This window comes from Rothia sp. HMSC065B04, from assembly GCF_001812285.1.
Lineage (GTDB): Bacteria > Actinomycetota > Actinomycetes > Actinomycetales > Micrococcaceae > Rothia > Rothia mucilaginosa.
The window spans coordinates 631,786-722,681 of record NZ_KV808408.1 but is presented as its reverse complement, the minus strand read 5'-3'; the positions used below and the strand labels follow the sequence as shown (position 1 = coordinate 722,681).

The following is a 90,896-nucleotide window of genomic DNA, read 5'->3' as shown; positions in this document are numbered from 1 at the left end:
CCCGCCGTCATGGCGAGTCGCCCCTCCCAGCATTTTTATGACAGTTTGTTACATGGTATTGGGTGGTTCTTCCTGCTTTTCTGTGGGAGTGGGGGACTGGAAGCCTAAAGGTTGCCGCGGTTTTATTTTGTTTTTGTCTTTTTTACCTTAAGTTGTGCCTGCGTATCGAGCTATGAGTGGTGTACATGAGATGCTTTATATATGACACGGGTTACATTGGGAGTGACGGCCCCGTATTAGTCAGTAACCCGAGAAAGATTCGTTCACGTGATGTTCTGGTGAGCGTAGTCGCTTTCCTTTTACTCTGCCTATAAATCTTTAAGGCATGCCATTTTTCTGTGAACTAGGCTCATTGTGTTCATCGCAATTCTTGGGCGCTATTTTGATGCGTCCTGGAAGGAGCAAAGCATGACAACACATAAAATACCCTGGAGAATCTACGTAGCCCTTATTGGCTCTCTGGTAGGTACAGGAATATATTCCTTCGCCCTACCCATCGCGATTCTCGCTAGTACAGGCGAAATTGGGTTGGCTGGCGTAATGGCGGTAGCCATGCAAATCCCCAATATCGCCTTGGCATATCCACTAGCAACCCTATCTGATAGTCTGCCTCGAAAACCTATGATTGTGATTGCCGGGGCAGTAAACATCCTCAGCATCCTTACCTTGGCGTTGATGATTGAGCAGCATATGCTGTCATGGTTCACCATCGCCGCACTAGGATTTGTGAGCGGTGTCTTCTCCGAACTGGCTGCTGCCTCAGAAGCAGGATATATTCCGCAGCTTCTCGGACGAGAAAACCTTCTTTCGTACAATGCACGTCGTGAAATTTGCGAGGGAATATCCGCAATCATTGCACCCCCTACAGCAGGATTTATTGTTCTTGTCGCGGGTGCAACGGTCGGTCTTATCGTCCCGGTGCTCCTTTTCGGAGCGGCAACTATTTCATACGCAACGTTGCCATCCGTAGAGATGGAAACTAAAACTGAGCAACGCGAAACCGCACAACATGGGTTTATTCACCGCATGTTTGACGGTATCCAATACATGTTCTCCGGCGCCCCGCAGAGACTTATCCTTGTCTACACGTTCTTCTTGGCGGCAGCTACGGCATCGTATTCACTCATCATTATTTACCGCCTGTATGAGGAGCTCACTTTTGAAGCCTCAGTGGTAGGCATGATTATGGCCTGCAGCGGTATCGGCGGTATTGTCGCGGCGCTCATCATCGATCGTTTCCTCTCTTTCGAGAACACACGAGGAATGCTGCTGGTCGCCAATGTCGTATCCCTGCTCGGAATACCGCTGGTCACCGTCAGCAATAACCCTGTAGTGCTCGGCGCCCTGCTCTTCATCCTGGACGTAGGATGGGCATCAGCTTTCATCTTCTCCAACAATCTTCGTGACTGCATTACACCGAATGAGCTACTGGGGCGTGCCAGTTCCCTTGACGGTGCCGTGTTTGGATTAGGAACGCTGTACTCCATGGGCGCGGTAGCACTGATGCTTGACCATCTCGGCTCCTTCAACGCTGCGCTTGTCGTTAGTATCCCGGCTGTACTCTGCCTCATCTACACGCTGGTCCACTATAAACAGTTCAAAGTGTTTAATATCGTTGAACAATAGCGAGAACCCGCTACCAACTCATTGACGGAGCAGAGAACACATACAGAGGGAGGGGCGACCCGCCGTCATGGCGAGTCGCCCCTCCCTCTATGGTTAAGCCGCGAACCTCAGAGGAGGTTCAGGCGGGGTGAGATTAGAAGTTGCCCAGCATCTTGGTGACGTCCAGAGCCGCATCCAGCTGCTCCTCAGTCACTTCGCCGCGCTCCACATAGCCCAGAGCCACAACTGCCTCACGGACAGTCACCTTGTGAGCCACCGAGTACTTAGCGATCTTCGCAGCAGCCTCGTAACCAATCAGCTTGTTCAGCGGGGTCACGGTCGACGGCGAAGCCTCAGCCAGGAAGCGGCAACGGTCAACATTAGCGGTCAGACCGTCAATCATCTTCTCCGCCGAAACGCGAGAAACGTTAGCGAGCAGGCGAATCGACTGCAGCAGGTTAGCAGCCATCACCGGGATACCCACGTTCAGCTCAAACGCGCCGTTAGTGGAAGACAGAGCAATGGTTGCGTCATTACCGATAACCTGAGCGGCAACCATGATGGTAGCCTCACAAATCACGGGGTTGACCTTACCGGGCATAATCGAGGAGCCGGGCTGCAGATCGGGGATGTGCAGCTCGCCCAGGCCGGTGTTCGGGCCCGAACCCATCCAGCGGATGTCGTTGCTGATCTTCATCAGGCCGTACGCCAGGGTGCGCAGCTGACCGGAAACCTCAATCAGGCCGTCGCGGTTAGCCTGAGCCTCGAAGTGGTTACGAGCCTCGGTCAGGGGCAGGCCGGTCTCCTCAGCGAGCAGCTCAATCACGCGAGCGGAGAAGCCGTCGGGGGTGTTAATACCGGTACCCACAGCGGTACCGCCCAGGGGAACCTCAGCCACGCGGGGCAGGGAAGCGTTCACACGCTCAATGCCGTAACGCACGGTTGCGGCGTAGCCGGAGAACTCCTGGCCCAGGGTGATGGGGGTTGCGTCCATCAGGTGGGTGCGACCGGACTTCACAACGTCCTTGAACTCTGCGGACTTGCGCTCCAGGGACTCAGCGAGCACCTCGAGAGCGGGAATCAGGTCCTTCACCAGAGCCTCGGTCACAGCAACGTGCACGGAGGTGGGGAAGACGTCGTTGGAGGACTGGGAAGCGTTCACGTGGTCATTGGGGTGAACCTCAATGCCCTTGGACTCCAGGGAACGGGTTGCCAGAGTTGCCAGAACCTCGTTCGCGTTCATGTTCGAGGAGGTACCGGAACCGGTCTGGAAGACGTCAATGGGGAAGTGGGCGTCGTACTTACCGGTTGCTACCAGATCCGCTGCGTCGCGGATAGCCTGGGCGCGCTCAGCGTCGAGCACCTTGAGTTCCTCATTGGCGGTCGCGGCTGCCTTCTTCACGAGGGCAAGCGCACGAATATGGGCGGATTCGAGGGTCTGACCCGAAATCGGGAAGTTCTCGACTGCGCGCTGGGTCTGTGCACGGTAGAGTGCATCAGCCGGAACGCGAACTTCGCCCATGGTGTCATGTTCAATGCGGTATTCAATGTTTTCAGCCATACCTCTAGGATAGGCGTTCAAAGTGGCTTACGTCGCCTCGAAAAGGTGTCAAAAGAGGAAAAACGCTCATAAATTTTGAGGCGTGAGAAGGCGCGTAAAAACCCCGCCCCGGTAGATGTGCGAACACGCTACCGTGGCGGGGGTATCCCATAGAAAAATCTGTTGTTAAGTGCGAGCATGTGGGTTCTCGCGCTAAGGCTCGTAATGAGCGAGAAGAGGAAACCTAGTCCAGGTTCTCCGCAACCACAACGCGCGGGGGAGTCTTCACGACCACCGGAAGCGCCTGAGTCGGCGGGTTCTGCGCGTCGTTCTTCTCCTCCGGCAGGGTCAGGTCCTGCGAGCTGAACACCAGCTCCGCCTTACCCTCCTTCAGATGGTAGAAGACACCAATCACGGCGACCTTACCCTCAACCACCGCATCCGAAATGATGTGGGACTGCTCAATAATGCGGATGGCGGTCTGGCGGGTGTGCTCACGCACCATGTCGTTAACGACCGGGTTCTCCGGCAGCTTCGGAGACATCACCGAAGGCAGGATGTGCTGCACCAGGTTACGGATGAAGCCGTGCGGCATCTCACCGGATTCCAGGGACTTGCTGGCCGCAGTCACAGCACCGCAGGAGTCGTGACCGAGAACCATCACGATAGGGGTCTTAAACTCCTCAACCGCGTACTCCAGCGAGCCGAGCGCGGCATTCTCCAGGACGTGGCCGGCGGTACGCACCACGAACGCGTCGCCCAGGCCCAGATCAAAAATAATCTCTGCCGCGAGGCGAGAGTCACCGCAACCGAAAATCGAGGCGAAGGGGAACTGCCCCGATGCCAGGTCGGTACGGCGAATCGTGTCCTGGTTGGGGTGCTCGTTGCTGCCCTCAACAAAACGGCGGTTACCGTCCTTCAGACGCTTCCATGCTTCTGCGGGAGTCGGTTGGATGCCAGCCATGTGATGCTCCTTAGCGGACAAATACAGATAACGCGTGCCGTCGGAGCCAGCGAATCTGCGAACGGGTATGTGGGGCTTCAGGCGCTCGCGCTGAAGCTGAGTTTCTCGCCGGGAGCCTCCCGGAGAAAGAACCTACCTCAAATATGCCTTAAATATGCGAAAAATAGCTAGTTTGGCGCGCCTTCACAACACCCAAAATCAGCGCCTCAGAGCGTATGAAGCGCCGAAGAGAGACGCAGCCCTCACCAATTTGCCGCATCTGCTCACCTTAAAGTCAACACGCACGCAAACTCGTTCAGAACAAGAAAAACGAAGCGCCCGCGCGCTATCCTGAAAGGAGCACTACTGCGTCGGCGACTTCGTGCTGGAAAGAACCAGCCAGCCGACGGTGTATTCAGAAATCTCGAAGGTGAGTCTATGACTACGAATAACAACCACGGCGATCGCAACCTCGCAATGGAACTGGTCCGCGCGACTGAAGCTGCAGCAATTGCTGCAGGCCCCTGGGTCGGTGCAGGCGAAAAGAACCTCGCAGATGGTGCAGCCGTAGACGCAATGCGTTACCGCCTCTCCACCGTCAGCTTCAACGGCACCGTTGTCATCGGTGAAGGTGAGAAGGACAAGGCTCCCATGCTGTACAACGGCGAGAACGTCGGCGACGGCTCCGGTCCCTCCCTCGACGTGGCGGTTGACCCCATCGACGGTACCCGCCTGACCGCACTCGGCATGGACAACGCCCTCTCCGTGATTGCTGTGGCAGACGGCGGCACCATGTTCGACCCCTCCGCAGTGTTCTACATGGAGAAGCTGGTCACCGGCCCCGAAGCCGCAGAGTTCGTGGACCTGCGCCTGCCCGTCAAGCAGAACCTGCACCTGGTCGCTAAGGCTAAGGGCAAGAAGGTCAGCGAGCTGACCGTATGCGTGCTGGACCGTCCCCGCCACGCCAAGCTGATCCAGGAGATTCGCGAGGCAGGCGCCCGTACCCGCATCATCCTCGACGGTGACGTCGCAGGCGCTATCGCAGCTTGCCGCGAGAACACCGGCGTGGACCTGATGCTCGGCACCGGCGGCACCCCCGAAGGCGTCGTCGCAGCGTGCGCTATCAAGGCAACCGGCGGTGTGATTCAGGGCCGTCTGGCACCGACCGACGAGGCTGAGCGCGAGAAGGCACTGGAAGCCGGTCACGACCTGGACCGCGTGCTGACCACCAACGACCTGGTCACCAGCGACAACTGCTTCTTCGCCGCAACCGGTATCACCGACGGCAAGCTGCTGCGCGGCGTGCGCTACAGCAAGAACACCGTGACCACCCAGTCGCTGGTCATGCGTTCCTCCTCCGGTACCGTCCGTACCGTCGAGGCTGAGCACCGCCTCTCCCGCCTGCGCGAAATCCTCGCACAGACCAACAGCCCCGAAGATCAGTAATCTTCGCCCCCGCAAGGGCTGAGGAGCCGCGCTAAGACTCCTCGAACATTGCACATACATACGCGCAGGAGCCGCCCCCACCGAAGAACTCGGTGGGGGCGGCTCCCTCATGTATTTAGCTTTTAGTTCTCAGAGTGCTCCCGGTAAGGGCGCGTCTGAACCCGTTAGCGAGAGCGGAAAGACTGAACCTTCGCCTTCGCCTTCGCCACAGCATCACGAACAGCCGGACGAGCCTTGTACGCCAGCGTGTAGGCGCGGTAGCCCAGCGAGGTTACCGGAACATCCCAGGTACCCGGGTACTCCACAGACTCGCCGCCAAAGGACTTCTTGAACTTCGTGAAACCAGCCCACTCGTGATCCGGCTGATCCTCCGGCGCAATACCGAAGAGGTCAACGTACTTCAGACCCTTGCGCTTAGCGTCCAGGATAAAGTTCGTCACCACCACAACACCTGCACTAAGGTTGCGGTGCTCAAAAGAAGCCGCAGCGTGCGCGTAGGTGCGGGTGTCATCCGAATCGTACACAAACGCCGCCGCAATCGGGGTGCTCTCACCGTTCTCATCGGTCAGCTTCGCAATGTACAGGGACGCTGCACCGGCGGGCATCAGCACACGAGCAACCTGCATCAGGTACTCATCCTGCTGACGGTTAAAACCGTTACGGTCCGCGGTTTCCTCGAGGAAGCCGAAGAGAATCGTCATATCCGAGGGATTGGTCGACACCTCAACGGTCACGCCCTTTTTGTGGAGATTACGATGACGATTACGGTAACTGGAGCTCATTCCCTTGAGGATTTCGTCCTCAGTGCCCGAAAGATCAATAATCTGAGTGTGCGAAGGCTGCACCTGGCGAGGAGCCAGAACCGCACCGCGACGAGCCAAGAAAGCAGCCGCATCCTGATCGCCCCAAATAGCGGATTCAGTAGGCTCAATGCGCACAAACAGGCAACGAAGCTTCGCGGCCTCTTCCTTCAACGACGCGAGAGCCTCATCAAAAGCCACAGCGCTGGAGGCGACCGGTCCGTACGGGCTGTACAGGTAGCGGCCGGTAGCGCCGCCCTCAACGGTTGCAAGGTACGACCAGCCGTTACCGCTCTTACGAATTACGGTGTGACCATTAGATTCCTGAAAACGTGCCCAAATATCGGACTGAAGAATATTGCTCATCCTTCTAGTGTATCCGAGCTTAGGGAACGTAAGCCTGGGGCTCCGACGACGCTTCGGGAGCGGAAGCGGGGCGGGGTGCGGAGGAGCTTTCCTCCGCCTCGCGCTCAGCGGCTGCCTTAGCCTTTGCATCAGCAACGCGGGTGCGCAGAGCCGCGCCCTTGTCCATGGCGCTCTGGCGCAGATCCTGAGAGAACTGACGCAAATCAGCATGAACCTGCTGAGCGAATGCGTCAGTACCCGAACCCAGAATACGCAGAGCCAGCAGACCCGCATTGCGAGCACCGTTAATGGAGACGGTAGCTACCGGAACACCGGCGGGCATCTGAACAATCGACAGCAGCGAGTCCATGCCCTCGAGGTTCTTCAGACGCACCGGAACACCAATCACAGGCAGAGCGGTGACGGAAGCGAGCATACCGGGCAGATGAGCGGCGCCGCCGGCACCGGCAATAATCACGCGAATACCGCGGCTGTGAGCCTTCTTGCCATACTCAATCATGTCCTCGGGCATGCGGTGTGCAGAAACAACATCAGCCTCGTAAGGGATGCCGAACTCGTCCAGAACCTCGGCTGCGGCCTCCATGACCGACCAATCCGAATCCGAACCCATCACAATGCCAACAATGGGCTGGGAAGAATTATAGGGAGACTGAGACATAATCCTCATATCCTTTCAGGATGCGGTGGCGAACCACCATCAATAGGGTGCGTCGGATACGCAGGATGCTCTCACCCCACGCACCGGCTAAAACAGGGGCTACAGGGGGCGGCCGTCACGCAAAATGGAGGCAGCATTCGCAGCGCTATGGCGCAGCGCCTCAAGCTCAGCCACCGTGCCAGAAATATTCACGTGACCAATCTTGCGGCCCGGACGAGTCTCCTTGCCGTAGAAGTGGATCTTTGCGCGCGGTTCAGCCGAAAGCGCCAGCGGGTAGACGCCAAAGATATCTTCGTTCTCGCCGCCCAGGTAGTTCTTCATCACGGCAACACCTTCCAGCACGGAGGTATCACCCAGCGGAAGGTCGAGTACCGCACGCAGATGCTGCTCAAACTGGCTGGTCACCGAGCCGTCCTGAGTCCAGTGGCCAGTATTGTGCGGGCGCATCGCCAGCTCATTGATGTAGAAGCCGGCGGGGGAGCCTGGAACCTCGAAAAGCTCAGCCGCCATTACACCGGTCACGCCCAGCTCGGAGGCAATGGTCACCGCAGCGGCTGCGGCAGCCTCAGCGATCTCGGGGTCCAGGTCCTGTGCGGGTGCAATAACCTCATCACAGATGGAGTTCACCTGAATGGTCTCAACGACCGGCCAGGGGCGCACTTCGCCGCTTTCACGGCGAGCCACCAGCGCGGAGAGTTCACGGGTAAAGGGAACCTTCTCCTCGGCAAGCAGGGCGGAGAAATCGGTGCGGGAAGGCAACTGCTCGAACCACGCAGTACTGCGCTCGCGAGCCTCCTCGGGGGAATCCAGAACGAGTACGCCCTTGCCGTCGTAGCCGCCGCGCGGGGTCTTCAGCACCACGGGCCAGCCAATTTCATCGCCGAAGGCGAGCAGCTCGTCCAGGGTAGAAACCTGAGCCCAACGCGGGTTCGGCAGACCCAGGCGCTCAACGGCCTGGCGCATCAGGAGCTTGTCCTGGGCGTACTGCAGGGCTTCGGGGCGGGGCTGAACGTTCACGCCCTCTGCCATGAGAGCGCGCAGAAAATCGGTGGGCACGTGCTCGTGGTCGAAAGTGATGACATCCTTGCCGCGAGCAAACTCGCGGAGGGTGTCCAGGTCTTTGTAGTCCCCGACGGGTGCGGTACGTACCGCTGCCACGGCGCCGACGGTGGGCGCCTCCGCAAGAATCTGCAGGTCGAGGCCAAGGTTAGTTGCTGCGGGTGCCATCATGCGGGCCAGCTGGCCTCCGCCGATGACGCCAATTACGGGTCCAGTCACAGGGTAAGTCACAGCACCTAAGTGTACCGGTTTCAGAGTGCTTATGGGAGCAAGACCACATTAAGGTCACAGAATGAGTGCCAGGGAGGTGAAACAATCCAGCGCATAGATTCTTGCGCCGTTGATGTAACGCGGCGGATACGCGGGTAAAGCCCTCAAGCTTGCCTCTTTGGCATCATCAGGGGCGAGGTGAACGGAGGCGTCCCGATAGCTGGGAGGTCCATGGAAAAACTCTCAGAGGTACAGAGAAGACAGCAGGACTGTATTAACATATAAGAGCTTGTAAAAGAGGCTGAAGCATTCGACCGTCGCCGCGTAACTAGCGCCCACCGTCGCATATCGCCCCTTTTTCCCGATAAAACTCCGCTAGATAGGCCCCGTATGAGCGCACAGACGAAACCGACCCTCACCGAACGCTTGAAATCCCTCTGGGACAGCTACGGTATTGAGGTTCTCAAATTCGGTACCGTGGGCGGCGCCGCCTTCATCGTGAACTCTGTGACGGTGTGGGTGCTGATGATGACCATCATGTCGGAGTCCCACACTAAGGCGAAGGTTGTAGCGAGTGTTGTCGCAACCATCTTCTCCTGGCTCATGAACCGCCTGTGGACCTTCCGCGACTCCCGCTCCGAGAACTGGAAGCGCGAAGCTATCGAATTCGGCTTGGTCAATCTGCTCGGCATCCTCGTTGAGGCCGGCTGTGTGGCATTCAGTACCTACGTGCTGAACCTGCGCACCCCCGAGGCGTCCTTCATCTCCGGTACGATCATCGGTACCATCCTGGGCACCATCCTTCGCTACTTCCTCTACCGCTTCTGGGTGTACGGTTCGCACCGCCAGAAAGTCGAAGAGGGCGAAGGTACCGACCACGAGGAGCTCGGCCGCATGTTTGATGAGGCTGCCGCCATTCTCGACGGCGAAGAGCCCGCAGCACGTAAGGCAACCTCTGAAGCGGCTGCATCCGAGGCGCAGTCGAAGCCCGGTTCGCAGAACTCCTAGACCCGCCTAAGGCCGACCATCAGCTAAGACTTGTTCCAAAAACTTATCCCCCGATACACGCTGTATCGGGGGATAAGTTTTTTAAAAATCTAGAAACTTTGGAAGACTCACTAGGCGCGGGAAACTAGCTGCGGGGAATCTCCACTGCACGCTCGGAATCCATCAGAGACGCCAGCTGCTCATCCTGCCAGTCCACGCTCGGGTCAGCCACAAACACCGCATGACCGGAGAGCAAAATCGCCAGAACCTCCAACAGGGCGCTCATGGTCGCCTCCGACGCATCAAAAGCGTAATCGGGGCTCAACTCCAGCGCGAGCGCACGCTGACCCGAAGGCAGCGCATAACCCGCCGTGCGATAAATCTGCGCCTGTGCAAGCGCCTGCTCGTACGCCTCTGCGTATGTGAAGCCCTCAAGCACCTCTGCCGAGTCATCCGGAAGCATACCGGAGTACTGGTCGCCAAAGCTACGCACCAGCGCGCAATAATCGAGCACCTCATCGGCATAGGAGGACAGCGCCTGCAGGTCACCGGTGTAAGAAAGCGCCAGCGGGGCACGATCAACCGCCAGAAGGTACGCGGGGTCGTTCGTGTAGCCAGCCTCCTGCTCGGTGCAGACTGCGGCAACCAACGGCTCATCCTGGTTCAGCAGAGCGCCCACACGCAGCGCCGCCAAGCCCAGAACAATAGTGCGCCAGTGCAGGGGAGCCTGAAGGTCAAAGTCCTCACCAGGCTCCAGTTCGCATTCTTCAACCAGCAGGTTTGCGCTCTTATCAACCCAATTCATGAGGACCCTGCCGGAGAGCTCGATGCGCTCGCCATTTACCGAATACCAGATGAGGGCGGGAGTCTGCTGGCTGCTGAGCTTCTCAAAGAAGCGGTTCAGAGTTGTGGGCACGGAGGCGCCGGTGGGGGAGAGAGTAACCATGGGTTTTACTCTACCGCACCGTGTGGTGGGGCGCGTGGAGAAGCCGACGCGGGAGTAAAAGATACAGGGGTAAAGTAAAAACGCCTAAGGATGCCTTAAAAAATCTAATGGCTCAAAATGTTTGACAGCCCTAATGTCTCATTTTGGAATGTGGCATAAATATAAATTGGAAATGTAAATGGTTCGCAATGCCTCGAAAAATATTCAGAAACCGCATGGTGAAAAAGATAAGTTTTTCTTATCTAATTATTAGAATCTTTCCCTATACTCGAGATGGGGCGTGTGGGATGGTCGTCATGAACCCTTATATTTGCAGTCAGGATGCGGAATTTGCGGGCGATGGAAACCACTCCTGGAGAAGGGAAAACCTGGGTGTCCCTTAGGTGTGAGCGAGGGTAAGTGGTGCGTGGGAAAATATATAAAGGTCAAATTTACATTAAATATGACGCCCCTAACACATACATCTAAATATTGTTTAAGTCTAGTTTGACGAAACGGCGTGTCGCACGTCTAATAGATATATAAGCGTGTTTGCCTTGGAGGGACCGTAGAGGCCAAAGCGAACCATGCCACACCATACACACTAAGATTCCGTCGACGACGGATCCGCAGACTCATTAAGCTCACAATGAGAACACGGAAGGAAAACCCATGGGCTCCTACATTGCATCGGACCGCTCCATCGCGGCCGCGCGCGCATCAGGCGCTCAGCACCGTAGCATGAATCCCACTCAATCTCTCGAAAAAGCCACCGACGCCTTTCTCGCAGACGCAGAACGAAACATGCCTGCCTGCACCGACGTATGGACCGCAGCGGCAGGACTCTACGGAACCGAAGGCGAAGACGGAGAACTCGCCTGGCAAGCTGAAGCACTCTGCGCCCAGACCGACCCCGAAGCCTTCTTCCCCGAGAAGGGCGGCTCCACCCGAGACGCCAAAAGGGTATGCGGTGTATGCCCCGTGCGCGAAGAATGTCTACAATATGCAATGGACAATGACGAGCGCTTCGGAATCTGGGGCGGGCTGTCAGAACGTGAACGCCGCCGACTGCGCAAGCAGGCGAGCTAAGCCAGGAAGGTACCATCTACATGCAGACCGCACGACTGTGCTCCCGCCAGACCTGCCAGCGAGAGGCGACTGTTACTCTCCACTACTCCTACGCAGATTCCACGGCACTCATTGATGCACTCTCTGAATTCCGCGAACCCCACGCCTACGACCTCTGCGACGATCACGCCGCACGACTGACGGCACCTCAGGGCTGGCGAGTGGTCTACAAGGTACCCGTCCAGGGTGCGGACACCATCGAATCCTAGAATTCGGACCCAAGATTTAAACACCCGAATGCAAAGAACCTTCCGTGAATTCACACGGAAGGTTCTTTGCGTATGAGAAACTGGCAGATAGTACAGACACCCGCAACTCACTCAAACACCATTCACTCGAAAAGAACGCGAGATCCATGAGCAAAGAAACACACCGAGGAATGTGGGGCGCACTGCGCCCGGCCATCCGCCGCACCAGTGCCGAAGAACTACTCCACGCCCGACGCACCGAAACTAAAACCAGCGAACCGGCACCGCACACCGGCGCCTTCGGGCGCATCGCAGCAGACGTACCCACCGTCGCCGAAGAACCCGACCTGCCTACCGGCTCCGTACCCGTCGTACCCGCACGCAGCAAACTACGCGAACAGGGCGTCGGCACCCGCGTGCGCACCCGCACCAACGTCTCCACCGGCTTCGTGCCCCTCGTTCGCGACTCGCAAAGCACCCCCAAAAACCCGACCCTCAGCGACCTCAACCGCGAAACCATGCAGAGGGCAGCAGAAGCAGAAGCAGAAGCAGCAGCAGCAGCAGAAAAAGCCGCTGAAGCAGAAACCGTCGCCACAGCGGAGGCGGCAAGCGCCTCCACCGCCGGACGCAAGTACCGCACCGAAACCACCCGCACCGGTCACACCCACGCGGTCGCAGACCCCAACGCGCCGCTGTCCTCCCTGGCGGCCTCGCCCGAAGCCGCAGAACGCGCCGCGGCACGCGAAGACGCTGTGGAAGACACCCCGCGCTTCCTCAAGCTCCGCGCAACCCTCATCGCGCTCACCGTACCGCTGACCGTACTCATGATCGCAATCCGCGCTGTAGCCTCCGCGCCCTTCCTCTGGCTCGAATACCACCGCCCCGGATTCCCCGAAGACAGCTACGGCTACTACCTCGTCGAGAGGATGCGCCTGGGCTCCTACGGCGTGGACTACATCAACAACTTCGCGCCGCGAGAATACCTCGCCCGCGTTACCACCGGTGCCGATAATACCCTCGCCTTCACCGAAGCAGAAGTGAACCACATGCACGACGTGAAGTGGGTACTGCTCATCGCCACTGTAGCCGTTGCCGCGCTCTTCTTGGTGACCCTCTTTAGCAGCATTTCCCTGCGTGAGCGCGCCCCCGGAACCATCCGCCGCAGCCTCTTCACCGGCGCGTGGATTACCCTGGGACTCATCGCGGTGCTCGGCGTTGTGGGCTTCTTCGGCTGGGAATGGCTGTTCACCACCTTCCACCAGGTGTTCTTCCCGCAGGGCAACTGGGAGTTCTCCGTACGAAGCTCCCTGATTCGCCTCTACCCGCCGCAATTCTGGATCGACGCGGCAATCGCCGTAGCGGTCCTCGTGGCAGTGCAGATTACCCTCCTGCTCGTGACCACCTGGCCCACCAAATACCGCAAGCTCAAGGCAGAACGCCGCCGCCAGGAACGCCAGGACCTGCGCGTCAAGCTCGCCTCCGCACGAGTCGGCGACAACTAAAAATCATCAGCCACTTCACCGCGCAAGCCAGCGCGGAAAGGGCACCCAAAGGGGGCTGGGCTCTACCACACGGTAGAACCCAGCCCCCTTTGCTATACCTAAGCTCGCATCGCTCGAACCTAAAAACCGAGCCTAAAACTCAAGCCTAAATCCAGGACTTAAACCACATATGCGAATACCACTGCTCATACGGAATCACCTGAGCAGTCCACAGCGGCATAAAGTACGCGCTCAACACCAGCACACCCACCAGGTAAATCGCCACCAGCGTCACGCCCAAACGAGCACGCAACACCGAACCACGAGCACCCGACAGTGCCAGACCCAAAACACCCGCCAACAGCAGGATCAGGAACGGCTCAAAGGACAGGGCGTAGAAATAAAACATCGTGCGAGTCGGGTACATAAACCACGGGAAATAGCCCGCACCGAACACAACCAGCAGCGCGCCAAAACGCCAATCACGCTTCAGCACCAAAACCAGAAGCGCCACAATAATCGCCGGAATAAAAGCCCACCAAATCGCCGGGTTACCGATATTCAAAATAGCCTCGGAACAGGACTTCACGGTACAACCCGAAGAACCCAGCTTCGGCGACTCATAGTAGTACGAGGTCGGGCGACCCAAAACCAGCCACTGCCACGCCTGCGAAGAATACGTATGCGGGCTGCTCAAACCAGAATGGAACTTAAACGCCGAGACATGGTACTCCCACAGGGAACGCAAATCCTCAGGAAGCCACATGACACCCTTGCCCGGGTTCTCAACCGCCCAGCGGCGGAAATACGCATTCGACGACTGGAACCAGCCCGCCCAAGTGCTCAGGTACACCAGCAGACCCACACCAATCATCTGGAAGAACGCGGGGATGCCGTCACGCACCAGCGCCGTCAAACCCCACTTGTGCAGACCCACAATACGGCGAGCATTAATATCCCAGAACACCGTCAGCAGACCCATAGCCGCAATAAAGAACAGCGAATTCCACTTCACACCCACCGCAGCACCGGCACACACACCGGCCGCGAAACGCCACAGGCGCAGACCCATACTCGGGCCCCACGGCATCGGCGGAAGCACACCGCTATTCTGGCGTGCCGCCTCCGCAATATTGCGCGCCAACACGCGCCGCGCCTGAATACGGTCAAGCACCAGACACACAAAAGTCGCCAAAATCCAGAACATCTGGAAAATATCCAGCAGAGCCAGGCGAGACTCCACCAGCATCAGGCCATCCACCGCAGCCAGCAGAGCCGCAATAGTCGCCACCGTCATCGAACGGAACAGCAGCCAGCCAGCATACGCAATCAACGCCACCGACAGGGTGCCAATCACCGCAGCAGAAACACGCCAACCAAAGGGATTATTATCACCAAAAATCGCCATGCCCGCGGCAATCATCCACTTACCCAACGGCGGATGCACCACATACTCCGGCGAATCCGTCAACAGACCCGACGGGTGACCCGCCGCAAAGGACGCATTAGCGTCCTTCGACCAGCTCAACTCATAGCCATAATGCACATACGAGTAAGCGTCCTTGGCGTAGTACGTCTCATCAAAAACAATGGCATTCGGATGCGCCAAATTATAAAAACGCAGAATACCGGCAACCAGCACAATCAATGCAGGCGCCAACCAACCCCAACGCGGGGCACGAATATAGGCAACAGCGAGCGCATCCAGCAGCGAATCGAGGCTGTAACGACCACGTTCAGACGAAGAACGGGCAGAACCAGCCGAACCAGCCGGAGCGGCAGATGCGGGAGAAAGTAGCTTAGGTATCTTCACCCCATCAATCCTAAAGGGTCAGAACGCACGATGCACCATTTCAGCCCGTGAACGGCTTATATGAAGCACCCTGAACCTGCTCCTGACGCAGCGCCCCGCCCGGTGCCTCACCCGGCAAGATCACCCGGCGCCGGATTGAGCGCGGGCGTTACACTTAGTGGGTACACGAAGACCAGACACAGACACGAGGCCTGCCATGACCGCACCCGCAGAATACACCGAAGAGATTGTCGACCCCTCAGAAACGGTCGAGGCACCCGAGACTGACACCGCTGACGCTACTGTCACCTCTGAAGAAGGCGGCGTGCTCATCCTCGGCGGCACCCCCATCGGCAACCTTGCCGACGCCTCCGACCGTCTGCGTACTGAACTCGCCACGGCAGACCTCATCGCCGTCGAGGACACCCGCAAGCTACGCACCCTCGCCTCCGGGCTTGGCGTGCGCACCCGCGGCCGCGTCATCGTCAACCACGACCACAACGAAGAAGAACGTAGCGAAACCATCGTGCAGGCGGTACAGGACGGTCAACGTGTGCTGCTGCTCTCGGATGCGGGCATGCCCACCATCTCTGACCCCGGCTACGTTGCCGCCGCAGCCGTCGCAGAAGCCGACCTGCCCGTCACCGTGGTGCCCGGACCCTCCGCGGCGTTGACCGCGCTCGCGCTCTCCGGTCTGCCCACCGGACGATTCACCTTCGAAGGCTTCCTCGCCCGCAAGGGCTCCGAGCGCACCCGCCGCCTCGCATCGCTGGCGGGGGAGGAGCGCACCATGATCTTCTACGAATCCCCGCATCGCACCGCCGCAACCCTGGCTGACTTCGTGCAGACCTTCGGCGCCGACCGCCGCGGAACTGTCAGCCGTGAGCTAACCAAGCTCCACGAAGAGGTTCGACGCGGTACCCTGGCAGAGCTTGCCGAATGGGCTGAGTCTGAACGCGTCCGCGGCGAAATCGTCATTATTGTCGAGGGCGCACAAGCCCCCGAAACCCCCGAAGCACAGGACGTAGTGCAACTGGTCCTCGAGCGTGTAGCGGGCGGCGAGCGCCTCAAGAGCGCCTGCGCCGCTGTCGCCGCTGAGACCGGCACCTCCAAGCGTGACCTGTACGAGGCGGCACTGGCTGCCCGCTCCGAATAACTCAGAATCACCGCGCAGCTTTACCCCCCCCCCCAGCTTTACCCTGCAGTTTTATCCCGAGGATTTATCAATGTGTCAGAGCCATCCCGGTCCTGAAATCACCCAGGAGTACCTGAACTCCCTCGCCGCCCTGGCGAACTACACCCTGCCCACCCCCGCGGCGCTCCAGGCAACCGCTCTGCCTAACGGCTGGGTGCCTGTCCCCGGTGAAGTACCTGCGCCCTATAAGGCGGAACTCTACACCGGCATCAGTGACGCCGAAGGCGGAGAAGGAACCCGCCGCCGCTCCACCACCGGCGAGAACGGCCGCAGCCGCAATCTGGTCTTCCCGCCCGCCCCCGAGCCGCTGCCGTACCCCATCGTGGATAACCACACCCACATGGACCTGCTCGACGGCGAAGTAGAAATCAGCGCCCGCGACGCACTCGACGCCGGCGAAAAGCTCGGCATCGCCGCTATCGTGCAGGTCGGATGCGATATTCCCTCCTCCCTGTACGCGGTCGCCGCCGCGCAGGCTGATGAGCGCGTCCTCGCCGCCATTGCGATTCACCCCAACACCGCTCCCGAGCTGGCTGCAGCCGGTCAGTTGGAGGCGGCGCTCGCCACCCTCGACGAGCTCGCCACCGCTGACCGCGTGCGCGCTATTGGTGAGACTGGCCTGGATTATTTCCGCACCGGCGAGGAAGGCATGGAGGCGCAGCACTACAGCTTCCGTGAGCATATTCGCATTGCGAAGAAGCACAACCTTGCGTTGCAGATTCATGACCGCGACGCGCACGAGGACGTTGTGCGGATTCTAGATGAAGAGGGTGCGCCGGAACGTACCGTGTTCCACTGCTATTCGGGTGGCCCGGAGCTTGCGGCGATCTGCAATGAGCGCGGCTGGTACATGAGCTTTGCTGGTACCGTGACTTTCAAGAACTCGAAGGGTATTCAGGAGTCGTTGGCGATGGCTCGCCCGGAGCTGATTCTGGCTGAGACGGATGCACCGTTCTTGACCCCGCATCCGTTCCGTGGCCGCCCGAATGCGTCCTACATGACGAACTACACGGTGCGTTTTATGGCGGCTCATCGCGGTGAGGAGCTGGAGGCGCTCTGCCGTCGTATTCGTGAGAATTCGGAGCGGGTTTACGGTCAGTGGTAGGTGCGTACAGCCTGTAGCGGAGAGCTACTCTGAGTCGCCTCGGATGCTGACTGGGCTCTGATTACTGAGAACGACATCCTTATTTCTCCGGATGCTGAGGCGGTGGCGAATGCAAAGAACGCCCTGGACGCCACCATTGATGAGGTGAAGCAACGTCTGGGCAAGGCGAAATAAGTAAGCATCTTTGAGAAAGCCTTTCTTTGTCATATATGTATGGCAGGGAGGGGCTTTTTTGTAGTTATTTTCAGCTTTAGCGCGTGAGGTATCGTGTAACGTGCGAGACATAACAGGGGGCTGCACGCCAATTGTTGGGTACTATCTTCACATGAGTGATAGGGTATTTTTATACATACAATTCATCACTCACTGACTAGGCATTTTGTTATCGTGCGCGCATATTTTCGGCGTGCTTTGTGTTTGTCGGTGCCAAGTCAATACTCGGTACTCATGCATGGCTTCTGTCGTTTCAGATCAGGACCGTATGGGTGCGCCAAGCAAAGGGAAATTCATGGCAAAAATTCTGAAATACGTTCTGGGACTGGACGGCGCTAACCGGTTTGATTCTTTCTTCTCGGTGGGGGCACCCGCTCAAGGTTTTCAGCGTTATTCTGCGGTGGATAACCGTGATAATCACGTCACTGATGCACAATTCGATAGCAAGCTGTTCTTGACTCGTTACGGTAAAGAGCCGAGGCCTGCCGAAAAGGGTTGCGCTTTGAGCCACTACCACATGTGGAAGGACTTCCTCGCTTCAGATGCCGACTGGGCTTTGCTGGCAGAGGACGATGTCCTCATTTCCCCTGACCTGCAGCCTGTAGTGGAGAGGATTATCGAAAAGTATCCTCACGTGCAGATGGTTAACCTGGGTGATATCTACGCTTCTGAAGCTGGCAAGCTCAACCCGCAGGTTGATTACCCCCGTCTTTCGTTGCTTTCTCCTTTTGCGTACGGCAAGTACCGTATGGGTAGTGCCTATGGTTCAAAGCCTCTGTATGGTGCTGCCTTGTATCTTCTTTCGCGTTCTGGGGCTGAACGACTCGTAGAATGTTATGGCGAGACGGTTCCCGGCGTTGTTGCTGATGATTATTCCCTCTACCGAGAATGGGGAGTGGACGTATATTTGGTGCAGCCCGGCCTGTGCGGTTGGGAAGGTACCAGCCTCATTCAAACTTCTGGCGTTCGTCACTTGGAAAGTCTCAAGAGCACGCAGCATGGCACCGGTTTTATCGACCGGTTGCGCATCGCTCTGGCGCCGAAGAAGCGTATTGCGAACGCGAAGAACATTCTGGAAGCCACCATTGATGATGTGAAGCAGCGCCTGGGACGTTAACCCAGAGACGGATTGGGCTACTGTCATCACATAAAAATGTAAATATGTGGGTCTTCTGCCTGTCTAGTATCCCCTCCCCATCGTGTATCTGCGGTAGGGAGGGGATTTTTGCTGTGCACCAGTACGACGCGTGCCATATCGCGTTTTAACCTGCGGAGACCTGAGATTGGCGCATGGTGAATGATAGAATTCTTTTTACGTTGCACTGCGGTGTGCGTATTTATCACACGCTCAATATTTCAGACTCCCTGCCGTTTACGCACTGATTTTTAAGATTGATGAACCCCTCTGTTGTGCAGGTGGTCTGAAGTTCTGAAAACTCATCATTAACCGACGCGATCTTCTACTGCTTAGGTCTTCTGGATGAGTTATTGAAGGGAAAAACATGGCAAAGATTCTGAAGTATGTTCTGGGCCTGGACGGCGCGAACCGTTTTGAATCGTTCTATTCGGTGGGCGCACCTGTGCAGGATTTTGTCCGTTATTCTGCGGTGGATAACCGTGATAATCACGTCACTGATGAAGAATTTGACGTTGAGTTTTTCCGTAGCCGCTGGCATCGCGACCCCAGCCCCGCGGAGAAGGGCTGCATGCTCAGCCACGTGAAGATGTGGCGTGACTTTGTTGCGAGCGACGCCGACTGGGCGCTGATTGCCGAAGACGACATCCTTCTTTCTCCGGATGCTGAGGCGGTGGTGAACGCAATCATCACGAAGTACCCGCAGGTGCAGCTGGTGAACCTTAGCGATTCTTTTGCGAATGATGCCGGCAAGCTGAACCCGCAGGTGGAATACATCCGCCTGTCTCTGCTGTCTCCTTTTGTGCACGGTAAGTACCGTATGGGCAAGCCCTACGGTGGCTGGCCTCTGATTTGCACCGGCTTGTATTTGATTTCCCGTTCGGGTGCTGAGCTGTTGCTTAAGCAGTTTGAGGATAAGGTGCCGGGTACTGTGGCTGATGATTACAAGCTGTACCAGCAGTGGGGTGTGGATGTGCGTTTTGTGCAGCCGGGCCTGTGTGGCTGGGAGGGTAGTAGCGTCATCTTAGAGTCCGGTAAGCGTCATCTGGATAAGGTGAATAGCCTCCAGCACGGTACTGGTCCTCTGGATCGAGTGCGTATTGCGTTGGCTCCGAAGAAGCGTATTACGAACGCTAAGAACGCTCTGGAAGCCACTCTTGATGAGGTAAAGCAGCGTTTCTCGCGGTAATCTAAACTGTAACCTCCCCACCATCCACCTATGTGAAGGAACGCTGTGAACGATCTGCCCCTGCTCGGCCCTGCTGAGATTCGCGAGCTTGCCGAGATGCTCGGTATTCGTCCGACGAAGACTCTTGGGCAGAACTTTGTGATTGACCCCAATACGATTCGTCGTATTGTCAACGCGGCAGAGATTTCACCGGAGGAGACGGTGCTGGAGGTCGGCCCGGGCCTGGGTTCGTTGACCCTCGGGATCCTGGATGCTGCGAAGGATATGGTGGCGGTTGAGATTGACCCGCCGCTGGCGCAGCAGCTTCCGCACACGATTGAGAAGTTCCGCCCCGAGAAGGCAGGCGATATTGACGTGGTGCTCATGGACGCCCTGAAGGTCACCGAGCTGCCTCGCACTCCGGATGCTCTGGTGGCGAACCTGCCCTATAACGTGGCGGTTCCGGTGCTTCTGCACCTGTTTGCGCAGTTCCCGAGTATCCGTCACGCCCTGGTGATGGTTCAGGACGAGGTTGCCGACCGTCTTTCGGCCACCCCGGGTTCGAAGATCTACGGTGTGCCCTCGGTGAAGGCTAATTGGTATGCCGAGGTTTATAAGGCGGGCGTGATTGGCAAGAACGTGTTCTGGCCTGCACCGAAGATTAACTCGGGCCTGGTGGGTTTCCGTATGCGCGAGGAGCCTCTCTCGACCGTTGACCGTGACCTGGTGTTCACGATTGTGGACGCGGCCTTCGCTCAGCGCCGTAAGACTCTGCGCGCTGCGTTGAGCTCCTGGGCGGGCTCGGGTGCGCGTGCGGAGCAGATTTTGGTGGCTGCCGGTATCGCTCCGACGGAGCGCGGCGAGAAGCTGGATATTCACGGTTTTATCCGCATTGCGGAGGCTTCGCTGACTGTCCCGGCTGAGCCTGTAGCGGAGTAGCTTCTTCCCGCTCTAAATTTTTCACTGACGTTCTCACGCGAGTTCCCGCGCGAAAGGTGTATGCGCTGATGAGTACCGCCTCCCAGGTCGCTATTTCGGTTGATGCTCCCGGTAAGGTCAATCTGTACCTTGCCGTGGGGGATGTTCGTCCGGACGGCTACCACCCGTTGATTACGCTTTTTGCGGCGGTCTCTTTGATGGAGACCATCACGGTCTCTGAGGGGCAGGCATCGGGGCTGAGCTTGAGCATGGATATTGTGCCCGGCTCCCTGGTAGATCAGCAGATGCAGGCTGGCCAGTTCGATCCCGTCGACGTGCCGATGGACGAGCGGAACCTCGTATACCGTGCCGCCGAGCTGATTCTTGCCGAACACGGTATTTCTGGGCACGGCGTTGAATCCGCGCCGGCACTGCACCTGCATATTGCGAAGGCTGTGCCCGTGGCTGGCGGCATGGCGGGCGGCTCAGCGGATGCGGCGGCGGCTCTCATCGCCACGGACCGCTACCTGCACGCAACCGGCCGCACCGGCGCGCAACTGACCCAGACGGAATATGAACGTCTTGCCGCGCAGCTGGGCGCAGATATTCCCTTCAGCGTGCGTGCCGCGCTCGGGCAGGCCCTCGCACTGGGGCAGGGGACCGGTACCGAGCTGCAGAATATTGCGGCGCCTCGGGAACCTCTGCACCTGGTGATTGTTGCCGCGCAGTTTGGCCTCTCCACCCCCAGCGTGTTCAAGCAGCTGGATGCCGGCCGCGCCGCAGGTCTGTACCCCGCCTCCGGTGAGCTGGTGGAACCTGCAGAGCTTCTGTCCGCACTGAGCTCCTATGACGGTTCGGAGGCGGCGTTCGCCTCCTTGGCGCCGCTGCTCCGTAACGACCTGCAGGCTCCAGCGCTGTCCTGCGCCCCGCAGCTTGAACAGACCCTGAACCTGCGCGATAGCGAGGGCGTGTATGCGTCCCTGGTGTCCGGTTCCGGTCCGACGGTGCTGCTGCTGGTTTCTTCGCAGGCTCGGGCGGAGGCTCTTGCGTCCGCTCTTCGCGCTACGGGCAACCACGCTGTGAGTGCGGTCAGTGCGGTTCTGCATCATTAGTAAAGACACTGTTGTTTTGACATCCACGGCGAAGACGGCAGATTACATGGCGAAGTACGCTCAAGCCGATAGCTACCGCTGTTGCGGAGGGGTGAATATATACACAAATGCCGGTTCTAGATTGAATCTAGAACCGGCATTTTTCTATGTCTATAGACCTTAGCCCAGCAATTCGGAGAGTTCGAGCCAGCGCATTTCTAGCTCGTCAATCTCATCCTGAAGTGCCTGCTGCTGCTCGCCGAGCGCCGCCAAACCGGCGTAGTCCGAGGCGTCGTGCGTGCTCATCTGCTCGGAGAGCTTCTCCTGCTCTGCTGCGAGCTTGGCGAGGCGGCGCTCAATCGCGCCGGATTCCTTCTGCGCCGCACGCAGCTCGGCACCGGAGACCTTCGGGGTATCCGGCTCAGCAGAAGCCTGCGCCGAGGAGGCGGCACGCGCTTGCGCGCTACCGGCGGCAGAACCGCCAGCACCGGCTGCAGAGAGCGCCAAGTACTCGTCCACACCGCCGGGCAGGTGACGGAACGAACCGTCAATCACGGCGTACTGCTGATCGGTGACGCGTTCCATGAGGTAACGGTCGTGGCTGACCACCAGCAGGGTACCCGGCCAGGTGTCCAGCAGGTCCTCCATTGCGGCGAGCATATCGGTGTCCAGGTCGTTGGACGGCTCGTCGAGAATTAGCACGTTCGGCTCATCCAGCAGAATCAGCATGAGCTGAAGGCGACGCTTCTGACCACCCGAAAGGTCCTTGACCGGGGTAGACAGCTGCGCGCTCGTAAAGCCCAGACGCTCCAGCATCTGCGAAGGAGACAGCTCCTTACCATCGGCAATGTAGCTACGCTTCTTACGGCCAATCACATCCGAGACGCGGTCGTTGGCGACCTCGTTGAGCTCATCGAGCTGCTGGGTCAGGGTCGCAATCTTCACGGTCTTACCGTGCTTGACGCGGCCCTCGGTCGGTTTCAGGTCGCCAGTCACCAGAGAAAGCAGAGTGGACTTACCCGCGCCGTTCACACCCAGGATGCCGGTGCGCTCGCCGGGGGCAATACGCCAGGTGACCTTCTTCAGCACCGGGCGCTTGCCGCCGGGCATTGTTGGATCGTCGTAGACGACGGAAACGTTTTCGAGATCGACCACGTCCTTGCCGAGGCGGGAGACCGCCATCTTCTTCAGCTCCACAGTGTCACGTACGGGCGGAACGTCCGCAATAAGGGCGTTGGCGGCATCAATGCGGAACTTCGGCTTGGAGGTACGTGCGGGCGCACCGCGGCGCAACCAGGCGAGCTCCTTGCGCATCAGGTTCTGACGCTTCGCCTCCGCTGCGGCTGCCTGACGGTCACGTTCCACACGCTGCAGGATGTACGCCGCGTAGCCGCCCTCGAAGGGCTCGACGATGCGGTCGTGCACCTCCCAGGTGTCGGTACAGATTTCGTCGAGGAACCAGCGGTCGTGGGTGACAACCATGAGGCCGCCCGCGTTCTTTGCCCAGCGGGACTTCAGGTGGTTGGCGAGCCAGGTGATGGCTTCAACGTCCAGATGGTTGGTGGGCTCGTCGAGCATGAGCACGTCCCACTCCTGCGCGAGTAGGGAGGCGAGCGCTACGCGTCGGCGCTGACCGCCGGAGAGTGAAGAAACGGGTGCATCCCAGGGCAGGTCGGAGACCAGACCGGAGATAACGTCGCGGATGCGCGCCTGCGACGCCCACTCGTATTCGGGGGTGTCGCCCACAATCGCGTAGCCGACCGTGTGGTCGTCGTCGAGTACGTCGGACTGGTCGAGGTAGCCGATGCGGGTGCCGCCGCGCACGGTGACGCGGCCGGAGTCCGGTTCGAGCCGGCCGGCAAGGATCTTCATGAGGGTGGACTTGCCGTCGCCGTTACGGCCGACAATACCGATGCGGTCGCCTTCGTTCAGACCGACGGTGATGCCTTCAAAGATGGTTCGGGTAGGGAATTCGAGGTGCAGCGATTCGCCGCCAAGTAGATGTGCCACGCCTTCTAGGGTACAGGGTGAGTCTTCGGTTCAAGTAGCGCCCCAAGCTTTGATGAGGGGCTACATCAGTGTTGAGAAATGCCGCGGGGTTTTGCCTGGGTGCGCGGCGAGGTTGAGGGCAGATATTTGATAAACTGAGGAAAGCATTTCCTGCATTGCGCTGTTCTGTGCCCAAAATGGCGGCTAACGACGGTGATGACCTTCGGGGGACTCATCGGTGATGTATGGATAATCCGCCATGGTGTAATGGCAGCACAGCGGCCTTTGGAGCCGTTTGTCTAGGTTCGAGTCCTAGTGGCGGAGCGTAAGCACTCAACGGCACCGTTGATAGAGAGTTGGCGGTCCGCGCTCACTCCTCACTCTTACAACCTCGTCTAAGGAGTCTTCCCAGTGAATACTGAACTGGCACCCTCTGCAGTGATTGTTCTGGCTGCAGGCGCTGGTACGCGCATGAAGTCCGCTACCCCCAAGGTTATGCACGGTATTGGTGGTCGTTCCATGGTGGAGCATGCTGTCGCCGCTGCCCGTGATTTGAATCCTGAGCGTCTTGCTGTTGTGGTGCGCCACCAGCGCGATAAGGTTGCTGAGCATGTGCTTGCGTTTGACCCTGAGGTAACCATCGTTGATCAGGATGAGATTCCGGGTACCGGCCGCGCTGTTGAGGTCGGTCTGAGCGCTCTGGATGCGCAGGCACCCGTCTCCGGCACCGTCCTGGTGACCTACGGCGATGTTCCTCTGCTTCGCCCCGAGACTCTGCGCGAACTGATTGCCTTCCACGAGGAAGACAAGAACTCCGTAACCGTTCTGACTACTCACATTGATGAGCCCGGCGCCTACGGTCGTATTGTCCGTAACCAGGCTGGCGAAGTGACCGCTATTGTTGAGGCGAAGGACGCGTCCCCCGAAGAGCTCGAAATTACCGAGATTAACTCCGGTATTTACGCTTTTGACGCCGCTGTTCTGCGTGAGGCACTGCTCGAGGTGACCACCAACAACGCACAGGGTGAGAAGTACATTACCGACGTTCTGTCCATTGCTCGTTCTAAGGGCTACCGTACCTCCGCTCTGGCTATTGAGGACCGCTGGGAGGTTGAGGGCGCTAACGACCGCGTGCAGCTGGCTCAGCTGGGTCGTATGCTCAACAACCGCATCCTTGAGGCTCACATGCGTAACGGCGTGACCATTGTTGATCCTGAGAACACTTGGGTTGACGTCACCGTCACCATTGAGAACGACGTAACCCTGCTGCCCGGTGTGCAGTTGCACGGTTCTACCACCGTTGCTACCGGCGCGACTATTGGCCCGGACACCACCCTGACCGATATGACTGTTGAGGCTGACGCTACCGTCATCCGCGCTCACGGCTTCGGTGCTGTCATCGGCGAAGGCGCAACTGTTGGTCCCTTCGCGTACCTGCGCCCCGGTACCACCCTGGGCAAGGACGCTAAGCTCGGCACCTTCTGCGAGGCTAAGAACTCGCAGATTGGCGATGGCGCAAAGATCCCGCACCTGTCCTACGTTGGTGACGCCACCATCGGTGAGGGCGCGAACATTGGTGCTGGCTCGATTTTCGCGAACTACAACGGTCTGGTGAAGAACCGTTCCGTCATTGGTGCTCATGCTCGCATGGGCTCCGCAGGCATTTACGTTGCACCCGTTACCGTTGGTGACGGTGCCTACTCCGGCGCGGGCGCGCTGATCCGTAAGGATGTTCCTGCGGGCGCCCTCGCCTACTCTGAGACTTCCCAGCGGACCATTGAAGGCTGGGTCCTGAAGAACCGTGCTGGTACCGAACCCGCCGAGGCTGCTAAGGCAGCTGGCGCGCAGGAACCGGCAGAATCCTAATTCGAGGAAAGAACAACACCATGAGTAGCGAGATTACCAACCCCGGTGAGCGCAAGCTTGTAGTGGTCTCCGGTCGAGCACACCCCAAGCTTGCCGAGGAGATTGCACAGGCACTTGATCACGACCTGCTGCCCACCTCCGCATACACCTTCGCCAACGGCGAGACCTACGTTCGCTTTGAGGAGTCGGTGCGCGGTGCGGACGCTTTCGTGATTCAGTCGCACCCGGCACCCATCAACGAGTGGCTCATGGAGCAGATCATTATGATCGATGCGCTCAAGCGTGCATCCGCTCGTTCCATTACCGTGGTGTCTCCTTTCTACCCCTACGCTCGTCAGGACAAGAAGCACAAGGGTCGCGAGCCTATCTCGGCACGTCTGATTTCGGACCTGTACAAGACCGCTGGTGCTGACCGTCTGATGTGCGTGGATCTGCACACTTCGCAGATTCAGGGCTTCTTCGACGGTCCGCTGGATCACCTGTTCGCGATTCCGGTTCTGGCTAAGCACATCCGCGACCGCGTGGACGACCTGTCCAACGTGACCGTTGTGTCCCCGGATACCGGTCGTGTCCGTGTGGCTGAGCACTGGGCTGACCTGCTGGACGGCGCGCCCCTGGCATTCGTGCACAAGACCCGCGACATCAACGTCCCCAACCAGGCTGTTTCTAAGACTGTTGTGGGTGACATTGAGGGTCGTACCTGCGTGCTGATTGACGACATGATTGACACCGGCGGCACCATTGCTGGCGCTGTGAAGGTCCTCATGGACAAGGGCGCGAAGGAAGTTATCATTGCGGCAACCCACCCGGTTCTGTCCGATCCGGCTGCTGAGCGTCTGTCCCAGTGCGGTGCTGTGGAGGTCGTCGTGACCAACACCCTGCCCGTGCCGGAAGAGAAGCAGTTCGATAACCTGACTATTCTCTCCATCGCTCCGTTGATCGCTCGCGCTATCCGCGAGGTCTTCGACGAGGGCTCTGTGACCGAGATTTTCGATCACTAAGCTTCTAAAGCCTAACGAAAGTCCCCCTCTGACTACTGTCGGCGGGGGACTTTCTGCTATTGAGGCTGAGTTATAGAGGCTAAAGCTAACCCGGCTGGAGCAGATATCTGTTCCAGCCGGGTTAGCGCTGTATTTAGCCTCGTATGTTTAGCGGTGTGCGCTTAGCGGTGTGCCTGTGCGAGCCAGGGCAGAATCACGCGCAGGGACTGCTCCACCTCGTCCACTGCGACCTTAGCGGCTGCGGGGCCACGGCGGTAGGGGTCTTCCAGCTTGTCGGTATCAAGCGGGCGGGCGCCGTAAGAGTAGAGGTAGGACAGCGGTTCGGCGCGGCGAGCATCTTCGCGGATACGTGCAACCTGCTTGAGCAGCTTAATCTTGGAGTGGTGTTGGGGCCACTCGCGCACAATCCAGTCGGCATGCACCTTCTCAGCCACCAGGATGATGGTGGCGTTCTCAATAATCTGGCCGTTGAGCTGGCGGGACGCGAAACCTTCGGGGTTGTAGCCGCGCTCAATGAGTTCGTTGGCCACGTGTTCGTAGACGCCGTGGCCGACGAGGGCACCGGTGCCTGCGCTGGCGAAAATCCACTTGTCTTCCAGACCGTACTCGGCGGCAAGGTGCTTGGAGATGACCTCGCCGGATGCGCTACGGGCAATGTTGCCGGTGCACACGAAGAGCGCTTCGAAGGGGCCGTCCTTACGTGTGCTGTCAGCCTGGTTGAGGGTGCTGGGGGAGAACTTGAAGAGGGAGGGGCGTTCGCTGCGGGGTTTCGTTGTCTGGCGGGAAGCCTGCGTATTCTGGCTGTTGGCTTCTTCGGGGTTGGCAAGCTCTTCGGCATCAACGGTGGGCGCGTTGCGCTGACCCACGCGGATAATGTTGGGTCCTGCGGGCTTTTCGTCTACGTCGAGAATGTCACCGGGGGTAGCCTCGATATCGGTGTGGGTGAGGGGCTGCGCGGAGACGGTTGCGGTGCCGTCGGCGCTGAGCTCTTCTTCCGGGGTGACTTCCTGTACGGTTACCTTGGTGGGGGAGTGATCTTTATAGTCCTCGATGGCTTCGCGGAGCGAACCGTCGGGGGTGATGGTACGACCGGCTACCCCGCGGCGGTTCTTGCCTGCCAGTTCGGGGTTGCTCTTAATGAGGGAACGGACTCCATCGGCAATATTCGCGGAGGAAGAAGCGGGGGGTGCCGGGTGCTCCTCGGCGGTTTCTGCGGAGTTGGTTTTGTCCTCGGAGGACCCCCACGCGTACTTGTCCTTGAGGGACTTAATGTTGAAGATGCCCATCAAAAAGCCTTTTCTAATTGACGTACCCAACAGTGAACAGGGAAGCCGGAAGTGTCGGGTTGGTTGAATGAATAGTATCTATCATACCGAGTTACTTGCACCTTCAACGGTTCCTTTTCCTGCGTGTGGCGAATACCCTACAGATGTACATAATGTTGACGTAACTATTGAGTATTCTCGAACGAAAAATGACCTAAAGTACAGAAAACTTTCTGAGGGCGAGGAAAGCCTGCGTGTTAGAATTATGGCTAGCATCTACTCATCACTCCTCAAACTCATGGGCTCGTCTATATCTTGTGACGGGTCGAGAAAGGCATCATGAACCTTCTCTCAAAAATCCGCTCAGAATTGGGTCAGCTTAGTTATTCCTTTAAACGGCGAAACACCCCTAAACTCTGGCGAGATCAGGTTGAAGCCATTCGTTTTCTCAAAGTCCATAACCTTCCTGCACCGCGTCTTAAAGGTCCTCGTCAGGAAGTGTGGGCTGTTTCTGTCGTTAAGAACGAGCTAGATATTTTGCCCTCTGTGCTCGACCATCTTTTTGCCCAGGGAATTGATCGGATTATTGTCGCTGACAACCTCTCGACTGATGGTACTCGTGAGTACTTGCGTCAGCGAGCAAACGAGGATTCGCGACTTATCTTTGCTGAAGATAACTGCGACCGGCATATTCAGTCTGAGAAGATAACCTATCTTTCGCACTTGGCTTGGCGTAGTGGCGCTCGCTGGATTATTCCTTTTGATGGTGACGAATTCTGGTATGCGGAGGATGAGAAGCTTGGTGATTTCCTGCGCAACGCACCCGATAACATGGGCATCTACTATGCAGGATTCCACCACACTGTACCTACCGTTGATTCGCCTGAGAACATCGTGGACACCGAATTGGTGATGGACGCTTCCTACCCCTTCCCTGGCAAGTGTGCTTTCCGCTCTCACCCCTTCGCTGTGGTCATCCCAGGTAATCACGATGTGTGCCGTCTTGGCAATATTGAGCAGCGACTTGAGATTGTTCACCTGCAGTACCGAGGCATTGCTCAGATTGCCCGTAAGGTACGCGTGGGAACCGAGACCTCCCGTCGTACTGGTGAGGATTTGAGCTACTTCGCGCCTCACTGGGAAGCGGGTAGCAAGCTCAGCGATGCTGAAATTGCTGAGGTATGGGAGAACATTTCGCATGGCCGTCCCGATGAGCGTATTAAATTCGTAGCTAAGGGGCCGATGGTGTGGGGCAAATTCCTACAGTGGCGTTACTGGAATGAAGACGGTTCGATTGCTAAGGGAGATGCTTAATGACAGCGCCCGTACGCCCAGCATCCAGGATTATGTTGGATTCTCTGACTGCTGTGCGCGGTCCGGCGGCACTTCTTGTGTTCGGGTACCACGTTATCCACGGGACTCAATGGGCTAACTGGCTTCCGGGTGCGCGCCTCGGTTATGTGGGTGTTTCGCTCTTCTTTATTCTTTCTGGATTCGTGTTGGCATGGTCGTATAACAAGAACGCTGGGGCGAAGAACTTCTATCTTCGCCGCTTTGCGAGGGTATACCCTCTGCATCTCTTCTTCTATTGCGTGGCGTTGCTGGGTCTTCTACTGTTCGGAGTGTCTAACTCTGCTGGAGACCTCAACCCGCTGAGTGCATTGCTGAATCTGGTTCTGTTGCAGGCATGGGTACCGTCCTGGGAAGTTATTTTCTCAAATAATGCGGTGAGCTGGTCACTCTCCTGCGAGGCATTCTTCTACCTCATGACCCCGTTCGTACTGAACCGCCTGGATGGTATGCGCTACCGTGTGAAGGCTGCTCTACTGGGTGGCTGGTTCCTACTGATGGCAACGGTCTCCTATATTCTGGCCGCCCAGTCGAACTTTATGGACGTGGTGGTGTACGCTAACCCACTTCTGCGCTCGGGCGAGTTCGCACTCGGCCTGGCTCTGGGCCTCTTTGCTCTCAAGGTGCGTGATGGTTACCGCGTTCCCGTGATTCACGGTTACCACTGCTTGGCCATGATTGCTATAGCTCTCGGCGCCATGTACGTCAGCTCGAAGTTCTACCTGCTACAGACGGCTCATGGCCTGCTACTGGCACCGGTCTGGGCGGTATTGATTCTTGTATTGGGGCTCTGGGATATCCAACGTTCCGCTCAGCCTCGCGAAAAGAACGTGTTCTGGAAGATTGGGGTCGTTGCTGGTGAAGCAAGTTTCGCATTCTACCTGGTGCATGAGCTGGTGCTGGCTTACGTGCGATCGGTACCTTCGGCTGCATCCGCTCACGGCGGTATAACGGGTCTGGTGTACGTCGTAGTTTCTCTTATCATCGCGAGTATTCTCGCGCTGCTGGCTCATTATTATATTGAGCGTCCAGCTCATCGTTTCATTGTGAAAAAATATTCACAGAAGGTATAGGTTTTATTGTGAAGAGTGTTTACTCTAAAATTCGGGTTTTTTTCCCGGGTAAAAAGTTTAGGCTCTTGGTACTAAACATTTTGGGTCTCTTTGCGGTATCGCTTTTTGAGATGCTTGGTGTGGCTCTCGTGCTTCCTCTGGTGAACCTCGCTATGGGAACCCCACGTGAAGGCTTCATCCTGAAAGTTTCTAACTTCTTCGGCGATCCGGATACCCCCACCCTAATTGTTATCTTCGGCGTGGCTCTCGTCGCAGCATTTGTTTTCAAGGGTGTCTTCTCCCTAATTATTCGTCGCTGGAGCCTCGGCTTCATCGCCACCCAGCAGAGCGCTGTTTCAGTGACTCTGCTAAACCGCTACATGCGCGAGCCCTACCTGGACCACCGTAAGCGTGGTACCGCCCCGGTGCTGAACTCCGTAAATGATGTGGTGGGTCAGGCCTACGGTACCTTTGTCAACGGTGTGCTTGGCTTTATCGGTGACTTACTGTCAATTATTGTGTTGATGGTAATGCTACTAGTCATTATGCCGGTGCCTGCTCTTCTCGCCTTTATCTACTTCGGTCTGGCTTCGTTCGTGCTACAGGCTGTGCTCAAGCGCAAGAACCGCGAACAGGGCGTCATCGTACTGAATGCGACTAAGGGCGCGCTGGACGCGGCTATCGAAGCTGTAGTGGGCTTCCGTGAAATCCGCATGTACGGTGTGACTGAACGCTACACCTACCGCTACCAGGAAAAGCGAATTGACTCTGTTAATGCGTCAATGCGTAGTGCTTTCCTCTCCGATTTCCCGAAGTACACCTTGGAAATCATCTTCATTGTTGGTATTGCTGCTCTCTTGGCCTTTATGAGCGCTACGCAAGGTGCTGATAGCACTGGCTATTTGCTTCTCTTTGCTGGTGCCTGCATTCGTATTTTGCCTAACTACACCCGTATGGTTGCCTCTCTTGGTAGCATCCGTGCAGGTGAACATGCGAGTGATACACTGCTGGAAGAGCTTGAACACCTTACCCCTGAAGAGCGTATGTTCAAGATGCCCTCCGCACCGGTCGTCCCGAAGGATCACGACTACATCAACAAGAGCATTGAGCCTGTTAATATTCAGATTGATAATCTGACCTTCCAGTACCCTGACGGTGATAAGCCTGTGCTGAAGGACATCACTCTTGATATCCCGATGGGCTCCTCAATTGCTTTTGTGGGTGGTTCTGGTTCGGGTAAGACTACTCTGATTGACCTTATTCTGGGTCTCTTTGCACCGACCCGTGGTCAGGTGCTGCAGAATGGTGAGTCGATTCTGAAGGACCTGCGTTCCTGGCACCAACATATCGGCTACGTTCCCCAGGATGTCTTTATCGCAGATTCCACTGTGCTGGAGGCTGTAGCATTCGGACTAAAGCCTGAGGAAATTGACGTGGAACGTGTCAAGTACTGCCTCGAAGTGGCTGCTCTGACCGAGGTTATCGACTCTCTGGAGAATGGCCTGGAAACTAAGATTGGCTACAACGCCACCCGTTTGTCGGGTGGTCAGAAGCAGCGCCTGGGTATCGCCCGTGCACTGTACCGTAACCCGAGTGTGTTGATTCTGGATGAAGCAACCAGCGCATTGGACAACGAGACCGAGCACAAGATCACGAAGACCATCGAGCGTATTTCTAAGGACATTACGGTTATTATCGTGGCTCACCGATTGTCGACGGTTCGTAATGTTGACCAGCTGGTTTATCTCTCCAAGGGACAGATTGCTAATCAAGGTACCTTTGTGGAGGTGCAGCAGGCCAACGCTGAATTCGCTAACCTGGTGAAGCTGGGCCAGTTGCCGGATTAGTCTCATAGGTTGCATATCTAAAGCAGAAGGGGCTCTCGTCATGAACGAGAGCCCCTTCTTTTGTTTATGTTGTATTTTTTACCGTCTGGAAATATCCGTGTTAAATACCTGTAGCCGTCTTTTCTTTGAGCAAATGAACGATTTCTTTAAACTCTTGAGGTAAAGAGCCAATAGATGTAAGAGGGCCAGTTGGATGCCAAGTGACGGTTTCATGGTTAACTTCGCCGCGCAAAAGTGCTTCCCATAGGGGGGTAGCACTTTCAACGGTTATATCACCATTACGTCTCCAATGGTATCCCATCTCTTCAGGCAGATTGGTGGCTTCCAACGCCTTAGCCCCTTGACGTAGCTTGCGCGTAAATTGTTCTTTTGAACGCCAGGGGTAGTGGATGATAGCAACTTCATTAAGCTTCTGCTTACCCGGTGCAATGACCTCATGGTTGCCCATTTTGATAACTGCATTCTCCCAGCGTGAGAAACACACTTTCAGATCCCAGTGGGGAGTTGGATCAATCCTGAGAGTAGGTCCTTCAATACTGGGAAAAACGTTGTACAGCTTCGTCAGCTCGACAGTATGACCCTTTTGCGAGCGTAGGACTTCCGATAGCGGAGCAGAAACACCATACCAAAATTCATCAGCGTCGAAAGGGATAATCCATTCAGCGCCCGCTTCCATCACCCGGTCAGCAAGCCAAGTCATTTTCTCTGACTGGTAGTAGGCTAGCTCACGGTCCTGAATAACGTGCACCGGTAGATTCTTGCTGAGTTCGAGCAGCAGCTCATAGGTCCCATCAGAAGAGCCATTATCGGCTGCTAAGATATGGTCCACACCTTGATTGAGTAGATGTCGGATCGTCTGCTCGACGATATCTGCTTCGTTTTTCACCATGGTTATGCCCCAGATGAAGGGACCAGAGGGGAGATCCGCGTGGGTAAATGTTTTGTTGAGTGAAGCGTAACGCTCTTTAAACTCAGCACTCTCACGGAGCTCAATCGCTTCGCGTTTTTTATCACGATTAATTTTTAGCAGGAAAAGCTGATGCTTGAGGGATTTAAGAGCGTTAATCACAGCAGTTCACCCGTAATCCAGTTTTTACCTTCGGGATGATGCACAGCAACCCAATGAGTGCGGTGCATCTTTGGGCGGCTCTGATAGGCACGATCGTCTACAGGAATAACTTGATGAATATCAGGGGAAAGGACAACCTTCTGAGCTAACAACTCACCGATGTAAGCCCCCCAATAGCCGAAGGTCGTATTGGTTAGAATCAGGTAAGGCGCGCTAGCCACAAGGGCCAGGTCATCGAACATGCCAGATCCCTGCTTTTCGAAAATGCAGGGCGCAACTGAGCTCAGATGTGAGAGATTTTCCTCGCACCACTGAAGATCATCTGATACAAAAATAATTTTTGAAGGAGTAACGGTATCCTGAAGCTTCTTCAGTGCTTCCTCCACATAGGTCACCGTATCAATTCCGAAAACCTCACTAATTTGAGGCACGGAATAGTAATCGCCTCGGCGAACATTAATGACGAGAGAATTTTCATCCACTACATTCTGCATTCTTGCAAGGCGCTCACTAAAGGCCTCTGAAGAAAGAAGATATTCGCGAATAAAAAAGTGCAAATCTTCTTCGCTGATATCTTTCTCAATATCCGTCGGGAAGTAGCCGCTACGGCGGGTGAAGAACGTGTACTCTGACAAAGGAGCCGTAATAGAGGCAAGTTTCGGGAATTCCTCGGTCCATGCCTCCATACCGGGACCGTAGAGCAAAGATGCTTTATCGGTACCGTGATGGCGCAGAGTCGCAGCGCGGGCCCATAGATACAGCCAATTGCCTCCCCGGGAGATAGGGTAGGAAAGGAGAATAAATTTTTCACCGCGACGTAGAAGGTTAATATATTTCCCCAAATACTTATGGCGAATAGAGCTGTAAGCTGCAGTGACAGCACGTTTGAAAGCGGGTTGCTGAACAGTGTATACGGCGACCCTTTCTGATTCATTGATGGGTTGGATATCAGAATCCACGAGAAAGTCCCCTTTCGAATGTGTAAGATGGCGAGTTGATAGTGGGTGAGTATTTGTTACCTGTATAGGTAATCGAAAAGTGCAGCTGAAAAAGTAGTGAAGTTGTATAATCCTAGAGACGATAGCACCCACCGCTACGGTGGTTTCTATTATCCCTCTCACTCAAGAAAGATTGTAATACATGACCTTCCTTCCCCGCGTTTCTGCGGTTATTCCTTTCTACGGCGAGCCGGAACCGGTTCTTGCCATTATTGACACTCTGCGTACTCAGCAGGGCATTGACCCCGCCGATATCGAGATTATTGTCTCTGATGATGTTTCTCCCACCCCCTTCCCCGAGGTTGAGGGTGTGACCGTGGTTCGCCGCCCCGTCAACGGTGGTTTCGGTAAGGCTGTGAACTCCGGTGTTGCTGCCGCGACCGGTGAATGGGTTTTCATCCTCAACAGCGACCTGGAGCTGGATAACAGCTTCGTCTCGCGTATGCTTGCAGCCGTGGAACGCCACGGCGAGATCCTGGCTAGCCCGCAGATTATTGGCCACGACGGCAAGCAGCAGTGGGTGGCTCGCAAGTTCCCCACCGCGGCACATGTGGCGTGGGAATGGTTCACTCCGCTGGCTCGTTTCAAGCCGACCAACTGGTGGCACCGCGGTGTTGGCCACGATGTTGAGGCCTGCACCGGCACCTCGGACGCGAAGGTCGACTGGGTTATGGGTGCGTGCATGGTTGTTCCTCGTGCGACCTTCAACCGCATTGGTGGCATGGATGAGCGTTTCTACATGAACAGTGAAGAGGTGGACTTCCAGTATCGCCTCTCGAACGCTGGTGTGGATCGTTACCTGATTCCTTCGGTGACTGTAACCCACGAGGGTGGCGGATCTTCGCCTTCTGAGCGTCGTGTACAGTGGCTGACCACTGCTCGTTTCATTTATGCGGATAAGTGGGGCTGGGAGAAGAAGCTTGCTGTTGCTCTGCGTGCTACCAGCTACGCGAACTTCCTGGTGAACTCGGTACGCGGCCTGCGCAATAAGGACGTGGATGCTCGTGGCTTCCTTGCCACCGAGCTGGAGCGTATCGCCAAGGCAGAGCGCCGCGAGAACTAGACGCGAAACGTGCGGAATCTACAGCGGTAGTTCCGCAAGATTTTGAACGCGACATCACAGAAGGCACATATAGAACGTAGGAGGCGACACAGTGCACTCGAGTGTGTCGTCTCCTGCTTTCGTTGTAAAATTTCAGTAGGTATGTTTTGCCTCAAGTTCTAGGTGAAACTTTCCGTTCCTCTTCACTCCAACACATAGCACCGCACGGTTTTACCCTGCGGGTTCGTATAGCAAACGCCGACAGGATTCAATCCTCATATGACTCAGCCCAAACTTCTACTGCTCTCGCCCGCATTCCACGGGTACTGGAAGGCAATTCAGGCATCTCTGGAAGTGCACGGATACGAAGTGCGCACCCACATCTACGATGCGCCGGGTACTCTGCCCGAGCGTATCCTCAACAAGCTTGCCCACGAGCTGCCCGAGAAGTACCGCCCCGAAAGCTTCGCGGCTCAGGCAACTCGAAAGGCTATTGACGCTTTCAACGAGTTCCGCCCCGATATTGTGCTGGTCATTAAGGGCGACATGCTCTCCCGCGAATGGTGGGACCTGCTGGAAACCTCCGGCGTTCGCTACGGCACCTGGCTCTACGACGAGATGCGCCGCATGAGCTACACCGAAGAGGACCTGCACCACCTGGGTTCGCTGGCAAGCTACAGCCCGCTGGACGCGCAGCACCTGCGCGAGCAGGGCTTCGAGGTGCTCGACATGCCCAACGCCTATGACACCCACTGCCCGGTTATTCCCGTGCGTGAGGACTCCATCAACTTCGTGGGCGCCAAGTACCCCAACCGCGAGGAGACCCTGCAGGCCCTCGTCGCCGCCGGTCTGCCGGTTCGCGCGTACGGCCGTGCCTGGTCGCGTCACCCCTACGATATTCTGCGCACCAAGCAGTTCAAGGACTCCGGTGTTCCCGCCGGCCGCGACATCGACCGCTCCGAGGCGTACGGCATTATGGCGTCCTCCCCGGCAACGCTGAACATCCACAATAACCAGGATGGCTTCACCATGCGTACCTTCGAGGCGCCCGGCGTTGGCGCCCTGCAGGTGATTGACCGCCCCGACGTGGACCGCTACTACATTCCGGGTGAAGAGGTTTTGGTGTACGAGAGCATCGATGAGCTCATCGAGATTTGTACCCGCATTTTCCGTGACCCGAAGTGGGCGCGAAAGATTCGTGAAGCCGGTCAGAAGCGTACTCTGGCCGAGCACACCTTTGATCAGCGCGTCAAGATTTTGGAGCAGCTATGGGCCTAACCTATCCCCTCGACATTGATGCATGGGCCGCCTGGCAGAAGCGCCAGAATACCCTGCGTTGGGCTAAGGGCGAGGCCCGCAGCCTTATCGGACGTCTGCGCGGGGGCGCGGCTGAACAGGAAGCACCTGTTGGCGGTGTTCTCTACACCCGCGGCGCTGTACCCCGCGTGCTCATCGTGCTCGATTCTTTCTCCCCGACGAGCCGTAACTCCCTGCTGGAGCCGCTCAAGTACCTCGAGAACGTGGGCGTGGCCCTGTGGGTCCCCGAGGACGCCTCGGAGTACCTCAACGGCCAGTACGCCACCGAGCGTTACGGCCGTGATGCCTGGACCGAGCAGGAAGTGACGGGCGACCAGCTGCAGGGGCTCCTGCCCGGTGTGCGCGTGGTCCTTTCCCTCGGCCACTACCTGGCCCGCGGCGCGGCCGCCTACGAGTACTCTCGCGCGATCGGCGCTGAGTACTGGGTTGTTCAGCACGGCCTGCTGGTGCCTCAGGCACCGCCGCTACCGGTTGGATGCACCCTGCTGGCTTTCAGCGAAGCGGACGCCCAGTTCTGGGCATCGGGTCGCCGCGATGTGACCACCCACGCGGTGGGTTCGCAGCTACTCTACCTGGCGGCACAGAAAGCTGCCGGTGCTGAAGCGCAGAAGCAGAACGACCTGGAACCGATTTTCCTGGGACAGATGCACGGTGCGGAACTGCCGCGCGCATCCTTCGCGTACGCTTCCCACTCTTTCTTGAAGAAGTTTGGTGGAACCTACCGCCCGCACCCGAGCGAGAAGGACAAGCTGTCGGTGCTGACCCACAAGCTGTGGGAGAAGGAAGGTATCCGTATTGACCGCTCCGGTACCCCGCTGAACGAGGTACCGAACCCGGTGGTGTCCATCTTCTCTACCGGTGTTCTGGAGGCAGCGATCCGCGGAATCCCGGCGTGGGTATACCACCCTGCACCGCCGGCATGGCTGGTGGAGTTCTGGGACCGCTACGGCATGAACCAGTGGGGCCAGGAACCGACCCCGGCACCGGTTCAGCCGAAGAAGGAACCGGCACAGCGTATCGCTGAACTAATGATTGAAACTTTGGAGGCATAATGCGTATTCTCTGCGTCATTCCCGTGCGCGGTGGCTCGAAGGGCATTCCGCGTAAGAACCTGCGTCCTATCGCGGGTAAGCCGCTGGTTGCATGGACCATCGAGCAGGCACTGGCTGCTAAGGAAGAAGTAGCCGGCGAGCACGAGCTACGTGTTGTCGTCTCCACCGACGATGCTGAGTTGGCTGACATCGCCCGCGAGTACGGTGCCGAGGTGCCGTTCATTCGCCCGGCACACCTGGCTGAAGATACCACCGCAACCGAGCCGGTCATTGAGCACGCCATCGAGTTCTACACCGAGAACGGTTGGGAGCCCGAGGCTGTCATGCTGCTACAGGCAACCAGCCCCGTGCGTCTGCCCGGCACCCTGGCTCGTGCGGTCCGCCAGTTCGCTGAGAACGGTAAGGACTCCATGGTCGGTGTGATTCCGATTGGTCCGTTCATCTGGACCTGGCACGCAGACGGTGAGCCCACCGCGGCATTCGAGATTATGCATCGCCCGCGCCGCCAGGAACTGACCAAGGAAACCTTCCGCTACCGCGAGAACGGCTCGATGTACATCACCAAGACTCACGTGTACATGGACCACCACAACCGCCTTGCGGGTTACCCCGGCGGTACCATTGACTTGTTCATGCTGGACGAGGTCGAGGGCGTCGACATTGATGCACCGATTGACTTCTCCGTGGCAGAGCACCAGCTCACTCAGATCCTGGCCGAAGGCAAGTAACCTTCACCAGCGGCAGTACCTCGTCTGCCGCTCCCGGCTTGACCGGCACTCAGGCATTCAACTAAACACTCAAACGAAAAGGTCAAAATCGTGATTATTGAACGCAATATTGCCCCCTACGTGGTCTTCGCTGAAGACCCGATTCTCAACGCACTGCAGAAGATTTCTGCTAACGGCCAGCGCATCATCTTCCTGGTGAACGAGTCCGGTATTCTGCGTGGTTCGCTCTCTGACGGCGACTTCCGTCGTTGGCTGATCGCTAACCCGACCGCATCCCTGGAGACTAGCGCCCTGGACGCTGCGAACACCAACCCGCAGACCGCACCGGCTGACGCTGACCCCGAGACCCTGCGCGGATACTTCGCGAAGGGCATCAACCACGTTCCGCTGACCGACGAGCGCGGTCACCTCGTGGCGCTGGCAATGGACGAGCAGGACGTTCTGCGCATTGGTAAGCACACCATCAGCGAGGATTCCCCCTCCTTCATCATTGCTGAGATTGGTAACAACCACCAGGGTAGCGTTGACTTCGCTAAGGAACTGGTGGACCTGGCTGTTGAGTCCGGCGCGGACGCTGTGAAGTTCCAGCTGCGCGACATGGACGCTCTGTACCGCCAGCGCGGCGCAGCAACCGCAGGTGAGGACCTGGGCGTTCAGTACACCCTGGACCTGCTGTCCCGCTTCTCCCTGACCGTTGACCAGATGTACGAGGTCTTCGACCACGTCAAGCAGCACGACATGGACATCATGTGCACCCCCTGGGACGCACCCTCCGTTCAGGCACTGGTTGACTACGGTATCCAGGGCATGAAGATTGCTTCTGCCGACCTGACCAACCACGAGCTGCTGCGCGACGTGGCTTCCCGCGGCCTGCCCATGCTGGTCTCCACCGGTATGAGCCGCGAAGAGGAAATCCGCGAGTCGGTTGCCCTGCTGCGTAACGCTGGCGCATCCTACGCTCTGCTGCAGTGCCAGTCCGCATACCCGGCACCCTTCAAGGACGTCAACCTTGCGTACATGGACCGCCTGGCTGAAATCGGTCAGTGCCTGGTCGGCTACTCCGGCCACGAGCGTGGCTACCACGTGCCGATTGCTGCTGTTGCTCGCGGCGCGAAGATTATCGAGAAGCACTTCACCACCGACAAGACCCTCGAGGGTAACGACCACACCGTCTCCCTGCTGCCCGAGGAATTCAAGGCAATGGTTCAGCAGATCCGTGAGGTTGAGACCGCTATTGGTTCTGCTGCTCCTCGCGAGGTGTCCACCGGTGAGCTGATGAACCGCGTGAACCTGGCAAAGTCCCTGGTTGCTACCCGCCACATCGCTAAGGGCGAGGTCGTGACCGAGGCTGATGTTGCTGTGAAGTCCCCCGGCCGCGGTCTGCAGCCGAACTACCTGCCGCAGCTGCTGGGCCGCACCATGCAGCGCGACGTTGAAGAAGGCTCGTTCTTCTTCGAGGGTGACCTGAAGGACGACCTGGTGACCCGCCGCGACTTCAAGTTCGACCGCCCCTGGGGTCTGCCGGTTCGTTACCACGACTACAAGCCGCTGATTGAAGAGGCTAAGCCGGACTTCCTGGAGTTCCACTTCTCCTACAAGGACCTCGAGATTAACATCGACGACGTCTTTGACTCCAAGCTGGACATGGGCTTCACCACCCACCTGCCCGACCTGTTCGCAGGTGACTTCCTGGTGGACCTCGCGTCCAAGGATCCTGAGGTGTGGGAGCGCTCCATCGCTGAGGTCCAGCGCACTATCGACATCACCCGTGACCTGACCCGCTACTTCACCGTAGACGAGGACCCGGTCATGGTTGTGACCATGGGTGGCTTCACCAAGGACAAGCACATCCCCGCTGCTGCACGTGCTGAGAAGTACGAGCGTATCGGTGAGGCTCTGAAGCGTCTGGACGCATCCGGCGTTCGCCTGGCTGCTCAGACTCTGCCCCCGTACCCCTGGCTGATGGGTGGTCAGCAGTACCACAACCTGTTCCTGGATCCGAAGGACACCGCAGAGTTCTCGCGTGCATTCGATACCGCACTCTGCCTGGATATCTCCCACACCATGCTTGCATGCAACTTCCTGAACATTCCGCTGTCGGAGGCTGTTGAGCAGCTGGCACCGCTGTCCATTCACCTGCACCTGGTGGACGGCACCGGCGTTGACGGTGAGGGCGTTCAGGTTGGCGAAGGCGATGTCGACTGGGCATCCCTGGGTAAGCAGCTGCGTGAGCTGGCGCCGAAGGCATCCTTCATTCCCGAAATCTGGCAGGGCCACATCAACAACGGTGAAGGCTTCTTCACCGCACTGGACCGCCTCGAAAAGTGGCTGTAGGATTAGCGTCTATGGCCAAGTCTCAGACCGTAAAAGCTCGGGAGGGTGAAATTCTGGATCAGAATTTCATTACTCCCGGGCGTTTCCGGGAGCTAGACGGGTTCCGTGGCCTGGCTGCTATTACCGTGGTGATTTATCACCTGGGTGTTCCGGCTACTCAAAATTACCCGCGAACCGCCCCCTCGCCTTACGATATTCCTCTGGGCGAGCTGGGTGTTCAGCTCTTCTTCATTATTTCTGGCTTTGTAATCCTGCTCAGCGCTATCAAGAGCGGGTCGGCACTGAAGTTCGCGGTTTCGCGTTTTTCTCGTATTTACCCGACATACTGGTTTGCGCTGGCTGTATCAGCGCTGGTGTATTTCATCTATGGAAACCCCGGACGCCATATTACGATTCCGCAGACCCTAATCAACACAACGATGTTGCAACGCTTCCTGCGTGTGGATAACGTGGATCAGGTGTACTGGACGCTGGCAGTTGAACTGCAGTTCTACGTGATGGTCGCCCTGTACCTGATTATCAGGAAGGGAAAGATTTACCGTGGGGAGCTGACTACGATTCTGCTTACCTGGTCGGTTATCGGTACGGCTCTGTGTCTGCTTTTCCACCCTGAGGCTTCTCTCGGTGGAGCACCGAAGATGATTGTGTGGGCTGCGGTTGCGGAACATTCTTCGCTCTTTAGTCTGGGCATGATGTTCTTCATGTACAGTCATGATCGAAAGTTCACCTGGCACATTCCGTACTTTGCAATTCTGGCTTCCCTCAACGCAGCGCTGATGCATGATCTTGCTCATGGAATCGGTGTGGCGCTGATTAGCCTGGTGTTCTTCATCGTTGTATACCTGAAGAACGTTCCGGTACTTGCAAAGGGTCCGCTGAATTTCTTGGGACGTATTTCCTACCCCCTGTACTTGGGCCACGCTATGGTCGGCTATATGCTGGTGGATCTGTTCTACCCGGTGGCTGGTCCCTGGGGGGCACGTATTATTGCATTGGTTTTGGTGGTTTGCTTCGCCTACCTGGTGCATATTTCCATTGAAACTAAGGTTTCTGCATCCTTCCGTTCTTTCCTCACTCGAAAGTTGACTAAGGCATGACCTCTACACCAACGGCTCTATGGGTCGTTCCGGTTCCCGATTTTGGCGGGGTAGCTCGGCACGTTGTCGATATGGCACGTGCCGGGCTCCCCGGCTTTAACCTGGTGGTTCTCGCACCCGAGGGTAAGCTCACGAACCGCCTTGAGGAACTGGGCGTCACCGTCATCAAAGCTGACTTCGGCCCCGACTACGGTTTTAAGACTTCCTTTGCTTCTCTACAGAAGGCTATTGAGCAGGTCCGCCCGGATATCGTGCACAGCCACCTGGCGTATGCGGACGTTGTAGCGACCGCTGTAGTCAACGCGCTACGCATCCGTAGCGTCATCAAGCGCGGCACCTGTGTGCCGAAGCTCCTGACCACTGAGCACGGTATCGCCGGTAATGACTCCGTGTATCACGGTAGCTCTTGGCGTTCTAAGCTCATGGAGACCGTACACCGTGTGCGTCTGTGGGGTACCAATCAGGCGATTGCTGTTTCTCGTTCTACCGCTGATCAGATGCGTGCCAAGTGGGGCGCTCGTGGCGTGGAGCTGGTGTACAACGGCGTGGATATTCCCGAGGTGCACGCGGCTGTTGAGCAGCAGTGTGTGCCTGCTGATGGCGGTCCGCGTATTCTTTCGCTGTCTCGCCTGTCCCCTGAGAAGGGTATTGACGTGCTGCTGGACGCTTTTGCGCAGCTTCGTGCTGATTACCCGCAGGCTCATCTTGAGATTGCGGGCTCTGGCGATTTGGCTTCCGAGTTGCAGGCTCAGGCTCAGCGCCTGAAGCTGGGTGATTCGGTGACCTTTAGCGGTTTCGTTAACCCGATTGAGGCGATGGGCCGCAGCGACATGATTGTTCAGCTGTCGGTGTGGGAGAACTGCTCCTACACTCTGCTGGATGCTAAGGCAGCCGGCTTGAAGACGGTCGCTACCGCTGTGGGCGGCAACCCGGAGATTCTGGGCGCCGATGAGCTGGTGGACCGCCAGAGTGCAACTCTGACTCAGGATGTTCTGCAGGCTATGCGCGCGCAACTGCAGAAGGGGGAATCGGTGCCTTTTACCTGGATCTCAAACGCGCAGATGGCTGCTCAGACCGCCGAGATATACGCTCGTATTTTGGAGAAGAAATGACTGTAGCTCACTCTCAACCTGCATCTGGAACCCAGTATCCAGGTGCCGCATCGAGCAATGCCACTCGCTTTGGGCAGGCTGCGAAGGCTGAAGCAAAGTACCTTGCTGGTAGTGTGTCCAAGCTATCGATGCTCGATTTCTGGGCGGGGTTCGGCCTGATTTTTATTGGTATTACAACAGCGTTCTTCGCCATGCCAGTTGGAACTGTTGTGGTGATGGTGCTTGTACTATACAACTTGACTAAGCCTGCCAAAATCGAGAACACCTACAACGGCTTGTTCTTTACGATTCTTCTGTTGGCCATTGGCTGGGCACTATTTGAGACTTTGACGTTCAACAGCTTCCCTGTTGAATATGCGATTCGTCGTGCTGTGCGTATGGCGGTTGTGGTACTGCTTGCTCTGCAGATTGCGCAGAAGAAGATTGATATCCGTTCTCTACTGTTTGGTGTGGCCTTTGGCCTCTTGATCAACGTCATTGGCTTCTACGCGGGTATCGCACCTGATAACTATGGTGGTACGTTGACCGGTTGGCTCAATGATAAGAACCAATCGGGTCTGTACTATGCGCTTTTCGGTTTCCTCTTTGTCGCTATGGTCAGAAAGACAAGCCACCGTATTGCTGCTATTGCTGTTAGCGCGGGCATGTTGTGGCTGACTGGTTCTCGCACTTCATTGGCGGCGTACGCATTCGCCGTCCTGTGGTTGTACTTCTCCTACCGTCTGAATCTCTTCGGCAAAGCTGTTCTGGCGTATCTGTTCTATCTAGGCGTGAACTACCTGGAAGATAACTTTGCTCGTGCTGGTGCTTTCTCGGATCGCCTCGGTAGTGACCTATTGCGTCAGCGAATTGACGAAGGAATGTACCGCATGATTGATGTGGTTCCGTGGTACGGCGGCGGTTTGGGTACTGCACAGGTTCCGCTACAAGACCGATACTTTTACTTCCACAACTCATATATGACGCTGGTCCAGGAGGCCGGATGGGTCTATATGATTGTGGTTGTATCCTTGATGATTTCTGCCGCATTCATCTGGAAGCAGCAGCGTACTCAGCGCATTGTTATTGCCGAAGCCGCAATGGTGATTATCATTATTACCTCTCAGCGTCTTGGAGAGGTGATTCTGACTGTGCCGTGGGCTATCGTGGTGGGTCTTGCATTGCTGTACCTGAACCCGGATAAGGATCTGGATGCTTCAGATAGCGGACAGCAGGAACCAGGTGCTATGCAGAAGGTGCAGAGTAGCGATGAAAAACCTGCGCTGCAGAACGGCGAGCTCATCGAGAATGAAGCTCCTGCCTCTGTAACCCATCAAGAAACGCCTAAGAAGTTGACTACTTCTAAATCGTTTGACGTCAGTTCTATCCGTCAGCAGGCGAGGAAAGTATAACGATGAAAGAACTCTACATCGCCACCAATAACGGTGACATGGGTGGCGGCGAGGTCATGCTCCTGAATATTGCCCGCGCAGCCCGTAGCCTTGGCTACAAGGTCACTATCGTGGGTCCTTCCGAGCCGAAGCAGCTTGTAGAAGCCGCTGCGGATGAGGGATTCCCCCGTATAGTCTTGCCGGCTAAGAACCGCGCGCAGTACATGGTGGCTCTGCGTAGCTGGCATGCCCGCCATAAGGACGTTCTGCTGTGGTGTAACGGTCTGGTTCCCGCAGCGGCAACGGGCGGTCGTAAGAACCGCATCGTGCACCTGCACCAGCTTCCTACCGGCGTGAACGCGAAGCTCGTACCCTTTGCCCGCCATAAGGCATCGGTCACCCTGGTTCCGAGCCGTTATGTGGCACGTGCCTGCCCCGGTAGCGAGCTGTTTGCGAACTGGGTCAGTGGCGTGTCCACCGAGCTGGATCACCGTGTGGGGGAGCGCCGCCTCCGCGTCGGGTACCTGGGACGTTTGACCCCGTCCAAGGGTATTGCAACCCTGTGCCAGGCGATGAGCTCCTTGAACTCTAACGGTATTGAATACGACCTGGTGATTGGTGGCGAGCCTGTCTTTGCATCTGATGAAGAACGTGCTGAGGTTGAGGATGCACTAGCCCGTGTTGCTACGTTCAGCACGCGTTTGGGCTGGACTACCCCGGACCGTCTTTTCGGTGACATCGACATGCTCGTTGTACCGTCGATTGCCCCCGAGTCTTTTGGCTTGGTGGTCGCTGAAGCGATGAGCGCACGCGTCCCTGTGGTTGTCAGTGATGCTGGTGCTCTGTCGGAGGTGCTGGGCGGCGCGTCGTACCCGTACGTTGTGCCTGCTGATCAGCCGGTAGCTCTTGCACAGGCCATTAAGAGCCTGGGTACTGAGCTTCGAGAAGATACGGATGCCCTGGCGGAGCGAACCTCCGAGCTGTTCTGGCGATGGCAGGAAAACTACTCGCCTGAAGCAGGTAAGGTCCGTGTTGGTGAGATTCTGGAGCGTTTTATCCGCTAAGGTGCTTCTAAACGTATAAGCCATTCCCAACGGATATCCTCTCACTCAAACCCTGAAGGAAAATTATGACGACTACCCACCGTTACAAGGCCGCGGTTATCATTCCGTCTCGCGGTGGTGCAGATATTCTGCACTACCCGCTGGATGCGCTTGCCGCCCAGACCGAGAAGGACTTCCAAGTTATCGTGGTCCTCGACGGCGATATCGATAACAGTGAAGCTGTGCTTGACCGCTACATTGCCGAAGGCAAGCTGAACCTGACCAAGATCGTTTTCGAGGAGAACCGTGGCCGCGTGGCTGCGCTGAACGCTGGCCACCGTGCGGCTGATGCGGATGTCCTCATCCGTTGCGATGATGATCTTGAGCCGGCATCCGACTACGTCGAGGCGCAGATCCGCCTGCACCGTGATTACGACGGTGTGATTGGTACCTTGAAGAACGTGTACCCGGACACTCCCTACTCTCGTGTGTACGGTAACTTCCGCGATGCTCGATTCAAAGAGGGCGCCCTCAGCGTAGCTGAAGAAGGCCGTTGGCTGTACTGGAACGGCAACTCTTCTATCTCTGCGGAGTATTTTGAGCGTACTGGAGGCTACGACCCCGCGTACCGTCTCTACGGCTGGGAAGACGTAGACATGGGCAAAATGGTTCATGACGCTGGTGGCCGCATCATCATCTCTGATGAGGTTGAGGTCAAGCACTACGCCGAGGCTACCACCACTGCTGTGCGTGCCCTGCGTGCCCTGCACTCGGGTTCTGCCCGCACTATCTTCGTGCGTAAGCATGGTGAAGAAGCACACCCCGCCCCGAACCCGACGGGTCCGTGGGGTTTGCTGGTCAAGACCCTCGCTCGTTTCACCACCGAGAAGACCATTAAGGCTCTGGGCGATGCGAGCGATAAGATTCTGCTGAAGCTGCCCGCTAAGGCCGCTGAGAAGCTTGTGGCACTGCAGGTTGAGGCTGCATCTTACGCCGGTATTCACTACCCTGAGCGTGCTCAGAAAGTCTTTTAGGAGGAAAAGAAAATGTCACTCACTCAGCTCTTGACCTCCGCTCCGTTTACCGGGCCGAAGAACCCTGACGCGGTGCTCGCGGATATCCCGAAGAGCCTCAAGAAGCTTGCCCATCTGGCGCGCCGTTACGTGCCGCTGGTCAAGCCTGAGGCTACTGAAGAGATAGCAATTGCCCACGACTACCTGACTCAGCGTGGCGGTGCGGAGCGTGTTGTGCTGGCAATGCATCGTGCATTCCCTGACGCACCGATTTACACGACTTTGTACGACCCGGAGGGCACCTTCCCGGAGTTCAAAGATGCGAAAATCATCACCAGCCCGCTGAACAAGATTGGTTACCTACGTTGTAACCACCGCATGGCTCTGCCAATTCTGCCGATTGCTTCTTCTTTCCTGAAGGTACCGGCTGAGCGCGCTGTGGTATCGACGACCGGTTGGGCGCACGGCTTCAACTTCGCCGGCCGCAAGTTCATATACTGCCATTCGCCGGCGCGATGGCTGTACTTGAGCGATCAGTACCTGGGCGAGAAGAGCACCGGTCCCGTGCCGCTGTTGCTGAAGACCTTGCGTCCTGCACTGATGCTGTGGGATCACTGGGCTGCTCACCGCTCGGCTGTGTATGTGGCGAATGCGAGCGTCATTAAGAAGCGTATTGAGAATGTCTACGGTAAGAAGGACGTTCCGATTTTCTTCCCGCCGCACTCGGTAGACACCACCGCACCGGTTGAACCTATCCCGGGCCTGGAAGAGTTCACTGAATCGGACGATTATTTCCTGATTGTTTCTCGCCTGCTGCCCTACAAGAATGTTGATAAGGCTGTTGAAGCCTGCAATGAGTTGGGTAAGAAGTTGCTGGTGATTGGCCGCGGTCCGGAGAAGGAACGCCTGGAAGCGCTTGCGGGCCCGACTGTTCGTATTGCTTCGGGTGTTTCGGACGCGCAGCTTCGTTACGCGTACCGTCACTGCCTGGCACTGCTGGCTATCTCTTATGAGGACTTCGGTATTACCCCGCTGGAAGCGGGTGCTAGCGGCAAGGCCGTGATTGCCTATCGTGCGGGCGGCTTCCTAGATACCATTCAGGAGGGCAAGACCGGTATGTTCATCAACCAGCCGACCGTGGAGCAGCTGGTGGAAGCTCTCAAGGCTTTCAACCCGACTGACTGGGACGCTGACTATATCCGCGAGCACGTTGACGGTTTCTCGGAGGCTCGTTTCATTAGCCGTCTAAAGACGTACGTGCAGGCTCTGCCCGAAGACTAAAAAGAGCTAGGCTGCTCATAGAAGAAGGCGGGGCGGTAGAAACTATAAAGTTTCTACCGCCCCGCCTTCTTTGTGTCTTCTGGGAGGCCTAGCGGGCTTCTAGGAGCCCCTTGGCTAGCAGCTCGGGGATAAACCCCTCGATCTGCGGTCCCATGGTCTCTACGGGCTGTTCATACATTTCGCAGAGCAAATCGATAGCTTCCTGTAGAGACATTGGGTCCTCAAAGATACTCCAAATAATGGAGGCAGAATCCTGAAGAACAGACAGCTCACCATTGGCAAGATTTGCAAGATACGTTGCTGTGGGGGAGTACTTAGCGAACTCTTCAGAATGAACGTACGCGATGTTCTCGGGGATACCGTAGACGGTCTGGCGGGAATCTACCGGGTTGCTCATTTTTTCACCTTGATTCCGAAACGTTCAAAGAACTTGGCACGAATTTCAGCCTTGGTGGGGGTACGTCCCAGCTGCATCGCCAAGTGGTCCTTATTCACGAAGAAAATATTTTTGAGGGTGCGTAGCTTATCGTGCAGGGTGGTCGCCGCCTGCAGGCGCCCAACCCACTGAATATAGTGGGGGACGTCCTGAGAGACAGACAGCCACAGCAGGTAGTCGCGGTCGTCACGGTACTGCTCCAAGCCGCCCATAGCCGCGCTATACGCCAGGGATGAGTCAAGCTCCTCCGCACGGGCGCGCAGGCGCTGCCAATCGCTGTAGGAGAGCAGAGAGACCAGATAGTTAATATCTGCGCTGTAACGCGATGCCGCGCGGGCGCGGTGAAGCACCACGAGAAGACGCGCATCCAAATCGCTGGGGACGACGCAGGGACGGTGCGCGATCATGCGAGTCTTGCGCGCCGCCCAGACGCGGTCAAAAGCCTTCTCGTAGTCGCCGTGGCGTCCCAGACCGGGGAAGAAACGATGAATGTCGGTCAGACCCCATGAAGCGTGGTAGAGCGTCATCGCGTGTTCGAACACGGAGCCTGTTTCGAAGTGGGCTTGGATACGCCATCCATCTGCCAGAAGGATCTCTACAAAGCGGTCCACGTGAGAGGGACGGACAAGCAGATCAGCGTCGGAGCTGTACCTGCCCTTGCGGTAAATTTCCTGGGAGAAAGCGTAGCCTTTGACATGCATAATATCGATGGAGTGCATGTCGGCAATTCGCTGGAAGTAGGCGTGCGCAAGCCGAATCCGTGCCGCAAGAGGAGTGGTCTGCGGCTCCGGCGTATTGGGTGAGTGAGTGGTCACAATAGCCTTTCGGTGCACATGTATACCAGATAAGTATAAGGCGGGACGGGCAGAAAAACTGCCCATCCCGCCCTAAGTCGCTCCCTATGTTTTAGGGCGCTTATTACGTTATTACTTCTTGGTCGAGGACTTCTTTGACGACTTCTTGTCGCCTTCCTTGCCGTAACCGTAGTAGGTTGCATAGCCAACGTAGGCACTTGCGTAACCGAAGCCGTAGTAGGAGTTACCCAGACCCTTACGGGGAGCACGGTTCAGAACCATACCGAGGAGGTTAGCGTTGACCTTCTTCAGGATGTTGGAAGCTTCAGTCATCTGTTCACGGTGGCTTCGGCCGATAGAACCAACGAGAATCACGCCATCCACGGAGTGGGAGAGCAACGAAGCGTCGGTCACGGGCAGCAGCGGCGGAACGTCGACGACCACGATGAACTCTTCGGAGAGTTCGTTAATCAGCTGGCGCATCTTATCCGAGCCCAGAAGTTCGGAGGGGTTCGGGGGGATACGGCCTGCAGGCAGGACGAAGAGGTTCGACTCACCAAGCTGGTGCACAGCGTTAGCAATCTCAACCTGGCCAGCCAGAACCTGGGTCAGGCCAACCTTAGCGTCCAGCTTCAGCTTCTTAGCCACAGTCGGGCGGCGGAGGTCGGCGTCAATGAGGATGACGGGTGAACCCGCATCAGCCATTGCGCGAGCCAGCGACAGCGACACGGTCGACTTACCTTCACCGGGCACCGCGGAGGTGACGATGAACGAACGCGGGGGAGTGTCAACGTTCACGAAGCGCAGGTTGGTGCGCAACTGACGAATGGATTCCTGAGCGATGTGGTCGTCGGTGTCGCCCTTAACGATGTTGTCTTCGTTCAGGTCGTCACTGACGGGCAGAACACCGAGGACGCTTGCGCCGGTTGCCTTGGTAGCGTCGTCACGGGTACGGATGCGCTGATCCAGTGCACGGCGCAGGAAGATTGCCGCGTAGACCAGAACCAAACCGGTGCCAGCACCGATGAGCACGTTCTGCTGGTAGTTCGGAGCTACCAGCGGCGGGTTCACGCTCGCGTTATTCAGCGGAATCACGCGAACGGTGTTGCCACCGGTCGGGGTTGCGCCGGTGTTTTCGCCGTTCACCAGAGCCTGAGCGTTACCGGGGTTCTGCTCAATTTCCTTGATGTAGTCGGCAGTAGCCTGCAATGCACCGTTAGCAAGCAACTGTGCATTCTTCGGGGAAGAAGCCTTAGCGCTCACGGTAATCAGTGCAGCGTTTTCACCTGCAGTTGCGGTGAGGCTACCGCGAATTTGACCGGTGGTCATCGATAATTCGGGGTTGTTCTGCTTAATCTTCTGTGCCACGGCCTCAGAGGAGACGATAGCTGCATAGGAGCGAGCGCGCTCCTTAGCGGCTGTAGAGCCAGAGAGAACATCCACCGTACCGGATTCGCCCACGGTCACGTAGCCCGAGGAGGACGCGGCGTAGACCTTCGGCTGCAGTGATGCATAGCCGAAGCCCGCTGCGGCACCGACAACGATGCCAATAATCAGCAGCCAGAGGTTAGCCCTCGTGGTGCGGAAAAATTCCAAAATGGTCATGGTAGTGAGAATACTCCAGAAAGTTTGAGTTAGTGTACCTGCAACGTGGAGTGTTGTTGCAGGCGGTGAAGGGATACGAAAATCCCCTGGTGTTTATTAGCGGAGCAATCCGAGCAGGTAGCTACCGTAACCGCTCTTAACAAGCGGGGTAGCGATGTCGCGCAACTGCTCATCGGAGAGCCAACCATGGCGCCACGCAATTTCCTCCGGGCAACCAACTGACAGACCCTGACGGCTCTGAACAGTGCGGATGAAGTTAGTGGCATCAGCGAGTGAATCAAAGGTTCCGGTATCGAGCCACGCGGTACCGCGAGGCAGAACCTCAACCTTCAGTTTACCCTGTTCCAGGTAGACGCGGTTAAGGTCAGTGATTTCCAGCTCACCGCGCGGAGAAGGCTTAATCTGACGTGCATACTCTACAACCTTCGAGTCGTAGAAGTACAGACCCGGAATAGCGTAGTCGCTCTTGGGGTTCTCGGGCTTCTCCTCAATGGACAGTGCGTTGAAGTTCTCGTCGAACTCCACCACGCCGTAGGCGCGAGGATCAGCAACCCGGTAAGCGAAGACGGTTGCGCCGTCCTTCTGCTCGTAGGTGGCAAGCTGAGTACCCAGACCGGGGCCGTAGAAGATATTGTCACCGAGCACGAGTGCTACGGGGTCATTACCAATAAAATCGGCGCCCAGGATAAATGCCTGTGCCAGGCCATCAGGGGAAGGCTGCACCTTGTATTCGAGATTAATACCGAAACGGGAACCGTCACCGAGCAGTCGCTGGAACTGCTCCTGATCGGCAGGAGTGGTAATAATCAAAACATCGCGGATACCCGCCAGCATGAGAGTGGACAGCGGGTAGTAAATCATCGGCTTGTCATAGACCGGAGTGAGCTGCTTGCTAATACCCTGAGTGATAGGGTGCAAACGGCTTCCGGTGCCGCCGGCAAGAATAATTCCCTTCATAACTTCTTATTGTGTCATGTTTATCTCGTTGTTGAGGCATAAAAATCGCTATTTAAGTGGGTAAAATATACCGTATGGCTCACATTCTTGTTACCGGCGGTGCCGGTTTTATTGGTTCGAACTTTGTTCACCACCTCATCGATAACACTGATCACACTATTACTGTGCTGGATAAGATGACCTACGCCGCAAATGCTGCGTCTTTGGAGGGTCTTCCTGAATCCCGCTTCAAGCTTGTCGTAGGCGACATTGCCGACCGCGAGTTGGCTGACGAACTGGTCGGCAAGGCAGACGCTGTTGTCCACTACGCTGCGGAATCGCACAACGACAACTCTCTGTCCAACCCCGAACCGTTCATCCACACTAACCTCATCGGTACTTTCAGCCTCCTGGAAGCAGTCCGTAAGCACGGCACTCGCTACCACCACATCTCCACTGACGAGGTCTTCGGCGACCTCGAGCTGGACGATCCGGCAAAGTTCACCGAAACCACCCCCTACAACCCCTCTTCCCCTTACTCCTCCACCAAGGCAGGTTCCGACCTGCTCGTGCGCGCATGGGTCCGCTCCTTCGGTATTGAGGCCACTATCTCTAACTGCTCCAACAACTACGGCCCCTACCAGCACATTGAGAAGTTCATCCCCCGCCAGATCACTAACATTCTCTCGGGTCTGACCCCGAAGCTCTACGGCGAGGGCCTGAACGTTCGTGACTGGATTCACGCATCCGATCACTCTTCTGCTGTGCTGCGCATCCTGGAGCAGGGCAAGATTGGTGAAACCTACCTCATCGGTGCAGACGGCGAAGAGAACAACATCACCGTTCTGCGCACCATCCTGCGCCTGATGGGCAAGGACGAGAACGACTTCGAGCACGTGGTTGACCGCCCCGGTCACGACCTGCGTTACGCAATCGACGGTAGCCGCCTGCGTGCAGAGCTCGGCTGGGAGCCGAAGTTCACCGACTTCGAGTCCGGTCTTGCCGACACCATTAAGTGGTACACCGACAACCGCGGCTGGTGGGAGCCCCTGAAGGCTGAGGTTGAGGCGAAGTACGCAAAGGCTGGCCAGTAATGACCAAGGAATTGAAGGTTACTGAAACCGAGATTCCCGGCCTGCTCATCATTGACCTGCCGGTTCACGGCGATAACCGCGGCTGGTTCAAGGAAAACTGGCAGCGCGAGAAGATGGTCGCCGCCGGTCTGCCCGACTTCAACCCTGTGCAGAACAATATTTCGTTCAACGCTTCGGTAGGTACCACCCGCGGTATCCACGCCGAGCCGTGGGATAAGTACGTTTCTGTTGCGACCGGTCGTATCTTCGGTGCGTGGGTTGACCTGCGCGCTGGCGAGTCCTTCGGCAAGGTCGTCACCGTTGAGCTGGGTCCGGACACCGCAATTTTCGTGCCCCGCGGCGTGGGTAACTCCTTCCAGACCCTGGAAGAGAACACCGCCTACACCTACCTGGTGAACGACCACTGGTCGGCGGACGCAGTATCCGGCTACAGCTTCCTGAACCTTGCCGATGAGACCGTCGCAATCGACTGGCCCATCGACCTGGCGAAGGCAGAGCTCTCCGAGAAGGACCGTAACCACCCGCGTCTGAACGAGATCAAGCCCCTGGAAGCCGACCCTATCCTGATCATTGGCGCGGGCGGTCAGCTCGGCACCGAGCTGGTTCGCCAGCTCACCGAGCAGAACGTACCCTTCCTGGCTGTGGATCGCGACCGCCTCGACCTGGGCAAGCCCGAGCAGTGGCGCGATGCCTTCCGCTGGCGCTCCTTCCGCGCGGTCATCAACGCCGCGGCCTACACCGCAGTGGATCAGGCTGAGACCCCCGAGGGTCGTCGCGAAGCCTGGGCAGCCAACGCCCTGGGCGTGAGCGCGCTCGCCTCCATCTGCGAGGAAGCCAACCTGCCGCTGGTGCACGTGTCCACCGACTACGTCTTCGATGGCTCCCTGCCCCTGGGCGAGGAGTACCCGGAGGATTACCCCCTGGCACCGCTGAGTGTTTACGGCGCGTCCAAGGCAGCCGGTGAGGTTGCCGCCGCCGCGTGGCGTAAGCACTACACCCTGCGCACCAGCTGGGTTGTCGGTGCCGGTAAGAACTTCGTGGGCACCATGGCCTCCCTGGCAGAGCGCGGCATCGACCCGTCCGTGGTCGCCGACCAGTGGGGTCGCCCGACCTTCACCCAGGATTTGGCAGCTGCTGCTCTGCACCTGCTCTTCTCGGGCGCGGAATACGGCACCTACAACGTGTCGAACACCGGCGAGGTCATCAACTGGGCCCAGTTCGCCCGCGCGGTGTACGAGGGTACCGGCCACGACCCGGCACGCGTCAGCGACACCACCACCGAGGCCTACTTCGCCAACGTTGAGCTTTTCGCTCACCGTCCGACGAACTCGGCAATGGACCTGTCCAAGCTGATTGCTGCAGGCTTCACCCCGCGTGATCACCGCGAGGCGCTTGCCGCCTACTTGGCAGAAATGGGCTCCTAATCCTCTAAGGAATTGGCTCTATATCTGCTGACAACAGCATAAAAGGCGTGAAAAGCGCCATATCACAGGTTCCCGGCCCTTGAAGAAGAGCCGGGAACCTGTACAATATTGTCTTGGCCAAGGCGGTGGAATACACGAAACGTGTAGGTCCGTAACTGACGGTGGCTGGTTGGAAAGAGATTTCTGGCGCCAGTCCCTATTCCACTTGGCGCATAACTTCTAACCAAGAAAGGGTGGACAACTCATGTCAGATACCATCAAAATTTCAGCTACCGTACGTAGCGACTTCGGCAAGGGCTACGCGCGCCGCATCCGCATGGCAGGCGACATCCCCGCCGTCATCTACGGCCACGGCGAAGAGCCCAAGCACGTAGTACTCCCCGGCCACGCAACCACCCTGGCTGCCCGCGTCCCCAACGCTATCCTCGACCTCGACATCGAAGGTGAATCACACCTCGCAATGATCAAGGACATCCAGCGTCACGCAATCCGCCCTGAACTGCAGCACATCGACCTGCTGACCGTTAAGCGCGGCGAGCGCGTTGAGATTGAGGTTCCTGTACACGTTGAAGGCGAGCCTGCTGTTGGCGCCGTTGCTAACCAGGAAGAAACCGTTCTTCTGGTTGAAGCTGACGCACTGAAGGCACCCGAAGCTTTGACCGTGAGCATCGAAGGCCGCGAAGCTGGCGCTCACGTTCTGGCATCAGACGTTGAACTGCCCTCAGGCGTAACCCTGGTTGCAGACGCTGAACTGCTGATCGTTAACGTTTCTGAGCCCGAGGAACTCGACGTTCCCGAGCCCGGTGAAGAAGGCGAAAACGCACCCGAGGGTGACATCGTTGAAGCTTCCGAGGAATCAGATCAGGCTGGCGAAGCTCACGACTCAGATAACTCAAAGCACTAGACCGCGCCCTGCGCCTAGCGCAACAATGATTTGTGGATGGCCCGCCGCTACCTCTCTTCTGAGGTGGTAGCGGGCCATACTCATAGAATGGTGTAGTCCATGAATTTTCTAAAAACCTTTTACAGCGCCGTGGAAAGGGCGAAGATATGTCTGATGCGTGGCTCATTGTTGGTCTGGGGAACCCGGGCCCGGAGTACGAGAAAACCCGCCATAACATCGGCCAGATGGTGGTTGATGAACTGGCGCGTGAAGTAGGCGGTGGCTTCAAGGAGCACGGACGCGCGCGCGCCCAGGTGCTGGAAGGACGTTTGGGTATAGGCGGACCCAAGGTAGTGCTGGCCAAGCCCCTGACCTATATGAACACCTCGGGCGGCCCGGTATCGGCTCTAGCCCAGTTCTACGATATTAACCCCGACCGTATCATCGCGGTGCACGATGAACTGGATATCCCCTTCGACACCATTAAGCTCAAGATCGGTGGGGGAGAAGGCGGCCATAACGGTCTGCGCGATATCACCAAGGCACTGGGCACCAAAGACTACTACCGTGTGCGCACCGGCATCGGTCGTCCTCCCGGACGCATGGACACCGCAGACTTCGTGCTCAAGCCCTTCAGTAGCACCGAAGCGAAGGACCTGCCCTTCCTCATCTCAAACGCAGCGGATGCAACCATGATGCTCGTGAAGGAAGGCCTGCTGGCAACCCAGCAGCGCTACCACGGAGCAGGCTCCTAGCCCTATGACCTGTGCCGGGTAAACACTGAGCTGGGGTAACGCATGATGCGGGCCGATACGTGAACTAGGCTCTACCTAACTATGCAAGAGCCCGGTGAGGGAATAAGCTAGAAAAGAATGACGTTATACGCTCCACGACGGGAAAATACCCGACCCGTGGAGCGTATGAGCGAGAGAAGAAGGTACCCGTGGCTGAATACTCCACCCCCGCCAACACCCCGCTGAGCGACGAGATCGTATGCCAGCTTCGCCAGGATTTCCCGATCCTCAACACTGAGGTCAACGGGCACCCCTTGGTCTACCTGGATTCGGGGGCAACCAGTCAGAAACCGCTTCAGGTGCTCGACGCTGAACGTAACTTCTACCTGCACGCTAACTCTGCTGTACACCGTGGCGCACACACCCTCGCGGTTGAGGCAACCGACCTGTTCGAGGATGCGCGCATCACCGTTGCGAACTTCGTTGGCGCCACTGATGAAGAGCTCGTGTGGACCTCTAATGCAACCGAGGCGCTGAACCTGGTCGCCTACTCCATTGGCAACGCCTCTCAGGGTATCGGCGGTCCGGCTGCTGAGCGTTTCGCGCTGGGCCCTGGCGACGAAATTGTCACCACCGAGATTGAGCACCACGCGAACCTCATTCCCTGGCAGATTCTTGCTCAGCGAACCGGCGCAACCCTGCGCCACATCCCCTCCACCGAGGACGGTCAGCTCGACTACGAGGCAGCCGAGAGCATCATCAACGAGAAGACCCGCATCGTGGCGTTCACCCACGTCTCGAACGTGACTGGCGCAATTACTGATGTGCCCCGCATGGTTGCTATGGCTCGTAAGCACGGCGCAATCGTTGTACTGGACGCCTGCCAGTCCGTGCCGCACATGCCCGTAGACTTCCACGCCCTGGACGTCGACTTTGCGGCGTTCTCCGGCCACAAGATGCTGGCACCCACCGGCATTGGCGCCCTCTACGGCCGCGCAGAGCTGCTGAACGCCCTGCCGCCCTTCCTGACCGGCGGCTCCATGATTACCCGTGTGGGTCTGCAGGACGCCGAGTACATGCCCGCCCCCATCAAGTTTGAGGCGGGCACCCAGCGCGTCTCGCAGGCGGTTGCTTTCGCTGCCGCTGTGCGCTACCTGCAGCACTTGGGCATGGAGAACGTTGAGGCGTGGGAACACGAACTGGGCGCTCGCCTCGTTGAGGGCGTTCAGAAGATTGAAGGCGTGCGACTGCTTGGCCCCACCGATCCCACCAAGCGTGCCGGCCTGGTCGCCCTCGCCATCGAGGGTGTACACCCGCACGATGTGGGTCAGCTACTCGACACTCAGGGCATCGCCGTGCGCGTGGGTCACCACTGCGCCCAGCCGCTACACCGCTGCGCCGGCGTGACTGCCTCGACCCGCGCCTCCACCTACATCTACAACACCACCGAAGATGTGGATGCTTTCCTGAAGGCACTCGCCGAAGTACGCCCCTACTTCGGCCTCTAAAGCAGATGCGTTAGACGCTAGCGCCCCAAATTTTTCAGACAGACCAACTGACGGAAGAAGAACACCGTGTCTCTTGAATCCCTGTACCAGGAAATTATTCTGGAGCATTCCAAGCAGCGTAGCGGCGAGCACCTCGTAGAGGTACCCGCCGGTCACGCAAGCGCCGATAACCACCAGTACAACCCCACCTGCGGTGACGAAATCAACCTGCGCGTGGTGCTCTCTGACGAGCTGAAGGATGGCGAGAAGACCATCGAGTCAATCTCTTGGGAAGGCGACGGTTGCTCCATTTCGATGGCTGCCGCTTCTGTGCTTTCTGAGATGGCTCCCGGTATGACTATCTCCGAGCTGCAGAGCCACGTGGATGCGTTCCGTGAGATGCTACGCTCGCGTGGCAAGGTGACTCTGGACGAAGAGGAGTACGGCGACATGGCGGCATTCTCTGGCGTTTCGAAGTTCATGGCGCGCGTGAAGTGCGCAATGCTCTCGTGGGTTGCTGTTGAAGAAGCTACCAAGGAAGCAGCAGCCAAGAACTAACTCTTCGCTGAGAATGTAGGCGGAAACGGCGGGGGAGTAGCTAGTATTTGAACGCCAATCGAAAATACCGAATGGCTACTCAACCTAAAATATTGCACGAGAACGTAAGCATGTGCGGTCAAAGCCTGCAGAAAATACTGGCTAAAACTCTTCGCTAAAATCTAGCGGTTAATTGTTTATCTATATAAGCTTTCTTTGATTTCAAGCGACGTATAGAAAATATGAGGCGGATACTACACTGTATCCGCCTCATATTTATATCTTTCCCTTTTTCCTCTAAAAAGGTGACTGGTAAAATAAAAGGACGAAGGGCGCCCAACCAGCACCCTCGAGAAACTCTTTTCGGACCCGCATACTCTGAGGCGACGGCGAGAAGAAATAGGGCAATAATAAGAAAATATTTTCTCAATATTGCACATTCTTCACTTATTCTTAGGCTCTCACCCCAGACTGCGGATATGTTTCTCACCCTCCGGTACCTCAACCACACCGGAATACCCATCGCCGCTACCAACCACAAGGAAGCCCCATGATTATTGGCTACGCCGCAGGCGCCTACGACCTTTTCCACTACGGCCACCTCGAGATTCTCCGCAAGGCCAAGGAAAACTGCGACTACCTCATTGCAGGCGTTGTGCACGATGACGTCCTGGAAGTGACCAAGGGCCGCCGTCCCGTCATCCCCATCGAAGAGCGTGCCGCTATCGTCAGCCACATCGACTACGTGGACGAAGTGCACGTCGAAACCACCCCCGACAAACTCGAAACCTGGAAGCAGAAGCCCTTCAACGTCTTCTTCAAGGGCGACGACTGGAAGGGCACAGACAAGGGCAACGCCCTCGAAGCACGCTTCGCAGAGGTCGGCGTGGAAGTACACTACTTCCCCTACACCGAACACACCTCCAGCACCAAGCTCCGCAAGGTCGTTGACCTGCTCGAAGCAGAGCACGACCTGCGCGTAGAGATGCGCCGCTTCGCCGAGCTGCTCGGCGAGCGCGAGTACTCCGAGGCGATTGTCGCTTCCTAACGCTGTCACATCCTAACGTGCATAAGTCCTTATTAGGGCGCTAGAGCTCGTAGAGACCCATAAAGAACAGAGGATCCCCGCCGTAATTACTTACGACGGGGATCCTCTGTATATTGGCGTATCTAGCCGTATATCAGCTACACCTCAAAGGCGAGCGTCTAATAAGCCTTAGCGCTGTGCCAGCCACTTCTCAGCGGAGGTGCCCAGAACCTTCAGCACACGGCCAACCTGCGGCTCAGCAGCGGCAGCAATCTTCTTGCCCACCAGCGGGATGGAGCAGGAAACCTCACCGTTGACGTCCAGGCGGGTCTTGTCACCCTCGGGAATCAGGTGCTGGGTAGCCTGAGCGGACACGGGAACGCCGTTAACCTTCACCTCGGTGGAGACGGTGCGTGCACCATCAGCTGCCGGTGCGCTCACGGTGTCCACCTGGGTCATGGAGACGCCGCTACCAACGAACTTACGAGCGATGTCCGGCACGCGATCAGCGGGCACGGTACGCTCGGTGGTTGCGGTGAACTCAGCGGAGGTGTCACCGGAAACGGAGAAGCTACCGAACTCGACGCCAACCTCGGAGCAGACGAAGCGTGCGAAGTCCTCGCTGGAGAACGCCTCGATAACCTGCTCAACGCTTGCGTTGATAACGGTCGATTCCTGAACTGCCATAATTGTTCCTTTCGTAGTGCGCGAAAACCCCGCGCATTATCCCTTACTAAGGATACGGTGCGCGGGGTTTCGCAACCAATGTAACGACGCGAATCCACCTGAGAATATGCCGTGAACAAGGGAAAACGTTCGCAGCCTCTCACAGGGTGGTTGGAGGATTCGCATGCCGGTCTAAAAATGTGGGAAGCATCCGGTAGGGCGCCTCCCACACCGCATCATGGGGATGCTGAGCTTAGAAAGATAAGAAAACCTTAGGCGCTGGGAGCCATCGCGTCGATGCGAGCCATCTCAGCCTTACCCGCACGGTGCGCGCGAGCAGCCTGCTTCAGACGACCCCAGAAGGAATCCTTGCGGTGGGTCTTGCCAGCGAGCAGATCCTGCAGTTCCTCGCCCAGCTGAGCTGCGGAAATCTCCGGAGTGGAGACGTACGGCTCAGCGGTACGGAACAGGGAGGGGTTCGCCAGAGCAAGATCGAGCTTAGCGAAGAGGTCTTCACGGCTCTCAACGACAACAGCGTGGCCGCGCTTCTCCATCAGAGTGGTGAAGGGGACCTGGTGGTTGTCAACAACCTCATCGAACTCTGCGCGGCGCGGAACAGCCAGGGGCAGAGCGCCGGTGCGGCGTGCATCCTGGATGGAACCGGGGCCGCCCTGAACCAGCACTACGCGTGCGGTTGCGTAGTAGTCCAGCAGTTCGGATGCGGGAAGAAGCTTAAGGTTGTCTGCGTGCTTAATAGGCGCAGTGTGGCCGTGCTGCACGAGGCAGGTGACCTCGGGGTGAGCCTCAAGGTAAGCCTCAACCCAGCGCAGAAGACGATCAAAAGTGTGAACGTCGGTGCCGAGGGACACCACCAAATCGTAAGTCTTGGTAGGAATACGAACGGGCGCGACGGCAGGGGTAAATACGGGCAGGTCGAACTTGGAAGTATCAACACTGACGTGGGGGAAGTTCTGAATAGACATCGCCTATTCCTCTCTATGTATTTATCGGTAGTAACCCCGTATACCTGACGCAAAAATCCGGAGGGCATCATGGGTATACGCGGCGGCGTCGTGCCGGAGAAAATGGTGAGTAATCTCCGCATACGCTTCTCTGGCGAGTGGTTAGTTCGCTTGGATGGTGAGTCCACAGTGGAGCGCACGACTTATGCGTATCTGTATGTTTAATAAATACTATACCCTGAAAATAACGCCCCCAGCACACGCGGGGACGCCATTTCCAGGATAAATTCATCACTCTTAGAAAATGGGATGAATCACACGAGAATCAGGGAAATTCTCCTGCTGCTCCTCACTCTGAACAATAATTCGATCAGCAAAGGTGTACAGCATCTTGCCGGTCATCGTCGGCAGAGTCGGGCGGTCAAAACACTCAATATAAAGAGTCTTTACGCCAAAAAGTTTAGCCGCAACAAAGAAAGGAACAGCAACACCCGCACCCGCAGAAACAACCGCATCCGGGCGTTCCTTCGGGAAAATACGAAATGCCAAGAACAAATTACGAATAGCGTTCTTAATATTTCGAGTGGTCGGGTAATACGCCCAATAGGTCTTCTCATCAGCAAGAGAAGATTCAACATCGGGCTGCTTAAAGCTAACCCACACACGGTCATAATCCTGCCACGCAGCAGAAGTAGCCGTCAGATGCTTCAAGTGTCCGCCACTGCTAGAAACCAGCAGAAGCTTCTTCTTCGGTGCCTGAGAGGAAGTTGCCTCAGTCATAGTGTTCTCCTAAAGCCCCAATACAAGAGAAAAATAAGAAGAGAAGATAAGGGTGAGCTGCCGGGTCCGGCAACACCTGTATCAACAGACCTGCCGCAACAGATCCGCCTCAACAGGCGTTACCTCACCCCACGCTCAAGGACGAAGGACTAACCCGCACAGAAGCGAGGCATCCATCAACAGAAACCCGATTACCCGCAATTACTCGCGGTCCAGGAAAACAGCCAGAGCGTTCACGCCCTCAAGCTGATCCAGCTGAGCGAAAAGCTCACGAACCTGCTGCAGAGAAGTAGCTGCAGCCACCGGAACCAGAGCCACGCCGCCAGCCTGAACGAAACGCAGCTGGGTCGATAGGGGAGTAGCGGTGCTCAGTCTAATCACCAGAGGAGTCTCGCTCTTCTCAACCAGCGACTCGGGAGTGTGGCGGGTCAGAGCGTCACGGACCGAAGCGTAATCGGTGAAACGTGCGTACTCGGTGGGCAGAACACGCTGCAGCATCTGGTACAGGTGCTCAACGCCGCGGTCAGTACCGGGCAGAATGACAATGCCGGAAGCGCCAGCGCTCTTCACATCGCCGTCGGGAGCACCCATGGTGCGCAGCAGCATGAACGCGTCATTCGCCTCCGAAGAGGAACCCAGCTCGTGAACCGGGATGCCAGCATCTTCCAGACGGTCAGCGTAACCAACGTGACGCATGGTGCGGTCACGACCGTAAGCCAGCACAGCACCAATCAGCAGACCGGCAACAGCACCAACAATAGCCATCTTCACCGGGCCAAGAGCCGAGGAAGAAGAAGGAACCTGAGCCTCGCTCATCACACGGCCACCGGTGGTGGAAGTCAGCTGAATCTGGGCGCGACGCTCCTGCAACTGAGAGAGCAGAGCCGCACGGTTGTTATCACCCTCGAGAGCAGAAATCTGCTCATCAATCTGGTGCAGAGCAGAATCAACGCTGCTCTTCAGAGACTCGGAACGAACCTGCAGGTATGCGTTCGCCATAGCGTTAGCATAACGTGCAGCCTCCGTGCCGTTGGGGCGGGTTACCTCAATATCCAGAACCGCAGTCTGAGAGGTGCCAGTCACCTTGACGGAGCTCATGAGGCGGCTGGTCAGCTGAGCCTCAGAGAGGGTATCGCCATTAGCAATCAGAGCCTTTGCCGCGTTCTGCGCAACCTCACGAGAGGAAGCAACGCGAGACTCGGTCGCAATATCCACCTTCGCGGAGTTAGCGCTACCGGTACCGGCGGGATCAACCACCAGCGGGTAAACAACCAGCGAAGCCTTAGAAGTGTACTTGCTATTGGTCATGTAGCCGTAGACGGCACCCGCCACAGCGAAAACCACGACTGACAGCAGAATTAGCAGAGGGTGTCGGAAAATGCGACGTACCTGGCTGCCAAGGGTAACCGAGGAGGAATGAGAGGTGTTATCCATGAGGACATCCTAGAGGAAGAGAAACGGACACTAAATATCGGAGAAAAACGTAGAAGAAGCGGAAGACTAAGACTTCGCACGGCGGGCGGAAAGGAAACGCTCAATACCGAGAGCCTTACGGAAGCGGTACAGCACCGCACCGTACACCGGCACCAGAAGCACCACGTACACGATGACGCCCAATACGCTCTGATCCAAGAAAGTCAAAGACACCAGAGCACACGCTGTCGGAACAGCCGCACCCAAGAAGAGCGAAGGAGCCATCTCACGGACCGAAGCACGAATACCCACCAAACGGAACACCTGGTAGCTCGCCAGGAAGGTGTCAATCAGCAGAGCAGAAGCCCACGCCGTCACCGCACCGTACAGGCCCCAGACCGGAACCAAGGTGAAGTTCAAAGTCACAGCCACCACCAGCGAGGAGAGCTTGTTCAACAGCTGCCAGCGACTCTTACCGCTCATCAGCAGAACAGACTGCACACCACCGGCACTCATCGACAGCATCGCCGCCGGGCAAATCACCCAGAGAATACCGGCGCCAGCCTCAAAACCCTTACCGAAGAAGCCCAGAAGAACCGGACCAAAGAACGCCAAGGAGAGGTAGAACGGCCAAGACAGAGCAGTCAACACGCGAGTAGTCGATAGGAAAATCTCTCGAGCACGATCGAGCTGACGAGTCGCCAACGCCGCACTAATCGACGGGCCGGTCACCACACGTCCGGTGTGCTCAATCATGGCACCCACACGAACACAACGGTTCACAGCACCATAGACACCACCTGCAGCAGCACCTAAGAACGCCGTCACCACCAGCACGTCAATCCACTCCAGAATCGTTTCCACAACGGTTGCGACACCGCGTGCAGAGCTGAAACCCCAGAACGAACGGAACGTCTCGGTCGGAGAATCCACAGAAGGAAGAACCTCCAGATGCTCCTCGGAAGGGAACGCCCGCTCCAAAAGCCACAGGGCAACCACCGCAGTAATCGCCACCGGGATGGTCCAGGCGTACACCAAATCCATGAGCTGACCCGAGAACAGAACAACCAAACCCACCGCCGCAAAACGCAGAGTGGGAAGCAGAACATTCTGCAGGAGCGTAAAGGTCACCACACGATGCAGGCCACGCAGAGCGCCGAAGAACACCGTCATCAGCGCCGCTATCAGCACGAAAGCCGAACTGACACGCATCGCCGCCTGATACTGGGGAGCCATCGGCACAATCTCGGTGTAGATGTACACACCCGCCACCAGAAGCACCGAAGTCACCAGCGAAGGAATCAGACCGTAACGGATCAGCTGCGGAAGCACACCGTAACGACCCAGCGCACGCTGAGCACTCATCGTACGAACCAAGCCCGTATCCGCGCCGAAAGTCACCAGCGAAATCGCAATCGCGAACAACGCCATCAGACGGAAAAACTCGCCCGAACCCTCAGCACCAATACCGTTCGACACCACCATCGTGGTCACGAACGCGATACCCGCGCCGTACATCACGCACAGAGAAGCAAGAGAGCCGCTCTTTGCCAGGCTGGGCTGCTTAGCCTTTCCGGGAGCTTTCTTAACCGGCACGCTCTTCGCGGATGCGCTATCTGCCTGAGCACCTGACGCGGAAGGCTTAGCCTTCTCATTCGGAGTCTTTTCTTCCTGCGCCTTTTCTACAGACTCAGCAGTAGCCGAGGCAACCCGCCGGGAACCGGACAGATGAGCACCCACTACAGCGGTAGCGTTTGCCGCTGAGGAACCAGCAGTCGAAGTACCTGACTCCGAAGAACCCGCCTCCAAAGAATCGGGCAGTAACTCTTCGGAAGCAAAGCCTCGAGCCGGAGGCACAATCGACAGCGCCGTGGTCGCAGGAAAACGACCGGAACGGATATCGTCCACCGTCGGAGCAAACTCATCGGTAGAAGACTCTGCCTGCGAGTCAGCCTGCTCCACTACAGGATCCACGTACTCGCCGCTCTCACGCAGGCGTGCACGGCGGCTAGGGTGACCGCCCGTCGAGTAGGCATCATCGAAAGCTGAAACCGCAGTGGTCTCTAAACCACGAGGGGACTGATTCTTCGTCATAGCCCCTCACCATCCCGAATGGAACGAATACACGCCATCGACGCGAGCATCAGAATGGTCATCTGAGCAATATCGAAGCTGTAGAAAATAAAGACGACGCAGCACGCGACCGGCACGCTATGCAGCCAGTACCCGGAGGTGGTCTTCACTCGTGCGCCGCCTGCTACAGTGCACACCTTGAAGAGCGCGAACAGCGCCAGACCCACGAAGCCGAAGCAGAACATCAGAGTCCACAGGTACCCCTGGGTACCCATTGACACGCCAATGCTCGGTTCCATACGCGGAGTGCCGTAACCAATAATCGGGGACTCCAAGGTCGCCTTCCAGGTGGCGCGGTAGAGCGCCGCACGGCCACCGGTGGAGTCAGAGTAGTCCTGACGACCCAGAATGTTATCCACGGTGCCCGACGCAAAGAGCGCCACAACCACAGCCGTAATCGCCGCAACACCCGTACCCACAGCACGCCAATTAGCCGCAAGGAACTGACGCAACAGTACGTACGTTGCGCTGATACCTAGACCAATGAACATGCCGCGGTTACTGGTCGCAATCGCAGGCACAGTAGAAAGCGCCATACCAATCAGCAACGCAATACGCAGCCAGATGGAATGCAGGCGAAGCAAGCACGCCAGCATCACCGGGGTGAGCAGAGTGTACGCCAGACCCCAACTATTCGCGTAGGGGAACGGCGCGGAGGGGCGAATATACGCCTCGGGAGCACCCCAAGGACGCTGAACCTCAGCCAGGGGAGGAAGCATGTAGTCGCGCACCAGCGGGTTCTGCATAAAACCAGAAGGCATGATGAAGCTCATCGGAGTACGCAGGCGGAACTCGGGGAAGAGAACACCACCGTACCCCAGAACAATCAGGGTCACCCACAGAGTCGCCAGACCGCCCAGCAGCCTATTGATGCTAATAGAGGCTCGCGCGTTGTAGTAGTACAGGGCGTAAATGCCGGCACTGAGAATATTTACAAAGCGTAGACCCCAACCAATAATGTCGGTCGAACGGGTCAGCGCAAGCGCCGCAACAACAACCCACACGCAGAATGCGCCCCACACCCACAGAGAACCGGGCACGCGCACATTACCTCGAATAATGAGGTAAAAAAGCATAATCGCTGCCAGTACCAGCGGTGCAATCTGAAGCACGCCCAAAGCCCACAGCGCCGGGAAGCCGTACAGCAACGCCAGCAGAGGCCAAGCGGGGAGCTTCTTCTGCGCCGTAGATACCGGACGGTTGCGCGCGCGGGCACGCAGAATACTGCTGGGCGGAGTACTATCCAATCCAGCAGAATCCTTCAGCGCCACAGGCGAAGTGCCCGGAGGGGAAAGAACGGAAGAGGAAACCATGTCTGTGCGATACCTGGTTAGAGACCTCGACCGGTCTTCTGGACGAGATCAAGAAGAGTAGCGGGCTTAATAACGCCGGTGGACACCACATACGCCGCCCACGCACGAAGCTGCTTGGGGTCGCGGCGCAGAGCGGCGCGAGCGTACGCGCGCGCCTCCTTGTTGTTGCCCAGAGAAGCCTGAGCGTAGGCAATCTGACCGGCAATACGTGCCAGGCCCTTGGGATCCTGCTCGAATTCAGGGAACTTACGCAGAATGTAGCTCAGACCGTCAACCATGGACTGCCACTTGCCGGAGAAGAAAGAGGGACGGTCCCAGAGCACCAGAATCAGCGGCTCGGGCACGCTCAGCACATCGCCGTGTCGGGTTGCGCGCAGCAGCAGGTCGTAGTCTTCACCGTAGGCGGCGGGCAGCTCCTCATCGACCAGGCCGATGCAGGCGGGCTTACCGTCAACGCCGAGCAGATCCTCGCGGGAGTACAGCATGGCGGAGGGGTGAATTTCGGTAATGCGCGAACGCAGGAAGTCTGCGAAGGTTGCGCGCTCGGGCGCCAGGCGCACGATATCCTGACCGCCGGAGCGGACGGTAATACCCGAAGAGATAGCGGCTGCTTCGGGGTTTTCGCGCCAGAGAGCGACCTGCTGGGTGAGCTTGGAAGGCATCCAGTAGTCGTCATCATCGCAGAAGCCAATCATCTCGCCGCTGGAGGCGATGATGCCGCTGTTGCGGCCGCCAGCCAGACCGCCGGAGCGGGTGTTGGAGACAATCTTCAGGGCACGGTTTTCGCCGACCTCAATGTCCTCGAGGCGGTCGGGCTCAACGCGGTCAAAGACAACAACAACTTCAACGAAACCGCGGTAGCTCTGCTCAAGGATGGAGCGGACAGCCACGCGCAGCAGTTCGGGGCGCTTGCCGTTGGTTGCGATAACGGCGGAAACAGCAGGGGTGCGAGAGGTGAAGTGCATCATTGGGATTCTCCTTACTCAGCGGAGGTCGCGAGGCTAACGTACTTGCGACGCATGGACAGCAGGACGGTTGCGGCATTAGCCAGAAGAAGCAGTGCGTAGACGATGACGAATACGGGGCCGAAGCCAACGAAAATGTAAATCCAGCAGAGGGTGCCAGCGTCCATGTGCAGGTTGATGAAGGAGCGCAGGGGACCACCGGTCGGCGGTGCCGCGGTCTTGCGGTTGTTGCGCAGCTGCTCAGCCAGAATCTGGCTCATGAAGTGACCTGCGGTCAGCGCGGTGAAAATCATCGGCATCGCAATGATCCAGCCGTTGAATGCGCTGGAGCCGGTAAAGGAGTAGTGCGCCGGGTACAGCAGGAAGGAGAGCAGGGTTGCCATGTGCACGGAAGGCACGCGGATGGAGTCGACCACGTGGTCGAGCCACTCACCGGCGGGGGAGGACGCGCCGGTCACGCGAGCAACCTGGCCGTCAGCGGAGTCCAGACCGTAACCGAGCGCGAAAAGCAGGGCAACGCAGATACCTACACCAACGCTGGGCGGGCAGGTAATCAGAACGATGATGCCTGCCGCGGAACATGCAGCGGAAATTGCGGTGACGCCGTTGGGGGTGATGCCCAGCGCAACAGCTGCCGCAGCGAAGTAGCGTGCTACTCGGCGGTTGACCCAGCGGGTGTAGGCGGGAACGCCAATGCCGGGCTTCTGCGCTGCTTCAAGAGAGCGCAGGGTGTGAGAAAACTTCGCAGAAAATCCCGATGCGGGCGCGGAGTTCGGGGCGTGAGGTGCCTCAGAGGTGGACATGCACATTCCTTTTTAATCGGTGAGAGGAGTGAAGGAGAGTGAATTACTCCCTTTCGGGGTGGTTGCGAGAAAGTCCGGAAGTCTCGCACGCGAAAAAAGAGGTGGTTGGTCCCTTTTTTCACGTACACCACTATATAGATATTTTACAACGAGATGAAGTGCAACAGGGGGCGTGTGGTCAGGGTCAACAATTGTGTCGTAAAAACCCTCTGACAATGCGCTTTGGTGCAGATTTGCGGGATCCTTCGGGTAGGCTTGGTGTGCTGTTAGAGGGGGTTATCGGCGCTTTGTTCTCGTGAATTGTGGATTTAGAAAACATTTCTGAACATTGTGCAGAGAGGCACATGACAGAAGCACAAATAATGGGAATAAATGATGCAAAAAACACGGAAAAGTGGGGAATATACGCAAATGGGGTTTGATTTCCTGAATCATTCAGAAAATCAAACCCCATTTAGCTGAGATTATCTAGAAGGTATTAGTTCCTTCGAGACTGCATCGGAACGCGGGTTCCGACTCCGTTATTGACGATGCGTCGCTCGCCCTGGCCGGCTGCCGCGTTGTTCGCGTTGTCGACCACGGGCTGCTCAGCCTCGTGTGCGGCGGGAGCATCCGCCTCCTTGTCGCCTTCCTTCTCGGCGGGCTGCTCAGCAACCGGTGCCTTGGAGGTAGCCTGCAAATCGAAGCTCACATTCGGGCGAACGTTACGTCGGCTAATGCCCGGGTGAACCTCAACAGCGATGAGGTTCTCACCAGCCTTCAGCTGAGAAGCCGGAACGGTGAAGGTCACCGGAGTCTTCTGAGCCGTAGCGGTATCAATCGAGCTCGATGCAATCGCGCTATTCCACAGCTTTCCACGAGTGTCAAAGTTGGAACGACCAACCTCTTCACCGTTGACACCCACCGCAATAGCGTCATCCGCGTAAGTGGTCAGCACGAGATCACGGCTGGCCTGCTCACGAGTGAGCTGGATGGTGGTGTAGGCGTAGATATTGTGGCGGGAACGCACGAGCGGAACCTTAACGGAGGGGTTGAGGTTACCAGTACCGACCCCAATCGGGGTCTTGCCGGTCTGCCATGCTTCCTGCGCAATATCTTCCAGGCTGAAGTGGAAGTTGTACTTCCAACCGTACTTACGGTTGGGAGCCTGGGTAGAGACCATGTACTTCCAATCCGAGGCGTAGGGCAGAACAATCTGGTCCTTAGCGGCTTCTTCCTTCGGATTCTCAGGCTTGGGATCGGCGGGCTTAGGCTCCTCAACCTTCGGGTCCGGATCCTGGACCTTCGGTGCCTCAGTAGTCGCTTCTGCACTCGGGGTAGCGCTTGCCGAAGCACTGGGGTCAGCGCTCGCGGTCGGGTCAGCAGCTGCAGTCGGATCCACACTTGCCGTCGGGTCAGCGGTAGGAGTCTCGGTTGCGGTCTCCGTGGGGGTAGGAGTCGGGCGAACCGGAGCTACCTGAACCGGAGTGGATGCAGAGTAGTTATCCGAGCTGTCCACTGCACGCACAAAGTAACGTGCGTTATCGGTGTGGTCAATCTCGAACTTCGTACCCGAAGTGCTAGCGATAACTCGGTCGTCACGCAGAATCTGGTAGCGGACACTACCGGTATCCTGCACGGCATCCCAGGTCAGAACGTCCTTATCGTCCTTCAGCTCAACCTTCAGGTTCTGCGGGGTAGGCGGAGGAGCCACATCGCGAGCCTCAAAGCGCGCAAAACCGACGGTATCCTGAGTACCGTGAACACCCAGCGAACGGTGAATATCGCCGCCAACCCACAGGGTGCCCTTCGAATCCACGAAAGACTCCCAGATACCGAATCCGTGGTCACCCTTAATAGCAGGGGAGAACTCCGGCAGCATCTTACCGCTGTCCTTATCGAAAGCAGCAACCAGCTTGACCGAGTGAATCACGCTCGAACCGCCCACGGGGGTCCGCTTGTTACGCGAATCCTGGTAGAGGAAGTCGCCGCAGTGGCAGGCGCCGTAGATGGTGTTACCGTGCAGGTGCAGATCCTGGAAGTCTCCACCATCGCGGGTAATCGCGGTGTAGGTGGGGGTCAAGGACGCCTTATCGTAACGAGAGATGAGGTGCTCGGTACCGCCCACCCAGACGCCGGTACCGGCATCCTGGACGTCGAACTGGAAACCCCAAATTTTGGTTTCATTACGCAGGTCAGAGACATTAGCGCCGGCAGGAATCTCAGAATGCTGGTACGCCCACGGGCTGCCCTTCTGCATATGCTGAGTAATATCAGCCACGCGGTAGGCAAGGCCGCCGTTGAGCCAGGTGAAGTAACCGGCTACGTAAACATGAGAGTTATCAGCGGAGGCGCTAATACCGTTGACAGTACCGTTGAACACCTGGCGCCAGTTACGGTCTATACTCACAATACCGGGCACACCGTTAGAAGGCTCGCCCAACTTAAAACGGGCAATATTGCGCGAATACGCCTCACCCGCCTTTTCACTTTCATAAATGTGGGTAAAGGTGCCGCCAATATACACGTAGTCACCCTGACGGTGAATGGTCTTCACCGTCATGACCTCGGTACGAATGCGATCTTCGACTTTAACCTGGGCCCATTCAGGGGCAACTTCACCGGTCGTAGCGTCAACAACGACGAAGCTCTCATGCTTCTTACCGTTAACCAGGGTAAAGGTGCCGCCAACCGCCAGACGATTATTCGGCAGAGCCTCAACAGCCTTCACCTGACCATTAACAGTCAGCTTGAAGTCGCGGCGCAACTCGCCGGTTTCCGGGTCAAAAGCAGCAATATTAGATTGCGCAACATGCTCACCGGTAGAGGACTCAAGGTACTCGAAGTCGCCGCCAATAAACACGCTGGAGGTGCCGTTGCCGTGATCGACCTCGGTGATGGCCTCAACATAGGTGTTCATCTCGCCGGTTTTACCGGAGGCGGTCTTAGCACTGGTGCGCCAGCGCCAATCCGCCGAACGGCTACTGGGCAGGGCACGACGAGCGCTCGCCTGAGTACCGGAATCCGGGATAGCGCCCAGATGCAAATCGTTCTGGGTCAGCTTCGGGCGCAGGAACATCTGGGTGTAACCGAAAGAGGTTTCACCTTTGCTTTCCTTGCCGTAGATGTAGGAGTTCTGCGCGTCGGTCATCGCCGGCTCAGAGCCATCCTGCGAAATGGGAGCGTTCGCACCGTAACGGAAGCCCATACGGTAATCCTGCGAGGCCATTTCCTCAAAGAGCATCGTCCTGAAGCCGTAGTTCTGGCCGCCCAGCATATGGTCCTGCCACTCGCCGTTAAGCCAGTCCCTGCGGCCATTCTCGTCGTAGGAAGAGAACTCGCTAGGGTTCGTGACGACCGCGTTAGACCAGACAGCGTTCGAACGCAGAGCCCAGGTCCACTCGGAGGTCTGACGGCGCTCCACCGTCGCCTCCTGCCACTTAGTGCCAGAAGTGTTTACAGCGCGACGGAAACGGTAACCATCGGACAGCTGATCGGGGCGGGTGCCGTTGAGCAGCTGAGAAATAGTGGTACCCGAAAGCTGAATCGGGGTCTTTGCGGCGGGCAGGGAGCTCAGAGGCTTGCCCTGCTCGAGAGTCAAACCGGACGATGCGGGGGCGGCATCACTGTAGAGCTGGGAGGTGTCGCCCTGACCTTCGTAGTTTTCGGTCCAGCCATCGCGGCCCTCACCAATCTTGACCCAACCGCCACCATCAGTTTCCTGATCGCAGTAGAACTGGGTAGGCTGGCTCATCGCGGGAGTGTACAGCCAGTAGGCGCCGCTCTTTGCCTCGGGGTTAGCCTGCTTGGCTTCCCAACAGCTGGCGGCAGCACGCTCGGAGGTCGTGCCATTGTAGAAAGCAGAGTCCCTTTTTTCCGCAGTCTGTTCGACAGCGGTACTCGGCGTAATAGCGGGGATAGCTACGGGCAAAGCCAAAGCCGTAGCAATGCTCAAGCAAAGAGTTGAGCGGGTTATAGCAGAACGTGAAAAGCCGGAGCCCGTCATGCCAAGGTGGGCTTTCATAATATCTCCAAATGAATGCCAAGAAATGTTATCGAGTGCGCATCAACATTAATGCGCTATGGATGATAATGCGCGGGTTCCAGCGAATCATAACTGGAAACCGGCATCTTTAATTAGACCCTAGCAATCAGGATTGTTCGGGAAATCATGGGTCGCAATCTTCCACTGACCATCGACCTGAACGAGGGTGTAAATATTGAGTGAACGCTTAGGAGAATTGTCATCCTTAACGGGCTGATTATTCTCGTCATAGATCTTCACCGAGGAAGAATCCATGCATACTTCCAGCATGCGCGCGGGCTGACCCTTGTACTGAGTTTCAGTCATACGGGGAGTGCCCACCACAGTGGAAGAACCTTCGTAGTGCCAGCCAGCCAGTGCGTATTCGGAAGCCTGCACGGCAAACTCAGCGGCAGCGGAATCCACAGCTACCGCCTCGATGGAGCGAATCGTCTCATCATCGAGAACAGCACGCGCCTGCTCAACGTTCTGCTGCTCGGCCTCTTCATCGCTACTCGGATCAGCGGTACGCTCGGGAGAAGGAGCTGCGGAAGGAGCCGCCTTGACCTTGGTCAGAATGGTCTCAAAAGAGTTAACCAGTTCGGTAGTCTTCTTAACTTCTTCAGCGTCAACGGGCACGGAAGAAGCGTTCTTCATTTCCTCAGCGCCAGTGTAAATCTCTTCAAGCTTCTGACCGTCAGAAGAAGTAGCCTCAGCATTTGCCTTGGGAGATGCCTCACCCGAAGCCTCAGCGGATGCAGAAGCGGTGCCCTGCTCAGAAACCTTAGGGGAAGCGCTCGAAGACTGAGCGGAAGAAGCGTGTGCAGAAGCGGAAACACTTGCGGAAGCAGAAGCGGAAGAAGAGCTATCGGAGCTCGGGTTTTCAGTAGCGCAACCGCTCAGAACCAGGGCGGATACCGCAACGGTGCCCAGGGTGCCCAGAAGCCGGGACCGGGAGGACTGCTTGAAGAATGATGACATAGGAAGCCTCTTTAGTGGTTGGAGTGAGAATGACTATATTCCGGAAGATAATACCTCGCACAATGGCAAAGCACCTAAAGGCTAACACGCAAAGCTGGGAAAACACTTAGACCCGCAAAAATAACGTTTTTATAAATGATGAGAATAAGCCCTAAATAATGCTCTATTTTTGCCCGAATGGAAGATAAATATATATCTCTGAATGAAAGAACCTTCATGTAAATGAATGAAATAGATTCACATTGTGCAAAAAAGTCCCGGGCTGGTCATGAACCAGCCCGGGACAATAGGGCGAACATCACTAAAATTCTTTGTCACAAAAGTGGATATTGCCCTGATGAGGGGTTATGCTGCCTGGACAGCCTCGGTACTTGCCGAATAGTTATCTGCAGTATCTACCGCGCGCACATAATAGCGGGCGCCATCGCGGTGATCCACCGAATAGCTCGTACCCGTAACCGTCGCAATAGGACGATCATCGCGCAGAACCTGGTACTTCACCCTGCGCTCGGAAATACCCGACCACGTCAGCTGATCCTTGGAACCGTTCGTCGTGACCTTCAGATCGCTCGGGGGAGCCGGAGGGGTCACATCACGAGGAGCATAACGCGCGAAGCCAATAGTCGGCTGTACGCCATTAGCGCCCAGCGACTTACGGATATCGCCACCAACCCACAGGGTGCCCGTGGAATCCACGAAGGACTCCCACACACCGTATCCATACGCGCCGTTCATAATCGGTGCGAACTCCGGCAGCATCTTGCCGCTGTCCTTATCGAACGCAGCTACCAGGCGAATGGTCTGAGCATTAGTCGCGTTCTCCCACTCCGAATAGACAGTGTCTGCGCCCTGGAAGAGGAAATCGCCGCAGTGGCACGCACCGTAAATAGTGTTGCCGCTCAGGTGCAGATCCTGGAAATCGCCACCCTCACGAGTAATCGCACTGTCCGTGCGGCGCATCGAGCTTTTCTCGTAACGGGTAATCATATGCTCGGTGCCACCCACCCAGACGGAGGAACCAGCATCCTGAACATCGAACTGGAAGCCCCACATCCTGCGCTCGTTTTTCAAATCCCAGGTTTGGGCATTCTTGGGGGTATACGAAGGACGGTGGTGCCAAGCTACCGGGTTCGTGCTACTGCCTTGCATATGAGCGAGACGGAACGCCTCCTGGTTATTCAGCTGGGTGAAGTAACCAGCGACGTACACATCGGCATTGCCCTCAGAAGCGCTCACGCCGTTAACTGTGCCATTAAAGACCGGACGCCAGTTCCAGTCCACCTCACCGTTGCTCAACTTAATGCGAGCCAGGTTCCTCGCATACGCGTAGGTGGGGGAGGTCTGGCCCTTCAAGTGAGTGAAGGAACCACCAATGTACAGGTAGCCATCACGCACGTGCAGGGTCTTAATCTGTACCGGTACGGAAGCAATGCGGCTAACCACGCGGATATCCCAGTCCTTAGCAACCTGACCGGTCTGCGGATCCAGAATTACAAAACCGTTGTAGTACTCGCCGTTCACCTGGTCGAAAGAACCACCCACAGCAAGCAGGCCGTTCGGCAGAGCCTCAACCGACTTCACCTGACCGTTAATCTTCGGGCGGAAGGAACGGCGCAGCTCGCCGGTACCCACCTCGTAACCAGCCAAGAAAGCCTGCTCAACCTTCTCGCCGCTTGCCGACTCAACATACGCGAAATCGCCACCGGTAAAGACAGTGCCACCGACCTCGGTGATCGCCTCAACCTGGGTGTTCATCTCGCCGTTCTTACCGGTTCCGGTATCAGCGCTGGTACGCCACTTCCACTTCTCGGAGTAGCTATTGGGTAGCGCGCGGCGGTTACTTGCCGCAGCGCCCTGCTGGCCATAATCATGCAGACCCTTAGCCACCAAATCGTTCTGAGTCACCTTCGGGCGCAAGAACATCTGAGTAAATACCAGGGGAGTGGTCGAATCATCCGCCGGGCGGTAAATATACGCCGAAGGACGGTTCATCAGGTAGGTCTCGGTCCACCATGTAATCTTAGCGTTGCGACCGTAGGTGAAGCCCAACTTGTAGCCCTGCGATGCCTTCTCTTCGAAGTTCAGGGAACGGAAGTCATCAGAATCATGGGTGAAGATGTTACCAGCCACCTGACCACGGTTGGCGTAGTCATAACGGTTACTGTACTGCCAGGTGTTTTTGACCGAAATATTTGACCAGAACATCTTCGAACGCAAAGTCCAAGTCCATTCGGTACTGGAATCACGGTGAGCCTTAAAATCCTGCCAGGTAGTGCCCTCAACGTTCATCGCGCGATGGAAACGCACGCCATCGGGCAAATCCTGCGGACGGGTACCGTTCAGTAGCGCGTTCACGGTCACGCCGGAGAGCTGCACCGCATCAAAGCCGGTCGGGTTCTTATACAGCTGATCGGCATTACCGCGACCGTAGTAGTTCTCAGTCCAGCTCTCACGACCGCGGCCAATCATAACCCAGCCGCCGCCATCAGTTTCCTGATCGCAATAGAACTGCTCAGGAGCACTCATCGCAGGGGTGTACAGCCAGTACGCGCCGCTCTTGCCACGCGGATTATTCTGCTTAACCTCCCAGCAGCTCGCAGCCGCGCGCTCGCTCGACGAACCGTCATAGTAGCGTGCATCAGCAGCCTGCGCGCCCGAAGCAATCGGACCCAAAGAAGCCGCAACCATCGCAAAAGAAGCAGCCGCCGCACCCAAAGCACGGGACCCGGAGCGAGAAGCTACGCGAGAGCCCTCAGAAGCGGAGGAAGCAGCACCCTGCGCGCGCCCTCCACGCGTGAACGGAAGAAAATTCATTTGTCTCTCCTAGAGACCTCAACCGGCACACAGCAGAAAACTGCAATTCACACAGCAACACCCACCCCACACAAGGCACAGCATAGTGACCAGGCATCGGGGTAAGGGGGAAGCGTTATGAACTGCGCTAACAGCGAGTCTGTAGCCGGAATCAGTGAGTGTAGTTATCGGAAATTGAATGAATACGCCCCACCCCTCACGCACGAAGCCAACAGTGGCAACGCACCCGTACGAAGCGGAACGCTAAAAATCTGTGAAGTTTCCTCTGTCGTACCAACAGCGAAGAAACACCACAGATCAAGATTCAGCCCATCATCGGAAAGGACGGAAGCAACCCATCCGACGCAATGAATCCCAACCCATCATAGCCGCCACAGGGGCGAAGAGATAGCAAACTGGGAAAACCGGACCGAACCAAAACTATAGAGGGCATACACCCCGGGTGCACCGCCGCCTGATTCGGACCCCGCAAACCCTGCAGAGCCCGAACCAGGCGGCGGCTCAAAGAAACTAGATCAACAATCTGACCTAAGCCTGAGCAGCTCCCGTGGAAGCCGAGAAGTTCTCAGACGCATCGATGGAACGCACATAGTAGCGAGCGCCATCAGTATGCTCAACCTCGTAGCTGGTGCCCGAGACCGTAGCAATCACACGGTCATCACGCAGCACCTGGTAGCGAGCACCGCTCTCACGAACACCAGACCAAGACAGCTTATCGGTCGAGCCATCACGCTGAACCGACAGATTCGACGGAGTCGACGGGGCGGTCACATCGCGAGGAGCAAAACGAGCAAAACCGACAGTGCGCTGCTCACCATTAGCACCCAGCGAACGGTTGATGTCGCCACCAACCCACAGGTTGCCGCGAGAATCCACGAAGGACTCCCAAACACCGTAGCCGCTAGCGCCCTTCAGAACCGGGCTGAACTCGCCGATGACTTCGCCGCTATCCTTATCGAACGCTGCGACCAGGCGCATACGGTGAACCGCCTTCGATTCCTTCCAATACGTGTGGTAGCCGGTCGAACCCTCGAAGAGGACATCACCGCAGTGGCACGCACCGTAAATGGTGTTACCGCTCAGATGCAGATCCTGCCAGTCGCCACCGTACTTAGAGATAGACGAAGAAATACGGCCGTAACCGTTCTTCGAGTAGTTCGCAATCAGGTGGTCAGCGCCGCCAGTCCACACGGTCGAACCAGCATCCTGAACATCGAACTGGAACGCGTACACAATACGGTCAGTAATGTTCAGCTTCAGCGACGGCTCCCACTCCCACCTAATGTTCGAAGCATCCGAGCCGTTCAGAGCAGCCAGGCGGAAAGCACGCTGGTTATTCAGCTCAGTGAAGTAACCCGCAGCGTGAACAGTGGAATTATCGGAGGCAGCAGTAATGCCGTTGACCGTACCGTTGAAGTTCGGGCGCCAGTTCCAGTCCACCGCACCGTTCGAAAGCTTAATACGAGCGGCACCACGCGAGTAAGCGTACGCCTTAGACGTATTGCCCTTCACATGGGTGAAGTTACCGCCAATGTACAGGTAACCGTCCTGAACCAGCAGGGTCTTCACCTGAACTGCATCGCCATTACGGCGCTGAATCTGAAGATCCCACGTGCGGTCGATCTGGCCGGTGGTTGCGTCCAGAATGACGAAGTGGTTGACCTTCTCGCCGTTAACCTCGGTGAACTCGCCACCAACTGCCAGGCGGTTATTCGGCAGAGCCTCAAGAGCCTTAATCTGACCGTTGAAAGTCGGACGGAAAGAGCGAACCAGTTCGCCCGAATCCACGTTATAGCCCGCCAGGTACGACTGGTCCACGCGCTCGCCACCAGCCGACTCCACATACTTGAAGTCGCCACCGGTGAAGACGGTGTCGCCCACCTGAGTAATAGCCTGAACGTAGGTGTTCATCTCGTTCTTCTTGCCGGTGCCAGTCTGCTCACTGGTGCGCCAACGAACGGGCATCGTGTAGCTATTCGGCAGAGCACGACGGTTGCTAGCGGCAGAGCCAGAACCAATCTGCGAGAAGTTCAAGTCACGCTGAGTCAGCTTCGGACGCAGGAACACCTGAGTAAAGGGGATGGAGTAACCAGCGGAACCACGCTTCTGGTAAATGTATGAATCCGGATTCTCATTACCGAAGTTCACCAGCGCACCGTACGCAAAACCAATCTGGTAGCCCTGGTTCGGGTTCGCGAAGAAACGAACAGAACTGGTGGTAATACCCGGAGCCATCTCCGAAGCATGACGACCCATATGAGCGGTGCGGTTAATACCGGCACCGGTGAACTTCACGGTGCCCCAACGCTGACCGTAGCTCATCGCCCAGGTCCACTGCTCAGTCTGAGGACGCTGAACATAAACGTTCTGCCACTGGGTGCCCCTTGCATTGTGGGCACGGTGCAGGCGCATGCCGTCGGGAAGGTCCTGAGGCTTAATGCCGTTCAGCAGGGCATCGACAGTGTTTGCGGGAAGCTGGACGGGAGTAAAAGCGGAGGGACCCGTGGGGTTCTGATGCAGCTGGTTCGGGTCGCCGGTGCCGTTGTAAGACTCGGTCCAACCCTCACGACCGCGACCAATCATGACCCAGCCGCCGCCATCAGTTTCCTGATCGCAGTAGAACTGCGCCGGGCCGCTCATCTGCGGGGTGTACAGCCAGTAAGTGCCAGAGGAGGCGGAAGGATTAACCTGCTTGACCTCGTAACAGGAAGCAGCCGCCTTATCGCTGCTGGAACCGTCATGGGTTCCGGTCGCAGCCGAGGCGGGAGTAGTAGGAGTAAGAGGTGCCGCAGTAAAAGCAGTACCAAAAGCGAGTGCGAAAGCACCCCACTTCTTAGCAGACCATGAATGGGCATGGCGCTTTTCAGCGGGTTTGTTCGTGTATGTGGTTGTCATATGCGTCTTTCTGATGCGACGTTCCGGAAGAAACATCGAAAGATACGGTGAATTTAGCGCACTAGAAAAACCGCAGTAAATACTGAAAACCTGAGGTTGGTTGGAAGAGGTAAACAGAATCCGGAAGGGGATATACTGTCTGGTTTTTCTCTAAGTGTTAATGATTAGGGTACAGGATTAAGCTGTGAAAATAATGGTGCACAAAGTGCAAAGATGCCCGTGGATGTGTGATTTGCACCCCATGTGATGAACGTTGTGGCACAGGAACGGACACGGAAGAAAACCATACTCAAATATCACCCACGAAAGCGACAACCGAGTGCAAAAAGGAATATATTCCATCACAGAGAATACAAGAGAAAAATGCCAGAAAAAGCAGACAAGTCATACAATGGAAAAGCCGCAAAAAAACACCCCAAAACGCACAAAAAGCACCATGAAATAAAGGCAAATTCACTCGGACGCCCCAAACCGGCACCGCCCAATACCGACCATCCATAGCAGCCCTCCACCAGCTCAACCGCCGCAAGCGAAGACCCCAGACTCAGGAGAACCCGTGAGCACCACCCGAAAAGCTACCGCACAGCCCCTCGAGGCACCCCTGCACCCCCTCCTGAACACCCTCAACCAACTCAGCAGCTGGGCCGCGATCCGTACCGCCGCCTCCGCACAGCCCACCGAACGTAGCGCACGCACCCTCATCGGCGCCGTCGCCGGAACCCACGCCGCGCTCATTGCAGACATCTCCACCGCAGTACGCGATACCACCGCCGAAGCGCTCAGCCTCATCATCGCCCCCACCGACCGTCAAGCAGAAGACCTCGCCGCAGCCCTGCGCTCCTACCTGCCCGCCGCAGACATCGCGCTCTTCCCCGCCTGGGAAACCCTGCCCCACGAACGCCTCTCACCGCGCTCCGACACCGTAGGCCGCCGCCTGCAGGTACTGCGCGCCATCACCGGGAACACCACCCGCCCCCAGGTCGTCATCGCACCCGTGCGCGCCGTCATCCAGCCCATCGTCACCGGCATCGAAAAGCTCGAACCCGTACACCTGGTCCGCGGTGAAGAATACCCCTTCAAAGACGTAGTACGAGGACTTAACGACGCCGCCTACTCCCGCGTAGACCTCGTCGCCAAGCGCGGCGAGTACGCGGTGCGCGGCGGCATTATCGACGTTTTCCCGCCCACCGCAAACACCCCCGTACGCCTCGAATTCTTCGGCGACGAACTCGACGAAATGCGCCACTTCTCCGTCGCCGACCAGCGCACCCTCAGCGGGGGAGAGGAACTCACCGAACTCACCCTGCTGCCCTGCCGCGAACTGCTTATCACCCCCGAGGTGATGAGCCGAGCCGCACGCCTGAAGGCAGACTACCCGGCAGCCGCATCCATGCTTGAGAAGATTGCGGGCGGAATCTACGTCGAAGGCATGGAATCGCTCACCCCTCTACTCATCGAATCCATGACCACCCTCACCGAGCTGTTGCCGGCAGGGTCCATGATTATCAATGTCGAACCCGAACGCGTGCGTGCCCGCGCCGAAGACCTCGTCGCCACTAACGAAGAATTCCTCGCCGCCGCCTGGGATACCTCCGCAGAAGCCGACGCCGTAGCACCCATCGACCTGGGTCAGCTGCGCATGAGCGACAGCGGCTTCCGCACCATCGACCAAACCACCGCGCAGGCGCTCGAAGCCAAGCTCAGCTGGTGGGAAATCACCGAACTCGTCACCGACGCAGACCTGCTCGAAGATGCCGCCGGGGCTCTCCAGAGCCAGAGCATCGCCGACGCCATCGAAGACGGAATCGACACCTACACCGTCAACGCCGCCCCCGCAACCGCATTCAACGGCTCCGTCGAACGCATGCTCAGCCAGGTCGGCGAACTCATCCAGAAGCAGTGGACCGTCCTCGCCCTCACCAACGGCCGCGGCTCCACCGACCGCCTCATCGACCTCTTCCACTCCGGCGAAGGGGCACCCGCCGTACCCGCAGCCCGCCGAACCAGCCTCGAGGAGGACCCCGCAGGCGACCTCGAACACGGCATCGTCGAGGTTTGCGAGGCACCCGCCTCCGCAGGCTTCCTCATCGAGGAGGCGAAGCTCGCCGTCTTCACCGAAGCCGAACTGCTTGGCCGCCGCGGAACCTACGCACCCCGAGGCGCCACAGGACAGAAATTCAAAACGCGCCGCCGCCGCAATGCGGTTGACCCGCTCGCACTGAACCCCGGCGACTACGTGGTGCACGAGCGTCACGGCATCGGCAGGTTCGTCGAGATGACCTCCCGCCCGGTGGCTGGTGCATCCCCGGTCAACGGCGTGCAGCCCATGAAGGAATACCTGGTCATCGAGTACGCCCCCACCAAGCGTGGCGGCGCACCCGACCGACTCTTCGTGCCCTCCGACCAGCTGGATCTGATTTCCAACTACGTGGGTGGCGAGAACCCGAGCCTGTCCAAGATGGGCGGTAGCGACTGGGCTAAGACCAAGTCCCGCGCTCGCAAAGCCGTCAAGGAAATCGCTGCTGACCTGGTGAAACTCTACTCGGCTCGCCAGGCATCGCGCGGTCACGCCTTCGCAGCAGACACTCCCTGGCAGCGAGAGCTGGAAGAATCCTTCCCCTATAACGAGACTCCGGACCAGCTCACCGCCATCCACGAGGTGAAGGAAGACATGGAGAAGGAAATCCCCATGGACCGCCTCATCTCCGGCGATGTGGGCTTCGGCAAAACCGAGGTCGCCGTACGTGCCGCATTCAAGGCGGTGCAGGACGGCAAACAGGTTGCCGTACTCGTACCCACGACCCTGCTCGCGCAGCAGCACTACGAGACGTTCAGCGAGCGCTTCTCGGGATTCCCCGTGAAGATTCGCGTGCTCTCCCGCTTCCAGAAGGCGAAGGAAACCCGCCAGATTACCGAAGAAATCGCATCCGGCGCGGTGGACGTGGTGATCGGTACCCACCGCATCCTCTCGGACAGCGTAGTGTTCAAGGACCTGGGCCTGGTCATCATTGACGAGGAACAGCGCTTTGGCGTGGAGCATAAGGAAAAGCTCAAGCAGATGCGCACCAACGTGGACGTGCTCGCCATGAGTGCTACCCCGATTCCGCGCACCCTGGAAATGTCGCTAACCGGTATTCGCGAGACCTCCACCCTTGCCACCGCGCCGGAGGAACGCCATCCCGTGCTGACCTTCGTTGGTCCGCGCACCGACAGCCAGATTACTGCCGCAATCCGCCGCGAGCTCATGCGTGAAGGACAGGTTTTCTTCGTGCACAACCGCGTGGCTGACATCGACGATGTTGCCGCGGAAATCGGCAAGCTCGTGCCGGAGGCGCGCATCGCCACCGCCCACGGCCGCATGAGTGAATCGCGCCTGGAGCAGATTATTGTGGACTTCTGGGAGCGCCGCTTTGACGTGCTGGTGTGCACCACCATCGTGGAGACCGGCCTGGATATTTCGAACGCGAACACCCTCATTGTCGACCACGCCCAGAACTACGGTCTGAGCCAGCTACACCAGCTGCGTGGCCGCGTGGGTCGTGGCCGCGAGCGCGCCTACGCCTACTTCCTGTACCCGGTGGATAAGACCCTCGGCGAGATTGCGCACGAGCGTCTGAAGGCGGTGGCGACCCACAACGAGCTGGGCGCTGGCCTGCAGCTTGCGATGAAGGACCTGGAGATTCGCGGTGCCGGCAACCTGCTCGGTGGCGAACAGTCCGGTCATATTGCCGGTGTCGGTTTTGACCTGTACCTGCGCCTGGTCGGTGAGGCTGTCGCAAACTACCGCGGCGAGAAGGAAGAGCGCGAGGTCGAAACGAAGATTGACCTGCCCGTCAACGCGCATATTCCGCACACCTATATTGATTCTGAGCGTCTGCGCTTGCAGGCGTACCGTCAGATTGCTGCCGCCGATACCGAAGAGAAGATTGCGGAGGCTCGCGAGGAGCTGGTCGACCGTTACGGCGAGCTGCCGGAGGCGGTCGAGAACCTGCTTGCCGTGGCGACGGTGCGCATGCACGCCCGTGCCGCCGGTATTCATGAGCTGGTGGTGTTGGGACCGAAGGTTCGCGTGGTAACCGCTACGCCGCTGCCGGAGTCCCGCCAGATGCGTCTGAAGCGCGTGTACCCTGGCTCCACACACGCCCAGCCGAAGGGTATGGACACCTGGCTGACGCTGGTTCCGCGCCCGAAGACCATGCCGGTGGGCGGTAAGGACCTGGTGGATGGCGCGATGCTGCAGTGGGCTGAGAAGTTCATTAACTCGATTTACTCGGAGAAGCCGCAGGCTCTCGAGGAGTAGAGACATACAGGGGTAGGCGCCGCCCAGTCATATCGGGCTGCCGAACCATGATGCCGAACCATGAAGATGCTCGCCGTGCAAATTGCCACAATATGGCACATCTGCACGGCGAGTGCGTTTGCCCCGTAGGGGCGGCATAGCTCACAATTAAGGCATGACTTCAACGGTGAACTATGCATCTCAGCGAATTGTAATTATTGGTGGTGGCCCCGGCGGCTACGAGGCAGCGATGGTGGCTGCCGCATCCAACGCGGACGTGACTCTGATCGAACGCAATGCCATTGGTGGCTCCGCCGTTCTGACTGATGTTGTGCCCTCTAAGACCCTGATTGCTACGGCGGATATGATGACCCGCTTCTCCGAGGCGGGTAGCTTGGGCATTGAAAACACGAAGGGTAAGGCGCCGCAGCTTCGTGTTGATATGGACCGCGTGAACCGCCGAGTCCGCGACCTGGCCCAGCAGCAGTCCGCCGACATTAAGCGTGCCCTGGCTTCTGCTGGCGTGAAGATTATTCACGGTACCGGTAAACTCCTTGACCGCCACACTGTCCAGGTGACTGATGAGGCGGGTCTGGTCTACCCTCTGCACGCGGACTTTGTGCTGTTGTCGGTGGGTACGCATCCGCGTGAAATGGCGACCGGTATGCCCGATGGCGAGCGCATTCTGACCTGGACTCAGCTGTACAACCTCTCCGAGGTTCCCGAGGAGCTGATTGTGATTGGTTCGGGTGTGACCGGTGCGGAGTTCGCGTCGGCGTATAACGGTCTGGGTTCTAAGGTGACCCTGGTGTCTTCGCGTGACCGTGTGCTTCCCGGTGAGGACGAGGACGCAGCTCGCGTGCTGGAGGACGTCTTTGAACGTCGCGGTGTGCGAGTGATGCCGCGTTCCCGTGCGGCTGCTGTTGAGCGTACTGAGGACGGCTCCGGCGTTATTGTGACTCTGTCGGATGGTCGTAAGGTTTCTGGCACTCACTGTCTGGTTGCTATTGGTTCGATTCCGAACACTGAAGATTTGGGCCTGGAAGACGTCGGTGTTGAGCAGACCCCGAGCGGTCATATTAAGGTGGACGGTGTGTCCCGTACGAGCGTGAACAGCATTTACGCCGCCGGCGACTGCACGGGCGTGTACCCGCTGGCTTCTGTGGCTGCGATGCAGGGCCGTATCGCTATGGCGCACATTCTCGGTGATGCGGTGCGCCCGTTGCGTACCGATAAGGTTGCCGCGAACATCTTCACCTCCCCGGAGATTGCGACTGTAGGCGTGAGTGAGAAGGACCTTGCCGAAGGCGCCTACCGCGGTGATGCGGTGACCCTGCAGCTGGGCACGAACCCGCGCGCGAAGATGATGGCGATGCGCGACGGCTTCGTGAAGATTTTTGCTCGCCGCCACTCCGGCACCGTCATTGGTGGCGTGGTGGTTGGTCAGCGTGCTTCCGAGCTGATTTACCCCATTGCCCTGGCGGTGGAGAAGAAGCTCGCGGTGGATGACCTGGCGGATACCTTCACGGTCTACCCCTCGCTCTCGGGCTCTATTGCTGAGGCTGCACGTAAGCTGCACACTCGCGGTCTGTAGGCATCAACCTGTTAGGTGCTGAGCTGGGCGTTCCCCGCCTGGTGCAGCATCCCGGAACAGTATAAAAGCGGTGGGGGTCGCCTCCTGAATTCCTTAGATTCAGGAGGCGACCCCCACCGCTTTGCTGTAGAGACGCCTTAGCCCCTGCGAAGTTTTACTTCGTGGTGCTGACGGCGTTCATATCCACGTCACGGGTTTCGTGAGTGAGCAGGATGAAGACAACACTCAGGATCGAGGCGAATGCCAGGTAGCCGCCCACTGCAGCCACACCGTAGGAAGTGTTCAGCCAAACAGCCACGAACGGGGTCAGTGCCGCACCGAGGATGGACGCCACGTTGTAGGCGATACCGCTGGCGGTGTAACGCACGTTAGTGGGGTACAGCTCCGGCAGGTATGCGGACATGGAACCGAAGGACAGACCCATCAGGCACATACCGATAAAGATGAAGAGGGTAACCACAGCGGCGTTTGCGTTCGCGCCGGTACCAACAACGGAGGGGGAGATGAACAGACCGAAGGACAGACCGAAGACAGCCATCGCGATGGTGGTCCACAGCTGCTGGGTGCGGCGGCCGTACTTGTCAGCCAGCCAACCCGAGATCGGAATGAAGATCGCGAAGCCAATAATGGAGATCAGCTGAATGATCAGGAACTCGCGGTAGGGGATCGCTAGGCCGCCCTTATCCGCCTTGCCGATACCGTAGGAGAGGACCCAAGCGGTCATCAGGTAGAACAGCACGTAGCATGCCACCATGATGAAGGTGCCCTGAATCATGGGCCACCAAGCGACCTTGAACGCCTCAACGAGCGGGGTCTTAACCTTCTCGTTGTTAGCGGCAGCCTTGGCGAAGACGGGGGTCTCCTCCAGCTTGAAACGAACGTACAGGCCAACAGCGACCATCACGATGGACAGCAGGAACGGAATACGCCAACCCCAAACGAGGAAGGGGTGATCCAGGTTCTTGGCGTCGGTTGCGGAGTTGAAGGTAATCCAGCTGGTCAGCAGCAGCATGAAGCCGTTTGCAAGGACGAAGCCGATGGGGGCACCCAGCTGAGGCCACATGGCGGCGCGGGCACGCTTGCCGTCCTCAGCGTATTCGCTGGCGAGCAGTGCCGCGCCGGACCATTCGCCGCCCAGACCCAGACCCTGGCAGAAACGCATGATGGTCAGCATGGTCGGTGCCCACAGGCCAATCTGGTGGTAGGTGGGCAGCAGACCGATGATGAAGGTTGCCAGACCCATGGTGAGCAGTGCACCGACGAGGGTTGCCTTACGGCCAATCTTGTCGCCGAAGTGGCCGAAGATCACGGAACCGAGGGGGCGCGCGATGAAGGCGACGCCGAAGGTGGCGAAGGAAGCCAGAAGCTCGGTGGTTGCGTCCTTCGAGGGGAAGAACAGCACGGGGAACACAGCCACTGCCGCGGTGGCATAAATGTAGAAATCGTAGAACTCGATGGTGGTACCAACGAGCGAGGCGAGAATAACTCGACTGCGAGGAGTCGTATTCTTCACCGATGCAGCAGACGCTTTCGTGTCGGGTGCAGAAGCGCTCATGAGGAAAACTCCCGAGATGGTGAATTTGTGTGTACACAAGGAGCCTGGGATAGGTGTTCCATAACCGGTCGGCGCGGGAGGCGGGTGTGCCATGGGCGCGTACCGGGTGCCGTGACCGCACCGGGTGGGGTGGGTGGATGCCGGAATCTGAAAGGCTCCTCTAAAGTGCAACATTATAACTCTGTTCAGAAAAGACCCAACAAATACGGTCACTATCTGGACGTAATCGCAATAGGTACTCGCTCAAACCCCACAGAAACAGACAAGGGCGGACATAGAAAATCCCCCGGGAGGGCACGAGGTAATACCTCATACCATCCCGGGGGATCCTTCAAACCTATGCGCTCGCGGTCGCAAAACCGCGGCATCGAGAGTTACTTGATGGTCGCCAGCACCGCACCGGAGGTGACGGTATCGCCCGGCTTAGCGGACAGACCCGAAACCTTACCCGCCTTGTGCGCGGTAATGGGCTGCTCCATCTTCATCGCCTCCAGCACCAGAATCAGGTCGCCCTCAGCAACGGTGTCGCCGTCAGAAGCCGCGACCTTCACGATGGTGCCCTGCATGGGGCTGGTCAGCTCGTCGCCGCCACCCTTCGCCGCGCCGCGTGCCGAACGGGACTTGCGGGTCTTGGATGCGGGCTTAGCTGCAGGCTTGGTGCCGCCGCCCAGATCAGGCAGGGACACCTCCATGCGCTTGCCGTTGACCTCAACGACCACGGTGGTGCGCTCATCCTCATCCGAATCCACGCTACCGGGAGCACCGGAGTACATGGGGATGGTGTTGTTGAACTCGGTCTCAATCCAACGGGTGTGCACCTTGAATTCGCCGCCCTCAGCCGGTGCGAAGGCGGGGTCATCCAGCACGACGCGGTGGAACGGAATGACGGTGGGCATACCCTCAATGGTCAGCTCAGCCAGGGCACGGCGGGCACGCTGCAGAGCCTGCTCACGATCCGCGCCGGTAACAATGAGCTTAGCCAGCATGGAGTCGAAGTTACCGCCGATAACGTCGCCAGCCACGAAGCCAGAATCCCAGCGAACACCGGGGCCGGTGGGCACGGTCATCTTCTCGATCGTGCCGGGGGCGGGCATAAAGGAACGACCCGCATCCTCACCATTAATACGGAACTCGAAGGAGTGACCGCGCAGAACCGGGTCCTTCTCCTCAATCTTCTCACCGCGGGCAATACGGAACTGCTCACGAACCAGGTCAATACCCGAAATCTCCTCGGAAACGGGGTGCTCCACCTGCAGTCGAGTGTTGACCTCAAGGAAGGAGATGGTGCCGTCGGTGCCGACCAGGAACTCACAGGTGCCGGCACCCTGGTAGCCAGCCTCACGCAGAATTGCGCGGGACGCCTCGTACAGGCGCTCGTTCTGCTCAGCGCTCAGGTAGGGGGCGGGCGCCTCCTCAACGAGCTTCTGGTTACGGCGCTGCAGGGAGCAGTCACGGGTGGAAACCACCACGACGTTGCCGTGCGCATCCGCCAAGCACTGGGTCTCAACGTGGCGGGGCGAATCCAGGAAGCGCTCGATGAAGCACTCACCGCGACCGAACGCCGCGGTAGCCTCGCGAACAGCGGACTCGTACATCTCAACAATGCTCTCGCGGTCGCGTGCCACCTTAATGCCGCGGCCACCGCCACCAAATGCGGCCTTCACCGCAATGGGCAGACCGTGCTCATCCGCGAAGGCGACAACCTCATCGGCGGACTTGACCGGGTCCTTGGTGCCGGGCACCAGGGGAGCGCCCACCTTCTGCGCGATGTGGCGTGCCGCTACCTTATCGCCCAGCTGGGTAATGGACTCGGGGGAAGGACCAATCCAGGTCAGGCCAGCGTCAATGCACTTCTGCGCGAACTGCGCGTTCTCAGACAGGAAACCGTAGCCGGGGTGCACGGCGTCAGCACCGGAGCGGATGGCAATCTCAATGAGCTTGTCCATCACCAGGTAGGACTGTGCCGCGGTGGCACCGCCGAGAGCGTAGGCTTCATCGGCGAGCTTTACGTGCTGGGCGTCGCGGTCGGGGTCAGCGTAGACGGCGACGGTCTGCAGGCCCTCATCGCGGGCTGCACGAATCACGCGGACAGCAATTTCGCCGCGGTTAGCGATTAGAATCTTGCTGACCGGGCCGGTGTGACGGCCGGGGACTGCAGTAAATTTCTTGGCGGCTTCTGCCTGGTGCTGAGTCACTTAAAGCTCTCCTTTAATCTCCTGCCGAAAAGGATATCTAGAATCGGCGGGATTGGCGAATATAACGCGCATCATACTGTTCTATCTTATCGATTGGTGTTCAACAATGTGTATTGCAGGGCGCGCTTTGAGACAGATTTATACGATTGCGCTGAATCTAATCCTCATCTTGGGGCGCCAGCCACAAATCGGTCACAGCAACCTCGCGGCGGCGCAACATATCGCGTAGCGCGTGGATGGACAGGCCCACCACCGTGTGGAACTCGCCCTCAATACCGCGAATAAACGCCGAACCGTAACCGTCCAGGGTGAAGGAACCGGCTACCCAGAGCGGCTCGCCGGTAGCAATGTACGCCTCGATTTCTTCGGGGCTGAGCTCATCAAAGTGGACGGTGGCGCTGCGCAGTTCAGAAACAGTGGGCAACTCAGAAGTTGCAGGCGGTTCAGTGCCCGGCTCAATACCGCGCAAATCCACTAGAGCGTGACCGGTGTGCAGCACGCCGTGGTTGCCGCTCATTGCGCTGATGCGCTCGCGTGCCGCCTCGGCAGTGTGCGGTTTACCGTAGGCAACGCCGTCAAACTCGAACACCGAATCGCAGCCCAGAACCAGCGCATCGCGCACACCCTCGGCGGCAAGTTCAGCGGCAACTGCCTGCGCCTTCAGCTGCGCCAGCAGGGAGGCGGTTTCAGCCGGGGTGAGTCCCGCACGTCCCTGCGCTCGCGCCTGTTCGTTGGCGGTAGCGAGTGCGGCGTCCTCATCTACGGAGGAGACGCGCACCGTGAACGCGATGCGGGAGTCTTCCAGGAGCTTGCGGCGTGCCGGGGATGCGGATGCAAGAATCAAACGGATCGGTGTGGTACTCATAGGTTCTATTTTAGAGCCTTGCGGGTGAGCCTTACCCTCGAGTGCAGATTGAAGGGTGTCAAGAAGCTGGGGGAATGGGCAGAAAAGTAAGGGGGGACGAAAAGAGCGTGTCCCATCCCCCTCAACCACGTAGGAGATGGAACACGCCGTTCAAAATCATAACTCTTCTCAATCGTTAAAGAAAAAAAGAATCAATAGTGACACTTTTATGACGTTTGACAAATGTATTTTGCCCATGTTGGGGGCATGGGTGGCGGAGAAGCTACACGGCGCTAGGCAGTACCGCCTAGCGCCGCGTGCGTGAGCCTTCGTCAGATTAGCGGTGTGCCGCGGCGGTGTTGTCTTCCACCTCGTGAAGTCGCTGCGCCTCGCCGGCGATGCGCTCATCGTAGAATTCCTGAGCCACGAAGCCGCCCTCAGAACGGGGAGCGTTGTAGAGCTCCTCATCCAAAATGCCCTCGCGGCGAGCCACAATCGCGGGAACCAGAGCCTGACCGGCAACGTTCAGAGCGGTACGGCCCATGTCAACGATCGGGTCAATCGCCAGGAGCAGACCTACACCGTCCAGGGGCAGACCCAGAGTGGACAGGGTCAGGGTCAGCATCACGATAGCGCCGGTCGTACCAGCGGTTGCTGCCGAACCGAGCACGGACACCATCACAATCAGCAGATACTGGGTGAAGTCCAGCTGAATACCGTAGAACTGAGCCACGAAAATCGCCGCCAGTGCCGGGTAAACCGAAGCGCAACCGTCCATCTTGGTGGTCGCACCCAGCGGAACCGCGAAGGACGCATAGGCTCGGGGAACACCCAGATTGCGTTCGGCAACGGTCTGGGTCATTGGCATCGAACCCATCGAAGAGCGGGACACGAAGCCCAGCTGAAGCGCCGGCCACACGCCCGAGAAGTACTGACGGACCGACAGACCGTTCGCGCGAACAATAATCGGGTAGACCACGAGGAAGACCAGCAGCAGGCCAATGTAGAGTGCGATAACGAACGCGACCAGCGAACCCATCGACGCCCAACCGTACGCGAACACAGCCTTAGCGATCAGACCCACGGTACCCAGCGGTGCCAGGCGAATAATCCACCACAGAATCTTCTGAATAATCGCCAGAGCGCTCTTGACCACGTTAATGAACGGCTTGGCAGCCTCGCCGACCTTCAGCGCGGCAATGCCGACCGCACCGGAAATGACCAGAATCTGCAGTACGTTAAAGGACGCCGACGCGGTGATGCCGGAATCACCGGACTTAGCGCTGACACCCAGACCCAGGAAGTTCACCGGAATCAGACCGGTCAGGAACGCAGTCCACGAACCGGTCGAGCCGGTGTACGCCTTGCCCTGCACCTGTGCACCCACGCCCGGCTGAACAATCAGGCCCATCGCAATACCGATGAGCACCGCGAAGAACGCGGTAACCGCAAACCAGATGAGCGTGTTAACCGCCAGACGCGCCGCGTTCGTCACCTGCGACAGGTTAGAGATGGAGGCGACCACGGCGGTGAAAATCAGCGGAACAACGGCCGCCTTCAGCAGGGTGACATAGGAAGAGCCGATGGTATCTAAGGTCACCATGAGCCAGTTGGGGTTGCTCTTCGCGTCCCCACCCAGTGCGAGGGCGAGCGCGCCGAGAACAATACCTAGAATGAGGGAGGCAATGATTTGGTTGCCGAAAGAAGTAGCCCACTTGGGCAGACGTGAACGAGATGATGCATGCGGTGTAGACATGTGGCATACTCTAAAACTTTTACGCGCTCCGGCGCGAGTTTGTGTGAAGAAGTGTTTCAATCCGGTGCAGTGTGGGGGATGTGTGAAGAACCGTGACTTTCCGGTGGCACTTTTCGGCTGTACATCCCGCAGCCCAACTCCGCAACCCAACCAGCAGCACAGCCCAACCAGCAACGCTGCCACCAGTGCCGCCAGCTCCCCCCCCCCCC

The 90,896-nt window shown here is 57.6% G+C and carries 68 protein-coding genes and 1 tRNA gene; 38 read left to right on the top strand and 31 right to left on the bottom strand.

Annotated elements, in window-relative coordinates; all coding sequences use genetic code 11:
• Positions 1-354 precede the first annotated feature (354 nt).
• On the top strand, positions 355-1,626 hold the full coding sequence (locus tag HMPREF2845_RS06135; protein ID WP_246824612.1) for an MFS transporter: 1,272 nt from the start codon (positions 355-357) through the stop codon (positions 1,624-1,626).
• Positions 1,627-1,759: 133 nt separating this feature from the next.
• Here HMPREF2845_RS06135 and HMPREF2845_RS06130 read toward each other — a convergent pair whose 3' ends face one another.
• Both HMPREF2845_RS06130 and HMPREF2845_RS06125 read right to left on the bottom strand, forming a co-directional pair.
• A complete protein-coding gene (locus HMPREF2845_RS06130) occupies positions 1,760-3,166 on the bottom strand; it encodes a class II fumarate hydratase (RefSeq protein WP_049338717.1) in 1,407 nt (468 codons plus the stop codon).
• A gap of 223 nt (positions 3,167-3,389) precedes the next feature.
• Positions 3,390-4,109 (bottom strand): carbonic anhydrase, encoded by a 720-nt coding sequence (locus tag HMPREF2845_RS06125; RefSeq protein ID WP_049346788.1) that lies wholly within the window; start codon positions 4,107-4,109, stop codon positions 3,390-3,392.
• Positions 4,110-4,526: 417 nt separating this feature from the next.
• Between HMPREF2845_RS06125 and glpX the strand changes: the two genes are divergently transcribed.
• A complete protein-coding gene (glpX, locus tag HMPREF2845_RS06120; RefSeq protein ID WP_070634172.1) occupies positions 4,527-5,534 on the top strand; it encodes a class II fructose-bisphosphatase in 1,008 nt (335 codons plus the stop codon).
• 164 nt (positions 5,535-5,698) lie between these two features.
• Here the strand turns inward: glpX and HMPREF2845_RS06115 are convergent, their stop codons facing one another.
• The 3 genes from HMPREF2845_RS06115 to HMPREF2845_RS06105 all read right to left on the bottom strand — a co-directional run bounded on the left by HMPREF2845_RS06115 (position 5,699) and on the right by HMPREF2845_RS06105 (position 8,648).
• On the bottom strand, positions 5,699-6,700 hold the full coding sequence (locus HMPREF2845_RS06115; RefSeq protein WP_049346785.1) for a lipid II:glycine glycyltransferase FemX: 1,002 nt from the start codon (positions 6,698-6,700) through the stop codon (positions 5,699-5,701).
• A 19-nt stretch (positions 6,701-6,719) separates the two neighbouring features.
• Complete coding sequence (purE, locus tag HMPREF2845_RS06110; RefSeq protein WP_070634171.1) at positions 6,720-7,358, bottom strand: 5-(carboxyamino)imidazole ribonucleotide mutase; 639 nt, start codon at positions 7,356-7,358, stop codon at positions 6,720-6,722.
• Positions 7,359-7,457: 99 nt separating this feature from the next.
• Complete coding sequence (locus HMPREF2845_RS06105) at positions 7,458-8,648, bottom strand: 5-(carboxyamino)imidazole ribonucleotide synthase (protein ID WP_070634170.1); 1,191 nt, start codon at positions 8,646-8,648, stop codon at positions 7,458-7,460.
• A 369-nt stretch (positions 8,649-9,017) separates the two neighbouring features.
• Here HMPREF2845_RS06105 and HMPREF2845_RS06100 point away from each other — a divergent pair, with 369 nt between their 5' ends.
• Complete coding sequence (locus HMPREF2845_RS06100) at positions 9,018-9,635, top strand: GtrA family protein (RefSeq protein WP_070634169.1); 618 nt, start codon at positions 9,018-9,020, stop codon at positions 9,633-9,635.
• A gap of 124 nt (positions 9,636-9,759) precedes the next feature.
• On the opposite strand, the gene HMPREF2845_RS06095 is transcribed toward HMPREF2845_RS06100, so the two are convergent.
• Positions 9,760-10,560: a TIGR03089 family protein gene (locus HMPREF2845_RS06095; protein ID WP_070604210.1), complete on the bottom strand. Its 801-nt coding sequence runs from the start codon at positions 10,558-10,560 to the stop codon at positions 9,760-9,762.
• A 651-nt stretch (positions 10,561-11,211) separates the two neighbouring features.
• On the opposite strand from HMPREF2845_RS06095, the gene HMPREF2845_RS06090 reads away from it, so the two are divergent.
• The 3 genes from HMPREF2845_RS06090 to HMPREF2845_RS06080 all read left to right on the top strand — a co-directional run bounded on the left by HMPREF2845_RS06090 (position 11,212) and on the right by HMPREF2845_RS06080 (position 13,357).
• Positions 11,212-11,628 (top strand): WhiB family transcriptional regulator, encoded by a 417-nt coding sequence (locus tag HMPREF2845_RS06090; protein WP_005506882.1) that lies wholly within the window; start codon positions 11,212-11,214, stop codon positions 11,626-11,628.
• Between the two features lie 20 nt (positions 11,629-11,648).
• A complete protein-coding gene (locus HMPREF2845_RS06085; RefSeq protein ID WP_070634168.1) occupies positions 11,649-11,876 on the top strand; it encodes a DUF3499 family protein in 228 nt (75 codons plus the stop codon).
• Positions 11,877-12,022: 146 nt separating this feature from the next.
• Positions 12,023-13,357: a TIGR01906 family membrane protein gene (locus tag HMPREF2845_RS06080; RefSeq protein ID WP_070634167.1), complete on the top strand. Its 1,335-nt coding sequence runs from the start codon at positions 12,023-12,025 to the stop codon at positions 13,355-13,357.
• A gap of 145 nt (positions 13,358-13,502) precedes the next feature.
• Here HMPREF2845_RS06080 and HMPREF2845_RS06075 read toward each other — a convergent pair whose 3' ends face one another.
• Positions 13,503-15,149, bottom strand: a complete 1,647-nt coding sequence (locus tag HMPREF2845_RS06075) for a dolichyl-phosphate-mannose--protein mannosyltransferase (RefSeq protein WP_049346774.1) — start codon at positions 15,147-15,149, stop codon at positions 13,503-13,505.
• A gap of 196 nt (positions 15,150-15,345) precedes the next feature.
• Between HMPREF2845_RS06075 and rsmI the strand changes: the two genes are divergently transcribed.
• The 6 genes from rsmI (at position 15,346) to HMPREF2845_RS06045 (ending at position 21,974) form a co-directional block, all read left to right on the top strand.
• Entirely contained in the window at positions 15,346-16,284 is a 939-nt protein-coding gene (gene rsmI, locus HMPREF2845_RS06070; protein ID WP_070634166.1) for a 16S rRNA (cytidine(1402)-2'-O)-methyltransferase, read from the top strand.
• Between the two features lie 70 nt (positions 16,285-16,354).
• Complete coding sequence (locus HMPREF2845_RS06065; RefSeq protein WP_070634165.1) at positions 16,355-17,428, top strand: TatD family hydrolase; 1,074 nt, start codon at positions 16,355-16,357, stop codon at positions 17,426-17,428.
• A gap of 451 nt (positions 17,429-17,879) precedes the next feature.
• Complete coding sequence (locus HMPREF2845_RS06060) at positions 17,880-18,758, top strand: glycosyltransferase family 25 protein (protein ID WP_246824611.1); 879 nt, start codon at positions 17,880-17,882, stop codon at positions 18,756-18,758.
• 385 nt (positions 18,759-19,143) lie between these two features.
• A complete protein-coding gene (locus HMPREF2845_RS06055) occupies positions 19,144-19,965 on the top strand; it encodes a glycosyltransferase family 25 protein (RefSeq protein WP_070634163.1) in 822 nt (273 codons plus the stop codon).
• A 45-nt stretch (positions 19,966-20,010) separates the two neighbouring features.
• Complete coding sequence (gene rsmA, locus HMPREF2845_RS06050; RefSeq protein ID WP_049332986.1) at positions 20,011-20,883, top strand: 16S rRNA (adenine(1518)-N(6)/adenine(1519)-N(6))-dimethyltransferase RsmA; 873 nt, start codon at positions 20,011-20,013, stop codon at positions 20,881-20,883.
• Between the two features lie 68 nt (positions 20,884-20,951).
• The gene (locus tag HMPREF2845_RS06045; RefSeq protein ID WP_070634162.1) at positions 20,952-21,974 is read left to right on the top strand and encodes a GHMP family kinase ATP-binding protein; all 1,023 of its coding nucleotides are present in this window, start codon (positions 20,952-20,954) and stop codon (positions 21,972-21,974) included.
• Between the two features lie 159 nt (positions 21,975-22,133).
• Here HMPREF2845_RS06045 and HMPREF2845_RS06040 read toward each other — a convergent pair whose 3' ends face one another.
• Complete coding sequence (locus HMPREF2845_RS06040; protein WP_070634161.1) at positions 22,134-23,963, bottom strand: ABC-F family ATP-binding cassette domain-containing protein; 1,830 nt, start codon at positions 23,961-23,963, stop codon at positions 22,134-22,136.
• Positions 23,964-24,195: 232 nt separating this feature from the next.
• On the opposite strand from HMPREF2845_RS06040, the gene HMPREF2845_RS06035 reads away from it, so the two are divergent.
• The 3 genes from HMPREF2845_RS06035 (at position 24,196) to HMPREF2845_RS06025 (ending at position 26,809) form a co-directional block, all read left to right on the top strand.
• A tRNA-Gln gene (locus HMPREF2845_RS06035) sits at positions 24,196-24,266 on the top strand.
• A gap of 87 nt (positions 24,267-24,353) precedes the next feature.
• Positions 24,354-25,808 (top strand): bifunctional UDP-N-acetylglucosamine diphosphorylase/glucosamine-1-phosphate N-acetyltransferase GlmU, encoded by a 1,455-nt coding sequence (gene glmU, locus HMPREF2845_RS06030; protein WP_049346764.1) that lies wholly within the window; start codon positions 24,354-24,356, stop codon positions 25,806-25,808.
• 20 nt (positions 25,809-25,828) lie between these two features.
• Positions 25,829-26,809 carry a ribose-phosphate diphosphokinase gene (locus HMPREF2845_RS06025; RefSeq protein WP_049346763.1) on the top strand — a complete coding sequence of 327 codons (981 nt, stop codon included), beginning with the start codon at positions 25,829-25,831 and terminating at the stop codon, positions 26,807-26,809.
• Between the two features lie 161 nt (positions 26,810-26,970).
• Here HMPREF2845_RS06025 and HMPREF2845_RS06020 read toward each other — a convergent pair whose 3' ends face one another.
• Positions 26,971-28,095 (bottom strand): arsenate reductase/protein-tyrosine-phosphatase family protein, encoded by a 1,125-nt coding sequence (locus HMPREF2845_RS06020; RefSeq protein WP_049346761.1) that lies wholly within the window; start codon positions 28,093-28,095, stop codon positions 26,971-26,973.
• A 318-nt stretch (positions 28,096-28,413) separates the two neighbouring features.
• On the opposite strand from HMPREF2845_RS06020, the gene HMPREF2845_RS06015 reads away from it, so the two are divergent.
• The 3 genes from HMPREF2845_RS06015 to HMPREF2845_RS06005 are packed head-to-tail and all read left to right on the top strand — an operon-like array spanning position 28,414 to position 32,323.
• On the top strand, positions 28,414-29,388 hold the full coding sequence (locus HMPREF2845_RS06015) for a glycosyltransferase family 2 protein (protein ID WP_070634160.1): 975 nt from the start codon (positions 28,414-28,416) through the stop codon (positions 29,386-29,388).
• A gap of 35 nt (positions 29,389-29,423) precedes the next feature.
• Positions 29,424-30,497, top strand: a complete 1,074-nt coding sequence (locus tag HMPREF2845_RS06010; protein WP_168167594.1) for an acyltransferase family protein — start codon at positions 29,424-29,426, stop codon at positions 30,495-30,497.
• Positions 30,498-30,505: 8 nt separating this feature from the next.
• On the top strand, positions 30,506-32,323 hold the full coding sequence (locus HMPREF2845_RS06005; protein ID WP_049355021.1) for an ABC transporter ATP-binding protein: 1,818 nt from the start codon (positions 30,506-30,508) through the stop codon (positions 32,321-32,323).
• A 100-nt stretch (positions 32,324-32,423) separates the two neighbouring features.
• On the opposite strand, the gene HMPREF2845_RS06000 is transcribed toward HMPREF2845_RS06005, so the two are convergent.
• Both HMPREF2845_RS06000 and HMPREF2845_RS05995 read right to left on the bottom strand, forming a co-directional pair.
• A complete protein-coding gene (locus tag HMPREF2845_RS06000; RefSeq protein ID WP_053089017.1) occupies positions 32,424-33,392 on the bottom strand; it encodes a glycosyltransferase family 2 protein in 969 nt (322 codons plus the stop codon).
• A complete protein-coding gene (locus HMPREF2845_RS05995; RefSeq protein ID WP_049355022.1) occupies positions 33,389-34,351 on the bottom strand; it encodes an alpha-1,2-fucosyltransferase in 963 nt (320 codons plus the stop codon). Before HMPREF2845_RS05995 ends, HMPREF2845_RS06000 begins: the two co-directional genes overlap by 4 nt.
• A 181-nt stretch (positions 34,352-34,532) precedes the next feature.
• Here HMPREF2845_RS05995 and HMPREF2845_RS05990 point away from each other — a divergent pair, with 181 nt between their 5' ends.
• The 11 genes from HMPREF2845_RS05990 (at position 34,533) to HMPREF2845_RS05940 (ending at position 47,779) form a co-directional block, all read left to right on the top strand.
• Positions 34,533-35,453, top strand: coding sequence for a glycosyltransferase family 2 protein (locus HMPREF2845_RS05990; RefSeq protein ID WP_049355023.1), 921 nt, complete (start codon positions 34,533-34,535; stop codon positions 35,451-35,453).
• A 258-nt stretch (positions 35,454-35,711) separates the two neighbouring features.
• Positions 35,712-36,710 carry a CgeB family protein gene (locus HMPREF2845_RS05985; RefSeq protein ID WP_070634159.1) on the top strand — a complete coding sequence of 333 codons (999 nt, stop codon included), beginning with the start codon at positions 35,712-35,714 and terminating at the stop codon, positions 36,708-36,710.
• The gene (locus HMPREF2845_RS05980) at positions 36,701-37,801 is read left to right on the top strand and encodes an RNA-binding protein (protein WP_070634158.1); all 1,101 of its coding nucleotides are present in this window, start codon (positions 36,701-36,703) and stop codon (positions 37,799-37,801) included. The genes HMPREF2845_RS05985 and HMPREF2845_RS05980 overlap by 10 nt, the downstream gene beginning before the upstream one ends.
• Positions 37,801-38,529, top strand: coding sequence for an acylneuraminate cytidylyltransferase family protein (locus HMPREF2845_RS05975; protein WP_070600619.1), 729 nt, complete (start codon positions 37,801-37,803; stop codon positions 38,527-38,529). The genes HMPREF2845_RS05980 and HMPREF2845_RS05975 overlap by 1 nt, the downstream gene beginning before the upstream one ends.
• 90 nt (positions 38,530-38,619) lie before the next feature.
• Positions 38,620-40,863, top strand: coding sequence for an N-acetylneuraminate synthase family protein (locus HMPREF2845_RS05970; protein WP_049355027.1), 2,244 nt, complete (start codon positions 38,620-38,622; stop codon positions 40,861-40,863).
• Positions 40,864-40,874: 11 nt separating this feature from the next.
• Positions 40,875-41,960: an acyltransferase family protein gene (locus HMPREF2845_RS05965; RefSeq protein ID WP_049355028.1), complete on the top strand. Its 1,086-nt coding sequence runs from the start codon at positions 40,875-40,877 to the stop codon at positions 41,958-41,960.
• A complete protein-coding gene (locus tag HMPREF2845_RS05960; RefSeq protein WP_049355029.1) occupies positions 41,957-43,072 on the top strand; it encodes a glycosyltransferase in 1,116 nt (371 codons plus the stop codon). Before HMPREF2845_RS05965 ends, HMPREF2845_RS05960 begins: the two co-directional genes overlap by 4 nt.
• Positions 43,069-44,463 carry an O-antigen ligase family protein gene (locus HMPREF2845_RS05955; protein ID WP_070634157.1) on the top strand — a complete coding sequence of 465 codons (1,395 nt, stop codon included), beginning with the start codon at positions 43,069-43,071 and terminating at the stop codon, positions 44,461-44,463. The genes HMPREF2845_RS05960 and HMPREF2845_RS05955 overlap by 4 nt, the downstream gene beginning before the upstream one ends.
• A gap of 2 nt (positions 44,464-44,465) precedes the next feature.
• The gene (locus HMPREF2845_RS05950) at positions 44,466-45,506 is read left to right on the top strand and encodes a glycosyltransferase family 4 protein (protein ID WP_049346739.1); all 1,041 of its coding nucleotides are present in this window, start codon (positions 44,466-44,468) and stop codon (positions 45,504-45,506) included.
• A gap of 65 nt (positions 45,507-45,571) precedes the next feature.
• On the top strand, positions 45,572-46,519 hold the full coding sequence (locus HMPREF2845_RS05945; protein ID WP_049352040.1) for a glycosyltransferase family 2 protein: 948 nt from the start codon (positions 45,572-45,574) through the stop codon (positions 46,517-46,519).
• A 12-nt stretch (positions 46,520-46,531) separates the two neighbouring features.
• Complete coding sequence (locus HMPREF2845_RS05940; RefSeq protein WP_070634156.1) at positions 46,532-47,779, top strand: glycosyltransferase; 1,248 nt, start codon at positions 46,532-46,534, stop codon at positions 47,777-47,779.
• 88 nt (positions 47,780-47,867) lie between these two features.
• Here the strand turns inward: HMPREF2845_RS05940 and HMPREF2845_RS05935 are convergent, their stop codons facing one another.
• From HMPREF2845_RS05935 to rfbA, 4 genes are all read right to left on the bottom strand, one after another.
• Positions 47,868-48,176 (bottom strand): PqqD family protein, encoded by a 309-nt coding sequence (locus HMPREF2845_RS05935; protein WP_049346731.1) that lies wholly within the window; start codon positions 48,174-48,176, stop codon positions 47,868-47,870.
• Positions 48,173-49,030, bottom strand: coding sequence for a nucleotidyltransferase family protein (locus HMPREF2845_RS05930; RefSeq protein WP_049346869.1), 858 nt, complete (start codon positions 49,028-49,030; stop codon positions 48,173-48,175). Before HMPREF2845_RS05930 ends, HMPREF2845_RS05935 begins: the two co-directional genes overlap by 4 nt.
• A gap of 111 nt (positions 49,031-49,141) precedes the next feature.
• Entirely contained in the window at positions 49,142-50,614 is a 1,473-nt protein-coding gene (locus HMPREF2845_RS05925) for a tyrosine-protein kinase domain-containing protein (RefSeq protein ID WP_049346727.1), read from the bottom strand.
• 96 nt (positions 50,615-50,710) lie between these two features.
• Entirely contained in the window at positions 50,711-51,571 is an 861-nt protein-coding gene (rfbA, locus tag HMPREF2845_RS05920) for a glucose-1-phosphate thymidylyltransferase RfbA (RefSeq protein ID WP_049346725.1), read from the bottom strand.
• A gap of 74 nt (positions 51,572-51,645) precedes the next feature.
• Here rfbA and rfbB point away from each other — a divergent pair, with 74 nt between their 5' ends.
• From rfbB to HMPREF2845_RS05885, 7 genes are all read left to right on the top strand, one after another.
• Positions 51,646-52,644, top strand: coding sequence for a dTDP-glucose 4,6-dehydratase (gene rfbB / locus HMPREF2845_RS05915; protein ID WP_044142793.1), 999 nt, complete (start codon positions 51,646-51,648; stop codon positions 52,642-52,644).
• On the top strand, positions 52,644-54,068 hold the full coding sequence (gene rfbD / locus HMPREF2845_RS05910; RefSeq protein ID WP_070634155.1) for a dTDP-4-dehydrorhamnose reductase: 1,425 nt from the start codon (positions 52,644-52,646) through the stop codon (positions 54,066-54,068). Before rfbB ends, rfbD begins: the two co-directional genes overlap by 1 nt.
• Before the next feature lie 244 nt (positions 54,069-54,312).
• On the top strand, positions 54,313-54,972 hold the full coding sequence (locus HMPREF2845_RS05905) for a 50S ribosomal protein L25/general stress protein Ctc (RefSeq protein ID WP_012904012.1): 660 nt from the start codon (positions 54,313-54,315) through the stop codon (positions 54,970-54,972).
• Positions 54,973-55,118: 146 nt separating this feature from the next.
• Positions 55,119-55,706, top strand: coding sequence for an aminoacyl-tRNA hydrolase (gene pth / locus HMPREF2845_RS05900; protein WP_070634154.1), 588 nt, complete (start codon positions 55,119-55,121; stop codon positions 55,704-55,706).
• Positions 55,707-55,894: 188 nt separating this feature from the next.
• The gene (locus HMPREF2845_RS05895; protein WP_070634153.1) at positions 55,895-57,193 is read left to right on the top strand and encodes an aminotransferase class V-fold PLP-dependent enzyme; all 1,299 of its coding nucleotides are present in this window, start codon (positions 55,895-55,897) and stop codon (positions 57,191-57,193) included.
• A 66-nt stretch (positions 57,194-57,259) separates the two neighbouring features.
• On the top strand, positions 57,260-57,730 hold the full coding sequence (gene sufU / locus HMPREF2845_RS05890) for a Fe-S cluster assembly sulfur transfer protein SufU (protein ID WP_049355035.1): 471 nt from the start codon (positions 57,260-57,262) through the stop codon (positions 57,728-57,730).
• 529 nt (positions 57,731-58,259) lie between these two features.
• A complete protein-coding gene (locus tag HMPREF2845_RS05885) occupies positions 58,260-58,757 on the top strand; it encodes an FAD synthase family protein (RefSeq protein ID WP_005508886.1) in 498 nt (165 codons plus the stop codon).
• A 168-nt stretch (positions 58,758-58,925) separates the two neighbouring features.
• On the opposite strand, the gene HMPREF2845_RS05880 is transcribed toward HMPREF2845_RS05885, so the two are convergent.
• From HMPREF2845_RS05880 to HMPREF2845_RS05825, 12 genes are all read right to left on the bottom strand, one after another.
• A complete protein-coding gene (locus HMPREF2845_RS05880) occupies positions 58,926-59,423 on the bottom strand; it encodes a DUF2505 domain-containing protein (protein ID WP_070634152.1) in 498 nt (165 codons plus the stop codon).
• Positions 59,424-59,674: 251 nt separating this feature from the next.
• Positions 59,675-60,385, bottom strand: coding sequence for a glycosyltransferase (locus HMPREF2845_RS05875; protein ID WP_070634151.1), 711 nt, complete (start codon positions 60,383-60,385; stop codon positions 59,675-59,677).
• A 276-nt stretch (positions 60,386-60,661) separates the two neighbouring features.
• The gene (gene pssD, locus HMPREF2845_RS05870) at positions 60,662-61,144 is read right to left on the bottom strand and encodes a PssD/Cps14F family polysaccharide biosynthesis glycosyltransferase (protein ID WP_049327955.1); all 483 of its coding nucleotides are present in this window, start codon (positions 61,142-61,144) and stop codon (positions 60,662-60,664) included.
• Positions 61,145-61,345: 201 nt separating this feature from the next.
• The gene (locus HMPREF2845_RS05865) at positions 61,346-62,578 is read right to left on the bottom strand and encodes a Wzz/FepE/Etk N-terminal domain-containing protein (RefSeq protein ID WP_070634150.1); all 1,233 of its coding nucleotides are present in this window, start codon (positions 62,576-62,578) and stop codon (positions 61,346-61,348) included.
• Positions 62,579-62,644: 66 nt separating this feature from the next.
• Positions 62,645-64,651, bottom strand: coding sequence for a lipopolysaccharide biosynthesis protein (locus HMPREF2845_RS05860; protein ID WP_070634149.1), 2,007 nt, complete (start codon positions 64,649-64,651; stop codon positions 62,645-62,647).
• The gene (locus tag HMPREF2845_RS05855) at positions 64,648-66,003 is read right to left on the bottom strand and encodes an O-antigen ligase family protein (RefSeq protein WP_070634148.1); all 1,356 of its coding nucleotides are present in this window, start codon (positions 66,001-66,003) and stop codon (positions 64,648-64,650) included. The genes HMPREF2845_RS05860 and HMPREF2845_RS05855 overlap by 4 nt, the downstream gene beginning before the upstream one ends.
• A 17-nt stretch (positions 66,004-66,020) precedes the next feature.
• Positions 66,021-66,971: a glycosyltransferase family 2 protein gene (locus HMPREF2845_RS05850; RefSeq protein WP_070634147.1), complete on the bottom strand. Its 951-nt coding sequence runs from the start codon at positions 66,969-66,971 to the stop codon at positions 66,021-66,023.
• A gap of 11 nt (positions 66,972-66,982) precedes the next feature.
• Entirely contained in the window at positions 66,983-67,771 is a 789-nt protein-coding gene (locus HMPREF2845_RS05845) for a CDP-alcohol phosphatidyltransferase family protein (RefSeq protein ID WP_070634146.1), read from the bottom strand.
• Between the two features lie 478 nt (positions 67,772-68,249).
• Positions 68,250-71,705: a fibrinogen-like YCDxxxxGGGW domain-containing protein gene (locus HMPREF2845_RS05840; RefSeq protein ID WP_246824608.1), complete on the bottom strand. Its 3,456-nt coding sequence runs from the start codon at positions 71,703-71,705 to the stop codon at positions 68,250-68,252.
• A 189-nt stretch (positions 71,706-71,894) separates the two neighbouring features.
• Positions 71,895-72,755 carry a hypothetical protein gene (locus tag HMPREF2845_RS05835; RefSeq protein WP_070634144.1) on the bottom strand — a complete coding sequence of 287 codons (861 nt, stop codon included), beginning with the start codon at positions 72,753-72,755 and terminating at the stop codon, positions 71,895-71,897.
• Positions 72,756-73,100: 345 nt separating this feature from the next.
• Positions 73,101-75,569 carry a fibrinogen-like YCDxxxxGGGW domain-containing protein gene (locus tag HMPREF2845_RS05830; protein ID WP_070634143.1) on the bottom strand — a complete coding sequence of 823 codons (2,469 nt, stop codon included), beginning with the start codon at positions 75,567-75,569 and terminating at the stop codon, positions 73,101-73,103.
• A gap of 528 nt (positions 75,570-76,097) precedes the next feature.
• Positions 76,098-78,464 (bottom strand): fibrinogen-like YCDxxxxGGGW domain-containing protein, encoded by a 2,367-nt coding sequence (locus tag HMPREF2845_RS05825; RefSeq protein ID WP_070634142.1) that lies wholly within the window; start codon positions 78,462-78,464, stop codon positions 76,098-76,100.
• A 556-nt stretch (positions 78,465-79,020) separates the two neighbouring features.
• On the opposite strand from HMPREF2845_RS05825, the gene mfd reads away from it, so the two are divergent.
• Together mfd and HMPREF2845_RS05815 are read left to right on the top strand one after the other, a co-directional pair.
• Positions 79,021-82,764 (top strand): transcription-repair coupling factor, encoded by a 3,744-nt coding sequence (gene mfd, locus HMPREF2845_RS05820; protein ID WP_070634141.1) that lies wholly within the window; start codon positions 79,021-79,023, stop codon positions 82,762-82,764.
• 154 nt (positions 82,765-82,918) lie between these two features.
• Complete coding sequence (locus HMPREF2845_RS05815) at positions 82,919-84,337, top strand: NAD(P)H-quinone dehydrogenase (RefSeq protein ID WP_044142785.1); 1,419 nt, start codon at positions 82,919-82,921, stop codon at positions 84,335-84,337.
• Positions 84,338-84,491: 154 nt separating this feature from the next.
• Here the strand turns inward: HMPREF2845_RS05815 and HMPREF2845_RS05810 are convergent, their stop codons facing one another.
• The 4 genes from HMPREF2845_RS05810 to HMPREF2845_RS05795 form a co-directional block, all read right to left on the bottom strand.
• On the bottom strand, positions 84,492-85,892 hold the full coding sequence (locus HMPREF2845_RS05810) for an MFS transporter (protein ID WP_070634140.1): 1,401 nt from the start codon (positions 85,890-85,892) through the stop codon (positions 84,492-84,494).
• A 374-nt stretch (positions 85,893-86,266) separates the two neighbouring features.
• Positions 86,267-88,087, bottom strand: a complete 1,821-nt coding sequence (locus tag HMPREF2845_RS05805; protein ID WP_070634139.1) for an acetyl/propionyl/methylcrotonyl-CoA carboxylase subunit alpha — start codon at positions 88,085-88,087, stop codon at positions 86,267-86,269.
• A gap of 157 nt (positions 88,088-88,244) precedes the next feature.
• On the bottom strand, positions 88,245-88,952 hold the full coding sequence (locus HMPREF2845_RS05800; protein WP_070634138.1) for a Maf family protein: 708 nt from the start codon (positions 88,950-88,952) through the stop codon (positions 88,245-88,247).
• A gap of 316 nt (positions 88,953-89,268) precedes the next feature.
• Positions 89,269-90,687, bottom strand: coding sequence for a dicarboxylate/amino acid:cation symporter (locus HMPREF2845_RS05795; RefSeq protein WP_070634137.1), 1,419 nt, complete (start codon positions 90,685-90,687; stop codon positions 89,269-89,271).
• Positions 90,688-90,896: the final 209 nt, after the last annotated feature.

Excerpts from the sequence above, each read along its gene's own strand:
- HMPREF2845_RS06130 (WP_049338717.1), bottom strand. The coding sequence starts at position 3,166 with ATGGCTGAAAACATTGAATACCGCATTGAACATGACACCATGGGCGAA.
- HMPREF2845_RS06125 (WP_049346788.1), bottom strand. The coding sequence starts at position 4,109 with ATGGCTGGCATCCAACCGACTCCCGCAGAAGCATGGAAGCGTCTGAAG.
- glpX (WP_070634172.1), top strand. The coding sequence starts at position 4,527 with ATGACTACGAATAACAACCACGGCGATCGCAACCTCGCAATGGAACTG.
- HMPREF2845_RS06115 (WP_049346785.1), bottom strand. The coding sequence starts at position 6,700 with ATGAGCAATATTCTTCAGTCCGATATTTGGGCACGTTTTCAGGAATCT.
- purE (WP_070634171.1), bottom strand. The coding sequence starts at position 7,358 with ATGTCTCAGTCTCCCTATAATTCTTCCCAGCCCATTGTTGGCATTGTG.
- HMPREF2845_RS06100 (WP_070634169.1), top strand. The coding sequence starts at position 9,018 with ATGAGCGCACAGACGAAACCGACCCTCACCGAACGCTTGAAATCCCTC.
- HMPREF2845_RS06095 (WP_070604210.1), bottom strand. The coding sequence starts at position 10,560 with ATGGTTACTCTCTCCCCCACCGGCGCCTCCGTGCCCACAACTCTGAAC.
- HMPREF2845_RS06090 (WP_005506882.1), top strand. The coding sequence starts at position 11,212 with ATGGGCTCCTACATTGCATCGGACCGCTCCATCGCGGCCGCGCGCGCA.
- HMPREF2845_RS06085 (WP_070634168.1), top strand. The coding sequence starts at position 11,649 with ATGCAGACCGCACGACTGTGCTCCCGCCAGACCTGCCAGCGAGAGGCG.
- HMPREF2845_RS06080 (WP_070634167.1), top strand. The coding sequence starts at position 12,023 with ATGAGCAAAGAAACACACCGAGGAATGTGGGGCGCACTGCGCCCGGCC.
- rsmI (WP_070634166.1), top strand. The coding sequence starts at position 15,346 with ATGACCGCACCCGCAGAATACACCGAAGAGATTGTCGACCCCTCAGAA.
- HMPREF2845_RS06065 (WP_070634165.1), top strand. The coding sequence starts at position 16,355 with ATGTGTCAGAGCCATCCCGGTCCTGAAATCACCCAGGAGTACCTGAAC.
- HMPREF2845_RS06060 (WP_246824611.1), top strand. The coding sequence starts at position 17,880 with ATGGCTTCTGTCGTTTCAGATCAGGACCGTATGGGTGCGCCAAGCAAA.
- HMPREF2845_RS06055 (WP_070634163.1), top strand. The coding sequence starts at position 19,144 with ATGGCAAAGATTCTGAAGTATGTTCTGGGCCTGGACGGCGCGAACCGT.
- HMPREF2845_RS06045 (WP_070634162.1), top strand. The coding sequence starts at position 20,952 with ATGAGTACCGCCTCCCAGGTCGCTATTTCGGTTGATGCTCCCGGTAAG.
- HMPREF2845_RS06025 (WP_049346763.1), top strand. The coding sequence starts at position 25,829 with ATGAGTAGCGAGATTACCAACCCCGGTGAGCGCAAGCTTGTAGTGGTC.
- HMPREF2845_RS06020 (WP_049346761.1), bottom strand. The coding sequence starts at position 28,095 with ATGGGCATCTTCAACATTAAGTCCCTCAAGGACAAGTACGCGTGGGGG.
- HMPREF2845_RS06015 (WP_070634160.1), top strand. The coding sequence starts at position 28,414 with ATGAACCTTCTCTCAAAAATCCGCTCAGAATTGGGTCAGCTTAGTTAT.
- HMPREF2845_RS05990 (WP_049355023.1), top strand. The coding sequence starts at position 34,533 with ATGACCTTCCTTCCCCGCGTTTCTGCGGTTATTCCTTTCTACGGCGAG.
- HMPREF2845_RS05985 (WP_070634159.1), top strand. The coding sequence starts at position 35,712 with ATGACTCAGCCCAAACTTCTACTGCTCTCGCCCGCATTCCACGGGTAC.
- HMPREF2845_RS05980 (WP_070634158.1), top strand. The coding sequence starts at position 36,701 with ATGGGCCTAACCTATCCCCTCGACATTGATGCATGGGCCGCCTGGCAG.
- HMPREF2845_RS05975 (WP_070600619.1), top strand. The coding sequence starts at position 37,801 with ATGCGTATTCTCTGCGTCATTCCCGTGCGCGGTGGCTCGAAGGGCATT.
- HMPREF2845_RS05965 (WP_049355028.1), top strand. The coding sequence starts at position 40,875 with ATGGCCAAGTCTCAGACCGTAAAAGCTCGGGAGGGTGAAATTCTGGAT.
- HMPREF2845_RS05960 (WP_049355029.1), top strand. The coding sequence starts at position 41,957 with ATGACCTCTACACCAACGGCTCTATGGGTCGTTCCGGTTCCCGATTTT.
- HMPREF2845_RS05955 (WP_070634157.1), top strand. The coding sequence starts at position 43,069 with ATGACTGTAGCTCACTCTCAACCTGCATCTGGAACCCAGTATCCAGGT.
- HMPREF2845_RS05950 (WP_049346739.1), top strand. The coding sequence starts at position 44,466 with ATGAAAGAACTCTACATCGCCACCAATAACGGTGACATGGGTGGCGGC.
- HMPREF2845_RS05945 (WP_049352040.1), top strand. The coding sequence starts at position 45,572 with ATGACGACTACCCACCGTTACAAGGCCGCGGTTATCATTCCGTCTCGC.
- HMPREF2845_RS05940 (WP_070634156.1), top strand. The coding sequence starts at position 46,532 with ATGTCACTCACTCAGCTCTTGACCTCCGCTCCGTTTACCGGGCCGAAG.
- HMPREF2845_RS05935 (WP_049346731.1), bottom strand. The coding sequence starts at position 48,176 with ATGAGCAACCCGGTAGATTCCCGCCAGACCGTCTACGGTATCCCCGAG.
- HMPREF2845_RS05925 (WP_049346727.1), bottom strand. The coding sequence starts at position 50,614 with ATGACCATTTTGGAATTTTTCCGCACCACGAGGGCTAACCTCTGGCTG.
- rfbA (WP_049346725.1), bottom strand. The coding sequence starts at position 51,571 with ATGAAGGGAATTATTCTTGCCGGCGGCACCGGAAGCCGTTTGCACCCT.
- rfbB (WP_044142793.1), top strand. The coding sequence starts at position 51,646 with ATGGCTCACATTCTTGTTACCGGCGGTGCCGGTTTTATTGGTTCGAAC.
- rfbD (WP_070634155.1), top strand. The coding sequence starts at position 52,644 with ATGACCAAGGAATTGAAGGTTACTGAAACCGAGATTCCCGGCCTGCTC.
- HMPREF2845_RS05905 (WP_012904012.1), top strand. The coding sequence starts at position 54,313 with ATGTCAGATACCATCAAAATTTCAGCTACCGTACGTAGCGACTTCGGC.
- pth (WP_070634154.1), top strand. The coding sequence starts at position 55,119 with ATGTCTGATGCGTGGCTCATTGTTGGTCTGGGGAACCCGGGCCCGGAG.
- HMPREF2845_RS05885 (WP_005508886.1), top strand. The coding sequence starts at position 58,260 with ATGATTATTGGCTACGCCGCAGGCGCCTACGACCTTTTCCACTACGGC.
- HMPREF2845_RS05880 (WP_070634152.1), bottom strand. The coding sequence starts at position 59,423 with ATGGCAGTTCAGGAATCGACCGTTATCAACGCAAGCGTTGAGCAGGTT.
- HMPREF2845_RS05875 (WP_070634151.1), bottom strand. The coding sequence starts at position 60,385 with ATGTCTATTCAGAACTTCCCCCACGTCAGTGTTGATACTTCCAAGTTC.
- pssD (WP_049327955.1), bottom strand. The coding sequence starts at position 61,144 with ATGACTGAGGCAACTTCCTCTCAGGCACCGAAGAAGAAGCTTCTGCTG.
- HMPREF2845_RS05865 (WP_070634150.1), bottom strand. The coding sequence starts at position 62,578 with ATGGATAACACCTCTCATTCCTCCTCGGTTACCCTTGGCAGCCAGGTA.
- HMPREF2845_RS05860 (WP_070634149.1), bottom strand. The coding sequence starts at position 64,651 with ATGACGAAGAATCAGTCCCCTCGTGGTTTAGAGACCACTGCGGTTTCA.
- HMPREF2845_RS05855 (WP_070634148.1), bottom strand. The coding sequence starts at position 66,003 with ATGGTTTCCTCTTCCGTTCTTTCCCCTCCGGGCACTTCGCCTGTGGCG.
- HMPREF2845_RS05850 (WP_070634147.1), bottom strand. The coding sequence starts at position 66,971 with ATGATGCACTTCACCTCTCGCACCCCTGCTGTTTCCGCCGTTATCGCA.
- HMPREF2845_RS05845 (WP_070634146.1), bottom strand. The coding sequence starts at position 67,771 with ATGTCCACCTCTGAGGCACCTCACGCCCCGAACTCCGCGCCCGCATCG.
- HMPREF2845_RS05835 (WP_070634144.1), bottom strand. The coding sequence starts at position 72,755 with ATGTCATCATTCTTCAAGCAGTCCTCCCGGTCCCGGCTTCTGGGCACC.
- HMPREF2845_RS05830 (WP_070634143.1), bottom strand. The coding sequence starts at position 75,569 with ATGAATTTTCTTCCGTTCACGCGTGGAGGGCGCGCGCAGGGTGCTGCT.
- HMPREF2845_RS05825 (WP_070634142.1), bottom strand. The coding sequence starts at position 78,464 with ATGACAACCACATACACGAACAAACCCGCTGAAAAGCGCCATGCCCAT.
- HMPREF2845_RS05815 (WP_044142785.1), top strand. The coding sequence starts at position 82,919 with ATGACTTCAACGGTGAACTATGCATCTCAGCGAATTGTAATTATTGGT.
- HMPREF2845_RS05810 (WP_070634140.1), bottom strand. The coding sequence starts at position 85,892 with ATGAGCGCTTCTGCACCCGACACGAAAGCGTCTGCTGCATCGGTGAAG.
- HMPREF2845_RS05800 (WP_070634138.1), bottom strand. The coding sequence starts at position 88,952 with ATGAGTACCACACCGATCCGTTTGATTCTTGCATCCGCATCCCCGGCA.
- HMPREF2845_RS05795 (WP_070634137.1), bottom strand. The coding sequence starts at position 90,687 with ATGTCTACACCGCATGCATCATCTCGTTCACGTCTGCCCAAGTGGGCT.